Source organism: Hydrococcus rivularis NIES-593 (assembly GCF_001904635.1).
GTDB lineage: Bacteria > Cyanobacteriota > Cyanobacteriia > Cyanobacteriales > Microcystaceae > Hydrococcus > Hydrococcus rivularis.
Genome location: NZ_MRCB01000013.1, coordinates 1 through 115,343 on the forward strand (window position 1 = coordinate 1; position 115,343 = coordinate 115,343).

The window sequence follows — 115,343 nt, forward strand, 5'->3', positions numbered from 1 at the left end:
CGGCGAAGATACTGGTCGGGTCGCTGACTGGGACAATAGTTCGATGCCAGGTTAAATTTTAAAATTAGAGCTTTTCCTTGTTCATGGGAAAAGCTCTAATTTTTTGTCACGTTTTAGTATAGTTCTCGTTATGATCGCTAGAGACAGGCGCATGGTGAGGCACGCTAACTGTTTCTTGAACGACAATTCCTCCCATAACCATTTCTTGTACTAGGGGAAGGAAGGCAGCGATCGCGTCTGCGGTATCGATAATTGTTATTACCATTGGCAAATCTGAGGAAAGTTCTAGAATTCTGGCAGTATGAATACTGTGATGGTTCCGCTTTCCATAACCAACTACTCCTCTAGTGACGGTCGCTCCCGCGAGTCCTCTCTGCTGTGCTTTTTCAACTAAAGCAAGATATACGGGTTTTCCATGCCACCGATCTGACTCGCCTACATAAATTGTCAGCCGTTCTAAAGTCTTCATTGTCACTTTCTCATTAAATTGCTTTTGAATTCGCGTCGCACAATTTCAGATCGACAAAGTCACACAGTTTTTTGATTTTTGTCTGTAATAAAAACATCTATCTATTTCAATTATGGAGAAAAAAAACGAGAAAGATTGTTGGGAATTTACAGAGATTAATTAAGTTGCTTCCAAACGCTTATGGGAGCTTTCTGGCTAAAAAGCTGCCGATTTCCAGACTCAAAAACCCTAAAACAGCACTTCCTAACCAGTAAAATAGGGCTAGCCCTTTATTTCCTGACTGTAAGAGGACAGAAGTATCCAAAGCGTAGGTAGAGAATGTGGTGTAAGATCCCAAAAAGCCTACAGCAATTAACAGGCGCAGGTCTGGGGAAGTGATAGTTCGCTCTAGGGTTAGGGTGACAAAAAAGCCCATCACTAAAGCACCCGTAATGTTAATAACAAACGTGCCAAAGGGAAAACTTGTTCCTAAAGTGCGAGCCAAGAATAGGGTTAGGTAGTAGCGACTTAAAGCACCAGGAATAGAGCCAAGACTGATTGCAAAAGAAGCACGAATCACTGGATCGGATGGAAATACTAGACCCAGCGTTTTACTCAACCCACCTAGCAACGTGTGAAATAAACTAGCTAGCATTCATAACTCCTGGAATTGAGGCAAGGTTTTGAGCCATATCTATCTAAAATAAAATCTAGATTATACGCGATCGACAAATCTTAACTTATTATTCCTTAATGTATTTAAAAAGCTTACACCTGCGCGCATTCCGAAACTATGCAGACCAGCAGGTAGAATTTAACGCCCAAAAGACGATTTTGGTGGGAAATAATGCTCAGGGAAAGTCTAACCTACTCGAAGCAGTAGAATTGCTGTCAACTTTAAAAAGCCACCGAGCTAGTCGCGATCGCGATTTGATTTTAGAAGGCGCTGGGGTAGGTCAAATTCTGGCTACTCTAGAACGCAATTATGGACAGTCCGAACTAGCAATCACATTGCGTTCTTCGGGACGGCGTACCTTAGCACGCGATGGAGAACCTTTACGCCGCCAGCTCGATTTTTTAGGCGTTCTCAACGCAGTTCGGTTTTCTAGTTTAGATTTAGAGTTGGTACGAGGCGCCCCAGAATGCCGTCGCAATTGGTTAGATGCCCTTCTTGTTCAATTAGAGCCGATTTATGCTCATATTTTGCATCAGTATTACCAAGTTCTCAGGCAGCGAAATGCGCTTTTAAAAGACATTCGACAAAAAGAAACTGCCGCGCAAACGCAAGAGTCTCAAATAGCCAAAATCGACCGCGATTTTTCGCAATTGGATCTGTGGGATAAGCAATTGGCGGAGATAGGTTCGCGGGTGACGCGGCGACGCGCTAGAGTGCTAGAAAGACTTGCTCCTCTCGCTCAAGCTTGGCACAATAATATTAGTGGTAAAACCGAAATTTTAGAGATTAAATACGTCCCCAATATTATTTGCATGGGTAACGATGCAGCAAGCGTGCAACAAGCTTTTCTAGAAAAGATCGAACAGCGTCGAATTGCAGAACAGCAGTTGGGGACGACAGTAGTAGGTCCCCATCGGGATGAAGTGGAGTTGATAATTAATCAAACGCCAGCGAAATCTTATGGTTCTCAAGGACAACAACGAACTTTAGTACTTGCCTTGAAACTAGCAGAGTTAAAACTGATTGAGGAAGTAATCGGAGAATCGCCTTTGTTACTTTTGGATGACGTTTTAGCAGAACTCGATCCCAATCGTCAAAATCAATTGCTCGATGCGATTCAAGGTCGTTTCCAGACTCTGATTACTACAACTCATCTCAATTCTTTTGATGCTCAGTGGCTCAAGTCTTCTCAAATCTTTTCAGTTAAAACAGGAAAGATTATGAACTCAGTTTTTTCTTAACATAAATTGGACTTAAAGATAATAAAAATGCTAGAAAGGCTAAAGCTATAAAAAAAAGAAATGCGATCGCTGCCTTATAATACTTAATTTCCACTAACCCCCAATCAACCATAGATTAGCGTTTTTGAAATAAAACCGATAAAGATGGCAAAAGTGTAATGGAAAATGTTGACACGATCGACTGGCTGAAATGGCAAAAATACTATACAATCACCAGAGCGAATAGCTATGTAGTTTAAAGTGGCATCAAAAGAAAAATTCGCGAACGGGAAATCATTAGACCTTTTGCATAAATCAAAAAATTTGATTCAAATGCTTCTTAAAAGGGAAAGGTTAAAGGGAAAATTAACCCCTTCCCCTTTTCCCTTTCCCCCTTCCCCGACTTCTGCAAGAAGTCTATTAATTAAGCGTTTCTTGAGTACTCTGATGACAGTGCCCATTGCTAGTAGTAGCTGCTGGTTGGCTCGACCCCTTCACGCCCAAATAACCGCATACTGTCAATTTTCTGCCGACGCGATCGCTCAAAAGGAATCTCTCCTCGCCTCCTCGCTCAAAGGCAGTGCCAATGCCCAAAAAGAGTACCAAGCGATCGTGCAAAAACACGCCGATTGGTTGCGTCAGTGTCGCGCCAACACTTGGCCCCAAGAACAGGCAATTTGGTTGCGTCTCTATCCCTGCGACGTGCGTCCCGGCGCGATCGATGCCATTTTAGACCGGATCGTCAACCGAGGCTATAACGCCGTTTATGTAGAAACCTTTGGCGACAGTCAAGTCTTGCTGCCTCCTGCTAACAATCCGACTTCTTGGGATCCCGTAGTCAAAGCACGCGGCGCAGAAAATGTCGATTTGTTGGCACAAACGATTGAAAAAGGGCGAGCAAGGGGGCTAAAAGTTTATGCTTGGTTGTTTACAATGAATTTTGGGTATGTTTACGCCCAGCGTCGCGATCGCCAAAACGTCCTTGCCCGCAACGGTCAAGGAGAAACTAGCATCGCCGTAGTAGACGACCAATCGCAAGCCTTCATCGATCCCTATCATCCGCAAGCACAAGAAGACTACGCGCGGGTTCTTGTCGAAATTCTCAAAAGACGACCCGATGGCGTTTTATTCGATTACGTGCGCTATCCGCGCGGAACGGGAGAGCGATCGGCGGCTGACGATGTAAAGGACTTGTGGATTTTCGGAGAAGCTTCTCGGCAAGCCCTCTACAATCGAGCACAAAACAATAAAGGTCGCGCTTTAATCGAGCGCTATTTAGATCGGGGCAGGATCTCTGCCGCCGATGTCGCCGCTGTCAATAAAATGTATCCCGATGAAGGCGCTCCTTCATGGCAAGGGCGCACCTCGTCTTCTGAGAGCGTCCAGCAATTAAATTGGGATTTGTGGCAGCTCAGCGTCGCTCATGCCGCTCAAGGCGTACTTGATTTTGTTTCCCTTGCTGCCTACTACGTCGAACGCCAAGGGATTCCGGCTGGAGCCGTCTTTTTCCCAGAAGCCAACCAAGTCGTCGGTCGAGGAGGATATGACTCTCGCTTGCAGGCGTGGGACAAATTTCCCGCATCTATGGAGTGGCACCCCATGTCCTATGCGATTTGCGGTAATGCCAATTGTATTGTCGAGCAAGTGAAACGAGTGCGGAGTATGGCTCCTTCTCAAACTCTAGTCGCTCCGGTGCTGGCAGGTTTCTGGGGGAGAAGCTACAATAACCGTCCTTCCCTGGAGGAGCAAATGCAAGGAATCCGTGCCGCATTGCCGCAAGTAAATTCCGTCAGTCATTTTGCCTTTCCCTCGATAGAGCCTGAATTCGATCGCGAACGCCGATTCTGTAAGTTGCAGTAAATTTCCCACTCACCCTAAACAAAACTCAGGATCGCTTGAGCAACGCTGGCTGCATTTTCTTCATGAATGCCTAAAGTACCGGGGAGCCGAACCGTCCGAATCTTGGAGAGACGCGCGATCGCTTCCATGTCTCCTTTCGAGACGGGGGGCGCTTGTTCTGCCAGAATTAGCAAAATGGGAATGGATAGCGATTGGATATCAGCTAGGAACTCCGAGCGAGTTTCAACCGGATCGATCGCCCCGGTAACAAACGCTGCCGGAGCAAATCGAGCGCCCGGTTGTTGAGTAATTTCTCGTTTCTCGGCGATGAATTCCGGGGTGAGGCGAGTGGAATCGACATAAACGTGCCGACTGTACATGAAACGGAGAAATGATGGGGTCGTGTTGAGTTGGTAGAGAATTTCTCCCAGAATTGGCGATCGCACTAATTGTCTGACCCCTCCCGCGATCGCCTTGGGGACTCCCATCGCCCGCAAAGGACCTCGCCAAGTCGGAGCTACTAAAATCAATTTGGATACGGTTTCCGGGCGTTCTTTTGCCAGTTGTAAGGCGTAGCCCGCTGCATGACCTGCCGAGACGACGATAACGGGCGTGCTGAAGACGGAGCGTACAAAATCTTGTAGCAATTTGTGGTAAAGGCTTGGTTGATAATCTAAAGGTGGACGATCCGATTGACCGAATCCCAACCAATCGAGGGCGACAACTTGAAACTGAGAAGCCAGCGATCGCGCAATTTCTCCCATTTCCGTGCGCGTGGAAACCGTGCTAAAGGCAGGAAGTAGCAGGACTGGCATTCCCTGACCGAGAGTTTCATAAACAACCGTTACTGGCTGTCCTTGCCAGTTCCACGAATATTGCTCAACCGTACCGCCGATAGCATTAGCGGATGTAGGGGAAGATTTTGATAAGGCTGTCATAATTGATTCGTTGTGGATAATAGCGTCGCTAATAGTCACTCTACATCCGATTGTAGGAGACTAAATTCCCGATCCTATATCATTTTTCATTCATTAATGACAGAGCTAGTCGATCGCCCTCACCCCCAATCCCTCTCCCTATTTGGGAGAGGGGAGAAGAATGTATATCCTGACTAATGAAAATTGCTATTATCTATCTAAAGATATGTAACTGATTGAAACTTTTATTCTTTTTTTATCAATTTTTTTTCTTAATTCTAGTTAGTAATCTAAAAAAAAATTAAAATTTCATTAAAGATCTTTGATTTGTCAAAATGAATTCATTTACCAAATTGAAGATTCTCTTATTCTTAAAGAAGAAGACAACATTAGGACAGAACAATGTCTAAAAAAAATGTCGTAGCCCTTCTCGAAGCAGGCGGACAAGACAAAAATATACAAGCCAAATATGATGCCATCAAAACTAAGGAGGAATTTGTAGCACAAGCAGTAGCCGATGGTTTTGTGTTTACCGTTGAAGAACTCGATGCCATTTTGAAAGAAACTGGCGATTCATTCGAGCGGACGGGAAATCCAGCCAAACGGGATATTTGGTGGAAATAAACTTAATCTTTTATTGTATTAGAGAAACGTTTCGGGTTTGTAGCGGCAAAGAAGACTCTTAGAGAGTTCTAGCTCGGCTATAAACCCGATTTCGTTATTGTTAACGCGATCGCAGTTTTGTCTGATTTGTTCTATTTACCGCAAGGCAAGCAAGAGAGAGGAAGCATCGAGCATTTCCCAAATTTTGCCACGAAAGCAACGAGTGTGAGTTTAGACTAGGATAGATAAGATCTGAGCAACACTTGAGGTTGACATTGTGGTATCGGCAATTCCTGAAACTCAAACCCAGGCATCTACTTGGCAGTGGCAAAATTGGAACGGTTTGCCTTATCTAACCTGTAGTTTATTGCAAGACTGGCAGCATGGATTTTTTACCCAACAATTTTATCCCAATGGGCCAGAAACATTAGCAAAAATCTTAAACCCCGATGCCAAAGTATATCGAGTCAAGCAAGTTCACGGAAACCGGGTGTTAACAGCCGGAGAAATCGAACAGGAAATTCGGCAACAAAAATTAGAAGCTCCAGAAAATAGATTTCCTCCTGCCGATGGAATCTTAAGCGATCGCCTCCAGCAAGCCATTTGGGTGGCGAGCGCAGACTGTACGCCAGTGCTTATTGGCGACGGACAGACGGGTATGGTATCGGCAATTCATGCGGGTTGGCGGGGAACGGCGCAGCGGATCGTGCCAGAAGCGATCGCTCGTTTTGTCGAATATGGAAGCGCTCTAGAAAACCTCCGCATTGCTCTCGGACCAGCGATCGCGGGTGTGGTTTACCAAGTCTCAGAACAGGTTGGCGCTGAGGTGGGAGCGAGTTTGATTTCAAAAGAGCTTGCCGATCCCCCAGATGCAATTTTAGCGGCTCTCAAGAGCCTTCCCGATCCGCCTATCCTCGACGATCCCCATCCAGGACGAGTGCGTTTAGACGTGCGCAGAGTCAATTATCTTCAGCTAATCGAACTGGGTATTCGTCCCGAACAAATCGCGATCGCGCCTCAGTGCACTTATCAGCACCCAGAATATTTCTTTTCCTATCGTCGCACCAAAGCGAAGAAAGTTCAATGGTCGGGAATTGTCAGTAATACCAATTCTCTCAAATCCGGCAACAGATAGGTAATGGATGGAATGATAAATTTGGTTAATTTTCTCTAGCTAGTTGGGTGGGGCATTGCCCACCCATGCGGTTTTTACCCTTCCTTGTATGCCTCCATACCCTCGCAAGAACAAACTAAATTTCTGTCTCCGTAGGCATTATCGATTCGTCCTACAGGCGGCCAGAATTTGTATTCTTTTGTCCAAGGTGCGGGATAAGCAGCTTGTTCGCGGGAATAGGGACGATTCCATTCCCCTGCAATCAGCACTTCTGCCGTATGGGGCGCATTTTTGAGGGGATTATTTTCGGGATCGATCTTGCCCTGGGCAATGGCTTCGACTTCCTGATAAATAGCAATCATTGCATCGCAGAATCGGTCTAATTCATCCTTAGACTCGCTCTCTGTCGGTTCTACCATCATCGTTCCCGGTACGGGCCAAGAAACGGTAGGCGCATGGAAGCCATAGTCCATTAGTCGCTTAGCGACATCTTCCACCTGAATGCCTGCCTGTTTCTTGAGGGGGCGCAAATCGATTACGCATTCGTGGGCGACTGTCCCCTCCTTGCCTTTAAACAGGACGGGATAGTAAGATGCGAGACGATGGGCGATATAGTTAGCATTGAGAATCGCCACTTTAGTTGCTTCTGTCAGTCCTTGCGACCCCATCATGGCGATATACATCCAGGAAATCGTCAGAATGCTCGAACTTCCCCAAGGGGCAGCAGAAATCGCGCCAATCGATTGTTTAGGCTGGTCATTGCTGTTGTTTTCAAACAGATAACCGTTCGTTCCGACGGATATTTCGGGTAAGAAGGGGACGAGATGAGCCTTTACGCCAATCGGACCCATGCCGGGACCGCCGCCGCCGTGGGGAATGCAGAAGGTTTTGTGCAAATTGAGGTGACAGACATCGGCACCAAAATCCGCAGGACGGCACAATCCCACTTGGGCATTCATATTTGCCCCATCCATGTACACTTGTCCGCCGTGACGGTGGACGATCTCGCAGATTTCGACAATCCCTTCCTCAAATACGCCGTGGGTAGAGGGATATGTAACCATCAAGGCAGCGAGATTATCGCGATGCTTGTCGGCTTTGGCCTTGAGGTCGTCAAGATCGATATTCCCATCGCGATCGCAGTTTACCGCTACTACCTTCATCCCGCACATCACCGCACTAGCCGGATTGGTTCCGTGGGCGGATTCGGGAATCAAGCATATATTGCGATGTCCTTCCCCTCTGGTTTGGTGATACTTGCGAATGACTTGCAGTCCCGCATACTCTCCTTGAGATCCGGCATTCGGTTGTAGAGAAATGCCATCAAAGCCAGTAATTTCAGCTAGCCAGCTTTCCAACTGTTGGAAGAGGATCTGATAGCCTTCGGCTTGCGTTAGCGGCACAAAAGGATGCAGCTTACCAAATTCCGCCCAAGTTACGGGCATCATCTCAGCGGTCGCATTCAGCTTCATCGTACACGAACCCAAAGGAATCATCGACGTATTGAGAGCCAAATCCTTGCTTTCTAGACGATGCAGGTAACGCAGCAATTCTGTCTCCGAATGATAGCGATTAAAAACGGGATCGGTCAGATAGCTGCTAGTCCGGGTAAAAGTTGCCGGAAATTCAAATTCTGCCTCTTGCAGCAATTCTTCTAGCGAGAAGGGCAACGCTTCCTGGCGTGCAAAAATTTGCCATAGATCGATTAAATCTGGTACTGTCGTAGTTTCATCTAGGCTAATGCCGATTGAGTCTTCATCGAAGTAGCGTAGATTAATCTGACGAGCTTCTGCCGCCCTAATAATTGCCCTTGCCTTACCATTGCCTACGCCAACTCGTAGGGTATCGAAGAACGGTTCTGATTCGATCTTGTAGTCAAGACGCTTTAATCCTTCTGCCAGGATGACCGCCAACCGATGGACTCGTTGGGCAATCTTTCTAATCCCTTCGGAACCGTGATAGACGGCATACATAGAAGCTATAACTGCCAATAGGACTTGGGCAGTACAAATATTACTGGTAGCTTTATCCCGACGAATGTGCTGTTCCCGCGTTTGCAGTGCCAATCGCAAAGCTGGCTTGCCCTGCGCATCTTTGGAAACCCCAACGATACGCCCTGGAATCTGACGTTTATATTCCTCTTTGGTCGCGAAGTAAGCAGCATGAGGGCCGCCATATCCTAACGGCACGCCAAAGCGTTGCGTGTTTCCGACGGCAATGTCTGCCCCAAATTCGCCAGGAGGAGTCAGTAGCGCTAGACTGAGAAGATCGGCAGCTACTGTGACTAAAGCGCCAGCTTCGTGCGCCTTGTTAATAAATTCGCGATAGTTATAGATAGTGCCATCGGTAGCTGGATACTGGAGGAGTACGCCAAAGACGGGTCTCTCGAAGTTAAAAAGACGATGATCTCCGACAATAACCTCAATGCCTAGAGGGTTAGCACGAGTTTTGACGACTTCGATAGTTTGGGGATGACAGCTACTAGAGACGAAAAAGGCATTTGCCCCCTTTTTTGACAACCCATAGCTCATGCTCATCGCTTCGGCGGCGGCTGTCCCTTCATCGAGCAAAGAGGCATTAGCAATTTCCAAACCTGTCAGTTCGATAATCATGGTTTGGAAATTCAACAGAGCTTCTAGCCGTCCCTGGGCAATTTCTGCTTGATAAGGGGTGTAAGCGGTATACCAACCAGGATTTTCTAAAATATTGCGCTCGATGACGGGTGGGATGATGCAATCATAATATCCCATGCCGATATACGAGCGGAAAATCTGGTTTTTGGAGGCAATGGACTTCAACTGCGCCAAAGCCGCGTATTCACTTTGTGCCTCCGGTAATTGCAGGGGTTGAGCGAGTCGAATCGCTGCCGGGACGGTTTTTTCGATGAGCTGCTCTAGGGAGGAAAATCCCAAGACTTCAAGCATTTGCTCGATTTCATTCGAACTCGGACCAATGTGCCGTTTGACAAATGAATCGGTAGGCGCTAAGGAAGTTTCTGGTGATAAAGGGTGTTGTCGTTGATTTGTCTGTCGATCGACTGCGATCTCCAAATTAGGCATATCTAGGACGAATTGCTATAAGGGTTGTCGGGTGTTGCCAGGATCGATCCTAGCGCTACCTCTTTATTATTTTGTAACAAAATTAAGATTCGCCTTCGACGTGCGATCGATACTCGTCCGCAGATAGCGTGTGGGCAAGTGCCGTGTCGGGATCGCTTACTCGAACTTTTAATAACCATCCTTCGCCATAAGGATCGTCAGCAACGAGTTCTGGCGATTGAACCATAGCGTCGTTTCGTTCGATTACTGTACCAGAGACGGGAGGATATAAATCCTCAACAGCTTTAACTGATTCAATCGTACCGAAGCTTTCGCCAACTTTTAGCGTCTCGCCAACTTCTGGCAATTCTAGAAGAACGATATCGCCGAGTTGATCGATGGCAAAGGCACTGATGCCAATGGTAGCGATTTCGCCTTCTAGACGAACGTATTCATGAGAGTCGAGATATCTGAGATCGTCTGGATATTCTAGTTCCATTTTCTATCCTCTAAATCCGCAGCAAAGCTTAGTTTACAATGTCTTTGCTATCAGTTATTAGATTTTGTTTTCCTCGCTTGGGTAGTCACTTTCCTTTTTTGTCTCTTATCCTTAGAAGTATAAGGACTTATCAAGTTTATAGTTTAATTTTATTTATGGCTGGTCTTGGAGACATCGTTCAAAAAGCATTTTATCTGGGTGTAGGACTCGCTTCCTACACTGCTGAAAAAGCAGGCAGTACTTTAGCTGAGCTAAAGACTCAAGCTCAAAAGCTCGCAGACGAGATGGTGGAGCGAGGTGAGATGACCACAGAAGAGGCACGCAAATACGTTGATGACATGATTAAACAAGCTCAACAGCAACAGTCCATCCGTGAGTCAGAAAGGTCTGAATCTAAGTCTAGAGAACCTCGTCCGATTGAAATTGTTGTCGAAGATGAGGAATCGCAACAATCTGAAACAGAAGATCTAGATGCTTTACGCCGACAGGTGCAATCCCTTCAAGAGGAACTGAGCAAGCTTAGACGCGATAGCTAAGTTGCTCAATTTTGCCCGCTTAGATTCGATAGTTTTTGAGAGAGAAAAGTTTCTCTTTCTCGCCTCTAAAATGTTTAATTTTTTATTCAGAGATTGTCCATGGAAGACTGGCAAAAAGATGTTTGGAAATTGCTAGAGAGTACGGCAGATGCCATCGACCGATTTTTCCAAGATGTTAGTCAGGAAACGATCGATGTTGCCGAACAAGTCAAAAACGAGATAGAAAGCACCTTAGCGCAGTTTTTGCACAATTGTCAGGATTTTTTAGAAGTGGCAATCGATTGTGAAAATGAGTTTTTTTTCTCAGAAAGATTAGACCTACTTTTTAACGAGGATGAGGATTGGATTTTCCAAGAAAGTTTAGAAGAGTTCGGATTAACATTCAATCCCAAAATAGAACCTTCTTTAGAAACTCACCCTGCATGTATCGGGTGTCGCCACTATCATGGTCGAGTATACGGAGAAAATTTACTTGTCTGTGGAATGCATCCTTACGGTTGGGACGATCGCAATTGCCCTGATTGGGAAAATATTCAATAAGATTTTTTTAATTCATATTTTGTAACTCATGGATCGAGATTTTTGAATCTGACTTAAGATTGATGGTAGAAGAGCGAGTTACTTCGATAATAGGATGTAAAAGCACCGTAGGGAAGTTTTGCCGTTGTGTTCCCTTACTATACGTTGAAGGAGAGCGATGTCAAACGTGTAGGCGGTGGAGATAATAAACAAACCTTACAAAGGCGGTGTGGAGTTTTTATCGCTTCCTCCACTTTATTGCTATCGAAGGGAGACTAAACTCTCTATCAGAACGGTCGTAGATAGCAAACGTGTCAACCCCTGTTTTAGCTAGCTAAAGATAACATAATCAATAAATACTTAAAACTTAAAACACCTTGGATAGTATTATCCAAGGTGTTTATCTAAATAGTTTTTTCAAATAGAAGCCGCGATCGCTAGACCAAAAATAATAGAATTGGTGGAGATAAATAAATTCCTCCACCTAATTTAGGTTACCCAAAAATTCCGTAAATCTGTCTTTTAGATTTTTAACTTTCACCACTCTGTTTCTGAAGCTTGCTCGTAAGGTTCTCCTTCAAACGGTTGTAAACCAATGTTAGGATATTCATCGTCATTGGGACCAAAAATTCGAGCAAATGCTTCTGTAAGATATTGAACGAAGTTTTGTAAAAAATTGGTAATAGTCATATTCTTTCCCTCCTATTTTGCTTGAGAACTTTGATTAAACTTTGGTGGATGAAGAGAAGAAATTAATTCAGTCTCTACTTACCCTTGAATTCAGTCTCTACTTACCCTTGATTATCTGATTATCTCGATCGAATTAAAGATTGACACCCAATCGAAATAATTATTGAAGGATTGTTAGATTACTTTGTTTTTTCCTGTCGCTTGTTTGTATTTTTACGAAGTTATATGTAGTTTTAAGCTTGATGGACTTCACTTAAGGAACTTAAGGATAAGCGATCGATCGCAAGTTTTACATACAAGAAACGCAATTTGTCAACCGCCATAGACATTTCGTAACAAAATCGTTACTTTTGTTTATAATATGGCAATAACCTTACTTGGAGCTTAAATTCCTTAAGCTTGAGCAAAGGGTTCATAGTTTGGTTATCTCCCATTGACATTGAGTTCTCCTATCCTAACCTCGGTGCAAACTGGGGTTTTTTTTTGAGCTTTAAGATGCCCTTGATATAATACATTTGTTCCGATCTATTGCGGGATGGTACGTAGGATAATAGAACTCCCCCGTGAGTAGATAACACCGGTTGAACGCCCACAATAACAAGTCTCGCTCGCGACTCCTGTTGGTCGCACTACATATTATGACTAATTAAATGGATTTGATATAACTGGTTAGCGATCGCTGGTCACTGATATATGGCTTACGAACCTCTGCATCACAAATACCGCCCTCAAACCTTTGCTGACCTAGTGGGACAGGAAGCGATCGCGACTACCTTGACCAATGCCATTGTCAGCCAACGAATTGCGCCTGCCTATCTATTTGCGGGACCGAGGGGAACGGGGAAGACATCTTCAGCAAGAATTTTGACGAAATCTCTCAATTGTCTGTCAAGCGAGCGACCAACGCCAACGCCATGCGGAAAATGCGAGGTTTGTCGGGCGATCGCGCGAGGTTCGGCACTAGACGCGATCGAGATTGACGCAGCTAGTAATACGGGAGTCGATCACATCCGCGATCTCATCGAAAGAGCGCAATTTGCTCCGGTACAGTGTCGCTACAAGGTTTATGCGATCGATGAATGCCATATGCTCAGCACTGCCGCGTTTAATGCCTTGCTAAAAACCTTAGAAGAACCGCCAGAACGGGTAATCTTTATCCTTGCCACCACCGATCCCCAGCGAGTTTTGCCCACCATTATCTCTCGCTGCCAGCGCTTTGATTTTCGGCGGATTCCTTTAGAGTCGATGGTAGCCCATCTAAAGTACATTGCCAACCAAGAAAATATCGAGATTAATGACGAAGCGATTACCTTAGTCGCACAAATTGCCAATGGCGGATTGAGAGATGCTCAAAGTCTGTTGGATCAATTGAGTTTATTGTCGGGTAAAATTACCCCCGATCGCGTTTGGGATTTAGTCGGTTCTGTCGCCGAAAGGGATTTACTCAAGTTGCTCGGCGCGATCGCTTCAGATAGCGCAGAAGCGGTCTTAGAACAATGCCGCCACTTAATGAACCGAGGTCGAGAACCCTTAGTTATCTTGCAAAATTTAGCCAATTTTTACCTCAATCTTCTCATTGCCAAAACTGCACCCAACCGTCCCGATATGGTTGCCGCTACCTCGTCAACTTGGCAGCAATTGTGCCAGGAAGCGCAACGCTGGGAATTGGACGCAATTTTGCGAGGACAACAGCACCTCAAAGACAGCGAGGCACAACTAAAAAACACCACTCAACCGCGCCTGTGGCTGGAAGTTACCTTACTGGGACTATTGCCTTCTGCTTATCGTCGGGAGATATCCGTCGGAGGGCAAGCACCTATTATTAATTCAGAAGTCGCGTTCTCTCGTCGAGCAACGCAGTTACAGCCTTCTGCTAGCAATTCTATGGCAACGACTCCATCCAAGCCACCACAGGAAAAACCGCGATCGCAATTACCCACTTCCGCACCTCAAGCAATAGACTCCCCTGCTGCGCCAGTTCCCGTTGCCGACTCAATTTCTCAAACGCAAATTTGGCAAGCGTTATTAGAGCGCCTGCAAATATTTACCCAAGCTTTGCTCCGTTCCCATTGTCATCTAATAAGTTTAGACGAAAACGTCGCTTGGATTGGAGTTAAAAACGAGCGTTTACTCGGACTGGCGAGAGATAAACTGACCGAGATTGAAGCAGCTTTTCAGGCTGTTTGTCACTATCGAATTAAGGTTCATTTTCAAGTCGCAGCACCAATGGCTCCTGAGTCCCATTCAGAAGCGTTATCTAATCCTGACGCGGGGATGGGAAGAAAGGAAAATGGGGAAAATCGCCATTCCTCAAGTTCGACTGCCAATGAGTCCTCAAAAATTATAGAATCGCAACCGATAAGCCAACCAACAGCAGCCCAACCCAAAAAAATATCGCAGCAACAGTCTCTTTCTCCTGTCAGATCCGAGCAGAGCATCAATAATAATGGCAGGAAGGAAACTCAACCTGGTTCTCTTGGTATTTCCCAATCTCTTGCAATAGAGAATGGTTCGACTTTAGAGTTTTCTGGCGAAGATGCGCTTCAGAAAGCGGCTGAAAGCTTAGCTAAGTGTTTTGAGGGAGAAATCGTCCGCTTGGATCGCCCTATCAATGACGAATTTCCCACAACTAATGAGAAAGCAGCAAATCTTCGGGTTTCCCAACCCCCTCAAGAAACCAAGCCGAATTTAGAAGAATCCTCCCCGAACCCACAGCGACTGGATTTAAGCCATTTCACCGAGGAAGATGACATTCCCTTTTGAGCTGAATTCTTCTCCCAGAAAAGTTGACACTCACGACCTCAGCTAGAGATAATTGTAGTTTGTGTGAACTTTAAACTTATTTAATAAGCTCTTGGCTAACGTTATTGTAATTGGTGCCCAATGGGGCGATGAAGGAAAAGGTAAAATAACAGACTTGTTGAGTCGGTCGGCAGATGTAGTCGTGCGTTCTCAAGGCGGAGTCAACGCGGGACATACGATTGTCGTCCGAGGGCAAACCTTTAAACTGCACTTAATCCCTTCTGGTATATTGTATCCCGATACCGAGTGCATCATCGGCTCTGGGACAGTAATCGACCCGCAAGTAGTACTCGAAGAAATCGATCGCCTCGAAGCGTTGGGAGTCTCGACTAGCAATTTGATGATTTCCCAAACTGCCCACGTCACGATGCCTTACCATCGAATTATAGACAAGGCATCGGAGGAACGCCGAGGCGATCGCAAAATCGGTACGACCGGAAGAGGCATCGGACCGACCTATGCCGACAAGTCAGAACGTATCGGAATTCGGGTCATAGACCTGATGGATAAGGACGACCTGCGGCAGAAGCTGGAGTGGACGATTAACTATAAAAATGTCATTTTAGAAAAACTGTATAATCTCCCGCCTTTAGACCCAGAAGCCGTCATCAAAGAATATATCGGCTATGCAGAACGGCTGCGTCCCTATGCGATCGATAGTTCGCTCAAAATCTACGAGGCGATCGAGAAACGAAAGAATATACTATTTGAGGGGGCACAAGGCACCCTCCTGGATTTAGACCACGGAACCTATCCCTATGTCACCTCCTCCAATCCAGTTGCAGGTGGCGCATGCGTGGGAGCGGGGATCGGTCCTACCGCGATCGACCGAGTGATCGGCGTAGCCAAAGCTTACACGACTCGCGTGGGAGAAGGCCCTTTTCCCAGCGAACTCAATGACGAAGTCGGTCAACTGTTGTGCGATCGCGGGGCTGAATTCGGCACGACCACGGGTCGCCGCCGCCGTTGCGGTTGGTTCGATGCAGTAATCGGTCGCTACGCGGTACGGATCAACGGGTTAGATTGTCTGGCGATCACTAAGTTGGACGTTCTCGACGCATTAGACGAAATCAAAGTCTGCGTCGCCTACGAGTTAGATGGCGAAACTTGCCATCACTTCCCCAGCAATGCCAGTCAATTTGCTCGCTGTAAGCCCATTTATGAAACTTTACCGGGTTGGAAGCAGCCCACGGCTCATTGTCGTTCTCTAGATGACTTGCCCAAACAGGCTTTGAGCTATCTTAAACGTCTTGCCGAATTGATGGCAGTCCCGATCGCGATCGTCTCTCTTGGCGCCAGCCGCGACCAAACCATTATCGTAGAAGATCCAATCCACGGACCAAAACGAGCCTTGCTCGATGCCAATGGCACGCCAGTAATCAGTAAGCAGTAATCAGCGATTGGTTACTAGCTAACTACCAACTAACTACTAACTACTAACTACTACTAACTATTGAATCCTATGTCAGTTACAGTTGAATGTCGCAAAAGACCAGAAGGCAGTAAACCAAACGCACTTCGCCGTCAAGGATTGATTCCTGCTGCTTTATACGGACACAAAGGTGCCGAATCTGTCTCTTTAACTATCAACGAGAAAGACGCATATTTTTTACTTCGACGAGCTTCTGTCAACAATACCTTAGTTGACCTTCAAATTCCCGATCTCCCTTGGAATGGAAAAGTCTTGATCAGAGAGGTTCAAGCTCATCCTTGGAAAAAAACGCTTTACCATCTCAGCTTTTTCTCGGTTGCTGCTCACGCCAGCATTGAGGTGACGGTGCCTCTCAACCCAGTTGGAGATGCACCCGGAGTCAAACAGGGAGGAGTTCTCGAGCAAATCCTGACCGAATTAACGGTAAAATGCGCTCCCGATCGCATCCCAGCATCTATCGAGATCGATATTTCCAAGCTCAATATTGGAGACAACTTGCAAGTGAGCGATCTAGCCTTGCCAGAAGGAGTAGTCGCAACAGACGATCCCAATGCAACGGTTCTCTCCATTCTTGCTCCCGCTGTCATGGCAGAGGAAGTACCAGTCGCAGCTGAAGAAGCAACTAAGGAATCCTAACGTTTCTCGTTATTTCTTTCTCAAACCAGGGCACATCCGTCTCCCTGGTTTTTTTGCACTTTATTCCTTAATATCTAGAAAAATTCCTCTCAAACGATAGAAGTCTATGGGTAAATATCACGTATACGGAATTGGTAATGCTTTAGTCGATATGGAATTTGAAGTCACCCCCGAATTCCTGCAACAGTTGAAGATCGATAAAGGGGTCATGACGTTGGTGGACGAAGCGCGCCAAACAGAAATTATGGCGCAAGTAGACGGTTTGCGCTGTAAAAAAAGCAGTGGCGGTTCGGCAGCGAACACGATGGTCGCGATCGCTCAGTTAGGGGGTAAAGGCTTTTATTCTTGTAAAGTTGCCAAGGACGAGAGCGGTTATTTTTATCTGGAAGATTTACGCCGCTGCGGATTGGATACCAATTCCCACAATGGCGATGAAGAAAGCGGGATTACGGGAAAATGTCTGGTCTTGGTTACTCCAGATGCCGATCGCACCATGAATACGTTTTTAGGCATCACGGCAAACCTATCCGAAGTGGAAATCGTTCCAGAAGCGCTAGTCGAGTCGGAATATCTATATGTGGAAGGCTATCTCGTTTCTTCGCCTACTGCAAAAGCCGCAGCCATTAAAGCCCGCGAAATCGCTCAACAGGCTGGGGTGAAAACGGCTTTGTCTTTATCCGATCCCAATATGGTGGAATTTTTTCAAGAGGGACTTCTGAAAGTTATCGGTTCGGGATTGGATTTGGTTTTTGCCAATGAAGCTGAAGCGCTCAAGATGGCTAAAACTAATGCGCTTGCTCAAGCGCTAGAATACTTCAAAACCTTAGCCAAAAGCTTTGCTATTACCCGTGGCGCGAAAGGTTCTCTTATTTATGACGGTCAAAAGCTTATCGAGATCGATGCAGTTAAAGTGCAGGCGATCGATACCGTTGGCGCTGGCGATATGTATGCGGGGGCTTTTCTATACGGGATTACTCACGGCATGAGCTATTCCGAAGCAGGCAAGTTAGCTTCTCTGGCTGCCTCTCGAATTGTGACTCGTTTTGGTCCGAGATTAGAGGCACAAGAAATGCAATCTCTAATTGCCAGTCTGCGCTGATATTTTTTATTGATTAGTAATTAGTATGGTGCGTTACAGTTTGTAGCGCACCACTTTGTAAGATTAACAAGGACGACTAATTAGTATTAGTATGGCGCGCGACCATAGAGATAGGTCAAATATTTGAGATGCTCGCCGACTTCCGAGTTTACCGCTTCGGCACGATAGCGCCAGCCCCAATTCCCATCGGGGACGCTTGGCGTATTCATGCGAGCATCGTTTCCCAAACCCAGCAGATCCTGGAAAGGAAAAATGGCTTGATTGGCAACCGAACCGAGGGCAAGGCGGATCAAACTCCAGTGAATGCCATCGGGACAAAGGCAGCCCAAATAATCTACCACGCGCGCCTGTTCTTCAGGCGATCGCGCATTAAACCATCCCACCGTCGTATCGTTATCGTGAGTGCCCGTATAAACGATGCAATTGCGATTGACATAATTGAAAGGTAAAAAGGGATTGGCGCGATCCGAATCGAAAGCAAATTGTAGAATTTTCATGCCTGGAAAGCCAAACTTATCGCGCAAAGCTTCGACTTCTGGCGTAATTACGCCCAAATCTTCGGCTACGATTGGCAGTTTGCCTAATTTTTGCTTGAGCAGGTTAAAGAAAGCTTCTCCAGGGGCTTCTATCCATTCTCCATTCATCGCGGTTTCTTCGCCTTGAGGGACGGCCCAGAAAGCCTCAAAGCCGCGAAAATGATCGATGCGGATGATATCTACATACTCCAATATTCCCTCAACTCGGCGCATCCACCAGGCAAAATTGGTTTGTTGGTGTTTTTCCCAGTCGTAAACGGGGTTGCCCCACAACTGTCCCGTTTCGCTGAAATAATCTGGCGGAACGCCTGCCATCAAAGCCGCTTCCCCAGTTTCTTCATCTAAACAAAAGAGTTCGGGATTTGCCCAAACGTCTACACTGTCGTGGGCGACGTAAATGGGAATATCGCCAAAGATACTAATGCCTTTTTCATTGGCGTATTGTTTGAGGGCAGACCATTGGCGGAAAAACTGAAATTGCAGGAATTTCTGAAAGAAAATTGACTCGCCGAGACGATCTTTCCATTGGGCGATCGCGTCGGGTTTTCGTTTGGCAATGTCTTTATCCCACCTGTTCCAACTCTCTCCCTCGAACACTTGTTTGAGAGACATGAATAAGGCGTAATCCTCTAACCAATCGCTATGGCGATCGCAAAATTTCTCGAATTCTTCTTGTAGTTCTTCAGATGCTCCCTGCTTAAAAGTCTGGCTTGCTTTTTGAAGGAGTGGCATCTTGGTTTGAGTCACCAATTCAAAATCTACTCTATCTAACGGAAAATCCGGCAAATTGGCAAAATCTTCCTCGTCGAGTAACTCATCTTCTACCAGTTTTTCGGGGCTGATAAGCAGAGGATTGCCAGCTAGCGCCGAATAAGATAGATAAGGAGAATTCCCGTAGCCCGTCGGTCCCAGGGGCAGAATTTGCCATACTTGCTGGTAGCTATCTGCCAAAAAATCAATAAATCGATCAGCTTCCTCTCCTAGATCGCCAATCCCAAAACGGCTGGGAAAACAGGTAGGATGCAATAAAATACCGCTCGCTCTTTTATCAAACATTAATGGTTGCAGCCCCTTATCCGATTGATGTTGCTTGAGGATTTTTAACACAAAAACCAGGATAAGATAAAGCAAAATTATACCCGACCAGAGTTAAGAATTTCTCAAGGCAGCGATTGGGTCGAGTTTAGCGGCTCTTTTTGCAGGCAATACGCCGAAAAATAGACCGACGGTGCCGGAAGTGCCTACCGCCGCGATAATAGCAATGGGCGACAGACTGGTGTAAAGCGAAGAAACGGCGCTGGTAATGGTAACTCCCCCAACTCCTAGAAGAACGCCGATAACCCCTCCCGTGGTGCCCAGAATGACAGCTTCTAGCAAAAACTGAAAGAGAATATCTCGCTCTTTTGCTCCGATCGCTTTGCGCAGCCCGATTTCCTGCGTTCGTTCCGTCACCGAAACCAGCATGATATTCATCACCCCAATTCCGCCGACGAATAGAGAAATCGCCGCGATCGCAGCTAGCATCATTGTCAATCCGCGATCGGTCTTTTGCGCCGTTTCCATCAAAGCCTTTTGGGGATAGATATTGACGGCATCCTCTTGTCGATTTTTATCTCGCACTCGCAGCAAATTCGTTACCTGAAACTGAGCGGCACTGATGCTATTTTTATCTCTAGCCGAAATCGCAATAACGCTGAGGGGAATTCCGTAAGGAGAAGTCCTTCCTAGGAGTTGATAGGCCATCGTTGTTAGAGGAACGATCGCTTTATCGTCCTGATTGGTTCCAAATAGCATTCCCTTGGGAGCAAGCACGCCGACGACTTGAAAACTTGTTTGTTTGATACGAATCGATTTTCCCACCGGGTTTTGTTTGCCGAACAATCGCTCGGCAATTTCGGCACCGAGTACCGCGACGCGATGGTTGCGCTTGAAATCGACGGCGCTGAGAAATCTTCCCCGCGCCATTTTAAAGTTGCGAACGTTAAGATAGCTTGCCGTCGTTCCCACAATTTGACTGTCGATCGATTGCTGGCGATAGGTTAATAGTTGTTTTGAATGAATTTCAGGGGCTACCCCAGCTACGGTTGGCACTTGCGTCGCGATCGCTTCTGCATCTGCTAGAACTAGCGGTTTGGTCGTCTCTGAAAGAACTCTTCTAATTTTTGGGGCAGTGAGACTGACGTAAAGAACTTTCGGTCCGAGAGACTCGAATTGTTTGGCTGTCATTTTTTGCGCGCCTTCTCCTATGGCAACCATGGCGATAACGGAAGCGTTACCAACAGCGATGCCTACCATCGTCAAGCTGCTGCGGAGTTTATGAGCTAGCAGCGCTGAGAAAGCCATTTTGGTGTTTTCAATTAGTGCCATGATTGAAAATCAATCGATTTTGGATTATTGATTGTGGATCGATCTTACGGATGAATCCGGAACTTGCGGCTAAATTTTGACTTCACTCAAGAAAGATCGAGACAACAAAAGTTACCGAACTGGGCTAATCCATTTGTGAGGCAAACCACAAAGCCCAAATTATAAATGCGATAAACAAAAGCGTCCCTAAAATATTTGTCAAAGTATGAAAACTATGAGTATCGATTAGGGTCATGGTTAGCGATTTTGTTTACTCCCATCGTGGCATAGAAAAATGCTGAGTAGACATTCTGTAGTTTTTGTTTAACTTGCTAACGACTAAATGTGATTTTCGGGTTGCCATTGATAGCGGCGCAAGTCAATCTTACCGTCTTGACTGAATTCGATCCCCTCGTCTTCTAGGAGCGATCGCTGTAGATAATCGTCCCCGCGTCGCAAACTCGAATAGGAAATTTCTCCTTTGGCATTAATCACTCGATGCCAAGGAATTTCGGATGCGCTTGTGTTAATTTGATAGAGTGCATATCCAACCAAACGCGCTTGTCCGTAGAGACCGGCTAATTCCGCTACTTGTCCGTAAGTTGCTACGCGACCATAAGAAATTTGCTGCACGATCGCATAGATCTTGTCGTAGGCACTCATAGGCAAGGCAAAAATAAAGCAGTTTTCAGTTTTCTGAGAGACAGGCATTGGTCGATTGGGGGAAAGGAGAAAAAATCTTGTCTTCTATTCACTTCGGTCACAGGAGGCTCTGCTGTAAAAGGGCGGAGGATCTCTGACTTAAAAATTACTTTTTCCTTTTTACTTTTTCCTTTTTACTTTTGAAAGAGCGTTTCTTTTGCCAGCGCTTGCAGGTAGAACCGATCCAATCGCTAAGCGAATGACTCATCGCGCCTAGTTCTAAACCGATGACTAGCGCGATCGCTTCTTGGCGATAATTCTGAGAAATCGATTGAATCGCAGTGCGAGCGACTTGTTGCCAATTCCAGTCAAATCCCCAAATTAATTGCGCGATCGCGACTCCCGGTGTTGCGATCGCGATCGCACAAATCAGCAAATAGATTATCCGTAAGGTCGTACCGATAATCAACCCGTGGGAGAGTTGGGAACGGTGAGTGACGAGCATTTGGTAAGGTTTCCAAATCCAACGCAACTTTCCCCAACGCTTATACTGAAGCGAGTAAATATCCAAATCGGGACCAAACATCAATCCGCCGAATAAAAAAGCGCCTGCGACGATGAATGTCAATTCGCCCTCGCGAGTTAGCAGATAAGAAAGTCCTGCGATCGGTGGCAGACTCCATAAGGTAATGCGATCGTGAGTTCGACCAGAAGGCATAGATAAAATCTAAAACTAAGCCAGCGATCGATCTAGACACGACTTTTCTGGCTCAAGTTGCTCGAAGTGTTGTTTTCAAATAAAATCGTGTTATACTCAGTAAGCATGGTTGCGGGCGGTTAACTCAGCGGTAGAGTATCTGCCTTACAAGCAGAGAGTCATTGGTTCAAATCCAATACCGCCCATGTTAAAGAATAGCAGCGTTTGGCAATTGAACGGGGTAAATCCGGGCAAGGCATTCATTAAATCGGCAATCATCGATCTTGCATTTTTTGGGCTAAAGCCCTTGAAAAACCCGGTTTTCCTTTCGCGACTTACATTGCCGGGTTAATATAACCTGAGTTCGGGATAAGCAGAAACCCTAATTCGGTCGTTGTCTGAAAGAGTTATTCTTTCGTAGAAACACTGGCTAAATTGTCTTATACCGAACTGACGTTAATATATTCAAAAATGTCATCCTGAACGATAGCAAAGGATCGAGGCGATTCTTTCCCCTCGCTGTCGCTGGAGGCTACGCTGCGCTTCAGATCGCACGCTCTCCAATGACAGGTAATATTTTTGAGTGCAACTTGATATTAATTCCCAAATCCGTGCGCATGCCAGGATAGAAGAAAAAATCTTTTGCCTATCATACATAACATAAATGGATAAAGCGATCGCTTTACCCATTTAAGCAGATTGTTATGACCAACTAATTAGTTGCCCGTACCAGATGGTTCTGTCGGAGCTTCTTGGGGAGCTGTCATACTTCCAGCATCGCTGGGTTCTTCTTTGGTTTCAGACTTAGTGGGATCGCTGGCAGGATCGGTTGTTCCAGGAGCGGTACTTTCGGGCGAAGTGCTATCTGGAGCAGCAGGAGATTCAGTGCCTGTGGGAGCTGTCGGATCGCTACCAGGCGCAGTCTGTTCCGTACCTGAAGGCGCGGTAGTATCTGAAGGAGACTCCTGCGAAGCGCATGCGCCTAGAAAAGATGTCAAACCAAGAATAACCGATAAAGCGATTAACTTCTTCATTGTAAAACCTCCTATAGTTAACTTGTTTTTCGATGCTTTTGCCACTTCAGACAAGCTATTGTTGAATCATTTGCTGAACTTGCTGTTGCAGGGATGGATCTTGTTGAATCGCTGCAAAAATTTCATTAAAACGCTGTATATCTAATCCCTGAGCTTGAACGGCTTCTTTCATCTTTGACTCAGCCTCTTGCTGAAGTTGCGATACTTTAGCATTGGCTTGCTCAAAACTTTGCTTCTCTTCGTTAGAAATTTGGGTACTCGGCTGAGCGGAAGGATTGCTTTGAGATTGTTGGATCTCCATGAATCGCTCTTGGCTAAGTCCTTCGCCCTCAACAGCTTGAACCATCCGACCTTGATAATCTTTCTGAATAGTTTGTATTTGCTTGATGGCGTTAGCGAATTTCTGAAGGTCTTCTTGAGAAACCTGCGATGATTGGGGTGCTTCTTGCCCTTGAGTTGCAGGCGCTTGTTGCGAATCTTGAGTTGCAGGCGCTTGTTGCGAATCCCGCGTTGCAGGGGCTTGCTCTGTTTCCTGAGTTGCAGGAGATCTTTCCGTCGTCTGGGCGCGAATGGGCAAACCCGCCGCCATCAATAGGGTAAGCGCAAAACTCCCTAATAATATCCGTTTGTACATGACCTTTTTTTCCTTTACGACTGCCAGCACTGCTACAAGCCGCAACCAATAGCGAGACTAGGCTTCTTCGGGTTGAATCCCTGAATTTTCTCTACCTAAATCTAAAAGCAAAAAGTAAAGATTTCGATAGTCTTTCGATTTTGAATTGTGGATTTTAAACTTTAGATTGGAATGCGATTTGTAGATCGAAGGCTCAATTGCGCTTGCAAGCGCGATCGCATCTACCAAAAGTGCAAATTTAAAATTCTATCTTTGGTGTTATAAAATCTTGCGTCCCGTTAGCACTTGTCTGACTTCGAGCATGGCAGAATATGTTGGAAGAATATGAAGAGTTTCGCTAGCGGGAGTGAATTCTAAGGCAGTAGCGATCGCTTGTTCTAAATTTTCTCTGATAATTAACCGCACATCGTCGTTTCCATTGGTTTGCTCTCGACTGTATTGTAAGCGCAACGCCAGATCGTAAACGCGATCGCCGCTGACAATTAGCGTTCCTCCGCCGTCTACCAGCTTTTCTGTATCCACGTCCCAAATCCAAGAAACGTCCGTGCCGTCGGGGATGCGATCGTTCAAAACCAGCAACACGACAGAAGCTTTCCCCGTTTTTTTAATCTCATTAACCGTCCGAATTGTCTCGTTCATGCCGACGGGATTTTTTGAGAGTAAAATTCTCACGTGCCTGCCATTAACGGTTAATTCTTCAGCCCTGCCAAAAGCGGCTTTGAAGTTTTTGACGATCTCAAAAATAGCATTCCTCTCGATGCCGATTTCTTGGGCAACTAAGCCAGCCGCTAGGGTATTGTATTTGTTATAAACGCCGATGAGAATTTGCGGCCACTCCTGACTGTCTAAGGCAGGTTGACTTTTGCTAAAACCGCAATTTAGACACTGAAAATCTCCCAAATGAGACAGGTAAACGCCTCGATAGTCTAAAGGATGTCCGCAGCTAGGGCAGTAAATCGAGTCTACGGCATGGGGAATTTTGTCGAGATAGAGGGAAGGTTCGCTTAAGCCAAAAAATCGCACCCGTTGGGGTAACTGTTGCCCTAGATGAGAAAGGGTGGGATCGTCTGCATTGAGAACGACGATGGTGTCTTGGGGTAAGGGAGAAATCGCTTCTTGCCAGCGTCGGCTAATGGTATCGACTTCGCCGTAGCGATCGAGCTGATCGCGAAATAAATTCAAGGCTAGGATAATGCGTGGCTGGCATTCTCGCAACACCAGAGGCAAAACATTCTCATCGACCTCTAAAATGGCGTAATCTGCCCTTAATTGACCGACTAGATTGGTATTGCCCAGAAGTGCGGTAATCAATCCATTCAGCAAATTGGCGCCCGTTGCATTGTGCGCGACTTTCCATCCCTGACTTGACAAAATCGTTCGCAGCAGCAGGGATGTGGTGGTTTTGCCATTGGTGCCGACAACGAGAATTACGCCGCGATTTACTTGTTCGCACAGCAGCGATAGCAACCGAGGATGAAGGCGACGGGCAATTTCTCCCGGCAGGACGCTTGCTGCCCCAAGCTTCAAGCCGCGAACGATCGCGGTAACGGTTTTAGCGACTCCAACGGCTAAGGCTAAACGAATTCTGTCTGGCAGTTTCATACAATTAACGGCTACCCCTGGAATTAACATAAATTTACAATATGGAAAGTAATTTTAGTGATGGTTGAAACTCATTTGATATTCCTATCTCTAGACTCCATTGATGCAGTCTTTTCGCGAATGGTTGCCGCAGCCGAAAAAGTTCTTTTCGTATCTCTTGGCGGCATCCCTCTGATTATCCTCTGGTTGCTGGGAGGAGGCATCTTCTTCACCTGGCGCATGGGGTTTATTAATGTCCAAGGATTCAATCATGCCCTAAAAGTAGCCAGCGGAAAATACGATCGCGATCGCACTCACAGCAAAGGAGAATTATCTTCTTTTGGGGCGCTAGCGACGGCTTTATCGGGAAGCGTGGGGTTGGGAAATATTGCTGGAGTTGCAATCGCAATTCAAGTGGGCGGTCCCGGTGCCGTTTTTTGGATGACGGTTGCAGCACTTTTGGGGATGTCCAGCAAGTTTGTCGAATGTACGTTAGGGCTGAAATATCGTGCCGTCAGACTCGATGGTACTCTGACTGGAGGACCGATGTACTATCTGTCTGGGGGATTGTCAGAACTCGGACTGCCAAAACTGGGTAAGGTTTTGGCGCTTTCCTTTGCCTTTTTTGGCATCGGGGCAGCTTTGGGCGGCGGCAATATGTTCCAGGCGAATCAAGCTTTTGCCGCTTTTGTGAAAGTTACGCCGATGGCGGCAAATTATAACTGGTTATTTGGCATTATCGCGGCTATTTTGGTCGGACTGGTCATTCTCGGCGGCATTAGCCGCATCAGCGTCGTTGCCAGTCGCTTAATCCCGACGATGGTGACAGTGTATATCGTTGCTTGTCTGTGGGTGTTGGGAATTAAGTTTACTGAGATTCCTAATGCCGCGATGTTAATCGTCGGGCAAGGCATGTCCCCAGAGGCGTTGGCAGGAGGCTTAGCTGGCGCATTAGTGCAGGGGGTTCGCCGCAGTGCCTTTTCTAACAATGCCGGATTGGGATTTGCCGCGATCGCCCATGCAGCTGCTAAGATGAAAGAACCCGTCAGGGAAGGAGTTGTGGCAATTTTGGAACCGTTTATCGATACGGTTATCATCTGCAACCTGACTGCCTTGGTGGTGATTATCACTGGCACGTATGGTAGCCAGATAGCAGAAATTGGTTCCGGTTCCGAGATCGTTGCAGTGGCATTTGAGACGGTTATCGATTGGTTTCCTTTGCTGTTAACCGTCATTATTTTTCTGTTTGCCTTTTCGACGACGATCGCTTGGAGTTACTATGGAGAGCGATGCTGGGCATATTTATTGGGCGAATCCAGCGTTGGGATTTTTAAGATACTTTTTCTGGCGTGTATCTTTGTGGGTTCGATTGTTAATTTAGGCGCGATCGTCGATTTCAGTGATATGATGCTCCTAGCAACAGCGATTCCCAATTTAATCGGTTGTATGCTTTTGTCTGGGAAAGTTGCTAGAGATTTAAAAGATTACTGGACACGCTTAAATCGTCAGAAATCTAGCCTTAAAAGCCATCTAAATTCCGAGCGATCGCTTATCAATTAAACATGAATTTTATTGCGATCGCAGACTGAATTAAAACTCTATCATCAATTCGATTCAACTATGTTTGATAAATGTTGAAATTAATTATTTATTTGCCATGAAAATAGGATTTTTGGGAACTGGATTGATGGGACAAGCAATGGTAAAACGATTGTTATCTGCCCAAGTTTCTGCGATCGCATACAATCGCACCCAATCAAAATTAGAACCTCTCAAAGAAGCAGGTGCAGAAATTGCCAATTCTCCAATTGAAGCGATTCAAGCATCGGATTGTTTGATTTTAATGCTCGCTAATGCTGATGCGATTAAAGAAGTTATCTTATCTGAAAATGTTGCATCATCCTTAACCAATCGCACTGTTATTCAAATGGGGACGATCTCTCCATCTCAAAGTCGAGAAATTCAGAAAGCAGTCACAGAAAAAGGCGGAGATTATTTAGAAGCGCCTGTTTTAGGTAGCATTCCAGAAGCGAAAGCAGGTCAATTATTAGTCATGGTAGGAGGAACTAAGGCACAGTTTAAAAAATGGTCTGGACTCCTACAAAATTTTGGTTCCGAACCGATGCTAATTGGCGAAGTTGGCACTGCTGCGGCAATGAAATTGGCATTGAATCAATTAATTGCTTCTCTGACAAGTGCATTTGCCCTCAGTCTCAGTTTTGTGCAGCGTCAGGGGGTTGATGTCGAAAAATTTATGCAGATTTTGCGCCAAAGTGCCTTGTATGCACCAACCTTTGATAAGAAATTACAGCGAATGCGCGATCGCAATTACGATAATCCCAATTTTCCTACTAAGCATTTACTCAAAGATGTTGACTTATTTCTCGCCCAGGGGCAAGAAATCGGTATCAATCTAGCTAGTTTAGAAGGCGTGCGTCAAATTGTTCGAAAAGCTGTAGAATTAAGTTTTTCTGACGAAGATTATTCAGCAATTTTTTCTGCGATCGATTCTCAAGATTGAATTTTGTTAGTGGTTATTGGTTAGTTGTTAGCAGAAAAGCTCCACTAAAAGGCTATGCATAAAGTAAATCTTAAGACAAGCTTGAGAGTTTTTGCGATCGCGCCTCGATCGTCACCCAGTGCCATAAAAATTACCAACACGGTTATTCAGGGAATAAACAATGCTATTCGTTAGATTCTGTAGAACCAAAACTTTGAGACACTTTAGTTAGTAAGATAACTTAATTCGTGTAAAAATCAATGTGCCGCGTGCCGTATCCCCCCACTTAAAAGATAGGGGTTTGCAGCTTCCTGCGCTTTTTCTGTCAATACGTCTAAATACCTCACTGATTTTGATTCTGGTTAGCAGTCTGTTGCGTTTGTATCTGCAAGGCATCTCTGGCAGAGATCCCATCTCCTTGGAATCCAAAATACCAGAGTGCGGCGGCAGCTTCGGCGCGAGTTACATTTTTTTTCGGTTGAAAAAGGGTAGTCGAACCAAAGACGCGACTGATGTTTGCTTGTCCGCTATTTTGGTAGTCGGCATAGAGCGATCGCAGTGCTTTAGGATCGATTTTGGTAGCATCTTGGAAGCCCCAAGTCTGTTTGATTTGATCGATCGAAGCTGAGGGTAAGGCTTTGCGACGATCCAGCGCAACTTTCCAGGCAATGAGATCTTCTCGCGTCAAAGGGGCATCGGGACGAAACAGCATAGCAGAATTATCCCCAGTCAACGTCGAAGCAATAAACCCTGCCTCTGCAAGTCCCTGAATAGCAGCAAAATCGGGATCGTTTTTCGGTACGTCTTGAAAAACGGGTTGCGAGTTATTAGCAGCGAGACGAAGTTGTTTGCCTGGTTGGTTGGCAAATAATTTATTATTCGCCGCGACTAGCCAACGGGCATATTCTCGGCGCGTAATAATGGCATCGGGATTAAACCGATCGCCTTGGTTTTGATTCGAGATTAAAACTCCTAAAGCAGCTAGATCTTGGACGTATCCGCGCCAAGGTTCGGCAATGCGATCGAGATCGGAAAATTCTAAGGGAGTATCTGAGGCGAGTTGAGTGGGTGTAGGGTTATCTGTTGGCGAGTTGGCAGCGTTATTATTTCGCTGGTAGGCGATCGCAAATTCGGTTGGAGAGGATGAAGCGATCGATATTTTTACTTCTAAGTCGTTCTGACGCGCTACCAAGACATTTTCTGCATTACCTCCCTCTGTCGGGAAAGGCGTAACAATCTGCCAACCTCCAGACTGAAATTGCTGTTGATAAAAAGTGGCGATCGCATTGCTGGGATCGTTAGATTGCCAGCGCGTGATGCCTTGTGCGGCGGTCAATCCGGGTTCTGCCGCCAAAAATTGTGCGGTTGGATAGCGAGGAATATCCGCAGGAAAAGCATCCGGTAATTGACCTTGGGTTTGAGGAGGCTGAGTCTCTGAAGAGGAAGCGGTAGGCGTAGAAGAGTTATTTTTCAGTTTCGGATCGGGCGCGAACGCGCTTTCCATACCGCTACAGGCTGTTAATGTAGTCAGCAGAAGGGCTAATAGACCGATGCGAATCGTAGCGTATTTTTTAGGCAACACAGTTGAATCAATCGAGGATGCGGAAGGGTGACTATCTAGTACTAGGCTAGCGCAGAGGTAATGCCTTTTGGATGACAACTTGCCACATAGGAAACTTAACTAGAATTGTGTCAAATTGCGATCGCTCACAAAATCTCTGCTAAATCCAACACGAATCCTGGCAATCATTCAATTAGTTATCTCAACTGGCTTCTACAATAGTATATGGAACCTGCTAGCGAACTAAGATTCGTCTAATCCGTGACTGTATTTGACTGCGAACGCCTTCTATTTACTCCTGCTTCCCCCAACCCCGATGCCATTCCGGTGATTTTTGCCTTTCCCAATGAATATAGTGTGGGAATTACCAGCTTAGGCTATCAGGTTGTTTGGGCAACTTTGGCAATGCGTCCCGATCTCCGCGTCAGTCGCCTTTTTACCGACGTTTGTGAAACCCTGCCGCGATCGCCAGAACTGTTGGGTTTTTCTTTTTCCTGGGAACTGGATTATATTAATATTCTCAATCTTCTCGAATCCTTAGAAATTCTTATTCGTGCTGCCGAACGCGACGATACCCATCCCCTCGTTTTTGGTGGCGGTCCTGTATTGACGGCTAACCCGGAACCGTTTGCAGATTTCTTCGACCTCATTTTGTTAGGAGATGGGGAAAATTTACTCGATAATTTTATTGATGCTTATCAGGAAGTTAGAAGCGCAGATCGTCAAACTAAATTGCGCTATCTCGCGCAAGTTCCAGGTATTTACGTTCCCAGTTTATATGAAGTTACTTATGACCGTCAAAAGGGAAAAATTCAATCGATCGCAGCGATAGATTCTGAAATTCCCACCCGAATACAAAAACAAACTTACCGAGGAAATATTCTGTCTGCTTCAGCTGTCGTGACCGAAAAAGCAGCTTGGGAAAATATTTATATGGTGGAAGTGGTACGCAGTTGCCCGGAAATGTGCCGCTTCTGTTTGGCAAGTTATCTCACCTTGCCGTTTCGGACAGCAAGTTTAGAAGAATCTTTAATTCCTGCGATCGAACGGGGATTAAAAGTTACCGATAGAATCGGTTTATTAGGCGCATCCGTTACTCAACATCCAGAGTTTGAAAAATTATTAGATTATTTGTCTCAACCGCAATACAAAAACGTGCGACTGAGTATTGCTTCGGTACGCACCAATACCGTGACCGAAAAATTAGCTAGAACGCTAGCAGAACGCGGTACTCGTTCGATTACGATCGCGGTTGAAAGTGGTTCGGAAAAAATTAGACGAATTATTAATAAGAAACTGACCAATGAAGAGATAATTCAAGCTGCTATCAATGCCAAAGCTGGCGGTTTGGGGGCGATTAAATTTTATGGCATGGTGGGAATTCCAGGGGAAGAAGAAGCGGATGTCGAAGCAACGGTGGAAATGCTGCAAGCAGTGAAAAAAGCAGCTCCCGGTTTGCGATTGACGCTGGGATGCAGCACTTTCGTACCGAAATCTCATACCCCATTTCAGTGGTTCGGGGTGAATCGCGACGCGCAAAAAAGATTGAAGTGGTTAGAAAAACAACTGCGATCGCGCGGCATCGATTTTCGTCCCGAAAGCTATAACTGGTCGGTCATTCAAGCGTTAATTTCGAGGGGCGATCGTCGTCTTTCTCAAGTCTTAGAACTCACCCGACAGTATGGCGATTCCCTTGGGAGTTATAAACGTGCTTTTAAACAACTCAAAGAACAGTTACCCAACCTCGATTACTACGTTCATACCGACTGGGGAACCGACCAAATTTTACCTTGGCATCATCTAGAAGGACCCCTTCCTCAGTCAACATTAATTAAGCATTTGCACGAAGCGATCGGTCATTTTAACGCCAGTCGATTAGTCGAACCCGTCGGGTAGGGTTTACCAATAGAGCGATCGCTTATACCAATTTTCAGGTTTTCGCGATCGACATTCTTCTCCCCTCTCCCAAATAGGGAGAGGGGTTGGGGGTGAGGAGCAACAATGAGTAAAAGATTAGCTTTGCTTTTTGTAGTTTCTGGAATTTTATTCGACTCTGTAGTTAATTTTCCGACTTTAGCTCAGTCTCCTCAACTATCCCAACCGTCTAATGCCAACAATCCCTTCATTCGAGTAGAAAACGATTTCAAAATTGAGCTTAAAGGTTGTCAGAGGGAAGATATCAACGTTACTTGCTCCTTGCTGATAACCAATCAAGGAATTAAAGAGCGAGGTTTTGGAATCAATGGCGATTCTATGCTGCGAGCGATCGATAAGAGTGGCAATATTTATACCGGCAAAGGAAGGGAAGTTGGATCGTCTGTCTATGTTGTCATCCCGCAAGGTATTCCCGTCAAAGGCAGCGTATCTTTTGAAATTCCGCCAAATGTCGCCCGGTTTGCTGTTCTCGATCTCCCTTATTATGGGGATTCGTCCGGCAAAGTTCAATTTCGCGATATTAATATTGCAGGCGCAGTATCAACGGATGCTTGTAATTGTCAGTGTCCTAACCAGTAGGATATTGCATTCGGCACAATCTGAGAGATAAGTCTATTGCAAAAGTCTTTTGAAATCTCACGCCAAGGCGCAAAGACGCAAAGAAGTTGGCCGAGATAGGATCGATTTGTTTAATTAGTAGTGCTAGTGTCTCGCTTGCTTGCCTTTACCTGGGAGCATCTTGCTCGTCTATGGCATAGTTTTCCACGCTTGAGCTACGATGTCGCTTAACCAGCGTCGTTGAACGCGATCGAGAATGGGATCGTCCTGTAATACCTCGGCTGTTAAATCATCCAGAGACTGTCCCTGAGAACGCGCCATCTTAACGAGACCCGCGATCGCCACAGCAATCATTTCTTCGTCAACGGGGCGCTGACGGAGCGCCATAATTTCTTCAGGATTAACTGGAATAGAGTAATTCATAACGGTTTCGCGATAGCATCAGATAATCTTACTAAAGGGGTCAAAATGTAAACTTTTTTTAAGTGCTTTTAAGGATTTAGTATAAAAAAGTTTAGCCTACTTTCACCGTCATTAGTTCCGTATTTTCTTTTAACTATTAGATCAAGCCTTTGCTCGATATGCAAGAAATCCTCTATATAGAAGTTCCAACAGCGGATACAGTTGGCGTACGTATCTGGCTACAGCAGAAATGGAAACCAGATCTGGGGCAAATAATCAATACCCCTGATGGCATTCGCCTGCAATTTTCCCAAGATACTTCAAAACACCCTCAAGAAATTTCGGAAAGCGAACTCTCGATTTTTGTTTGGTCGGTTCAGCGTACCACTTATCTAAAAGTATTTCGCTGGGGATCGAAAAGAGTTCCATCCGAAGAAAGAATTTTACAGCAATTGGTTACCAACATAAGAAATCGATTTCCTCAGCAATATCCAGAACTTCCAGAGATTGATTTATCCAAACAATCTATTTTTGAGGCTTTAGACCCCTACTATCCCAAAACGGTTCATTTTTTTCAAAAAATGCCTCAAGGGGAATACGATCTCAAACGGGTTTACTGGTGGGAAAAACGTTGGCGCGAAAGCGTTCGCCATCCTCAACAACCAAAGCAGGTGGTGTTTAAGGCACAAGAAAATGTAGAAACGCAACATGGCGCGTCTCCCGATTACGACCTAATCTATATTGGTGGGGCGTTAGGGGTGATTCATGCAGCAGTGATGGCGAAGTTAGGGTATCGAGTCTTGCTAGTGGAACGATTGCCCTTTGGACGGATGAATCGCGAGTGGAATATTTCGCGATCCGAGTTACAGAGTTTACTCGATTTGGGGTTATTAACCCCCGACGAATGCGAAAGCATCATCGCCAGAGAATATGTCGATGGGTTCAATAAATTTTTTGATGGCAATCTGCCTCCACATCTCAAAGCCGAGATTTTACATACGCCGACGGTGTTGAATGTAGCCCTTGCCTCCGACAGATGGCTGAGTTTGTGCGGCGAAAAATTACGTCAAGCAGGCGGAGAAATTTGGGATGAAACTGAATTTATTCGTGCAGATATCGACTCGGAGAAAGTAACGGTTCAATTGGTACATTTGCCGACGGGAGAACCCAAACAGGCAAGCGGACGGTTACTGATCGATGCGATGGGGACGGCATCGCCGATCGCTTGGCAACTTAATGGCAAGCGGACTTTTGATAGTGTTTGTCCTACGGTAGGCGCTGTCTTAGAGGGCATTGAACCACAGGTATGGGATTCTAACTATGGGGACGTTCTCAACTCCCACGGCGATATTTCTCGCGGACGACAACTGATTTGGGAGTTGTTTCCAGCACAAGGAAAGGAACTGACCATTTATCTGTTTCACTATCATCAGGTGCATCCCGACAATCCCGGCTCTTTATTAGAAATGTATGAAGATTTCTTTACAATTCTGCCGGAGTATCGACGCTGCGATTTGGAGAAGTTGACTTGGAAAAAACCGACTTTTGGGTATATTCCCGGTCACTTTAGCGTGGGAAGCCGCGATCGCGCGGTGGCATTCGATCGCTTATTAGCCATTGGAGATGCCGCTTCGCTTCAATCTCCTTTAATTTTTACGGGTTTTGGCTCTTTGGTACGCAATCTCGATCGCCTCACAACTTTACTAGATATTGCTTTAAAACATAACTTATTAAACGCAGAAAATCTGAATCAGATTCGCGCCTATCAAAGTAACGTTGCCGTCACTTGGCTGTTTTCTAAGGGAATGATGGTGCCGACGGGGATGACTTTACCGCCCCAACGCATCAATGCTATGCTCAACAATTTTTTTGGATTGCTTGCTGACGCACCCCCAGATGTTGCTGAGACATTTATCAAAGATCGAACCAGTTGGTCGATGTTTAACCAACTCGCCCTTAAAGCTGCCTGGAAAAATCCTGCTTTACTTCTATGGATCTGGGAGATGGCGGGAAGTCGAGATATGGTGCGCTGGCTGGGATCTTACTGGGATTTTACCCTCGATGCGCTCAAAAACTGGTTGTTAAGTGGATGGTTCCCCAAATGGTTGCAACACTCACAACCTTGGCTAGAAAAGAACTATCCAGCCTTATGGCTGCGATTGTTGAGTTTGAGATACAGTCTTAATCCAAAATCAATCTAGACTATGTGCGATACCTTTGTTGCCCTATCAGATGCTACCTGTAATAGTGACGTAATTTTTGGGAAAAATAGCGATCGCCCTGCCGGAGAAATTCAAGAAGTCATCGTTCTCCCGACGATAACTCATTCTCCAGGCGAGTTGGTGGAATGTACTTATATTAGAATTCCCCAGGTTGAGAAAACCTTTGCCGTCATTCTCTCCCAACCTAAGTGGATGTGGGGTGCGGAAATGGGTGCCAATGAATGTGGGGTAGTTATTGGCAACGAGGCGGTTTGGACAATCGAACCTTATCACCAGAAGGGTTTGCTGGGAATGGATTTAGTTAGGTTGGGATTAGAACGGGGCAAGACAGCTTATCGTGCCCTACAGATTATTATCGATCTGCTGGAGCAACACGGGCAAGGCGGCAATTGTGCCGAACACTTTTCGATGAACTATCATAACTCTTTTCTGATAGCCGATCGCAATGAAGCTTGGGTACTAGAAACTGCTGGCAAATACTGGGTTGCCGAGAGAGTCACTAGCGGCACGCGATCGATTTCCAATCAACTCAGTATCAGAGGTAAAGGAGATTTGCGCCACAAAGACGCGATCGCCTACGCTATAGACATGGGACTATGTAAAAGTGAAGGCGATTTTGACTTTGCCAAAATCTTCTCTGAAGGCAGCGTTGAAGACTCCCTATCGCCCTATTCGAGGGAAGGTAGAGTTAGGCAATTATGCCAGTTACATAGCGGCAATTTTTCTCTAGAAACGGCTAAATCGATCTTGCGCGACCATATTAGCAATGTCTGCATGCATGGGGATTTTGAAACGAGGGGCAGTCAAATTTCTTCGCTTTCAAAAAATGAATGCGAACATTGGTTTATCGAAAAGCCTTTTCCTTGCCAGCAAGACTACATTTCAAAAAGATTACAATAAACGTAATAAAACTTAACAAAAGCTAAAGGTAACGTCTATGGAAAGCCTAAGCTACACTTTTATCGTCCGGCGACTAGCAACCTTTCTGGCAATTGCAACGCTAACTTTATGCTTGCTCGCAGCATCCACGGGAGTTCTTCTAGCATTTTACTATTCACCTTCTGCGGGCGAAGCCTTTGCATCGATCGAGCGCATCGCCACCGAAATTCCCAACGGTTGGCTAATTCGCAGCTTGCACGACATTGCAGGTAACGGACTGATTGTGGTCGCGCTAGTGCAAATTGTCGTGATGTTTTTAGGACGGCAATTTCGCTTCGGTTGGCTGACTGCCTGGATTTCAGGAATCGCGTTAACCTTAAGCGCGATCGCGTTGAGCTGGACGGCAATGAATCTCGAATGGACTCAAACAGGGTATTGGCGTTTGACTCTCGAACTTGGCATTATTGAAAGTATACCGTTTATCGGTCAACCCCTGAGAGAGTTTCTGACGGGTGGCGAAGCAATTGGAACGGTTACGCTTCAACACTTGTTTGCCCTGCACAGCTACATACTCTCAAGCGTAGCAGTCCTTCTCTCGATAATTCATTTAGTCGGACTACTTTTCCAAGAACGTCAAGATAAACAGCGTCAATCCCTGTCTATAAAAACTGAAACCCCAAAAGATATCGAACAGTCTCAATCCGATCTAACTCCTCCTGCTGAGGAGGTTCGAGTTAATACACAACTAAAACCTGGGGAAGGATTAGCATAATTTTTAGCCAATAGCGAATCGCTGAAAGAAAACTGACCGCAGCTAGCGGTCAGTTTTAGTGTTACGGCTTGTTATACCATTTCTCATGCATTAATGACACAGGTAGTCGATCGCCCTCACCCCCAACCCCTCTCCCAAATAGGGAGAGGGGAGAAGAATGTCGCTCACGAAAACCTGAAAATTGGTATTATCTCCGTACTCAGAGTCTCAATCGACAGTCAGATAGTTCTTATAACAGTTAAAAACAGCGATGAAACATTCTCTTTCTGACTCCGAACAGTTACTCCGTTTAACGATCCAAAACTATCGAGGAAAACATCCTTTCAGAACTTTGCTCTTGCTTTATCGCCGAGATCTGAGAAATATTGGGCTGTCAATGCTGTTTTATGTCATCAAGCACAGTCCTGAATGGCTTAGACCCCTCATCCTGGCTAATATTATCGATATTGTCTCGGCTCCGAGCCAACATGCTTTCTGGGAACTCTGGTTGAATGGCGCTATCTTTGCGGTTTCTGTAGTACAGAATATTCCCACTCACTATCTATACGTCCGATTTATGAGTTTAGCGACTCGAAGAATGGAGTCCAGACTGCGCGCTGCACTGATTCGACGACTGCAAGAACTCTCCCTAGAATTTTATTGGCAAAACAGTACGGGACTCCTGCAATCCAAGCTTCTCAGAGATGTGGAATCGATTCAACTGCTGAGCAGTCAGTTATTTGAATTTTTGCCCTCTGCGCTGCTAACCATTCTCATCGCACTGATTGTAACAGGCATTCGCGTTCCTGGTTTCTTACTGTTTTTCCTGGCAACCGTACCGCTAACCGTTATTTTAATGCGAGTACTGACAAAACCGCTCAGCGATCGCAATCAGAAGTTACGGCAACAGTATGAAACCATGTCGGCGTATCTGGTTGAAATGGTCAAGCTAATTCCCATAACTCGCGCTCATGGGGCAGAAAGCACTGAAATCGATCGCACTCACAACAAGCTTATTTTATTTCAGGAGGCGGCAATGCGCGTCGATCGCATTAATGCGATCGCAGGTGCCGCCTCCTGGGTGACGTTACGGCTGTTTGGTTGTCTGTGTCTGATTGTCTCAGCTGTTTTTGCCTATAAAGGTCAATTTGGAGTCACTGCGGGTAGCGTCGTCTTACTGACTGGCTATTTTGACTCGCTGACGACTTCGGTGTTACAGATTCTTGCCGTCCTACCGCAAATCGGGAGAGGATTCGATGCCATTCGCTCGGTTGGAGAAATTCTCGAATGCCCGCAAATAGAACCCAATCATGGCAAAATTCTCGTTACTGAAGTTCGAGGGGCTTTTACTTTCGAGTCGGTCGATTTTACCTATCCCTATGCCGAAAAACCCGCCCTTGTCGATTTTTCCCTCACCGTCAGTCCAGGAGAAACTATCGCGATCGTCGGTGCTTCGGGCGCGGGCAAATCCACCCTTCTCAATCTAATTATCGGCTTTTTGCGTCCGAGCGCCGGACGAATTTTCCTCGACGGACGCGATCTCAATACCTTAGATCTGAGAACCTATCGGCGTTTTCTTTCCGTAGTCTCTCAGGAGACAATTTTATTTGAGGGAACGGTTGAGGAAAATATTCTCTACGGAACCGCTGGGGCAGGCGAGGCACAATTGAAGCAAGCGATCGAGGATGCTAACGCCCTCGAATTTATCGATGAACTACCTCAAGGACTCAATACCCCGATTGGGGAAAATGGGGTGAGACTCTCTGGCGGACAGCGTCAGCGAATCGCGATCGCCCGCGCGCTCATCCGCAATCCTCGCGTGTTGCTGCTAGATGAGGCAACGGCTTCCCTAGATTCTGCCTCAGAATCTTTGATTCAGGAAGTCTTAGAGCGCTTGATGGGCGGTCGCACCACCTTTGTCGTTGCCCATCGCCTCTCCACCATCCGCAAAGCCGATCGCATCGTCGTTTTGGAGACAGGACGCATCGTCGAGAGCGGCAGTCTCCAGCAACTGCTAGATAATCAAGGTCTGTTTGCTCGACTTTATGCTTTGCAAATGCGTAAACTTCCTTTGGTTCGATCGTCGGGCGAGTGACTGTTTCTTTGTCTGGTTGACTGGCAAAACTCAAATCGCCCTCACCCCAACCCCTCTCCCGCTCTGAGAGAGGGGCTTTCCACTTAAGACTTTAGTCTAAAGTCCCTTCGCCCCTTGTGGGAGAAGGGATTTAGGGATGAGGGGACAAAGATTGGTCAGTCAACCAGGTTTCTTTATCTAATTTGCATGCTTAACATAATCATAAATCTTGCTGGAAATTTAATTTAGATTTTTTATTTTTCTGGTTTAAATTTTTAATTGGCATGATTTTTTTCGATTATTTTTAGTTAAAAAGTTAGCAAAAATTCTTAATGAAATTTTCGATTGCTTAAAAAGATAAATGATAGGATAATAATTAAATCATTTTTTGAAGCCCTATGTTTATTTGTTAGCGGTTTTAAAAGTTTTTCTAAACCGCTTTTGCTTAAATTAGTTATATGATTCGTATTCTCGTAGTTGACGACCAAAAAACCGTCCATCAAGCATTGAAAGGCTATTTAGATACCGAACCAGATCTAGAGATAATTGGATTCGCTACTAACGGTCATGAGGCTGTAGCACAAGTAGAAAAACTCAACCCAGATCTAGTGTTAATGGATATTGAGATGCCAGGAACCAATGGCTTAGAAGCTACTAGGATCATCTCGGAACGCTTTCTCTCAAGCAAAGTTTTAATGCTTACTAGCTACGACGACGAGCAATATCTAAATTGTGCTTTACAAATGGGAGCAAAAGGATATCTTCTCAAGACTACTCCCGCACGAGAATTAGCAATGGCAATTCGCTATGCTTATAAAGGTTATTTTCAGCTTAGCCCCGATCTGATCGAAAAATATGTTAGTAAAATTCCAAGATTACAGGCGGATTCAAAAGAAAACAATCGCTTGAAGGAAGCGCTTAAACTGCAAATTCAAACGCCAGAGAAAATCAAGAAAGAAATTAAAAAAATCTTAGATCGAGAAAATAGAGTTTCTGTCGCCCAGTATACAAATTTACAAATCAAAGTCGATAACCTTTCGCATTTAAGCCGTAGGCTGGAGAAACAAATAGCTTCTTTATATAAATTTTTCTTCGTTAATGTTTTTTTGATTATCTTGATTATGCTAGGAACTCTATATGTTTTTACTCAGACTTTGTAGCAAGAGAAATAAGCTGTCTGTGCTTTCTTTGTCCTCGTTGTAAATTCTAGGAGTTCCAATCGCTCATATTATTTTATTATTCGCTTAATTTTATAACAAATGTTCGATATAATAAAATCGATATCAAACTCCCGAAAACATCCCCTATGCCCAAAATTGTAGACCATGACTTATACCGAAAAGAATTGCTCGCCAAGAGCTTTGACTTGTTTGCCGAAAAAGGCTATGGAACAATTACCATGCGCCAGATTGCGGAAGGACTGGGAGTTTCTACTGGAACGCTCTATCACTACTTTTCTAGCAAACAGGCTTTGTTCGAGCAGTTGGTTGAGGAATTAGTCGAAAGAGACATCCTGCGGGTAACGGCAGAATTAAAAGAGTCTCGAACTCTGGAGGAACGAATTGAAAAATCATTTGACTTCATTAGTCGCAATCAGGATTATTTTTTTAAGCAAACACTTATCTTTGCAGATTTTTACAAGCAGCAGCAACAGGAAGGACGAGAGTTAAGCGATGCACTCAGACAATCGTGCATGCGAGTGGAAAAGTCAATGTCAAAACTTTTGGGGATTGAGGATCCCGAATTGATTACCTTCTTACTCAGCTTAGTAGATGGTCTGATCTGGCAGCAGATATATGGTTATGGATGCGTTGATTACTCAGCTCAAGCCAAAGTCCTGACAAAGATGTTAATCGCCTATCTCAATAACAATAATAAATAGAGGAAGTCAATCATGGGTCTGCAAGGTTTGCCGAAAAAGTCTACTCGCTGGATAATTGGTTCGGTAGCGATGGGAATCGCTTTTACAGGAGCGATCGCGCTCTATAGCATTTCACACTTACAATCGGCAAAAGAAACTACATCTGAGTCGGCACGAGTTCCTCAACTCAAAAAAGTAACGGCATTAGGACGCTTGGAACCAGAAGCAGAAGTCGTTCCCGTCGCCGCGCCCATAGCGCTAGATGGAGACAGAGTTGCCCAACTGTTCGTCAAAGAGGGCGATCGCGTTAAAGCGGGACAAGTGATTGCCATCCTCGATTCGCGCGATCGCTTGCAAGATGAGGTTGCGCAAGCTAGAGAGCGGGTCAAAATGGCGCAAGCCAAACTCGCCCAAGTTAAAGCAGGGGCGAAAACTGGGGAAATTCAGGCGCAGCAAGCCGCGATCGCGCGCCTAGAAGCCGAACAAAGCACGGAAATTGAAGCCCAAAAAGCGACGATCGCGCGAATCGAAGCCGAACGACATACAGAAATCGAAGCTCAAAAAGCCGCGATCGAGCAGATAAAAGTCCAGCTTGCCAATGCTGAAGTAGAATACAAACGCTACCAAACCCTCTTTAAAGAGGGAGCCACTGCTGCCTCGTTACTCGATAACAAGCGCTTAGCCTTCCAAACGGCACAGCAGCAACTCAACGAAGCGCAAGCTAACCTCAAACGCATTCAAACCTCCAGAGGGCAGGAACTAAACGAGGCGCGAGCTACTCTCAGGCGCATTCAGACCTCGCGATCGCAACAACTCAAGCAAGCTAAAGCCACTTTAGACCAAATTGCCGAAGTTCGTTCTGTAGACGTGCGATCGGCGCAAGCAGAGGTCGATAACGCCATAGCAGCACTCAAACAAACTCAGACCAATCTAAATCAAGTATATATTCGTGCGCCGATGGCGGGACGAATTCTCAAAATTCATACGCGACCGGGCGCAAAAATTAGCGATTCTGGAATTGTGGAAATTGCTCAAACCGACCAAATGCTGGTGGTAGCAGAAGTTTATCAAACCGATATCGGCAAAGTGCGACTCGGACAGCAAGCTGTCATTACCAGCAATACATTTCCAGGCGAATTGCGGGGAACGGTATCGGAAATTGGCTGGCAGGTTAGCCGCCAAAACGTCTTTAGCAACCAACCCGGAGAAAACCTCGATCGCCGCGTGGTAGAAGTCAAAATTCGCCTCGATCCCGAAGATAGCAAGCGCGTGGAAAGGTTAACTAATTTACAAGTTCAAACGGCGATCGCGTTATAAATTCCGGAGTTGGACTGAGAGAATTGCGAGTTAGATTGACTTTGTTAGAGGGGTGGGTCGATCGCGCATTTTTGTTGTATGATTAATAAGGTGTAAAACACGGCTCAGTAGCTCAGCGGTAGAGCAGCGGACTCATAAGCCGTCGGTCGTTGGTTCAAATCCGACCTGAGCCATTTCGAGACTGGCACATTAGACTTCTTGCTTTAGAACGGGGAATGGGTAAGGGGCAAAGGAATATGAGAATTGGCATGTATCCCTTTCCCCTGCCTCCTTGGCTCTCTCGCTTGCTAGCCTCCAATGCCCAAGCGCCCTGCTAAACCCGGACTGAGGGGAATCAAGGTTGCCAACATCAAAAATAGGGCTAATAGACCCCAAGCAGCGCGAGTATCGTCGGGTTCGGTTAGTTCGTTGAGGCTAGGACGCTCTAAATCTCGTTGTAAAAATAGAATTAAAACTGCCCAATATAGAGGAATGGGGTTGGCTGGGTTAATTAAAGCAACGAGTCCTAAGATAACTAAAGTAGCAATAGAAGTGCGTCTGGCTATCTTCCGTCCGTAGATGGCTTGGACGATTCTTCCCCCGTCCAATTGTCCGACGGGTAGCAAATTTAAAGCGGTAATTACTAGCCCCAACCAGCCGAGTATCGTCAGCGGATGAACGTCAACGATCGCTTTTTGCAACTGCTCCCCCAAAACTACTCTGGCGAGACTTCCCACCAAAATCGAGCCTTGGAAAAATTGGCTGGGAACTTGAAACAAACTGCCCGGACGGGAGAGGATTAACCCAGCAACTAGCATCGCTAAAGAGACGATGCCGCCAAAGGCTGGGCCGGCAAGCGCCACGTCAAACAAAGCAGTTCGGTTAGGAAGCAAAGACTCAAAGCGAGTAATTGCCCCGAAGGAACCAATTTGCCAGGTTGGAAGGAAAAAGGGAACGCTCAGGCGGATATTATATCGTTTGGCTGCGATGCGATGACCGATTTCGTGAGCGACTAGGATTGCCCAAAGTCCGAGACTCAGGGGAATAGCTTCCCGGTAACGACCCAAATTGCTGAATAAATCAAACCCTAGCAAAAGTCCAGCCGATTCTAAACTCGTGGCGATAGTGGCAATAAGTAGGACTAACGCTAAGTTTTTCTGAGCAAGCGTTGTCGGTTGCGGGTCGTTTGTGCTGGGAAGGACGATAACAACGGGTTTTCCTTCCGTCCCTTCTACCATAAACAACCGATATTTTTCGCCAAAATTTTCTTTAAGTTTTTCTGAAAGGCGAGCATGTACGGTTTCGGGTTCCCCTCGCAGATTTCCTTTAAAAATTGCGCCTTCTTGATAGGAAATCGTTTCTGTAGCGAAAAAAGTGTCTATGCCAAAAATCCCTTTGATGAGTTTTAGATCGTCTTCTGGGATCGGCAAGATCTCTGGAACGATAGCTTCTGGCTGTTCTCCAGTTTTTGGTGCCGTTTCGGAAGTTGGGGGAAGATTTGTCTCTCGTTCGTCTTTGAGCTTTTGGGCGGCTCTCTCGCGTAAAATAGCGTCTTGTCCTTCTGCTCTGAGGCGATTTCCTAAATAAATATAGACGACGACTGAAGCGACGAGTAGGAAGAGAATGCCCACCAAATTCAAATAGATTCCCGCCGCGAATAAGCCAAAGAAAATTAACCAGGGAGCCATGAGAATAACCGATTGCAACCAGGCTAAGATCCCCAATTTGCCATAGGTTCTTGCCCGATTGTACCCCCAAGCTAAAATTCCTAGTGCGACTAGAACAATAGCGGCAATGGCAGTAGTTTCTGATGCGTTAATCATTTTGGCTCCGAGCGTTACAGTTGAGTGCGATCTTGGAGAGCAGCGCGAAGATTGCCTTGGTGTCGTTCTAGGAGGCGATCGCCCGCTTCAGCATCCAATCCGCTCCAGTGCATTAACAGAGCGAGTTTAACCCGCTTGCCACTGCGCTCTAAGAGTCGATCGGCTTCTTGGCGACTGAGTTGGGTGAGGTCTTGTAGGATGCGCAGAGCGCGATCGCGTAGTTTGCGATTGGTAACGGCTACATCGACCATGCGATTGCCGTAGACTTTTCCCTGGCGTACCATCACCCCCGTGGAGAGGATGTTTAATGCCATTTTAGTTGCTGTTCCAGCTTTTAGTCGCGTCGATCCTGCTAAAATCTCCGGTCCGGTGAGCAAGCGAATGTCCACATCGGCGTGAATGGCGACCTGCTCGGCAGGAACGCAGCTAATGGCAATGGTCGTCGCGCCTCGTTGCTTGGCGGCTTCGATTGCCCCATGGACGAAGGGAGTAGTTCCCCCCGCCGTAATGCCGACTACGACATCTAATTCATTGATTCGTCGCTCGGCGATCGCGGCTGCTCCATCCTCTTTTCTATCTTCTAAATCTTCCGAGCTGCGAACTAGGGCGGTTGCCCCTCCGGCAATGATTCCCTGTACCATTTCCGGCGGCGTACAGAAAGTCGGAGGACATTCCGCCGCATCTAACACGCCCAAACGTCCGCTCGTTCCCGCACCGACATAAAAAAGCCTTCCTCCCCGACGCAGCGACTCGGCGGCGAGGTCGATCGCCTCTGCTAATTCTGTCCGCGCTTTGGCAATTGCCGCTAGGGTTTGAGCGTCTTCTTGGTTGAAAAGATCGACGAGTTCTAGCGATGTCAGTCCATCTAGATTGCGGCTGTTGGGATTAATCTGCTCTGTTAGCAGGTGCCCTCTTTCTTCTAGTTTTTCCATTCTTTGATAGCACCTTTTCTCTTTTACCTTTTTCCTTTTTTAAAGTAACCCTTCGAGCCGACGACGAATGCTCTCTAACTCAGACGGGGACATTTCTGAGTCGGTTTCCGTTCCGGTTTCCGTTTCAGTTGCCGTCTCCGGTTCTGAATAATTCCCGTCCGGTTTCCAATCGGTGTTTTCGACATTTTTGTCAGGGGGAATAGCTAGCATGCCATCCTTGACAATTTCCCAATCATAGTCTGCGCTGCGGCAAAATTCCTCGATTTCCTCGGAATCGATCGCTTCTACGGTTGGGGCTGGAAAGTCTTGAGCTTCTAGCAGGAGAGCGTAGCGAGTCGCGTCATCTTCTGACTCAAACATCAAGACTTTATTGCGATCGCCTATTTGAATCGTGTGGATGCCTTCATTTTCAGTTCGGGCATTAAACAACAGCACGAATACGCGCATAGTTAAGTCCTCCTACAGGAACCGATCCTAACTACAGGAGCGTTAAGAATGAATCTTTATTTACATAAGAATATCCAACAATGAAGACAATTGAACATCCCACCTTCTGGAGAAATTAAATCAGAGACGACAAAATCAGGGCAGGTTGTACGCCTGCCCGCCAAAAAACGAATTCAATAAATTTCAGAGCGCTTGCTGATTGACTGACAAATCTTTGTCCCCTCATCCCTAAATCCCTTCTCCCACAAGGGGCGAAGGGACTTCAGGTCAAAGTCTTAAGTTGAGATCCCCTCTCTCGCTCTGGGAGAGGGGTTGGGGCGAGGGCGATTTGAGTTTTGTCACTCAACCAGGAGCGCCTAATTATCTAACAGCATATTGCTCGACTTGCTGCTTGACAGATCTGAGCAAGTTTTCCAAGGTATCTTCGTAAATCCCATAAAATAAGGCGCGATCCTTGTCTTTCGGGACGACGGAGACTTGATGGGTAATCAGAACTCGATCAGACGCAACGGGATCGATTCGCCAAGCGCCTTTGAGGGAGTTTAAATCTCCTTGAACCAGGCTAAAATCAATTTGCTTGGGATAGGTTTCTGTTGCGGCAATGCGAACGCGCTCCTCCTTAGTAAAAATTAGAGCATTGATGACGTAAACCTGTTCAAAAACTTTCCGATTGCCTTTATTTTCTACAATTTGGCTAGAGACGACGTTGGGATAAAAGTTCTCGAAATTATCGTAGTCGGTTAACACCTTCCAAACCGTGGCAACGGGTGCATTGACTAACACTCGACAAGTATATTGTCCTTCGCGACCCGTCAGAACGGCTGCCCCCGATTCTAGGGCGGCTTGTTCTTGGGCTGGAAGACTCGCGATCGGGTTGTTAGCCGCCCCTGCCAAGGCTAAAGGACTTAATACTAGAGTTGCGCCGAGAGCGATGGCGGGAAGGGAACCTGCCAGCGATCGACGGTGCTTTTGGAGATGAGGAGTTACGAACACTGCTAAACCTGATGACACTAAATTTCGCCTATTGTATATCATGTTGTTTCTATCCAATAACGTTGTCTCTGAAACGGATAGGTAGGTAATATTACCTTGCGACGCAGATAGTCTCGGTCGAAACCCAACCAATCTATAGATGCTCCCCGCAAGTATAACTGGAGTAGGCTCAATAAGATTTGTTGCCAGTCTTCTCGCTCTGGTGACAAACTAGACAGCCAGAGTCCGCTGGCTTCGGTTTTTAGGAAAGTGGGCTGGGGACTAATTTCTATCAAGATCTCACAACCTAACTGGTGTAAAGTTTTGATTCCCTCTGTTAACTTCATCGATGATTTTTCGCGATCGCGCCAATAATCAGGAGTTATTAGAGCAGCATTGGCAACTTTTCCGGTTTTCGGAGAAATTATCGGAATTTGGGGATCGCAATAGCGGACTGCCCCAGTCGTTGCCTCCGCAGAAGTGGCAATTAATTGCAAGCAGTCTTCTAAGCTCAATACTCCTGCCACGCAAGCAGCCACGAATTCTCCTACTCCATAGCCCATAACAACAGAGGGTTCTATTCCCCAGGATTTCCACAATTGCCATAAGGCATATTCGAGAGCAAAGGTTCTGAATTTTGAATTATCAACTTTGAATTCTGAAGAAAAGATTTCAGTACATGTATCGATAGCAGTGCGGAAAGTGGGTTGGGTTTCGTAGAGTTTTTGTCCCAAGGTAAAATATTGTGAATCTTCTTGTGCAAACAGAAATGCTATCTTAGGGCGATTGGGATTGGGAACTCGTCCTTGCAGGATTCCTTGAGCGTTTTGCGCGATTGTAAAATTAGCCAACTTCTCCCGCAGTTGAGCGACACAAGAGGCAATAATGCCCAATCGATAGTCAAAATGCGATCGCCCTGTATTCGCAGTAAAACAAATATCTCCTATTTCTAAAAACGGATGAGATTCTAAAAAGATTGCATATCGTTGGGCTAACTCTCTCAAAGCTTTCTCATTTTTGGCTGAGAGAGTCAATAAATGTAGCGGGCGTTCGATGATTTCCGACTTCTGTAGGGGCGGATTTTTGAGATTAACGGTTGCTAATTTTCCGGAGTTTTCAAATAAACCCGCCCCTACAACTCCTGACTCCCGAACGACGACATGAGCGTTAGTACCGTTAAAGCCAAAGGAACTAACTCCTGCTAGGCGCGGTTTTTCTCCTCTCAACCAGGAAATTCTTTGTGTCGGCACTTTTATCGGCAGTTCCTTCCAATTAATATGGGGATTGGGAACCTGGAAATGCAAATTGGGTGGAATCTCTTCGTTTTGAAGCGCAAGAACCACTTTAATTAGGCTAGCAAGGCCAGCAGCGGCTTCTAGGTGACCGATATTGGTTTTTACCGAACCGATTATTAACCGTCGATCGCCAGAACGTTTCTTGCCAAATACTTCGCCTATCGCTCCTATTTCAATGGGATCTCCGAGAGCTGTACCAGTGCCGTGAGTTTCTATATAATCGATCTGGTGTGGTTCGATGCGACTGTTTTTTAATGCCTGTTCGATCGCCGCCTGTTGCGAGGGTCCATTGGGCACGGTCAGTCCGCTAGTGCGACCGTCTTGATTGACAGCCGAACCGCAAATGAGTGCGAATATATTATCTCCTGCTGCAACTGCATCGCTCAGGCGCTTGAGAACGATCGCCCCGCACCCTTCCGCACGAACAAATCCATCGGCAGAAGCATCAAAGGTTTTGCAACGACCGTCGCTCGAAAGCATTCTCGCTTTGGAAAAATTAATACTCACTTCTGGCGCAAGAATTCGGTTAACTCCTCCCGCCAAAGCCAAATTACATTCTTGGTTGCGCAGGCTTTGGCAAGCTAAATGAACGGCAACTAGCGATGAAGAACATGCCGTATCTATTGATAGGCTGGGTCCGTTGAAACCAAAAATGTAAGACAAGCGACCCGATGCCATACTGTGAGTATTGCCCGTTGTTAGGTAAGCATCGATTTCAGTTGGTTTTCTTGAGAGCAAGCGATGCCAGTAATCGGTACTGCAAATACCGATGAATACTCCTGTCTGACTGCCCATGAGCCGATCGGGTGCTAGTCCTGCATTTTCCAAGGCTTCCCAGCTTACTTCCAAAAGCAGGCGTTGTTGGGGATCGAGACTAAGGGCTTCTCGCGGCGCAATGCGAAAGAACTGCGCGTCGAACTCTTGTAGGTTAGGAACAAACCCCCCGTAACGATTACACATTTTCCCAGGCGTATCTGGGTTTGAGTCGTAGTAAGTATTAAGATTCCATCGATCGGAGGGAACTTCTGTAACGGCATCTACTCCATCCCGCAACAATTGCCAGAAAGCCTCTGGATTATCGGCACCGCCAGGAAATCGGCATCCCATGCCAATAATGGCTATTGGCTCGTTTTGAGCGCGTTCCAGGGCTTCTAGCTTGGCTTGCATTTGCTTGAGTGCCAGTAGGGCACGCTTGGTTGAGGATAGATTTTTAGGTTGTTCGGAGGCAGTTTTCATTAGATAATTACTGTGCCTGTCTTCTATATGCCATATAGATTACAACTGAGATCTTGCACGATTCCCAACAGTCAGTGCAAGCTCTCAGTTAAAATTCTGCTTTGTTATTCCTTATGTAAGATGACTCGCTCAATCAGAGAGGTAGACTGAAAATGTATGCTCTAGGGAATCAAAAATGCTCGAACCTATTGGCGTAGAAAGACAATCCGTCGTCACTTCTCTCGGCACTATGGTGTACTATACGCCAACCAAACCCCCTTGGCGAGAGGCAGAAAAACCTGACAGCGAAAATCTCCCGACTCTGATTTTCTTACATGGCTTCGGTGGAGGATCTTCTGCCTATGAATGGTCAAAAGTTTATCCAGCTTTTGCCTGGGATAATCGCGTATTAGCACCAGATTTAATTGGCTGGGGTCGTTCCGAACATCCCGAACGCAATTATCTACCCGAAGACTATATTCGCACGATTATCGAGTTTATCGAGAAGACTTGCGATAGTCCTACACCAGTTATAGCCTCATCTCTGACGGCAGCGTTTACCATTCGCGCCGCGATCGATCGCCCCGACTTATTCAAGTCCTTGATTCTGACTACTCCAGCAGGGTTATCCGACTTCGGAGAAGATTATACTCGCAGTATCTTTGCTCAGATAATTAAAGTTCCTTTTCTAGATAAATTCCTCTACAGTGCTGGTGTAGCGACAGAAGGCGGGATAGAGAGCTTTCTTAAAAATAATCAATTCGCCAAGCGCGATCGCGTCTATCCAGAAATTGTAAAGGCTTATCTCAAATCTGCCCAACAACCTAACGCAGAATATGCTGCTCTCTCTTTTGTCCGGGGCGATTTGTGTTTCGATCTCTCAAAATACATCGCTCAGCTAAAGACTCCCACTGCCATAATTTGGGGTCGAAAATCTCAATTTACGGGTCCCGAAATCGGTAAGCGTCTAGCTGCTCTCAATCCAGACGCTGTTAAGATCTTTTTGGAATTGGATGATGTAGGATTGACACCCCAGCTTGAATTACCTGGGGTGACAATTGGTTTAATCCGCAAATTTCTCAAATTGCTGGAGGAGTAATTGATTGGCTCTAACCACCAGCAACGGCAGGAACGATACTCACCTCATCTCCATCTTTGAGCGGAGTTTCGGCTCCATTTAAAAAGCGAATATCTTCGCTGTTGACGTAGAAGTTCAAGAAGCGACGAAGCTTGCCGTCTTCATCGCACAAACGCGCTTTGATACCGGGACAGCTTTGCTCTAGCGAGTCAATTAATTCGCTCACGGTAGTTCCGGTACATTCAATTGTCGCGCGATCGCTAGTGAATTTTTGCAGTGGGGTAGGAATTAAAACTTTTACAGCCATAAATTCAGTTATTAGTTATCAGAGATTAGTAGTTAATCGTTAATAGTTAGTAGTTAGTAGAAAAACTATCCACTAACTACTAACCAATAACTAAACTAAAACTTGTTGCCATTCAAGGCGTTCTAGCGTGCGAGAACGTTCTAAAGCACGCTCGAAACTGTCTAATTTTGGCTCAATGACTAGAGGTTCGCCAATGTAACCCTGCACGGCTTCCTGAGTCTTGAGTCCGTTACCCGTAATATAAACTACCGTAGTTTCATCGGGGTCGATTTTTCCGGCTTCTACCAATTTCTTTAATACTGCGACAGTCGTACCGCCTGCGGTTTCGGTGAAGATTCCTTCGGTTTCGGCAAGTAGCTTGATTCCTTCGACAATTTCGGCATCGGTAACCGATTCAATATTCCCGCCTGTCTTTCTCGCAATTTCTAGAGCATAAATCCCGTCAGCCGGATTGCCAATAGCGATCGACTTGGCAATTGTATTAGGTTTGACAGGCGTAACAAAGTCTCGTTCTTCCCTGAAAGCTTGCGCGATGGGAGAACATCCTTCTGCTTGTGCGCCGCTGAAGCGAACATTTTTATCTTCTACTAAGCCAACTTTAACGAACTCTTGGAATCCCTTGTAAATCTTGGTGTATAGAGAACCAGATGCGAGAGGAGCAACGATATGATCTGGAAGTTTCCATCCCAACTGTTCGGCAACTTCAAATCCTAATGTCTTTGAACCTTCGGAATAGTAGGGGCGCAAATTGATATTGACAAATCCCCATCCATAGGTGTTACCGACTTCCGAACACAAGCGGTTTACTTGGTCGTAGTTGCCTTTAACCGCCATGACGGTTGGATTGTAAATCAAAGTGCCCAGGATTTTTCCAGCTTCGAGATCCGCAGGGATGAAAACGCAGCAATCTAATCCTGCATGAGCTGCGATCGCGGCGGTAGAATTAGCTAAATTGCCCGTACTGGCACAGGAAACTGTTGTAAAACCAAGTTCGCGGGCGCGAGTCAGCGCAACGGATACTACCCTATCTTTGAAGCTGAGGGTAGGCATATTGACGGCATCATTTTTGATATAAAGATTCTTTAAACCCAGGCGACGCGCCAAGCGATGGGATTTTACTAGGGGAGTCATCCCAGTTCCCACATCGATAGGATTTTCGGTAGCGACGGGGAGAAAAGCCCGATAGCGCCAAATCGAGTTTGGTCCCGCTTGGATGCTTTCGCGACTGACTTGGCGGCGAATGAGGTCGTAGTCGTAAGCCACTTCTAGAGGAGCAAACGTCTCCTCGCAAATGTGAAGCGCTTTAAGCGGGTACTCGGTTCCTCCTTCTTTAGAAACTAGCTTGGTGAAGGTGGGAGTAAAAGGAGTAAAAGTAGATAGGGTTTGAGTTTGGGTTGCCTGGGTCATGGTCGGTGTCTCTCTATCATCCGTCAACTTCGCTCGATAGTATCACAGTCAAAAATCCCCGTCAAACATACCCGACTTATTTTATCGGGTATAGGAAAAATATCGTGTGACGGAGAGACTGGGAGTAGGGAAAGAGAAATCAAGCATCAACCGCCGGGGAATAAATTCCCCGTCTCATATACCAAGAAGTCCATTGAAATGGACTCAAATACCGATCCAATCGTCTTTAGAGGATATCTGAAAAGTTTTTTAATACTGGGTTTGGCCCCCCTAGCCCCCCAATTCTGGAGGATGCGGATTCGCCGTCGCACGGCGAATCATTCGATCTAAAAACACGCCCTCACTTCCCTACAGTTACTGTCAAAAACCCGCCACACACAGAACGGCTGACTAATTGCGAACTGATAATTGCAAATTGTGAATTGTGAATTGCGAATTGGTAGAAGATGTTTCGCTTCGCGATCGCTACGCTCAACATGACATTCTCTACTTTTGGAACAACCTGTCAGATTAATAGCAATATCTGCCCTTATCATCGGGGGTAGGTTGCTCTTGCGCCGATCGCAATGCGCCTAACAGGGTAGAAACAATAACGCAGCGTTTTGTTCCATTACCATTTTTTAGGGATAAAGTCAAGCGTCCTTTAGTGCGAATGGTTGTATTAGTACAGGTGTCTTGCGGATTGTAAACGGGGCAACCTTTGTAATTGAAGCGAACGCGAAATATCTCCCCTGCACTCGGTAAGTTAGATTCAGAGTCGAGCTGAATTGAATTAGAAAAATCCTGCCAAGAAATTTGCGCAGTAGGAAGACTAGCTCTATGTACCGCCCAGCGAACGACTTTGCCCTGTTCTTGAAAACTTGCTTGCCAAGTTTCTTTCTCTTGTTGCGCTTTGTTTTGTGCTTGCCGCATTGCTTGGTAGACTTGATTATTGGCGGCATTGAGTTGCTGGCGATTGAAAAAAGCGACCCAACTAGGAGCCGCGATCGCGCTTAGAATACCAACTATAATAACTACTACTAAAATCTCCAGTAAAGTGAATCCTTGAATAGAGTTATTGTTATCCTGGTAGTCCATCAAAAATAACGACAAGAGTGAATTAAAAATAATTTAATCTTATCAAGTTAGGTTTCTCTCGTGCCGCTAAAAAATTTATTAATTAACAATCTTCATCCTGAGCGCTTACCATCGATCCCAAAGGAGTAAGGATTTTTATACAGCGTTTTGCAGGACTGCCATTTTTGTTAGATAAGATGATTCGCGGCTTTTTTGAAGTTGCTGTTTCCGGTGAAGGAAAACTGAGACCGGAATTTGTACAAGTATAGCCGGAAGCAGATACGGGACAGCCTTTATAGTTAAATAAAAGTCGAAAAAATCCGCTGCTAGGACTAGGTAGATTAGTTCCATTCGTTCCTGTATTTATCTGAATCGATTCGCTGATGCGATCGCCAGGAAAATCTTGCCAAAGGATTTTATCTGGGTCAGACTCGTCTCTATTAACAGCCCACTGAACTTTTCCGTCTTTTTGCCGAAAACTAGCCTGCCAAGCTTCTTTTCTCAATTTTGCTTGGTTTTGAGCTTGTCGCAAGGCTTGATAGATTTGATTGTTAGCTGCGTTGAGACGCTGGCGTTCGTTAAAAGCCACCCAACTAGGAGTTGCGATCGCGGCTAGCACTCCCACCATGACAATAACAGCTAAAACTTCGACTAAAGTAAAACCAGTGGTGCTTTGTCCCAGTCCCGACCAATCCATTCGCTTCATTATTTTGTATAGTTTAATGTTAAAAAAATTCAACATAGTTTTTTCTAAGTTCCATTGGGCGTAAACTTGTCGATAACACCACGTAGAGTCACGCTAGTTTGCTGAGTTGGTAGATAATTTTTATCTATTGTTCCTCCCTTACCTTCAGCATTCCCGCGAAGATACAAAATAATATCTTGGTTTCGTCCTAAAGCATTGCCAATGGTTCTGACGCAAGTAAAGAAACTATTACTGCTAGTGGCATTACTGGGAAGTCGGGAATAGTTTGTTGAAGGACAATCTGGTACGCTGGCGGCAGTACTGTTAGGAGCATCAACAAAATCAACTAAAACTTCTGGTGGCGATTGAGCAAGCGTCGGTAGCGTCCCCCCTTGTAAATCATTCCCGTTAGAGTCAAAGGGCCAAGTAGGAAAATTATTATTTTCACCAGGATCGACAAATCCGGTTGAATGTGTCAAAGATGCAAATCCTGAAGTAGTAGATACATACTTAGGAAGTTCGTAGCGCAGTATTCTAGATTTGCCTTTCCACTGGGGATCGGAAACTGTCGATTGTAGATAAACAACTAAACTATACGCGCGGCGCTTTAATTTAAGGTTTTCACACTCTGCCTTTTTATCGACTGGCGTAGTCGCAAAAGAATTACAATTCATCGATTGAAGCGTACTTAGTTGAGTAGCGCTAAGCTGTTCTGCTTTCCAGAAGACAATAATTGAAGTTACACCAGTCCCAAAATTTGGGAGTTTACTCAAAACATTGTGAGAAACTTGAGTGTTATCTGTAGGACTTGTATTTCTTGTTTGAGTACCATCGTATACATAGACAGACTCTCTCAAATCTTCTGCGATAAAGCTAAGCGCTGCTTGCATTTCTTGCTGAGTTTCTTCGCGCGCTGCTTCTTGTTGGTCAGTACGCAATAACTCAACCATTGCTGCTAGCAATCCACTGATAGCAATACCACCAATAACAATCGTTACCAACAGTTCGGTTAAACTAATCCCCAAATTGTTTTTAAATCGATTGGTATGCCAAAATTTATATAAAAAAGAATATTTTTGATTAACCATAAACAATGTTTCTTAATTTGGTAAGCTAGCCCAAAGATTGTTATTTATTTAAAAACTTCTTATATCCCTCAAGCGAAAGCGTCAAATCTCCTCGTGCAAAATCAGCATACAAAACAGCAAGGGGTCGATTGGTTTGTTGTCCCGGTCCGCCAGTCATCTGCAAAGAAGCGGCTTCTTTTTCTAAAGTGCCACCACTTGTCAATGTGTTGATAGCAGCAAGAGAATAAACTCTCACTCCCATCCGAAAGGCAATAACTTGATCTTCGGTATTCGGGGTTGGGTCGGGACTTCTGATATCTGTCTCTTTTACGCCTGGTTCGCGGAAGACTTGTATCAAGAAATCCCCTTCTTGTCTGGCTTGGGTAACGGTACAAGAAGTCGTGCAAATTGCTGTGGGAGCACCGACATTTTTAAGATTATTCGGGTTAGTAATGCTGGTATCGACTGGAGGTAAGTCATCATTTACTGTATCTTCTCGCTCTACTATCAACCGTACTCGGTCGATTTCTCTTTGAGCAATTTGCATTGCTTGTTCTGCTCGCTGGTTTTGGATGCGAGTAGCAGCGGCAAGAAGAATAGGAGGCGCACTGGCTGCTAGAACTAGGGAAATTACTAAAATGCCTACTAATGTTTCCAGCAAAGTTAGTCCTTGTTCCGAACGTTTCTGAGTTACTCCGGATTTTCTCCAACGAGAGCATACTAGAGATCCTGTAGGCAAACGCAGCACAGTTCCTCGAAAAGTATTCATGACTTCTGTTTTCATAACCAGTTACCTCCGGGATTACGAGCAGGATGAGGGAGCTTGCGGATCGATTCCCGCACTAGACCAGCTACTCGTACCTGTTTGTTTTCTGGCACGGCGTAGTCTACAGATGTAGGGGTCATCTAAGGGAAGCTCTCGGTAAAACTCGCTACGAGTATTACTAGGAGTCACAAAACGGCTGGCGATGGGTCCGGCTGGAGCATATTGCAAGCCGACATCGTAACCCCAACGGCGATTCGGCGCACCATAATAATTAATCGGTTCGCTGTTAGCATTGGCATTAGCGCCTGGCTCCCAACTATCTTGGTCGAAAGGACCAGTTGCTGAAGTACTAAAGTTTAATTGAATAAATGCACCAGAAATATTGAGGTTGCGTCCGCTCCAGTTTTCCAGGAAGCGGGGGAAGTTATGCATTCCTCCGTAAGACTGTCCAGCACGAGAAGGGATTAGAGCGCTGACAAGGGTTGCATTAACCCGCGCATCATTGGCAACACCAATTGTGAGTTTTCCATTGGTAAACGCCAAGTAGGTTCGGTTATTACCGCCATTAGCATTTGTTCCAACTTCTCTGCCATAAGGTTGTTCTCGATTAACATCCGTACAAGCGTTGGGATTAGTATTATTGCTAGTAACGTCTGCCCCTGTACTGTTGACAACGCAGTAGAGAGGAAAACCATCGCGAGAAATTTTGATGGGGACGGCAGCATTTTTATCATCAGAATACGATCCATCCTCTCGTACCCAACGGCGGGTTCCGGTATCATTATTATCAGGATTGCCGTCATTAGGAGCATTAAGAGTGCGGTAAGAAGAGCGACTACCTACATCCCGTCGTCTGATTCCCTCTGCAAGGCTGCCATCAACAAAACTATCCGATAAAATGCTAATCCCATCAGCAATAATTTCTGCGGGTCGCCAAGTATCGCTATCACGAGCAAACGTACTGCTAGGCAGTTCGCTTGGCTCATTAGGCTCATCGCCCCGCGTGTAAAAATTGTCCCAGTTATCGTTTAGTGGCGTAGAAAACTCTTCAAGACGATTGTTGTCAATGTTGTTACAGGCGAGACTAGAATTTTCTGAGCTAGAGTGCAAGTTGAAAGCACATCTATCTGCCTGGATGTAAACGGGGTTATCGGAAATAAATGCCAAACCTTTCGGAAGAAATGGTCCGGTATTACCCGCAGGACGGCGCAGATAAGCTCCGTTTCTCAAGCGGAAACCATAAGGACGGCGATCTGGATCGGCATAAAAATCAACGGGTTTGGGGCTAATCCCAGTGTCTGGATTGACGGGAGGATCGACAGGACTAGCAGCAACAGCATTCATGCGGCAACTGCTGCCAGTAATTTCGGCGGCGGTATCGCAGCTAGCCCAGGTGGTGGTAGCGGCTGGTCTAGCAATACCGTCTTCTCGTATTGCATCTTCGCGGAAGGCATAGACAATGCCAGTATTAGGTAGCCAGTATTCTCCGGTAGTAATGGTATTGCGTCTGAGCAAGTCTAAGTCGAAGTCCAAGACTCGTACAGACATCATTTCCCGTCCGTTAAAAATTCCCTTATCTAGAAAGGTAACGGCAACGGCGGTAGTACCATCTCTAATAATATTGACTCGGTTTGTTGTTGTCGTTGTATTGGGGAGTTGCCAGTTAGCTCTTGTCCTCGGCTGAATCGCGATCTCGCCAATACTATCTTCTGCTGGGTCTTCTATGCCATTACTATTACTATCTTTGATGACGCGGTAGGTATAGTTGCCATTAACATCATCAGTAGCAGCCGTATTGAAGATGTAGCGATCGTCAACATAGGGTTCGGCGCTAGGCTGAATGACGTTAGCCGTGGCAGTACTTTTAATTGCTTTAATCGTCGCTTCTGCCGTAGCCGTAGCCGTGCCGTTGTGATCGTGTGAGGTTAGGGGAAACAGGTAAAATAGAGAAGGATACTTAACGGTTTCAGAACTAGAACAAAAGGCTAGCGAAAGTCCGAGTTTGGCTCTTTCCGCATTTCCCCCCGAAGTGCTGAATTGGTTGGGATCGCAAGCTATTTTAAATGTTTGGCCAGGTGCAATAGAGCCAGAATTAACACCTTGAACGATATATTCTCCCAAGATTGGATCGTATCCCGTACCGTTGCCAAACAACACATTATCGGCTCTAAAACCAGAGGCGCGATCGCGCTGTATTTGTTGCCTTAACTGGATTTTTTGTGCGGTATCAATCAACCCTGCTTTATTACCGCCCAAGCTATTATCGTTCAACAGCGCATTGATCCACTCTCTGGCTGTGAACTGGCTATAGTAGTTCTTAGCGTTAAGAGCATAATCAGCAGCGTTATTGGTTACGCTAGTTACAGGAGGATCGGTACAGGTACTTTTATTAGCATTGGTACACAAATTACTGCCATCGCTAGGTCTGCCAATTTCTCCATTAGCAAGATTTCCATCCATATACTGGGATAACTGTACGCCTAAAGCGTTCATCCCATTTGTTCCATTGACCTCTTTGTAAGCCTCTTCCACCGTTTGGAGATTGTATGCCAGCATTCCCAAAGTACAAGAAGCCGTTTGCAGAGTCGTTTTGTCTGCTAGGCTAAGGTTGGCGTAGGTAGTACCGCTATTAAGTAACTGGATGACTCGACGCAGATTAGAAAAGTCTCCCCACATGGCTAGGTTGGAATAGGGATGAACTTGTTGTCCCACCGAAGGAACGGCTTGACTAGATGAAGTATCCTGTCTTGGAGGAAACGCACCAAAGTGAGGACTGGGATTGTTCACCGTAAAATCACTGCCATCAGGAGCGCCATCGCCTGCAAAATGGGCGAGGTTTTCTAAAGCAATGCGAAGAGGTTGTCCAGAAGCAAGAGCGCTTGTAAAGTCAGTTTCATTGGCTTTTGGCGGGTTGAACTCCCAGCCATTAGTCCCCAAACCAGGACGATCTAATACGCCATTACCATTAATGTCTTCTCCTGAATCTAAAGTTCCGTTATTGTTGAGATCCTCATTAGGAAGCATTCCCAGAAAGTCGGCAATCACCCTTGAACTGCCGTTAATACTAAGAGTATTAAAAATTGTACTATTGCGAATCGTTGTCTGAGTTCCTGGATGTGCTGTAGTTGCTAGACAAGCAATAGGAAAATTGCGATTAGCGCCTGCACTGTGATAGACAGCCGTTGCTTGAACTGCGGCTAAGTTATCTCGTAAGGTTTTCCACTGCCGCTGTTCGTGAGCGCGAGTCGTTGCCGCAACATTCGGAGGATAGAGAGGATCGTTATTACCTTTCCAACCATAGGCATTACCGAGTTCCAATCGCTGTCCGACAATCACTCGTAACCCTTCTGCCCATGCGCGGCGTTCCCAATAGCCATCCAAGCCTATCCCTTCTGGGTTAGTCGTGCTTAGGTTGGTGAGAGTATCATAGTTTGGATCGGATGAAGATGAAAGAATTGGATTGCCAGCTTTGGTTCCAGTAGGCGTTCCATCATCCTTGATGAAGGGTTTGATGCGGTCATTATATTCTGGTTTGGGACCATAACGATTATCTGCTCGATAGGTATCGTCTACATAGGGCGCTCTCGCTGGCTTATTGAGAAGTCTTCCTTCGGTAACAACGCTATTGGATGCCCAGTTTGTTGCCCTAACTCCCTCATTCTTTTGTTGGCTGGGATTGGTTCGTCGGTTTTTATTCTGATTCGTTGTCAATAAAACAACAGGGTCAAGGGACAAATCTGAGGGGGTAATCCCAGTAGTATTGACAGAGTGGTTAGTCGTATTAATTTGTATATTTTGCGTTACCCCACCTGGTTTGTATAGGTCAAAGCGCGTGTCTCCGTAGAATTGATTCCATTTCATCGAGCCAACAAACATCTGACCCTGATAAGGGGGAATCTTATTGGGTTCGCCAGACATAGTAATTTCCGAAGCATCCCGCGTGTAGAGGCAAGAATTGGGTGCACTGATGAGATAAAATCTAACGAGATTGCTACCATTGGTTGCTCCTCTACTAAGCATCAGGTTGCCTTCAGTATGAATAGCTCCGTTCCATCTAAAGTCTGGACCAGGGAAAAGTTCTAAGTCATTGCGGAACCAAGCTCCCCATTTGTTGCCTCGGTCAGCTTGACGGTCTTGTTGCATCTCTAAAGTTGCAACTGTTCGGCTTGCTGTATTGTCACCATCAATGACTACCGCCGTTACCTGAAATGCCCGACGTACCGTTGCACTGGTAACCGCATCCCAGCCTTGATTGGGATCTTGACCTGAAACAAGGGGGCTAGAAAATACCCCCTGACAACCAGAGAGAGAATTGTTGGGGCTAGAATTAATCGGTGCGTTGCGGACAACAAGTTTAGAAGCTTTGTCGCTATCGCTATTTGTCCGGTTAGTCAGTCCGTCCGTACTGATTGTCCTGACCAGAATTGAGTAGGCTACTGTTTCTAATTTGCCATCTCCGTTAGTGTCGAGTTGAAATGACCAAGCATTATCTGCAATGTTGTCTTCGTTAAGGTCTAGACGAGTCTCATTTGGAAGATTGTAAGGATTTTGAATTCCATTTGTACTATTATTATCTTCGTCTAGCTGGGAAACTCCATTAAGACCGTCATTACGCAGCATACTCTCTAACATTGCATCCGAAGGAAGCCCCCCTGGCATACGCGGATCTTGCCGAAAAAGATACTCTAGCTTCGCCTTCGCCCGGTCGATCGCAGGAGTCGCAGCGTTATAGATGACTTGTTGATTTCGTTCTCCTATTACCTCTGTCGTTCGCGTCACAGATCGAAATAACAGAGAACTAATCACCAACGACATAATCAGGAGCAGGATTGCAATTGTTGGCAAAACAAATCCTGCGCTAGACAAAGCATGTTTTCTATCAAAAAGAGGAAGAGAACGCCAAAGTCTAGATAGTTTTAGCGAGAAACGAAATTGTCCAGGGGCAAAAAAATTACTTGACGACTGCTTACCTCTTCCTGTGATTGCCTGTAATAACGACACTGGCGTTACTAACAAAGCCATTAGAGAACGGAAAAACCGCATTAGCAAATTTTGTAAAAGCTGCTTTATACTTTCTCCCGTCTCTCTAAATAAGTTTTGGAGCGATCGCTTTTGTAATGGTTTCCCTCGTTTTTGCCCTGACATATTGCTTGTCTCGCTAAAGATTTAGAAATGTTGATGTTATCGATAGAAAGGAAATAATATTGAGGATTTTATTGATTCCTAAAACAGGAAGAGTCGATTTATAACTAATTAAACGGATTTGATATTAGTAGTTACATTTAACTTACCCATCTGGCGAGGAAAACTTAACACGTCTCGATAAGATATTTTTGATGAGTCAGAGTACTTTCTTGCTTCTGTTATAATTTAAAAGAATATGCTGTATTGCATTGTAATAAGTTGTTTCTATTTTCCTTGACTCATGAGCAAAGAGACGATTACTTTTCGGGTTGACTCTGACAAGCGAAAGGCACTCGATGAGATCGCATCGATCTTAGACCGCGATCGCACTTATATATTGAACGAAGCGATCGACTATTACTTAGAAATTTACAGATGGCAGATCGAGGAGATTCAGAAAGGTATTACTGAAGCGGATGCAGGAGACTTTGCTAGCGATGAAGAAGTGGATGCAGCCTTGGCTAAGTTAATCCATGAGAGTTAGATGGTTGCGCAGAGCGCTTCGGAATTTAGAGAGCATCTACGAATATATGGAGAAGGATAATCCAGAAGCAGCACAGAAAGTAATCATGAAAATTCGCGTTGGCGTTAATAAACTCGCGGATTTTCCGCTGATGGGAAGACTAGGGCGAGTGGAAAGTACAAGGGAGCTTGTAATTGGCAATACTCCGTATATTGTTATTTATCGAGTTAAGAGCAACGCGGTAGAGATTTTGCGAGTACTGCACTCTGCTAGACAATTTCCAGAATCATAATGAACATACGTTAAGTTATTGTAGATTCAGTTGAATCTATTGTTTAACATCTAAGAATATAGAAACAGCAATCGCGTTTAAAGTCCGTAACAGTTGTGTAACTTTCTTTGGACTAACGTGTTGCTGTCTTGATATATCTAACGTTCTTTTAAAAAGCCGACGCGATCGCGCCCCGGATTCGCTCTAATGCAAGTAAAGCTTCCTGATGGAATTCCCATCAGGATTGTTGTTTATCTTAGGTCAACGAAGCAGATGTGCGATCGCCCGGAACCGGATTCACTCATGACTGAATTTGTGCGCGAACGCTCGATTCGCCGTACCGTAAAGGTACTAGAAACCAAGCGCAAACGCATTCGAGAAGAGTTAGAACAACTCATTCAGCATCTCGATCTTTTAGTCCCATCCTCAGCGGCTTCTTCAGATTTGCTGCAAGAAGCCATTGGGCGGATAGGAGATGATGCCTTCGGTCAGTTGTTGCTGCAACTCATGCAAGAGGTGAAGTAGCTACGATTGAGTATCTTCTTTCTCTTTAAGCTTTTTTTGGATAGAGATAGGGGTTTTCTGGAGTTCTGGAAGCGCAACCAACTCCCTTTGTTTCTCTGTAACCTTTCTCGGCATGAGCATCGGTAAGGGTTCGGGTTGCTCCAACCAGTAACTAGCAACGGGTAGCGTATGTTCTAAGTCTTCTAGGAGTCTGGGAATGACCATCACGGCGTGTAGTTCGCCGATGCGTTCGGCTTCGTGCATTCCCGCTTCGACTGCTACGGCTACATTTGCCACAGAACCCCGTATAATTGCCGTACACAACCCGGCACCAATGGTTTCGTAGGAGGCGAGTTGTACGTCAGCTGACTTCAACATCGCATCAGCCGCACCTACCATTGCCGGGAACCCTCGCGTTTCTACCAAACCGATGGATTGATTGCTCAGGCGACTGTAACCCCGCTGTTGCTGAGCGATTTGTACCAGATGGCTGCCGATGGGAAAGATAGCTTCTAGGTTGGGCATCGGACGGGGAATGACCAATTTGGAGACTAACTGACCGATTTTTTCTGCCATGTTCGCTCCCTCTTCTACTGCTAAGCGAACGTCGGCAATGTTGCCTCGAACGATAGCCGTGCAATGACCGCTACCAATTTTTTCATACCCGACCAAGGTTACTTCTGCTGATTTGAGCATCATATCAGCCGTTCCGACGATGGCAGGGAAGCTTTGCGTGGATACTAAACCAAGTGCGCTGTCGCTAGCTCTGTGCGCTTTTTTCATTCGTTGCCTAGAAGCGGATATTCTAGTATGGACTTCTAATTTAGACATTCAGTATAATATTACCCCTGGAAATAGCCTAATACCTTAAGATAGACCGCTTGAATAATTCTAGTTTATCGCGTAATTGTTAATTATTATTTAATATTTTCATTGATTTCAATAACTTTCAATAATACTAAGGAATCTGTCGGTAGGGCTATGGAAGAAAAACCTCAAGATAATTCATCGCAATTGTCACCAGAAGTGGCGGAAGAATTACTGCGATCGCTAATTTATAAAGAAGGGACTTGGGTAGACTGGGGCAAAGCCTGTCTGCAATTACAAAAAGCTGGTTACAACTCTCAAACCATTTTTGAAAAGACGGGCTTTCAGGCAAGTCAGCAAAACCTGATTATCGTCGCGGCTCAAGTTTACGACAGTCTCGTCAAAGCTGGCGTATCGGAAGAGACACTTTCCTATTATCGGGGACCCAAAAGCGACGTTCTCTACGAATTGCGCATCCTTAACCAAGAACAACGAGCGGCAGCGGCTCAATTAGCCCAAGAGAAAAAATTAGAATTCGATAGCGCCAAAGAAGTCGCCAAAGCGATTCAGGAATTTTCCAGATTTTCTCAAATCCCCGCCGGATTTACCACCGATCCGGGCGATGCCGTCGCCTATCAATACTGGAAACGCGCCAGACAAAAAAAGGATCTTCAGGAGCGAGCGCGTCTGATTGCTCAGGGATTGAAGTTTGCTCGCTCCGAGTCAGCCAGAGAAGCCATTGAAAAACTGCTGAGCGACTTTACAGTTGCCCCTAGTCGAACTGCGCCTTTGATTCCCATCTATCGACTAGAAGCCGAAGAAGAAATTGCCCGTATTATTCCAGTTGTAGGTACTTTACCTTTGACAAGACAAGACTTGGAAACTATTTCTCCGGTACAGTTAGAAGAACCTTTCCGGATCGCGCATCTTGCTAAGGGCGGATCGGTGGTGCCGCTGCCGGGGTGGCAAGCCGTCCTAAAAGCAGAAGATCCGGTGGCAATTTTATGCAATAGCGATCGCCTGCCAACTCCCCTTCCTGGGAAGGCTGAAGACGTGTTGGTTGTCGTCGATCGCCAAGGGACCCAATGGGATGTTAATAGTTATTTTCTCATAGAACGAGAAGGGCAATTAACGTTTCAATGGTTTGAAGAAGCGCCCGATCTCTTGCTACTAGGACAACTCGTTCTCGTCCTACGACCTAAAAAGATTCTCGATGAAAATAATATTATTGAGCCGTGGCAGATGGATGATTAATTTAGTTAGTGGTCATTTGTTAGTAGTTAATTAGTAGTTGGTCTTCTTCCTCTTCTTCGGAGTCCCCCTTGTTCCCCCGTCTCCCTCTCCTCATCCCATCTTCAACTATGACCTCTCTCACGCCCGAACAATATAAAGAAAAAATGCAGCGACGCAAGGAAATTCAGGAAAAGCGTCTAGCAGAGCGATCGCAAGAAAAAGGATTAATTATCGTTCATACTGGCAATGGAAAAGGCAAAACGACGGCGGCTTTGGGAATGGTAATGCGATCGCTCGGTCATGGATTTAAAGTTGCGATCGTACAATTTATTAAAGGTGCTTGGGAACCTGCAGAAAAAGCGATTTTGAGCCGTTGGGAAGGGCAACTCGAATTTTATGCGATGGGAGAAGGTTTTACCTGGGAAACGCAAGATCGCGATCGCGATATTCAGAAGGCAGAAGAAGCTTGGCAACAAGGGCTAGAATTTATCTGCAACCCAGATTATAAACTCGTTCTTTTGGATGAAATTAATGTAGCGCTCAAGCTAGGTTATCTCGATATTGGCAAGATTTTAGCTGGACTGGAGCAAAAACCCGAAGATTCTCACGTTATTTTGACAGGCAGAGGCGCACCGCCAGAATTGATAGAAAAAGCTGATTTAGTCACTGAAATGACTTTAATCAAACATCCTTTTAAAGAGCAGGGAGTCAAAGCGCAGCCAGGGATTGAGTTTTAAGATCGGACAAATTACAGATCTTGCAGCAGTTACATCAACTTCCGGAGAATAAATTAAGAAGCGTCTCCTATACTAAGTCTATTAAAACTCTTCGGCATCAACGCCTAGAACTCAAGTTCTAGGCGTTGATGCCAACTCGATTAAAATCGACTGAAATTCCTATCGAGTCTTCTTGAGAAGACTTTTTCGCTCGGACAGGAAATTAATGACAACAGTAGTTGTTGAGAATGGTACAAGATCTTAGTTTTAACTAAGATCTTACACTCTTCGCATTACTTGCCAGGAAATGAATTTCCTGGCTCACCTATAAAGTCCATTTCAATGGACTCAGACACTTATCCAGTCGTCTTTAGACGACTTTGAATATGAGGCAGCGATTGAAATCGCTGACTGACAAGTTGTCCCAAAAGTATGGAATGTACAAGGTACTCCGCCGTTTCACTCAACCAGCGATCGCGAAGCAAAATATCCTAGCATACCAACTCCCAACAGAGATTCTTCGTTACGTTCTCCTGCACCCGGAATGACAAAATGGACTTTTGGGATGTCTTCTAAGAATGGTGCAAAATCTTAGGTAAATTCGACATTTAATTCTGTTTGGGTTCATGTCTGGTGTTTCTATTATCATCCCTGCTTTAAATGAATCTGCTACATTAGGACGAACGCTACGCCATCTTAGCTTGCTCGATCCTCCCGCTAGAGAAATCATTGTAGTCGATGGCGGCAGTCAAGATAATACCCCAGAAATTGCTAAAGCAGCAGGGGTTACGGTTCTGATCTCGGATTGCAAAGGGCGATCGCTGCAAATGAATCGAGGCGCAGAAGTCGCTACAGGAGAGATTCTCTGCTTTCTTCATGCCGATACCCTAGTTCCTGACGATCTAGTTACGGTCATCGAAAAAACGCTAGCCGATCGCAGCGTTACCTGTGGCGGCTTTATCTCCTTGATGGCAGGGACGAATGCAACTCGCTGGGGAGTCACGCTACATAATTACTTGAAAACCTACGTTGGCGATCGCGTTGGCAAAACTTCTGTAAAGTACAATGTCAAGGTTTTTGGTACGAGGCAGCACGCTCAACCTGATGTCATCCTTTTTGAAACCAATATTACTTAAAATCGTTAGATTTGACCACGCATCTTGCCGTTTTCACGGCAAAATCTTGACGCTGGCGCGAGACTTTAGAGCGAGTTTCTTAAATCTGGGATAACCTTTCTTCTTGATAGCTGGATTTTTGCAATGGTCATAAAAATGCTTAATCGACTGCCATGCTCGTTCGGCAGATGCTTGACGAGCTTGAGAATTAAGCTTTTTAGCCCATTCGTAATTATGTTTCTTTTTAAAAAGTTACTTTGGATAGCCATAAAATTTCTAATTCGGCTCAAATTCCCTAAAGTGCCATACATTTCAACTGCTGACTTAGCTGCTTGGCTGAAGGAAGATAAAGCAGAGAAACCCTTGCTACTAGATGCTAGAACCCCTGAAGAATATGCTATCAGCCACCTTCAAGGAGCCGAATTAATTCCTGCTAACCTTGAGGACTTAAAACTCGATCCATCCAAGCCAATCGTTGTTTACTGCTCGATCGGGTACCGTTCTGCGGTTGCAGCAAGGCAGTTACAAGCGATGGGATATGAGAAAACCTTGAATTTGGAAGGCTCGATTTTTCAATGGGCAAACGAACAGCGTCCTGTCTATAAAGGAGAGCAAGTGAGCGATCGCGTTCATCCTTACAATCGGTTTTGGGGATATCTACTCGATCGCGATCGTAAATAAACCCCCGACGGTTTCAGTCGGGGGAAGACGGGGTTGGCTTTTGAAAACTTAACAGCTCAAAATCCTATTCAGCAAGCCATTCTAAAACAGCTTCTTCTTTTGTGTTGGTATTGCGAGAAGGGGTTTCGCGGTGGAACTTCATGTGGATCGATCGCGTTTGCTCTCCATCGGCTGCAACTGCCATGATGGGATAATCGATTAATCCATCCTGGAAGGACATTTGGAAGCGGAAGGTACCATCGGGATTGAGCGCGATCGGACGACCGCCAATCGTTACCGTCGCGTCTGGTTCGGTCGCTCCGTAGACGATTAATTCGGCGTCTGCAATCAACCAGAACTTGCGCGGACGAGCGGGAGCCGCCGAGGCAGAGAACATGCCAATGCCGGACATCATACCTACACCAGACATGGTTAGACCAGAAACGGTAGGTACTGCCCACATACCAACGCCAGATGGGAAGATATAGGAACTGATAACTTTCTGTGGAGGAACCGAGCCGGGAACGTGGGAACCGGGGACGTGCTGCATCGAACCGAACAGCGAACCAGCTACCCGCATGGCTTCGCCTTCTTGAGATACGCCATACATTTGCGCGTGCATGCTATTTCCGGCGGCGGCAGCTTTCTTGCTCGGAGGAACCAATTTATACATGGTCTTGCCTCTAAGATCTTCTTCCCAGTTGACGGTGATGAAGACATCTTCAACCCAATCAGAGGGATAGACGGGAGGCACGCGAACGGGTGCAGAACGGGCAAGCATCAACCAGCGACCATCGGCACAGCGATAGCCGATTTCAATAACATAATCGCGATCGCTGACTGGGATAGGCAAATACCACTCCCGCGCTAGTTCGTCGCACATATACTCTTGAACGCTATGCGGACTCTGGTATTCTATATCGATATCTGTTACGTCGTACAAGCGCAACGCCAGTTGCTGTCCTCCCATACGACGGAGCATTTCTTTGTGTTCGTTAGGTATATCCCAATAAGCATACGACCATTGGGGATCGCGAGGCATGAGTACTATCATGCTCTCACCATACCCGCCGGGCAGATCTCCTAGTCCTTCATCAACCGATGCTAATGGACCTCCGTTGCGATCGTCTTGACCTAAATCAAATTTTGATGCTTCCACTTTTTGTTCCTCCTGGACGCTAGATCGATCTTGAGCTGCTCTTTCTTGTTCTATTTTTTTGATGGCTGCCAGTAATTGCGCTTTGCGCATCCGGCTGTAACGAGAGATGTTGTATAGACTAGCTACCCTGCGGAGTTGTCGCAGGGTCATTTCTTCTAAGGGCGGGCGTTCTTGTGGTCCCATGAGATTCACTCTCCGATTTTTTGAACGGAAAATAGCTTTTGGCAGAGTCTGTCGTTAGGTTACTATTCGGGATCGCGGGGATCTGCTTGCTAATTTTATGTAACAAAAGTTTTTTATCTGTGGTCAAGGGGATAGTTTCCTCAATTTACCTCGTAGATATGAGTTTATAACAACTTTGGGATCGCTATGTTATGAAAACATAACATTATTGGGAAAAGCCAAAGATCGGGCTGATAAGAGCGATCGTTAATCCGATCGCATCAATCGCGAAAGCCATAGTCGTCGATTAGGCATTCAATCGTACCGATATCTTCTGGGATAACATTAAGCAATTGAAAGCCCGTTTTGTAGAGACTGGGATTGAAATCAGGTTGACTCCACAAGCTTTTTGCATCGAAGTCCCAAGTAGTTGTTCCGGCAATCTCTTCTGGAAGCATCATCTGAAACTGAAAAACGCGACCGACAGCGATAGGCGCTTCGCTGACGAGCATCATTCCCCCTTCGCTAATATCGATTAAATGACCGATTGGTTTGTCGGTGTGGCGATCGCGCACGCGCAAGTAATAAATTAAATGCCAGCGTTTTAATTTGCGTTTTTCTTGCATTTTTAACTTTTAGTCATGTCTAGCTAATTCTTTTTTATAAAGCTTTTACTGACTAAACAAAAATTTTTTTTGCAAAAATTATTCTGGCGATCGCTTTTGGGAGCGGATGCGATCGATTTCTGCTTGCAATTGTTCAATTTGTCGGCGCAGAGCGTCTACTTCCTCTTTATTTGGACTTTCTTTTGCTTTAACATCTATCGCACCTTCTGCTCCAACTCGTTGATAATTCCCATGACGAATTTGCTGATACTCGGTCGAATTAGCCCAATCTCGGAGATAATGCAGGCGTTCTACTGGAAAAGGATGGGTTAAAAATGCGCTGTTACCACCGTTATAGATTAAGAATTTATAGAGTTGATTTAAACTTTCTCGATCTAATTCTTGATAGCTATCTGCTTGACGAATAAATTCATCCAAACTGCATTCGTGACCGAACTTCTGGCTTCCTCCTGCCAATTTCATCATCGTTTGCATAATTGGTTTGAGATCGTCCATCACTAACATCGCCGCGCGATCGGCAGATAATTCTGCTTTTCGCCGCCATTCATAGAAAGCATAGATTAAACCCGTACTAATTAAATTTCCCAATCCAAAAGTCAATTCTCCCAATAAGGAAGCAGCGCCCATCGCCCAAATTGCCATCTGAATTAATAGCGTATGATCGCATTTAATATGTCCTAATTCATGAGCGATAACCGTCCGAATTTCGGCTTCATCGAGTAAGTCTAATAACTCTGTATTAATAACAATGTAAGGCTGTTCGTGTCCCAAAGCATAACTATTAACGAAAGGATTTTGATTAACATAAAGAATTGGTTCGGGATGAATATCTAAATCTCGCACGCATTCTCGAAATATGCCGTATAAAGTAGAATATTGGCGAGGACCGACTTTGATGTTATTCCCCATCAAATAAATTAGCTGAGGGCGTTCGTAGAAGTATTCTACAAAGCTTTTGGCAACGAGATCGAAGCCGGGAACGCTACGCAAGGTTTCTTCTGCTTGGCGATCGAGGGGATGTTTAAAGGCTTCGCTAGAAAGTCCGGGGTAAGTGGGCATGATAGAACAATTAACCTAACTAATTGTTATTCTATCAGCTCTTTATTTTTTAAGAATTTATAAAATATCTCGATCGAAATTAAATTGTTATAATAATGATATTTTTAATAAAAACTCATTTTATAAATACTTTTTAATTATGTGTCAGTTAAGAGTTTTAAGATGGCTTTCTAAAAATTTTCTAACAAACCAAATGGCTCGTCGTGCAGATCGTTATACATGAGATAAAAATATGCTCTAGCTATTTCCAAGCCATTATCTTCAATAGAAAATCTTATTCCTTTTGCGGCTATTTCTTGTTCTCGTATTTCCATAACTCGCGATCGAGATTAGAAAGTATAACTCGCGAAGCTTAATCTATCCGGTTTCGAGTAATATCGATGGTAATCTTGCCTTCAAAATCGGGAATGGGGGGGGCAACTTTGGACAACTGGATCCGGACTTGTTGCACTTTCTCTAGGTGTAGGATTTCTTGTGCGATCGCGGCAGCTAACTTTTCTACTAAAGCAAATTTTTGATTTTTGACAAGATCTTTAACGATCGCGATCGCGGCTCTATAATCGCAAGTATCCTCAATGCGATCGCTGCTGCCAGCCAAGGAGAGATCGAGCCAGAGAGTTAAATCGACCTCAAACCACTGTCCGAGAACTTGTTCTTCTGGCAGATAGCCAGTGTATCCGTAGCAGCGAATTCCAGTAATTTGAATCGAATCCATTGTTTTTAGCCCAGGTTAACAGGTTGTCTCAAAAGTATAGAATGTCATGTTGGGCAAAGCGATAGCGAAGCGAAATATCTTATAGCAGTTGTCAGTTAGATAAGAGACAAAATTTTTATGGATTTTTGGGATGTCCTCTAAGGGAAACCGAAAAACTTGTTATCGTTACTATCATAAAAGTTAAGCCGTCCGACTCCCAAATACAATCCTTCGGGTTTGTCTCCGACTGGAAAAGCCGTCACTCCGAAAAGATAAACGCCGCCAAAGTCGGGATTGCGCTTAGGTTTTAGTCCAACGGTAAAAGTCGTTCCGGGCAATATCGGCGGTTCGAAAACCAGAGAAATGGTATTGGTTTCTTCGTCCAAATTTGCCGTCTTGATAAAGAGATCGTCTCCTTTATTCGAACGGGTTCCCGCAAACGCAAACGTTTCGTCTACATTAAAGTTAATCGTGTCTCCGCCTTGGCGTTGTTGAATAGCAAGCTTTCCTAGCGGTTCGCCAAGATTTTCGGGTAGCGCGATGGTGAAATAATATTTAGCTCCCCATGCTCTGACGCTATTAAAAGTCGTCGCGGCATCGAGTAAGCGAGGAGAACTTTCAAAGGCAGTTCTACCGCCTTCGAGTTCGATCGCTCTTGCTGAAGGCAATGAAACAATTAAAATACTGGCAAGACTTAAAGTTATTTTTGATATAAAGTTTTGCATTGGATAAACCGCAATCTTTCAATTTTTATATCAAATTCGGTTGAACAAACACGGTAACCAGTAGTACTAGCATTTCGCTCGCGACTCCTGTTGGTCGCACTACATATTATGGTCAATTAAACGGATTTGATATTATCCTAAAAAAACGATCGTCGTTCGCCATTCTCCGCTCCCGATTAGATTTATTTTTACGGGCAAAAATTAAGTTTGTAGCGATTTAGAAGGCAGAAGGCAAAAGAGTTATCCTTTGTCTTCTCCTTGTCTTTAAACCGGATTAGTTTATATCAGCGCAGCTGCTTTCCGGGCAGCCGCCGCCTCGTCGGGGTGAATTCCCAAGCGCGTCAAATTCAGGCGACCTTTACTATCGATTTCCCGAACTTTAACGACAACTTCATCACCAACGGCTACTTCGTCTTCAACTCTGCCGACGCGACCTTCAGCCAGCTGAGAGATATGAATCATCCCTTCTTTTCCGGGTAAGACTTCCACAAAAGCCCCAATTTGAATGATGCGCGTAACGCGACCCACGTATACTTCGCCTTCATTGAGTTTGCGAGTCATGTTATAGATCAGCTTTCTTGCCTTCTCTGCTTTTTCGGCTTCGACAGCAGCGATAGTTACGGTACCGTCATCCTCAATATCAATTTTGGCTCCAGTTTGCTCGGTAATTCCCTTAATTGTTTTACCTCCCGGTCCGATGACCAAACCAATTGTATCGGGATCGATCTTGAGGGTCAGCAGACGCGGCGCGTAGGGAGAAAGTTCGGAACGCGGACGATCGATAGTAGCAAGCATTTTTTCGAGGATATGCAGTCGCGCGGGTTTGGCTTGTTGAATCGCTTTGGCAACGATATCCATCGTCAGCCCTGTAATTTTCATATCCATCTGCAAGGCGGTAATGCCAGTATCCGTCCCGGCGACTTTAAAGTCCATATCGCCCAGGAAGTCTTCGATTCCCTGGATATCTGTGAGAATGCGAACTTCATCCCCTTCTTTAATTAAGCCCATCGCCGCACCACTGACTGGCTTGTGAATGGGAACTCCCGCATCCATTAACGCCAGGGTGGAACCGCAGACAGAACCCATAGAAGTAGAACCGTTGGACGAGAGGACTTCCGAAACGACCCGAACTACATAGGGAAACTCTTCTTGGGATGGCAACACTGGGAGCATCGCCCGTTCCGCCAACGCGCCGTGACCGATTTCCCGTCGTCCGGGGGAACGCAGAGGACGAGTTTCCCCCACTGAGTAGGGTGGAAAGTTATAGTGATGGAGGTAGCGCTTTTGATCTTCAGGATGCAAGTCGTCGGCGAGGTCTTGAGCGTCTCCTGACGTTCCTAGCGTGGCGATGGATAAAACCTGGGTCAGTCCGCGCTGGAAGAGACCGCTGCCGTGAACCCGTGGGGCTAACACGCCGACGCGACAAGAAATGGGTCGTACTTCGTCGAGTTTGCGACCGTCAACCCGCACGCCTTCTTCGAGGATCTGAGCGCGCATCAACTTCTTGGTCAGGTCTTTGAAGAGGTTGGGAATAGCTTTGGGGTCTTCCGTCGCAGCCACCTTGAGGGGATCGTCGTCGGGCAACTGAGCGATCGCATTACTGACTGCCACCTCCTCAATTTCCTCTAGAGCTTCGTCGCGAGCCTTTTTATCCAAATCGTATTGGGAAAGGACTTTTTTGATAGCATCGCTAGCGCGTTCTCGAATGAATGTTTGCAGCGTCTCGTTGACGGGAGGCGCTTCTGGGGTGACTAATTCAATGCCCAACTCTTGCATCAATTCTTGTTGCGCTTTAATTAAATCCCGGACGGCTTCGTAACCGAAATCGATCGCTTCGATAATATCCTGTTCCGGTAGTTGATTGGCTCCCGCTTCTACCATGACCACCCCGTCGGGACTGCCAGCAACGACTAAATCGAGATCCCCTGCCTCAATTTCTTTATAGGTGGGGTTGATAATAAAATCATCGCCGACCAAACCGACTCGCACGGCTGCCATGGGACCGTAGAAGGGGATTTTCGCTAGGATCGTAGCAACAGAAGCTCCGGTTACTGCCAACACATCTGGCGGAACTTCCTCGTCCATTGATAAAGTCGTAGCGATAATCTGGAGGTCGTCGCGCAGCCAACTCGGAAATAGAGGACGTAAGGGGCGATCGATCAGGCGGCTAATCAGAATTGCCTTCTCCGGCGGACGACCTTCGCGTCGCAAAAAACCGCCAGGAATTCGTCCGGCGGCATAAAGTCTCTCTTCGTAATCTACCGTCAGAGGTAAAAAATCAACACCTTCTCGACCGGGGGTTCTCGTTGCCGTCACTAAAACTATTGTTTCTCCTGACTGAATTAGAACGGCTCCTCCTGCCTGTGGGGCTAATAATCCTATCTTCAGTCGTATATCCCGCCCATCAAAGGATATCGACTTATCAAACTCCTGCATGTAGCGTCTTGTCCTTTTCTATCTCTTTTCTCTTTCTGAGGCAATCCTAACATTTTCAGTTATCAGTTATCAGGAATTAGTTATTAGTTTTTTATCAATCGGGTGAGTTTTTTTCTGACTGGGGTGGGATTGACAATTTATACTACTCATCTTCTTCCTCAATTGTCAGGACTTCAGGCTGACATTGCTGGATTTCGATGGTAATGCCATCTGCACCTTCTCCCATCAAATCTTCTACATACCCACCCTGGTTGAGTTTGGCTTCCTGGGGGCTGTCGAATGGACCAAAATAGTAGGTGCAGCGAGGTTTTGCCGTCCGAATTACCACCCACCAAGGCAGATTTTTCCGTTTATTTTTAAAAAAAGGCAACCAAGAAAAAAGCTTCATGCGCTCTAAGGCTTCAAGAGAGTTCAACCGGATTTGTCTTGACACGCTAGCAATCGTAGCAGTATTAGCCAACGTTTTTTTTGGATGATACCAAAATTTTAAGAAACCCTATAACTAGCAAGCATTATCGAGAGCTTAGCCGAAAAAACTGTTCAGCTCCTAAAAAATATGGCAAATTGGTGGAATAGCTAAGTTCTCTAAACTCTTACAAGTATTATTAATTATTCTTTTAGTCATAGAGAAGAAGAATGCTTAGACGCTCTTTCGTCTCGATTTCGGCATTAATTAGCCTAATTTTACTGGAATCGAGTTTTACTCCTACCTTAGCCAAACCAGTCAGAGATCCGGACGAAACCGTCGGCTGCGAAATCTTGATAGTCGGCGGAGGATTGGCAGGCGTGGCAACTGCCTATGAATCTCTCATGGCGGGACGCACCGTTTGCATGACGGAGATTACCGACTGGATTGGCGGACAAGTCTCCGCTCAGGGAACGTCTGCCCTCGACGAAGCCGACAAACAGCGATCGCTCTCATACTACCCCAATGGATATCAAGAACTGCGCAGCAACATTCAGCGCTATTATGGGAGAGCAAATCCCGGCGACTGTTGGGTGAGCGATACTTGTTTTATTCCGGCAGACGGTTATCGCTTGCTCGCGATGAAGCTAGAAAAGGCGGCTAAAGCGGGCAGGGGAACGCTGAAATGGTTTCCTTCGACTGTCATCAAAGAGCTAGAGATGAGCGAAGATGGCAAGATTATCGAGGGCGCGATCGCCATTCAACACAAAAGCGCCACGAATGCACCGCTCAATAGCGAACCTCTTTCCAAAACGATTGAAGATACCTACCGCTACGAGGACTCCCCTCGCCTGATCAAAAAAATTATTCGCTTTGAGGCGTTAAACGAACGAGAATCCGAAGGTGCCGATTGGTATGTCGTCGAAGCCACAGAAACCGGCGAAATTGTTGCTCTAGCCGACGTTCCCTACCGTCTCGGACTCGATCCCCGTTCCTACCTCAATCCCTCTTCTCCCACCGAAAGTGGCGATCCCTACTGCACCCAAGGATTTACCTATACGTTCGCGATGGAGCAAACTGCTACCCCGCAACCGCAGCAAATGCCTTCTTTTTATCGCCAGTACGAACCTTACTATGGCTACGATTCAGATCGCGACAAAGCGCTTTTTGAATACGTTTTTACTTACCGACGCATTTGGAGTCCCCAGAAAGGAAAACCCATGCGCATCGACGGACTTTGGATCGACCGACCCAATCCAGGGGATATTTCCATGCAAAACTGGATTTGGGGAAATGACTATCGTCCGGGCACTGCCAAAGATAATTTAATCTACACGCGCGAACAACTCAAAGCAACGGGACAATTAGCGGCTGGTGGTTGGATGGGCGGCCTGCGAACGGATGCTTTACGCAAGGCAGAAGAACTGTCGCTGGGGTTTTACTACTGGCTGGTGGCGGGAAGAACCGATTCTCAGTTGGGGTATGGAGTCAAGCAACCCCATCCCAATCATCGCTTGCTCTCAGGATTAAATTCTCCAATGGGAACCGCCCACGGATTGTCTAAATATCCTTATATTCGCGAGGCGCGGCGAATTATCGGGCGACCTTCGGTCGGCTATGAAGAAGGATTTAGTATCAATGAAATCGATATTTCTGCTAAAGACTACTGGGGTTCCGAATACCGCAATAACTTACCGGCGAGTATGTATCGCAATCTTTGGAAAGCTATCACCCATCTGGAGTCGCTTACCCACCCGACGCGATCGCCCTATCAGTTTACCAAGCGGACGCGATCGACAGTTTATCCCGATGCGCTGGGGGTGGCTCACTACGCGATCGATTTTCACCCCTGCATGACCTTTTCTCCCCCAGAAGCCCCAGGAAACAGAGAACGAGAGGGAGTTCGTCAGGCTCACGGTCGCTCCTATCCAGCCCAAATCCCCCTCAGAGCAATGATTCCCCAGAAAATTGACAATTTGCTCGTAGCCGGAAAAAGTATTGCTGCCAGCAATATTGCCGCAGCCGCCTACCGAGTCCATTCTTTTGAATGGTCTGTAGGAGCAGCCGCAGGAACGACGGCAGCCTTTGCGCTAGAAAAGGGTATCTATCCCTATCAGCTCGTCGATGAATTACCCGGAATCGAACCTCAATTACAAGAACTCCGCCGTCGTTTGCAGGGCAATGGCAATCCCACCGAATTTCCCACGACTCCCCTCCCCTCTCAGGACTGGCAAGAGTCGAAGCGATAGGCAGAAGGCAGAACTCGGAAGTCGGAAGTAGGGGCGGGTTTATCTAGAAATTCTAGGGAATTACCAATAGCTAATCTATAAAAACCCGCCTGTACAGAAGGCAGAAGGCAAAATCAACTTCTGCAAGAAATCTAATATATGCAATTTAGATGTGGAACAGCTTAGTAATTTGTGGGGCACAGAGATGATATGCTCGATTTTGTTTGCCCATTTACTCTAAATTGCCCGAACTATGACTATTAATCGCCGCAATTTTCTATTTCTGTTAGGCGCAACTACAGGGACAGCCGCTTTAGGGCTGTACCCCAAAACTAGCTTTGCTCAATCTCAGGGAAGTGAGGAAAAACCTTTTAAGGCGATCCCGCTTCCCTATGCTTATGATGCTCTCGAACCTTATATCGATGCGGAAACCATGCGGTTTCACCACGATAAGCATTATGCTACTTACACGAAAAACTTTAATGCAGCCATTAGTAAATATCCTCAATTAGCCAATCAAAGCGCAGAAGAAATAATCAGCGATCTCGATCGCTTGCCCCAAGACATTCGCACGACCGTTCGCAACAATGGCGGCGGGTATGTCAATCACACCATGTTTTGGGAGATCATGAGTCCCAAGGGCGGGGATCGACCAACTGGAGAACTCGCCAGAGCGATCGATAAGACTTTTGGAAGTTTTGATAAGTTTAAAACCGCTTTTAACGATACTGGCAGCAAGCAATTCGGTAGCGGTTGGGCTTGGCTGGTTCTCGATCGCAATAAGCAACTTAAGATAATGGGTACGCCCAATCAAGATAGCCCTTTGATGATGGGAATGTATCCCGTTATGGGTAATGATGTTTGGGAACATGCTTACTATCTCAAATATAGAAACGAGCGAGGAAAATATTTGGATGCTTGGTGGAATGTCGTCAATTGGGATGAGGTAAATAAGCGTTACCAGCAAGCAATGGCATCATAATCGATCGCTAATTTTTGTAGTAATCTTTCAGGTTAGCTAGTGGCTCATGAGGAGTGAGTCTGTTGCGGGTTCCCCGCGCCTTGACTCAACTGACGTGGGGAATCTTCAGTTGGAGCAAGAGGTAGTAAGGTCAAATTCGTTTATCAGTCATAATTAGGTAGTGCGATCGTCCCGCTCGCAAGCAAGATATAATACTATTTTTCATTCATTAATGACACAGATAGTCGATCGCCCTCACCCCCAACCNCCTCTCCCTATTTGGGAGGGGGGAGAAGAATGTCGATCGCAAAAACCTGAAAATTGGTATAAGGTACTCCGCGTCCGCTACGCGATCGCACTACTGAGTATTGTTGTTATTCAACCAGATTTGATATAGATGGAGTGCGATCGCATTATTGGCAAGCTTCGCTAAAATTGTCTGGCTTATACTTTTAAGCGCAGGTATTCGACTTTAATACAAGCATCCATAATTATATTAAGTCCTGCCCCGATCGCTTTTCGTGCCGCGGCTGCATCGCTAACTCCCAATTGTGCCCAAACGGTTTTTGCTCTAATGGCGATCGCTTCATCAACGATCTCGCTCAAATGTTCCGAACGGCGGAAAACACTGACGATATCCACAGATTCGGGAATTTCTTTTAGGGTTGGATAGCTTGGTTGTCCTTCAATTTCTGCCATGGCTGGATTGACGGGATAAACTCGATAGCCAACCGATCGCAAAAATTGAGCTATTTGATAGCTAGTGCGGTGGGGTTTGTCGGAATGACCGACGACAGCAATGACTTTGGCATTGGTTAATATGTCGCGGATAGTGCTGTCATTAGAGTTGGAGCGAACAGTAGTCATAAGGGTATCGGGCTAAAGAGAAAAGCTCTTGGGAGTCTGGCCGTGTTTCGACCCCAAGAGCTTTACCTTTCGTTCTTACTCCTCACACACAAGTCTATTATGGTCGATTTTCTTATCTTTAGATCGATGTGAGTGACAATTTTAAAAGCGTCACTCAAACAGGATCGGGTACGGACAAGTTAAAGATTCTTTTGATATTCTTCTAGCAGGTCAATCAAATTGACTTGACACTGCATCGGTAAAAGCTCTTCTAATGGAACTTCCAATCTGCCGCTACCTAATTTGACGGGAATGCTGCGGAGGATTTTTACCACCGCATCTTCGCTGACTGACTTATCTTCCAGGAGAGGATAAACTTTTTCGGCAACGACGGTATGGAGATGAGCATCAGACAGATAGAGGTGCCACTTGGCGACATCGATATAGATATTTTCGCCAATTTCAGCAGCAAGAGCTTCAATTGCTTGAGTCGTCTTAGAGTTAGCCATTGGTTTTAGATTCGACAGAATAATCTGCGATCGCTGCAATGTAAATTAGATGCAATAATAAAACGATTGCCCAGATGCCTGTAAACCAAACTATCCAAGACCAGGTGGCGTGTTTGACATTGTGGACGAACCACAAGCCAGAATTACAAGCCAGAAAAATTGCTACGTGAACGGCAAAGTTCATGCGGTCGTCTAAGCGCCGATAGGCAGGATCTGTGCGATCGGGTTTACGAGGCCAGCGAGGGGGCATAGGTCGATGGAGTGAGAATAAATTTGTTATAAGTTCTCCTTCTTTAATTGTAAACGAAGCTAATGAATTGAAACTCCGCTTATTAGCTAGTCGTGGCAGAAGCTCTGTGCCATAACGAAGTTTGGTGGCACGACGGCACTCAACATGTCGGATCGATAAAAAACCACGGTTTTCACCGTGGGCGAATCGTTTAGCTTAAAGCCTCAAAATAATCCCGAACTTGGTTTCGGCGTTTTGGCTGCCGTAACTTTTGCAGGGCTTTGGCTTCAATTTGCCGCACTCGTTCGCGAGAGAGATCGAGGGCGCGACCGATATCTGCTAGAGAATAGCTCGTGCCATCTTGGAAACCATAGCGCATTTGAATAACTTCTCTCTCCCGCGTCGTCAGGTCGGCGAGAAGATGTTGTAAGTCTTTGCGCAAGGATTCGCTAACTAAATTATCTTCAGGAGAAGAATCTTCGGTTTCGAGTAAATCGACCAGTTCGGTGTCTTTGTCCTTGCCAACTTTGACCTCTAGAGAAACCGAACGAGGCACGCGCATCAACATGTCTCGAACTTGACCCGATGTCATCTCTAGTTGCTTGGCAATTTCTTCTGCCGTAGCAGGACGACCTTTTTCTTGAGTGATTTGACGCTGAACTTTTTTGATTTTGTTGAGTTTTTCTGTAATATGGACGGGAAGGCGAATGATGCGACTTTGGGTTGCGATCGCTCTAGTAATTCCTTGGCGGATCCACCAATAGGCGTAGGTGCTGAACCGATAGCCTTTGGTAGGATCGAATTTTTCTACTGCTCGCTCTAGTCCCAGCGTTCCTTCTTGAATCAGATCGAGCAATTCTAAGCCGCGATTTTGATATTTCTTGGCTACAGAAACCACTAGCCGCAGGTTAGCTTCGATCATGTGTTCTTTGGCCCGGATTCCGGCTTTCTGAATCCTGTCAAGCTCTTGAACGTCCATGCCAGCGATTTCTGCCCAGTGACGCTTTCCTTCTATCAGCGCTTGTTTTAGTTCAAAAACATTCATCTTGACAGCCGCCGCCCAGCGTTCCAGAGACGGGCGAAGGCCCAATTGAGATACCAGGCGATCGTGGGTATCGACAATTTCAACAAAACGCGCGATCGCCGCATTGCCATTTTTAGCTGCTTTAGTTCGCAGGTTGATTAACTGGACGTAACGTTGAACCTGTTGTGCTTTAGCAACTTCTTCTTCTTTTCCCAGTAGAGGGACTCTACCAATATCTTGAAGGTATAATCGGACTAAATCGGTTGTAGTCCGACTGCGACTTTTTTCAACCCCGTTCGTGTCATCTAGTTCGAGTTCGCTCAGCTCGTCTGCCGTTTCATTTCCCCGCCAACGTTCGGCAGATAAATTTGAATAGTCTTCCGTATCAATGTAAGAAAAAATAGCTGACATAGTGGTTTCTCAACAACGAAGGTAGTCACAATAGAAAGCTTCCGAATCACCGGACTACTTATAGAATTCCCAAGTTCGGGTCTGAGATAAACACTGCCGAGAATTTTTTAAGGTTTCGGTTAGGGTTATTGAGATTTGGCTGAATTTACATCAACTCGGCGGCAGCAATCGATCCGGAAGCCATAACTAAAATATGGGCTAGGTCAAACTACATCGTCGTTGAGAACTATTCCAGAAAGATGCTTAATTATTTTTTGTCGCTGGTCACTACCCTCGGATAGCGTGCCATCAATTCTTTCACTTGTTCTGCGTGGTAGGAACTACGAGTCAGAGGAGAGGAGACGACTTGTAGGAAGCCAATCGACTCGCCATACTCCTTCCAAGCATCAAACTGGGCAGGAGTAATAAATTCTCGAACACCTAAGTGTTTTTGAGAGGGTTGGAGATATTGTCCGATGGTGAGAATATCGCAATCGACGGCGCGTAAATCTCGCATGACTTGTGTGACTTCAGCGTCAGTTTCTCCGAGTCCCACCATAATTCCAGATTTGGTATAAATCCAGGGAGCCAATTCGCGGGTGCGTTTGAGCAGTTCGAGCGATCGCTCGTATTTGCCTTGGGGACGTACCTGCCGATACAAGCGGGGAATGGTTTCGGTATTGTGGTTGAGAACTTCTGGCTTAGCTTGCAAAATGAGTGCTAACGCTTCCCAATTGCCGCATAAATCGGGAATTAAAACTTCAATCGTCGTCTGTGGGGAAAGGTTGCGAACCTCCTCAATACAGCGCACGAACTGAGTGGCACCGCCGTCGGGTAAGTCGTCCCGGTTGACAGAGGTAATGACTACGTGATTGAGTTTTAAACGCCGTACCGCCTCAGCCAATCGCAGGGGTTCGGTAGGATCGAGGGGTTTGGGTTTTTTCTCAAAATCGATATCGCAATAAGGACAAGCGCGAGTGCAGGCGGGCCCCATGATTAAAAAAGTCGCCGTCCCGGCGTTAAAGCATTCTCCGATATTTGGGCAAGACGCTTCTTCGCAGACGGTATTGAGTGCTAAATCCCGCAGAATTTCTTTGACGCTGCCGACACGTTGCCATTGAGGGGCTTTTACTCTCAGCCATTCGGGTTTGACGGTCACGCCCAGCTTGCTCCTTTTAGCGATCGGTTATCAGTTATCAGTGTAACAGTTACTCGATTTTGGATTTTGGTTCGTGATAGGATTAAAAAAGCGGGATGTAGCGCAGCTTGGTAGCGCACTTCGTTCGGGACGAAGGGGCCGCTGGTTCGAATCCAGTCATCCCGATTTGTATGAGTTAAAAAAATCTTGCTCGATTGGGTACTAATATTGCCCAGACAGACATAAACTTTAGTTGAAAGGTATGATAGGCAGTCGCGAGGTTGTTTTGTGAAAAGAGTTTTAGCAATTATTCTCGGAGGTGGCGCGGGGACTCGCCTTTATCCGCTGACTAAACTACGGGCAAAACCAGCAGTCCCACTGGCAGGCAAATATCGCCTGATCGACATCCCCGTTAGTAACTGTATCAATTCCGAAATTGTCAAAATCTACGTTTTAACTCAATTCAATTCGGCTTCTCTCAATCGTCACCTGAGCCGTACTTATTCTTTCTCCGGTTTCAGTGAAGGATTTGTGGAAGTTTTAGCGGCTCAACAAACGGCGGAAAATCCTCGCTGGTTTCAGGGAACTGCCGACGCAGTGCGTCAGTATATCTGGCTCATGAAAGAGTGGGATGTAGACGAGTACCTGATCTTGTCGGGCGATCATCTCTATCGCATGGATTATAGCCTGTTTATCCAACGGCATCGGGAGACGAATGCCGATATTACTCTCTCCGTCGTCCCAATCGGGGAAAAAACAGCATCTAGCTTTGGTTTGATGAAAATTGACGATAGCGGCAGGGTGATTGATTTTTGTGAAAAACCCAAAGGCGAAGCACTCAAACAGATGCGGGTAGATACTACCGTTCTGGGATTGTCTTCGCAACAGGCAAAGGAAAATCCTTATATTGCCTCAATGGGCATTTACGTTTTCAAGAAAGACGTTCTAGAAAAGCTCCTAGAAGCTAACCCAGATTATACAGATTTCGGAAAGGAAATCATTCCAGCGTCAGCCAAAGACTATAACATTCAGGCTTACCTATTTAAGGGCTATTGGGAAGACATAGGAACCATCGAAGCGTTTTATGAGGCAAATTTAGCACTGACTCAGCAACCTCAACCGACTTTTAGCTTCTATGATGAAAAGGCTCCTATTTACACTCGCGCCCGTTATTTACCCCCGTCTAAGATGCTCGATTGTACCATCACCGAATCGATGATTAGTGAAGGTTGCATTCTTAAGGAATGCCGGATTCATCATTCTGTTCTGGGCATTCGCACCCGCGTAGAGAAAGACTGCGTTATCGAAGATAGCTTACTGATGGGGTGTGATTTCTACGAACCGTTTGCCGAGAGGCAATCTAACCTCGAAAATGGTAAGGTATCTGTGGGGATCGGCGCTGGAACGACAATTCGCCGCGCGATCGTGGATAAAAATGCCCGCATCGGTCACAAGGTTCAAATTGTCAATAAAGACAGAGTAGAAGAAGCCGAGCGCGAAAAGGAAGGTTTTTACATCCGTAACGGAATTGTAGTCGTGCTGAAAAATGCGACGATTCCTGATGGAACCGTAATTTAGCAAGTCAGGGACAAGGAAATTTTTTCTTTGTCCCGCTTTTTTAAATTATGAAAAATCCTGCCCCTATTAATGATCTGAAGAAGATGACAATTTTTCTTTGAAACTTTGTATCGTTAACTGAATAGCCAAAAGAATCAAACCCAAAGCAACAAAACCAAAAATAAACGTTCCCAAAGAAGCAACTCCCACTACCAAAGTTCGAACAGCCGCCGAAATTCTAATTACAAGTTGACTCGTAGAAGTAATCGGTTTAGTCGCAAAAGTATGAGCGATAGAATAAGTAAGAAAATACATCGCGATTGCCAACGATCCAGAAAGACCTGAACCCAACAAACACCGTAAAGGAGTCACTTTTTGCTCGTTAGCTTCAACTGATAAATCGTTTTTTTGTTCTGGAGTCGAATGAGTCATAATTCTCTGCGCCTTTGCGCCTGGAGCGTGAGTTTTTGATTTACTTACTAAAAGAAGTTACCTCAATTCCTGCACTTGACAACTGCGCGACCCAAAATTCTAAATCTGGATCGGGAATAGTTTCTCTGACCTTTACTCTAACAATCTCTGCCCGATCGCTCGACTCGCACAGCGCAAATACAGTTGGTCCCGAACCCGACATCATCGTTCCCAGACATCCTACCTCTTGGAAAGCTTCGCGCAATTGTGCTACTTGAGGAAATGCAGGTAAAACAACTTTTTCTAGATCGTTGTATAGTAGTTTCCCTATACTAGCGCCATCTTTATGGGCGATCGCACTGACTAGCGAACCCGAATGCACCTGGGCGGTGCGAGATTTCACGCCTTCAGAGTCCGAGATATAGGAACTGCCAAATTTCTGCTTATAGGTTTTATATGCCCATGCGGTCGATATAGACAAACTGCGGTATTTTGCCAAGACCACCCAGAGATTATCTAAATCGACGATTGGATCTAATTGTTCTCCTCTTCCTGTTGCGATCGCAGTTCCTCCAGATATGCAAAAAGGTACGTCCGATCCCAATTTTGCCCCTAGAGTTTGCAATTCGGGTACGGTAAGTCCGAGTTCCCACATGAGATTGATTCCTACCAAAACTGCAGCCCCATTGGTAGAACCACCTGCTAAACCTGCCGCTACGGGAATTTTTTTGTCGATAAAAATATCTACTCCACCATAATTGGCTGCAATTTTCGGAAATTCCCCTCGCATTACCTCCACCGCGCGATAGGCAAGATTGCTGGCATCTAAAGGAACTTGCGGATTATTGCAATGGAGACGGATTTGTTCGGTTCCGTTAGGACGTAGTTCGATTTTATCCACTAAGTCAATGCTTTGGAGAATCATCACCAGTTCGTGATATCCATCGGGGCGATCTCCAAGAATTTCTAGATGCAAGTTAATTTTGGCTGGGGCAATTAAGGTATACGAATGCATTGGTACGATGATTGACAGGATTAACGGAATAACTTTATCAATTGGATAAACAATTACTGAGATTTATCCATTCCTCTAAGCTTAACTCTTCGGCGCGACTTTGAGGATTAATATTTAATTGTGTAAAAACTCGATTCAAGCGATCGCTTTCAATCATCGATTTCAAATTATTCCGCAGCATTTTTCTTTTATTGGCAAAGCCCACCCTAACTAAAGTTTGTAAATATTGAGGATTTTTAGCTGGATTCTCATTGACTTTAGGTTGCAATCGAATCACGGTAGAATCGACTTTAGGGGGCGGATAAAAATCTCTAGCGGGAACGTCACAAATCAGTTCGCAGTTGGCTAAATATTGAACTTGTACGGATAGGGCACCATAAGCTTTTGTACCCGGTTTAGCTGTCAATCTTTCTGCAACTTCTTTTTGTAGTAATAAAACGATTAGTTCATAATTTTTTGTAGTAGGATTTGCAATGGTTCCTAAAAGTTTTTCTAGAATTGGTCCCGTGATATTATAGGGGATATTAGCGACAACTTTATTCGGGTTTTGAAACCTAGGAAAATCAACAAGAGAAGACTCTATGTCTAGAGATAGAATATCTCCTTGTAAAAGTAAAAAGTTTTCTACTTTACCCAAACTTTTTACTAACTTTTTGCATAGATCTCTGTCTATCTCTACAGCCACAACCGATTGGACTTTCGGTAGGAGGCGGCGAGTGAGAATTCCCGTTCCAGGACCAATTTCTAGAATGCGATCGTTTTTTTTTAATCGTGCGGCTTCTATAATATTCTTGAGTGCCGTTTCGCTACGCAACCAGTGCTGGGCAAATCGTTTTCGAGGTCGAGCAGTTAGTTCTATGTTAGAGGACATCCCATCATTTTACTGACTCACAGCGTTTAAGTAAACTGTTAGCTTTGATGAGTTTGGCTTTATGTTGGGCTATTAAAACCGGAGATTGGTTATCGTCTCATCGTCTTCTCAAGGTTAAGAAACATGGACGACAGCAAGCTAGCGTTTTTCGTTATGGCTTTGATTATCTTCGCTCTATTTTCACTGATTTGGATTTGAAATCCGACGACTTTCTCTACTCTTTGCAATTTTTGTCCTGTACTTAGTGAAAATCTTTTAAATCTAATTGCCTTCTTAGAATTAAGAGTAATGATAAAAGCGATCGAGCGTGCTACTTGGTGGATCTTAATAACCGGGATATTATTCCCCTGCTTGGTTTTAGCTACCGAACCAATCATAAACGAACCGTACGCCCTTAAAAAAACTTTCAAGTCTCAGTTTTTAGAGAAAAATTCTAAATTCATTAGATATCATATTAGGATTAGATTACCCCAGAAAAAATTGCCATCTGTTAGAGAAATTAATTTAGAAAACATTGAATACATTTCTTCGGCGACCGAACCTCCCCATCCGACAATTCAAGCAGCAATTAGACAGGCGATTGGCAACCCTTCTGAAAGAATTCGTTATTATTATAATTTAGTCGATCTCAACAGAGATCGTCGCTCAGAGGTAATTGTTTATGCAGTTGGTTCGTCAATCTGTGGTAGTGGAGGCTGTACCTTATATGTTTTAGAATCTCGTGGAGTAACTTATTCTTTAATTGCCAAAATTCCAACGACAACCAATCCAATTATTATCTCAGATGAAAAAACAAATGGATGGAACGATTTAATTATTTTGACCGAGGGAGGTAGTCTGCCTCCAAATTATTGGCGAATTCGCTTTGATGGAAATATCTATGTGGATAATCGTCATACAGCCGAATCAGAGATCCCCGATCGCACTACAATTACAGGCAAAGCTGTTATCGCCAATACAATCGATCCAAAAACGGGAATTGTATTAGAAAATCATTAATATTTAATCCAAAATCTCAAATAAAATGGCTTCATTTTTATTCATCACTGACTTAGACAATACCTTAGTAGGCGACGACATTGCCCTGCAAACCCTCAATCAAAAACTCAGCCAACATCGCCAGGAATATAGTACAAAAATCGTGTATGCGACTGGGCGATCGCTTTATCTTTATCAACAAATTGCCAAAGAGAAATCCCTCTTGCCTCCAGATGCATTAATTACCTCTGTCGGGACTGAAATTTACTTGAACCCCAATGAGAGAAAATTTGACTGGGAGTGGGCAGAAATATTATCTCAAGGATGGGATCGAGACGAAATTTGCGCGATCGCGAGTCATTTTAGCGACTTAGTACCTCAACCGCGATCGGAACAAAATGCCTTCAAAGTCAGTTACTATATTACCGAACAAGCTGCTGCTGAAGTACTCCCCAGATTAGAATCAACCTTGTCGCAGCATGGTTTACAAACCAAATTAATCTACAGTGCCAGTCAGGATCTCGATATTTTACCCAGTAGAGGAGACAAAGGACTTGCCGTACAATTTCTGCGACAAAAACTAGAAATTGATGCGCAACAAACCGTCGTCTGTGGCGATTCTGGCAACGATATCGCCCTATTTCGAGGAGAAGAACGAGGCATTATCGTCGGTAATGCCAAACCAGAATTGCGGCAATGGTATCAAGAAAACCAAACCGATTATCGATATTTTGCCCAAGCTTACTATGCCAACGGCATTCTAGAAGGTCTACAATACTTTAACTTTCTCTAATCCTTCTTCCTCTGCGTCTCTGCGCGACGGCACTCTATATGCGCCCGCAGGTGGCGCATATAGAGTGCCTCCTCTGGGTGAGATAAAACATGATTAACTACCTCAAAGGCAAGACAATTGAAATTCTCAAAAACACCAACAATCGCATCATTCTCATTCTAGAAGTCAATCAAATTGGTTACGAAATCCAAATCCCTTCTCGCCTCGCCCGCAAATTATCTGCCGATAATTCAGAACTCATTCAAATTTTTACGCACCTACAAATCCAGGAAGATCGACAGATTCTTTATGGTTTTTCTTCAGCAGCAGAACGAGATTTATTTCGGCAATTAATTAGCGTCAGTGGCATTGGTACGCAACTCGCGATCGCGCTAATCGATACTCTAGGATTAGAAGAATTAGTTCAAGCAATTGTTACGGGAAATACCAAAACTTTAGCCAAAACTCCTGGCGTAGGCGCAAAAACTGCCGAACGAATTGCCCTAGAACTCAAAACCAAATTAGCCCAATGGCGACAAGTAGTCGGCGCAACCGTCTCTAGTGCATCTGCCATTCCTCGTGCTGAAATTCTCGAAGATGTCGAGATGACCTTATTAGCTTTGGGCTATACCAACGAGGAAATTAACCAAGCATTATCTGCTTTGAGTAAAGACAATCAAATGTTGAAAAATCCTCATGTAGAAGAATGGATTAGAAGCGCGATCGCTATTTTGAGTACCGATAAGTAGGGCATGGTATTATCATGCTCCCTGGTTGAGTGACAAAACTCAGATCGCCCTCACCCTAACCCCCCTCCTGTTCCGGGAGAGGGGCTTTCAACTTAAAACTTTTGCCTGAGTCCCTAAACTTTTGCCTGAGTCCCTTTGCCTCTTGTGGGAGAAGGGATTTAGGGATGAGGGAACAAAGATTTGTTAGTCAACCAGTCCATGCCCCTCCTGGTTAACGATCGCCTAAATACGCTTCCAGTGCCTCGGCGACGATTTGATTCATCGGTTTTTCTTGCTTGATCGAAGCTTCTTTAAGACGGGCAAACAATTCGTCGCGGACGCTGACTCGATTCTGATTTTTGCGAATTCTGCGAGACTTACTTAACTTTGCATAACTCCCTAATTCGTAGGAGGCAGAAAATTCCCGCAATGCCTCAAAACCGACGCGATGACAAAACTCGCCAAAACTTTCTTTCGATCGCTTATTTTGTTTGAAGTAAACAAAAATTGGCTCAAAAAAGCCTTCCAAATTAGAAATATGCAATTTATCTTCATAAGCTTGCGCCAATCTAGTTTGATCGGGCGTTCCGCCCAGCCACACTTGATAGACATCGGGGGCTATACCGACAAACCCTAATTCTGCCATGTAAGGTCTAGCGCAGCCATTGGGACATCCCGTCATGCGGATGACAAAGTGTTCCTTAGCTAGTCCCAGTTTATCGAGCAATGCGCGAATGCGATCGATTGCCCCAGGAAGCGCCCGTTCTGATTCCGCGATCGCGAGTCCGCAGGTAGGCAGCGCGGGACAAGCCATAGAATAGCGTACCAAAGGATCGATTTCTTTGGGATCGGTGATAATGCCGTGCTGGTGTAGAGTGTCTTCAATCGCCGATTTCTGCGATGGTTCGATTTCGTAGAGAATGACGTTATGGTTGGGAGTTAGACGAATCGGCAGGTTAAATTGCTCGACAATTTTGCGCAGGGCGGTTTTTAATTGGAAGCTACCTTCATCTTTAATGCGACCATTTTCGACGGAAATCCCCAGAAATAGCTTGCCATCTCCCTGTTCGTGCCAGCCTAGGTAATCTTGATATTTCCAGTTTGGTAGAGGTTTGAAGGGAGCTAATTTTTTCCCAAAATATTCCTCTACCTTGGCGCGGAATTTCTCTACGCCCCAATCGTGCAGGAGATATTTCATTCTGGCATGACGACGATTGGCGCGATCGCCATAATCCCTCTGCGTGGCAACAATTGCTTTCATCAAGTCGTAGACATCTTCCTTGTCTACGTATCCGATGGGATCTGCCATGCGAGGAAATGTCTCTTCTTTATTGTGAGTGCGACCTAACCCTCCGCCTGCTAGGACATTAAAGCCTTCGAGTTCTCCTTTTCTATTCGTAATAACAACCAAACAAACGTCATTGGTGTAGAGATCGACTGAATTATCCCCAGGTACTGTAACGCAACATTTGAACTTACGGGGCATATAGCGATCGCCATAAATCGGTTCTTCCTTATCGGGGAAAATCGTACCGTTGACATTACGCCCTCTTGCTGCCTTGACTTCTGGGGCTTCTTCGGCACTGATGACCTTTTCTCCATCAAGCCAAATTTCGTAATAAGCGCCCGTCTGGGGAGCTAATAAATCGGCGACATTATTAGCATATTCCCAAGCATACTGATATTCTGGGCGGTTTTTGTAGGGGGCGGGCGGTGCCATAACGTTGCGATTGAGGTCGCCACAAGCGCCTAAAGTCGATCCCATATTGCGCACGATCGCGGATAGGGCTGCCTTAAGATTTTTCTTGAGAATGCCGTGAAGCTGAAATCCCTGACGAGTCGTAACTCGTAGCGTATGGTTGCCGTATTCGTCCGCGAGGCGATCTAGGGTAAGATATAGCCGTGCTGGAATAAAGCCTCCCGGACTTCTGGTGCGCAGCATGAATTGATAGTCTTTTTCCTGCCCTTTAACCCGGTTATCGCGATTATCTTGTTGATAGGAGCCATGAAACTTGAGAATTTGAACGGCATCTTCGCCAAAGTGAGTCGTATCTTCTAGCAGTTGAGTCGCCAAAGGTTCGCGTAAAAAATTACTGCGCTCTTTAATTCCTTCTACCTTAGAAAGTTTTTGCGTTGACGAAACTGGAGTATTAACCATTGGAATAAATACTGAATTATAGCTATTAGCGGATCGAGATTTTAGCCACTGCTTCTATCTTAACCGTTAGCGATCGCCATCAAGTCTTTAAAAATTGTGACATAAATCTATCTTTTATATCTACGACGGAGACGGAAATAATCCCAGTACTAATCGATGATTGATCGGGCACGCGATTCTTGCGTATAAAGAAGACTATTTTCTATATCGCGGCGATGAAATTTAAATCGGTCAAAATCCAAAAATTTAGAGAGTTATTAGCCATCGAGCCAAGCAAGATAAACCAATTTCAAACAAGCTAGACTATATATTAAGTTCTGTAAATAGAAACAATCTATCTCTTAACTATAAACATGACTAGCCAACGAATTTTAATCTGGTATAGAAACGATCTGCGCATACACGATAACAAACTAATCTATCAAGCACTAAAAGAAAAAGCTCAAATAATACCAGTGTATTGCTTTGACAAAAGACAATTTAGACAAACCCATTTTGGCTTTCCAAAAACAGGGAAATTTCGCGCACAATTTTTGCGAGAGAGCGTTGCCGATTTGCGAAATTCTCTACAAAAACTCGGCAGTAATTTAATTGTACGTCTAGGATTCCCAGAAAAAATTATACCCGATCTCGCTCAAGAACTAAATATCGATGCCGTTTACTATCACGAGGAAGTTACATTCGAAGAATTAGCCGTCGAAAAATCGCTCAAAAAAGCTTTATCTCAAATAGGAGTAAAAGTCAATAGCTTCTGGGGCGCTACGCTTTATCATCCCGATAATCTACCTTTTAAAATACACCAAATACCCGAACTTTTTACTAACTTTCGCAAACAACTCGAAAAAAAATCTACAATCGATCCAACCTTACCATCTCCGCAAAAATTACCTCCACTACCAGAAGTAGATCCAGGAGAAATTCCCCAGCTATTGGACTTAGGAATTGAGGAACCTATATCTGACGAACGATCTGTTCTGAGGTTTCAAGGAGGAGAAACAAAAGGATTGGCACGGCTACATAATTATTTTTGGGAAAAAGATCGTCTCAGAGTTTATAAAGAAACTCGTAATGGCATGCTAGGTTCAGATTATTCATCGAAGTTTTCTCCTTGGCTAGCTTTAGGCTGTTTATCTCCTCGCCTGATTTACGAACAAGTGCAAAAATATGAGTCAGAAAGAATTAAAAATGATTCCACTTATTGGTTAGTTTTTGAATTGCTGTGGCGAGATTTTTTTAGATTTATTTGTGCCAAGCATGGCAATAAAATCTTTCATGAATCTGGCTTGCAAGGAATAGATATCCCTTGGAAAGAAGACTGGAAAAGATTTCAACTGTGGCAGAAAGGAAAGACAGGTTATCCCCTAGTTGATGCTAACATGCGAGAATTAGCAGCAACGGGATTTATGTCGAACCGAGGCAGACAAAATGTTGCTAGTTTCTTGACAAAAAATTTAGGAATTAATTGGCAGATGGGTGCAGAATGGTTTGAGTCTTTATTAATTGACTATGATGTATGCAGTAATTATGGAAATTGGAATTATACGGCTGGCGTAGGAAATGATGCCCGTGGGTTTCGATATTTTAATATTCCCAAACAGTCTAAAGATTACGATCCTAAAGGAGATTATCTGAGACATTGGTTGTCAGAATTAGCTTCTCTTCCAGGCGAGAAAATTCACGAACCTTGGAAATTATCCCAGGAAGAACAAAAGCATTTTGGAGTCAGGCTGGGAGTAGATTATCCGCGTCCAGTAGTCGATTTTTTCCAGTCAGTTAAAAACAATGAACAAATTTATCAAGCTGCTGTATATCGCAGGTAATATCATTTTTCAATTCATCAGATACAAATCCAGTTTTGTAGAAGCATGAGTATGCTCCTAAAAATTGAATGTGTCATGTTATTTTTGTTTAAAATTAGTATAAGCCAAGCCAGCTGAGATCTTGCACTCTTTACAACAGATGCCTGGAAATCAATTTCCAGGCTTACATATTAAGTCCATTAAAATGGACTGAAACACTTCTCTATTCGTCTTTAGACGGCTTAAAGTATAAGGCAACGATAGAACATTGCTGACAGAGTATTGAGAATGATGCAAGATCTCGGTTTAAACCGAGATCTTGCACCTTTTGCATCAACGCCTAGAACTTCAGTTCTAGGCTCAAAGCTCAACTCGATTAAAATCGACTGAAATTCCTATCGGGTCTTTTTTATAAGACTTTTCGCTTGCACGAGAAATTCATTACAACAACAGTTGTTGAGAATGGTGCAAGATCTTAGTTTAAACGGGGTTTAGCATTTTAGACAGAGAATTTATTCTCTGTCTACTTCTAGACTGACTACCATAAGTTTAAAAATAAAGAAATCTCAACGACCAACTACTAATTCCCAAAACTAATAAAACTACCGTCAACCAATCTCCCCATTTTACGTACAAAGTTTGGGTTTGTCGCCGATAAATTGTATCGACATGAAGTTCATAAGTATTAATTCTAGAAATCCATAAAGTTTTGCCGCGAGGATCGACAACAGCAGAATAACCCGTATTCGTAGCTCTCGCTGCCCATCTGTCAGTTTCAATTGCTCGCATAACATCTAAAGCATGGTGTTGAGCGGGCATCGCTTTGCTATAATGAGCATTATTAGAAGCAGTAATGATAAACTCCCCTCCTCGTGACGCTTGGCGGCGAAAATGTTCTCCATAAGCTGAATCGTAGCAGATTCCTACAATTGCTCGTCCAAAGGGAGTATCAAATATCTGGTTTGGATTTCCTGCAATTTGTTGGTCGTCTAGAGGCGACAATCGCTTAATTACGCCGCCAATAATTTCTCTAAAAGGAATATATTCTCCAAAAGGTACTAAATTTACCTTGTGATAGCGGCTAAAAATGTCGCCCTTACCAGTAATGGTATATAGAGTATTAACGTAACCAAGTTCCTTGCCTGCAAACGCTCCTACCCAAGCAACAACGCCTTTTTCTTGAATAGTCGAGATAAGAGGACTACGCATCAAGTCGCTTGGAAAAAAAGGCAAAGCGCCTTCAGGCGTTAAGACTGCATCAACGCCTCGATCTGCTAAAATTTTGTAGCCGTTAGTGTAACCTTCAATGGCTTTACGAAACCCCTCAGCATAAAGCTTGATTTCATTCGGGATATTTCCTTGAATAATTCCAACTTTTATCCCTGTTTTGCTAGACTTCTCAACTGGTTGATTGTAAAGATAAAAGCCATATAAATGCAAGATAAAACAGAGAGTTATAGGTAAAATTAGCAGAGGAAACTTGTCTCGTTGACTTTTTTTATTAGTAAAAATTAATGCCTCGGCAATCGATCCATTAATCGCTACAATTAAAGCTGTAATCGTTGACGAGCCTGAAAATTGACCGAGTTGCAAAATTGCTAAATTGTAAGGACTTTGGGTATAAGATAAAGAACTCCACCACAAAGAACCCTGACTCCAAATCGATTCCAAACCACACCAAATAGCTGTTCCTATTAAAACTCGCAACAGAGCATCGATCGGAGTAAAATTATCTTTAAATCTTTTGAGTTTTAATTTCTCAAAAAAGGTCATTCCTAACGACCAAGCAACTACTAAAGCTGCTCCCCAAAAAGTAATAAATAACCAACAGAAAATCGCGATCGCTAAACTAGCTAACCAAGGAACTCCCATCCAAGTCATTGGATGGACACCAGTAATCCAAAATAAAGCTAAGCCATGATAGCCAAATCCCCAAGCAAGGGGAATCAGAACTTTTGAGTCGAAAAAAGGAGCTAGAAATGCTTTTTGGTTTAAAAACTTTAACTCAGTTTTTTGACTTTTAATCGTTAATATCCAAAGCGGTATTAAAGCAACCCACGCCAAATAAAAAGCGTTTGTAGGTGCGGGGGTAAGCCCCATTAATATTCCACCAAAGAGAGCAAATATAATTTGTCTCATGCTCTAATTAAAAGTTACTTGTCCGAATTCAATGCATGTAACCAATCTAACCTGTGACGAAAGACAGATGACGAAGGACAAATGACTAAAAGTCAATCTAATTCCCAAAGTTCGCGATCGCAAGGATAGGGGATCTGTACCCATTTTCCAAACAGTTTTTCCCACCAACGCGGAGGATGGGGAAGACTAGCAACTTGAATGCAGGAGCAACCCGAAAAAAATGCTCCCATGACATCAGTATGCAAACTATCGCCGATGACTATAACTTGACTCGATTGAAGCTGCATTCGTTTTAGTGCCTTTCTAAAAGCAAAGGGCCATGGCTTGTGGGCAGGATTAATCGCTGGAATATCTAGGCGTTTAGACCAATAAAGCACTCGATGTTTTCGCTTGCCATTAGAGAGGATAAAGAACTCAAATCCTTGCGCTTTCGCTGTTTCGATCCAGGTTTCTGCATGGGGAGATAGATAGCGATCGTCTTCCGAAACCACGGTATTGTCTAGATCGAGAATGATTCCCTCGATTCCTGCCATCTGGAGGGCTTCGATCTCGATGGCAGCTAAGGTAGGAACTCGTCGGCGAAAATTAATTCTTTCGAGAGTTTTTTGGCGACGACCGAGAGACTGAAGGGCGACAGTAAATAAAGAAAGTATTTTTAACATCCGTTACTCGATTATTCCCTGTTGTTTGAGCAGCAAAATAACGAACACAGCAATAACCCAAATAATAACAGTAAAGAAAATCGGCTTGTCAGTTAATAAGACTTCTTCCGGTCGTTCGCTTCGTCCTCCTTTTTCCAATCCGGTATCGTTTCTGCGAGCAATTTCTTCCGGATCGCTAATCAGTTGATAGCGAAAAATTCCGTAGATTACAAAGGGTAAGGTCAATAACATCCAAGGAGTCGAAGCACCCTTAAGCTGAGGACCCGCACTCCAAAGCGCGTAGGAAATCACCGCTCCCGTGGTAACCACGCTCTCCATGCGGTTTAAGAGTGGAAGAGAGTAGCGTCTGAGAACCGATCGCATTTTACCGCCTTGAGGCGCTAGCATTTTGACCAGTCGCAACTCGGCTTTTCGCTTTTCGATTCCTAAAAAGAGCGCTAACATCGCCGTACAGAGCAAAAACCAAGGAGATAGGACGATATTGGTTGCAGCTGCTCCGGCATAAGCTCTCAGGACAAATCCTGTCGCGATCGCAATGATATCCAGAATGACAGTGCGCTTGAGTCGCAGATTGTAGGCGACTTGTAGCAGAGCGTAACTGAGAAGGGTAAGACCTAAATAGTGCGATCGCCACCAGCCAATTGTTAAAGCCCCTACCAACAGAACTGCTGCCATACCAATAGCGACGGGAATGCTGACTAACCCGGATGCAATCGGGCGCTTACACTTAACTGGATGGCGGCGATCCGATTCGACATCGGCGATGTCGTTAATTAAGTAAAAACTGCTAGAAGTACAGCAAAATAAGACAAATGCCAGTAAACTCCCCAAAAATGTTTGCCCGTTAATACTAAAAGCAAACAGAGGGGCAGCGAAAACAATTAGATTTTTGCTCCACTGCCGCGGTCTTAAGGCGACTAGATGAGGAATGTTCAAGGAGTTTAACCTGTCAGCGCTTACGCTTGTATCGTCTCAAAATTCGATTTTGATGGCAAGGGCAAATTTGACAGCTCCCGACACATAGAAGGTGCGGGATTCTTTCCCCGATTGAGTAATCGATACAAGTCTTATCCATCAATCTTCTTAACGATGGAGAAGCAGGGATAGACTTAGTGATCGCTTCTCAATTAAACTAATCAAATTTTGAGTCTTGTGAGAAATTTTGCGAGATATTGACTTGGTCGCACTTAGGACTCTACCAAAAACCCCAGATCCCTTACTGAAATTATTTGACCATCGATTCCAATATCAACGCTTTTCATCGAACTGGACGCAATTAAAGCGATCGCCATTGAAAATCCAATAGCATATATATAGAGAGTTGTTTTTATGATAATTATCTATGAAAATCCCGGTCATATGGCTGATTAAAGGTTACAGACTCTTTATTTCCCCTCTCTTTCCTCCGACTTGTCGCTTTCATCCCACTTGCTCTCAATATGCCCTAGAAGCCGTGGAAAGATTTGGAGCATTGCGAGGGAGTTGGCTAGCGATTAAACGCATTCTGCGCTGTCATCCCCTGCATCCCGGCGGTTACGATCCCGTTCCACCCCTACCGTTCAAGAAATCAAAATCATGTCGCTGCCCTTGAGAGAGGATGAGATTTCTCGCTAAACTAGAGAGCAGTTGAGAACAGCGATCGTGGAGCTTAAACAGGTCATTATTGCCCATAAAGCCGGAGATCCCCAAAGCCAAGCTTGGGCAGAAAAATGCGCTCGACAGCTAGAAGCCCGTCACTGTAAAGTTTTGATGGGACCTAGCGGATTTAAGGACAATCCCTATCCAGTTTTTCTCGCCTCTGCCACTTCTAAAATCGATCTAGCACTTATATTAGGAGGAGATGGGACGGTACTGACGGCAGCACGACATCTCGCCCAAGAAGGTATCCCGATTTTGGCAGTCAACGTGGGAGGACATCTGGGATTTCTGACAGAACCTTTTGAAGAATTTCAAAACACCGAGCAAATTTGGGAACGCCTAGAATCGGATCGCTATGCCGTGCAGGAACGAATGATGTTGGAGGCGCGTCTGTTTGAAGGAAGTCGGATCGATCCTCAACCCGTAAGCGATCGCTTTTTTTGCCTCAACGAAATGTGCGTCAAACCCGCCAGTATCGATCGCATGCCTACCTCAATTTTAGAGATGGAAGTCGATGGAGAAATCGTCGATCAATATCAAGGAGACGGGTTATTGGTCTCAACCCCTACGGGTTCTACTTGTTATACGGCTTCTGCTAACGGTCCCATTATCCATCCCGGTATGAGTGCGATCGCAGTTACTCCCATCTGTCCGCTTAGCCTTTCTAGCCGTCCCATCGTTATCCCAGCTGGTTCTGTCGTTAGTATTTGGCCCCTGGGAGATTACGAACTCAACACCAAACTCTGGACTGATGGAACGCTAGCAACCTCAATTTGGCCGGGACAGTGGGTTAACGTCAGCATGGCAAAACGATTTGCTAAGTTTATTATCCTACGAGAAAGTTATTCTTTCTATCAAACCCTACGGGAAAAGTTGCAATGGGCAGGCGCAAGAATCCGCTATAGCAACAATCATCGCAATTAGCAGCGATCGCACTTGATGAGATCTTGGGATAATATTAATTTGGTTAATGTTGAAATTGTATATACATAGTATATACATAATAGTAGTGCGAGCGTCCCGCTCGCATATAGTCCCGAAAAGCGCTTTTTATTCCGGCTTGCACTACGTATAATTCCGATACAAACGGATTTAATATAAAGGCGCGATCGCAAAAGTCTAGCTACCCGTCCAAATGTACTAATTCTGAATCCTTCTCCAAACTTGCCCAGACTGCATTCAACAGCCCATCGAGTCCGATGCGAGCTGCGGCTGAAATAATAAAAATAGGATCTGAAGTTAACCGAGTCAGTTGACCTTTGACAGTATTTGCTATCTCCTCGTCAACCGCATCCGCTTTGTTGAGAGCGATAATCTGAGGACGATTGACTAAACCCCTTCCGTAAGCTTCTAACTCCTGTTGAATGGTTTGGTAGTCAGCGATGGGATCGGCAGCCGTCAAATCGACCAAATGCAACAGCAGACGCGTGCGCTCGATATGGCGCAGAAACTCGTGACCCAAACCTACACCCTCATGGGCACCAGCAATTAGCCCCGGAATATCGGCAAAGACAGTACCATCTCCGGTTGGTTTGCGCACCACTCCCAAATTGGGGACGAGGGTAGTAAAAGGATAATCGGCAATTTTCGGATGCGCTGAAGAAAGGGCAGCAATGAGGGTAGACTTTCCCGCATTGGGCAAGCCGATAATACCTACCTCTGCCAATAATTTCAGTTCCAGACGCAACCGCCTGCGCTCTCCTGGTAGTCCGGGTAAAGCATATTCGGGAGCGCGATTTTGATTGCTCAAAAAATGCTTGTTACCCAACCCGCCTTTGCCACCCTTGGCAGCACAGAACTGTTGTCCGTTCTCGACTAAATCGGCTAGCAGTTCGTCGGTATCGGCATCGTAGACAACCGTGCCGCAGGGAACTTCAATAATGCGATCGCGTCCGTCTGCTCCAGTACAATTATTAGGACCGCCGCGCTTGCCATTTTCTGCTCTAAAGTGGCTGGCATACTTAAAATCTAGCAGCGTTTGCAGGCGATCGGTTGCCACCAAAATAACCGAACCGCCGCGCCCTCCATTGCCTCCAGATGGTCCTCCTGCTGGTACGTACTTTTCTCGGCGAAAGGCAACAATGCCGTCGCCACCTTTTCCAGCTTCTACTTCAATTTCTGCTAGATCGATAAATTGCATATCAGTTGTTAGAGGTTAGTTCTATTAGTGAATTAGTTATTAGTTGTCTTTGCATCCCCCATAACCAACAACTAATAACAACTACTCACAAGTCTAGATATATTCTGAAACATCTTCTTTACATTCATCCGCCAGATAGGACAAGGCGCGGAATCGCAAACCGACCAACTGTTCGTAGAGGGGATTGAGCTTGCAAAGCGGGGGGATGTGGACGATTTTGCGACCAAATAGCGTGATATCTCGCTCGAACGGACATTGAGGCGGAACCATCTTACAGATAAAGCGAGCTAACCGAGGATCGTGAATTTCCATCCTGTCAAGCCAGTCCTTAATAGGATATAGCACGTCGGGATGAGGATGGGGAGGACTAACTAAAGCAGAAGCCAATTGCTCGTCCGTCGCTGAAGCCGGAGTTTCGATGGGCTTGCAAATCGTGTGCTCCAGAGCTTGTAAGGCTTTGACCCTAAGTCCGAACGCATCGCTAAATTGATGTAATAGTTCGGCTTCAGAGGTCGAATAAACGCCATCGGCTATGGCAACGAGAACGGCTGTTCTTAAGAAGTTTTCTGCAATTGTTTCGTCTCCTCCTAAAATTTCGGCTAATTCTTTTGGCTCGATAGATTTGTACAAAACCGATCCGTCAGCATCAGAAAAAGCTAATTCTTTAGTCAGCTCAGCAATCAACTCTTGTTCTTCTTGATCGTAGTGCCCGTCCGTCCAGGCGATGGTTAGCAAACCTCTCAGCCATGCGGCGATTTGTTCGTTGGTATAAGGCGATCGAGTAACGCTAATCATGACAAATAATAAAAATAGTTGACAGTATGGATTCCTCCGATTTCGATTTTATCCTTAGCTTTGCGTTACGCGCAGTGAGGCTCGATTAGGGTTTTCCATACTTCGAGCTATGGCTCTACAATTACAGGCGTTCCGATTTGCACCAGAGCGAATAAAGCGATGATGTCTCGATTTCTCATGCGAACGCAGCCGTGAGAAACTGCTCGTCCTATCAGGTGTTCGGCAGGCGTGCCGTGAAAGCCAATAAAATTTTTTCCGTCCGTCCAAAAACCGATCCATCTTTCTCCTAAAGGATTATCCGGCCCTGGCGGAACGATCTTTCCATTCCACGGATGCTCCCAAGCAGGATTTTCTACCTTTTGAATGACCTGAAAATTCCCAGTGGGAGTTTCCCACCCTTTTTTGCCAACAGCAACTGGATAACTTTCCTGGATCTCGTCGCCTTGATAAAGATAAACCCGACGCTCTCGCAATTTAAGAACCAAACGAGTGTCGAGGGAATGAATAAAAGGATTGGTAAAAGGATTAAAAGGATTGATAAAAGGGTCACTAGAAAAGTTAGTAGTCGTCGCTAGAGCGTTAAGATTTCTAGATACGGGCGCGTTCGGGATTTCAGAGGCAGTCGCCTGCCGTTGGGCATCTAATAAAGGAATTGCCGTTCCGACGCAGAGCAGCCCCAAAATTGGGTAAAGAAATTTGGTGGTGAGGAACATTTCTTTTGTAGTTGCGCCTATTTAGATTTCTTCTTAAATTTTGCCTACTATTTTGGAAAAGTTTTCCTTCTTTCGGAATATTTTCAGCCTTTAGTCCGGACTCGGTTTAAACTTGACTGCCTAAGATTTTTCAATCCTTAGTTTCTCTAACAATAGATAGAGGTCATAGAAGAATCTTCAGTCGAATATAAAACAAGAAACTTAACTAAAAAAGTTCGGAGAAGACGATGGCTATCTATAAAAACCTAAAAGCAATCACCTCAACTACGCTTTCTCTATTCTTGTGTGCGATTGCTATTGCTCCAGCTAGTGCTCAGTACTCCCCTCGGCAGAGTCAGCAGCCAACCCAACAAAGAATGATGCAGCAACAAGAACAACAGATAGGTCGCATTAGAAGCGTTTCTAGCACTGCCTCTACTTCTACAGTTGTTGTTGCGCTAGAAGATGGCACCACTCAAACCTATCAAGTCTCGAATGCGAATCCCGATCTTGGACAAGCTAGACTCAAAACCAATGATTACGTGCTGATACGTGATGAACGGATTGTTGGAGTAGCAGACAGAGGTACGATTACAAATATGACGGGATCGACGGCTGAGGTCGAACTAGAAAACGGACAGACCAGAGAGATCGAAGTCTCGCGAGCCGACATGGGAACAATGAATCTGACCCAAGGCTCTGAAGTGTATGTCGTTAACGACCAAATCGTGGCACCAGCTAGTTCTACGACGAGCCAAACGGGGGAAACGACAACCACTCCTGGCACTCCTGGCACGACCGACGAGACCACGACTCCTGATACAACCACTCCTGGCACCACAACGACTCCTGGTACGACCGACGAGACGACCACTGACGACGTAGACACTGACATGCAAGAGACTCAAACGCCAGAAGAAACTGAAGAACCCGTTAGAGGAATGTGGTAAATTCAACCGTTTGCCTTTGGATAAGGTAAGGATACGCCAATCTAGTTTGAAAGAAGAAAAAATTTATAGTCGTCCCTGGAAAAAGATCCAAATGATTTAAACGCAAGGGGTTTGAGGGGCAGAAACTAAGGTAAAATTGCCAAAAAAGAACCAAAGTCGATAAAATCTGGTAAATCTCCTCTTCTTCAAACTCAAACCTAAATCTAGGGTTTTCAGGGACGACTAATTAGCATGGAATTAATAACAATAATACTTTCTAGCTTACTGGCTGCGATTTCTCCAGTTGGCTTAATTATTGACAGCGTAGTTGAAAACACCTTACGTTCTCAAGTCGAGGATGTCGAGCAGTTAGATGTTCGCATCGATAGCACGCCTGGCTATCAAGTGCTGCAAGGGAAAGTCGATCGCGTTCGCATTGCTAGTCGAGACGTTCGACCGATTCGGGATCTCAGAATTGCAGTTGCAGAACTAGAAACCGACCCCATCGATGTAGATCTACAACGCCTTCAGAATGAAGGAGAAAAGGCGCTGTCACAGGTACTGCGCCAACCCTTCCGAGGAGCGGTTCGGCTCGCCATTAGCGAAAGCGATCTCAACCAAGCTTTAGAATCTCCCAATATCAAATCTCGACTAGAAGGGGTAATGAATAGCTTTGTGGAAGAGGCTAGCGAAGCTTCGGCATCATCTTTTAAAATATTAAAAGCCAGAGCAGACTTTTTGGGGAGCAATCGCCTTGGCTTAAGGCTGCAATTGCAGCAATCCCAGACGCGCAAAGATGTCTCGGAGCCACCAGAGCCAGTCGAAATTAAGCTAGAGGTAGGACTTAATGTGGTAGCAGGGCGATCGCTACAACTGAACGATCCCAAAGGAATGGTTAACGGCAGACGTTTATCGACTAGACTCTTGAGAGGATTGGCTGAAGGATTGAGCGAAGAATTAGATTTGCGTCGATTAGAAAACAGGGGAATCACTGCTAGAGTGTTACACTTAAACGTCACAGACGAGGAAATGCAGATTGCAGCATTTATCCGAGTGGAGCCATAAACAGAGACCAGTTATTTGATTTTGGAGTTTAGATTGTGGATTTTGGATTGGTGAGAGTTAATAGTGAGTGGTTAATGGTTAGTTTTCTTCCCATTCCCCAGTCTCCCTTATCTCCCTGCACTCCCCGTTTCCCAGTTGCCAGCCGATGAAAGATAGACAGGAACAGTAGACTGGATATAGAGGGTCAATGAGTTTAGTCTAGCTGTATCAAAGAGGAGTTCTATGCAAGATCGACCCAAAAAACCTAAAAACAATCGATTATCTCTGGGAGTTATCGCAGGAATTACCATAGCAGCGCTAGCTATCGGTGGCGGAGCCTCTTGGTTGGCTTATCGGACTCTAACTGCCTCAAAAACGCCATCCGAACCAACGGTAACCCAATCCAAACCAACGACCGCTCCGCCAGACCAATCTCCAATCCAAGAAGAGGGAGCGCAAGTTTATTGGCTTGCCGATAGTGGGGGACGCTTAAAGTTGCTGCCGACTAAAGTAGCCGTTCAAAAATCTGCAAGCGAGCAGGAAAGGCTGGAAACGGCTTTTAAGGAATTATTAGCTGGACCTAAAAAGTCATCTGAGACTACGGCAATTCCTGAAGGCACGAAATTGCTAGATTTGACCGTAGAAAAAGATGGCGTTCATCTTAACTTATCTCAAGAATTTACGACGGGTGGCGGCAGTGCTTCGATGATGGGACGCTTAGGGCAGATTGTATATACGGCAACGAGTGTAGACCCCAACACTCAGGTTTGGATTGATGTAGAAGGAAAACCGCTCGAACTGTTGGGTGAAGGAGAAGGATTGATGGTAGAACAACCCATGACTCGTAAAATTTTTGAAACGGATTTCGAGCTTTAGGAACGACTCAATCGGGATTGAGCCACATTAAAGTTTGACCGTATTCTACGGGTTCGCCGTTAGCCACGACGATCTCCATTATTTGTCCCGAAACTTCTGCTTCAATTTCGTTCATGAGCTTCATAGCCTCGATGATACAGACCGTTTGTCCCTGACGGATGCGATCGCCCACTTCTACAAACGGCGGTTCGTCAGGGGCGGGTGCTCGATAAAAGGTGCCCACCATAGGAGAAGTAATTGCTACCCATTTTGCGTCTGCGGGGGAAGGTGCAGAAACCTCTTGGGGTTCGCTGACAGGAGCGACGGGCACCGCAGACGGTTGAGAAACTGGGGAAACGCCACTCGGCGGTGCCGCTTCCACGGTAGCTGCTACAGTTTGAGTTGGTATTACTGGAGCGCTCTTACGTACCGTTAGTTCAAAATCTTCGCTTTTTAGCGTTAACTCGGTAATATCGGTTTGAGCGATCGCCCTTAACAACTCCCGAAGTTCGTTGAAATTTATTGACACAAATCGTGCATCCCATATAACAATTAGGCGTTAGTTGTCCGCGCTAAGAACTCGACGACAACTAACAACAAAAGATAAAGCCAAGCGTTCGCTCGTTCACTCTCTACCCAGATAGGAACCATCGCGGGTATCTACCTTAATCCGTTCGCCGACAGAAATAAACAAGGGAACCATTACCTGAGCGCCCGTCTCGACGATCGCGGGTTTTGATCCGCCTGTAGCCGTATCCCCTTTCACGCCCGGATCGGTTTCGATTACTTCGAGGATGACTGAAGTAGGAAGTTCGACTTCCAATACTTGCCCGTTCCAGAGTAAGATATTGACTTCCATCCCTTCTTTGAGGAACTTAGTGCGATCGCCAAGTTGCTCTGGTCTCAGATGAGCCTCTTCAAACGTTTCCATATCCATAAAGACGTATTGATCGGCTTCTTTATAGGTATGCTGCATTGTTCGCTTTTCTATCGTTGCTTGTGGAACGGTCTCGCCTGCTCGGAAAGTCCGCTCGACCACGTTCCCAGTCTGTACGTTTTTGAGTTTGGTACGCACGAAGGCAGAGCCTTTACCCGGTTTGACGTGAAGAAATTCTACAACTCGCCAGACAGATCCGTCTAATTCGATAGTTACACCACTGCGAAAATCGTTGCTCGAAATCATGAAGTGCTTTTAAAGCCTAAAAATATCGACATTTTATTTTACTAGAGAATGGGAGATGGTTAGGCTAGAAAATTTGCACTCTCAACTGCGCCAGCGCAGTACCCGTTCTTTAACTGGGTTGCTAAAGGGACGACCTTCAGAGATAGCTATTAACATCAAGGGTGGATCGTACTGCAAGCCAATCTGCTGCTTGATAACTATCTGTCGATCCTGATTTAAAAACGCTTGAATAAATGGCAGCAGGAGGGGTTTTAGTAGGGCAAACCAAGGTAGAGTTGTATAAAACAGCGTTGTCACTTCCGTCTCTATTTCAGTAATCGGAGTAATGGCGGTTAAATTGCAAACCGTATTATTGTCAGTAATGACTTGTTCGATGCGAATGCCAGGTAGCTGAAAGGAAATCGCTACTTCTGGATTTTTGCCGATGAGATTATAGAAAAAGGTCGAGCGTTCCAGTCGATGTCGCTTCATGGTGAAACCGTAGGGAGAAGGAGAGAAGGCTTTTACTTCCTCGGACAGAACTGCATCGCTACGCCACCACCAAGCGCGATGGACAAACGGTACGTGGGCTGGATCCATTAAGCCGACAACGGCTCGATCGACAAAGCAGGGGAAACGCTGTACTTCCATTGCCTGGTAGGAGCGATCGCCAAATTCGGGAACCTGCGGAATCTCGATTTCTGGCTCGCTTACAGCGGCGCGATCGCCGCGTGACATATAAATCCAGATGTTGCCCTGAATTTCGCGCACTGGATATTGTTTGACCCGAAAGCGACTCAAATCAAGCTTTTGGTCGTCAGTTAGAGAGGGAATGGCACTACATTGTCCGCCAGCGTCAAAACGCCAACCGTGATAGGCGCACTCCACCTCTTTTCCGTCGAACCGTCCGCAACTGAGGGGAACGGCTCGGTGAGGGCAGATATCGCGCAGGGCAAAAACCCGACCCGTATTAGTACGTCCAAACAGAATAGGTTCGTTTAGTAACGTCTTAGCAACTATCCGACCGGGTTTGAGCCGATCGCTGGGAAGGGCATAATACCAAATGTTACGTAAGAAAAAATTTGACTTATCCATTCTCACCAGAATTAAAGAGCGCGATCGAGCAGATCGCGCGAAGTTAGAGGTTGGATTGGGTATTGACAAGAGAGAGCTAAAACCCTACAAAGTATCTTTGGAGCGGTGTGGTAGTTTATGTAACTATTAAGATAAATGAAACCAATAAAAATTCTCTGGTTGCGTTGGTGCCGACATTTGTTGAAGACCAGTCTAGTTGCTCTACTTTTGGTTAGCCTGTCAGTTAGTTTAAGCGGAGCCGGATGGAATTGGGAACCTGCTAACTCGGTACTAATTGCTGCTTTAGCGCAAGGAAATGCAATTACCGACCCTTACGCAATTTTGCGATATTCTTTGCCGATCGACAACCAAGCAGTTCGGCAACTCCAAGACGCGATCGAAGATATTTCCAATCATTTGCGAGGAAAACGTTGGGGACCGATTGAGAAAGATGTAAAAGTTGCTACCAAAATCTTATCTTCTAAAGAAAGCGATTTATTAGCTAGCGTTCCCGACGATCGCAAACCTAGAGCCGAAGCTGCGATCGCACAGATAAAAGAGGAGATCGCTCAACTGCAAGATGCGGTCAAAGCCCAAGATAAAAACCAAGTTTGGAGCAAGCGACGAGAATTGCTCGCCCGGATTGGACAATTAGAAGAGTTGATGGTACAAGGGTTTCCCTTTGAGGTGCCTGCCAAATACGCTAACTTGCCTCAGCTTAAGGGTCGTGCCACAGTAGAAATGGAAACGACTAAAGGACTCTTGACGATCGTCGTTGACGGTTATAGCGCTCCTGTCAACGGTGGAAACTTCGTCGATTTAGTGAATCGGGGATTCTATGATGGCTTGCCTTTCATATCCTTGGAAGATGACTTTGTCGTGCAAACGGGCGATCCCCCTGGTCCTGAAGCCGGTTTTATCGATCCAAAAACGAAGCAATATCGAGCCATTCCGCTAGAAGTTTTAGTTAAAGGAGAAAAAGAGCCAATTTATGGCATTACTTTAGAAGATGCGGGAATTTATCTTCCCGATCTAGCGCTTCCTTTTAATGCCTATGGAGCAGTTGCTCTGGCTCGTCCGAGTGACGATCCCAATGGCGGTTCTTCTCAGTTCTTTTTCTTTAAATTTGACAATGAATTAACGCCTCCCGGCTTTAACCTGATGGATGGACGCTATTCAGTATTTGGTTATGTAGTCGAAGGCAAAGAAGTTCTCGAACAACTAACCGACAAAGACAAGATTATTGCCGCTAAAGTGGTAGATGGACTAGACAATTTGGTACAACCACAAGCGAGTTAAAGGTTGGGGAGGGGAAATTAGGAACAATAGACAACTCCTATTTCCCCCCCATTCACTCGCTCGATCGCAACTTAAAAAGTTAATGAAGCAACCCAGACAACAAGAGGAGAGAAATCAGGTATAGAATAGTGCTACAGCACCCAAGAAAACGCTTAATGCTAGATTTAATTGGAAAATTTATTGCTTTGAGCTTGCTCAAACTACAATTGTTGGGCAAGCTTTGCTGTTGCTGGTTGGAGAGTAATGCCAACTTTAGAACAAATGAGTGCTTGCATGCGAGTTTGCCAAACGCTGTCCAATTTCTATGTAGACATCCACTTATTTCGCTACGACGCAAAGCGAGAGGAAATCTACATTCTGGCTGGCGACACCTTGGGTATCACCATTTTTCCGAGTGGAGATTGGGAGTTTGACGAAGATGAGCAAACCTGACTACCAACAAATGAACCGAAAAGCACTTAGAGATTATGTACTCACACACCGTGAGGATGATGAAGCTTTACGTGTATATATGGACAGGCTGCGAACCGAACCAGACGTTAAGCGATCTAAGGGTGGGTTGAATGAAGAAGACCTTGCTCGGCTCGAACAGGTTATTAAGGCAGCTAACGATCGCACATCGGGAAAGCATTCATAATCTCAGCAAACGACAGTGACAAGCTCGATATGCAGCAGTCAGTCAAGCGATCGCTTTCCATCACTAACTAAAAAAATCCCCCAGCTAAGCTAGGGGAGTGAGGTTAAGTAGAAGTGGATAAGCGAAGTAAGGATCTGACTTTAAATTGCTCCAGTTACGAAGTCGCTCTGCTAGTGGCGAGAACATGGACTTTTCTTATCGAGAATCATTGACAAAACCCCCTATTTTTCCTACTCACTCGCTCGATCGCGCGGTCTTCTTGTGAATGAAAGGGTTGGCAATCGCTGCCATCACGCATAGCCATGCAAACGGAACCAGAAATGCGATCGCGCTCGCGAACACAGATGGAAATAAGCTGTCACTGTAGATGAGTGCAAACCGATCCGGTTGGCTCATCTTGTCAAGTAAGGCTGCTATAGTCAATACTGGTATAGACATTTCATTTCTCCTTTTTTCATGGTTAAAATTTCTAATCGTACTAGCTACGGAGAACGCTAATTATTTAGGCGTACTATACCCGTAGGTTATCCAATAAAAACACTTGCCCGCATCAGCTAAATGTCATATCCCAACTATTACCTTTGTCACTATCGCTAAGGCATCAAGATTTAAGGTAAATAAATCAATTTCACCACTAACCTAGAACTCGCATAAAAACCTCTAAGTTCAGGTATAGGTTAATCCAAAATCGTCAATCCTTTCATCGAGTGTCTCATCCCACAAAAACCGTTAAAGATATTGGCGAACAAGGGCTTTTGCAAAGGCTACAAAACTTTTGCCCGCCCGGTATGGTGGGAGACGATGCAGCGGTACTGGAGATAGAATCCGGCTACTCTATGGTAGTCACGACCGATATGCTGGTGGATGGAGTACATTTTAGCGATCGCACGACTTCTCCAGAAGATGTGGGTTGGCGTGCGGCAGCGGCTAATTTATCCGACTTAGCGGCGATGGGGGCTTCTCCCATCGGAATTACGCTGGCTTTGGGTCTGCCAGGAGAGGTTGCGATAAGCTGGGTAGAAGCTCTCTATCACGGACTCTACGATTGCCTGCAACGATATCAAACCCCAATTGTAGGAGGAGATATCTGCTGCTCTTCAGTCATTACCGTCTCGATTACCGCCTTTGGTCGGGTTTTACCCCAGCGAGTCATCCGTCGTTTTAATGCTAAAGCAGGCGACGCGATCGTGGCGACAGGATTTCACGGTTGCTCGCGAGCAGGATTAGAATTACTCCTACATCCAGAAAGCGGCCAAAATTTGGCAGAAACTGCCAAAAATACCTTAATTCAGGCACACCAAAGGCCACAACCGAGACTTGACATTTTAGACCATCTGTGGGCGATAGTAGGAGATCGGTCCGTCGCCGGGATGGACAGTAGCGATGGGTTAGCCGATGCAGTCGTGCAGATTTGCCGTTGCAGTGGCGTTGGCGCTCGTATCGAGCGGCAGGCAATTCCTATCTCGCCTGCTTTGCAGCAGTTTGTTTCGCCAGAGCAAGCTTTAGAATGGATCTTGTATGGCGGAGAAGATTTTGAGTTGGTTTTGTGTCTTTCGCCCCAGTCAGCCCAAGACTTAGTAAACCACTTGGGATCGGCAGCAGCTATTATTGGCATGATTACTAGCGAACCAACTGTCGAGCTAATCGATCGCAGTGGCAATTATGCCCCGCGACAGCTAACCTTATCAGAAGGCTTTCAGCATTTCTAAGACAATTCGGCGTTCGCAATAGCAATCGAAATTATCAATTGTTGAAATAGTAATTTTTAATGAGTCGATCGGGTCATTGCGATCGAGGAAAATTTAACGATACTTTTATAATGATTAAAAGAGAGGTGCTGCCGTTCTGGTATCTTAAAAGCTTTTTCAAGCTGCCAGTTTTAGCAACCAAAGCACCTTACCAATTTTTTGATGAGGGGACATTTGCTGTAGTATGGCAAGAATTGAAACCAGAACCGAACCCATGGTACTTAACATGGGTCCCCACCATCCCTCAATGCACGGCGTACTTCGCTTGATCGTCACCCTCGATGGGGAAGACGTAATCGACTGCGAACCCGTCATCGGTTATCTCCATCGAGGGATGGAAAAAATTGCCGAAAATCGCACAAACGTCATGTACGTCCCTTACGTAAGCCGATGGGACTACGCGGCGGGGATGTTTAACGAGGCAATTACCGTTAATGCGCCAGAAAAATTAGCTGACATTCAAGTTCCCAAACGCGCCCAGTATATCCGCGTCATCATGTTGGAACTCAACCGCATTGCCAATCATCTGCTGTGGTTGGGACCATTCTTGGCTGACGTAGGCGCTCAAACTCCTTTTTTCTACATCTTCCGCGAACGGGAGATGATTTACGACCTCTGGGAAGCGGCAAGCGGTTATCGGATGGTCAATAACAACTACTTCCGCATCGGTGGCGTGGCAGTAGATTTACCCTACGGTTGGGTTGATAAGTGCGAAGATTTCTGCAACTACTTCGAACCGAAAGTCGATGAGTACGAGAAGCTAATCACCAATAACCCGATTTTCCGTCGCCGCGTCGAAGGCGTAGGAACGATTAGCCGCGAAGAGGCAATTAACTGGGGACTTTCCGGTCCCATGTTACGGGCTTCCGGGGTGAAGTGGGATTTACGTAAGGTTGACCACTACGAGTGCTACGACGACTTTGACTGGGAAGTTCAGTGGGAAACGGCTGGCGATTGTTACGCCCGCTATCTGGTACGGATTCGGGAAATGCGGGAGTCGGTTAAAATTCTCCGTCAGGCGCTTAAAGGACTTCCCGGCGGTCCTTACGAAAATCTGGAAGCGAAGCGGATGATGGAAGGGAAAAAGTCCCAGTGGAATGATTTCGATTACCAGTACATCGCCAAAAAAGTCGCACCGACTTTTAAAATTCCCAAGGGCGAACATTACGTCCGCCTCGAAAGCGGTAAAGGGGAATTAGGGATCTTTATTATTGGCAACGATGATGTTTTCCCCTGGCGTTGGAAAATTCGCGCCGCCGATTTTAATAACCTGCAAATCTTGCCTCACATTCTTAAAGGAGTCAAGGTTGCCGATATCGTTGCCATTCTTGGCAGTATCGATATTATTATGGGTTCGGTGGATAGATAATCGGTGATTGGTGAGTGGGTAGAATTTATCCTATTTTTTAGTAAATGACTTGTAAGGGCGAACGGTTGTTCGCCCTTACTTTTCTTATCCCAAGCTCGCGTTAGAATAGCGTGAGGTTTAATGCTGTAACCAAGTCCAGTTAGCGATGCCAATAAAAAATAGACAAACATCCTCAACCGAAAAGCCAGTAGGAGGCAGCAATATGAATACTTTTCTATCGAGCGTTGCAGTTCTAGTGTCTGTAATCGCGTTAGGAGGTACGGGCTTTGCGCTTGTTCAAATGTTTCAATTACAGCAGAGCTTTCGTGAACTCAGCACCTCTGTGCAAAATTCACTTATTGCTTCTGAACCACCACAGTCTCCGCAAACAGCTAGCTCACCTACCGTTCCGATGACCGAATCTAGCCAGCAGGCGAACACTGAAATTCAGCCTGGTCAATTTGTGCAATACGCCTTTAAAAATAGGGCACAAGTTGAACTATTGTCGGTCAAGCGGATTCAAAATCCAGATAACGGGCAGCGAAATGTGGTGAATGTCCAAATGCGGGTTCGTAACCTTGGAGGTAGAAACGGTACAATTGTGCCGAAGCTGACAATCGCGCGAAATCCTGAAACCAGTGAACGTTACGAATCCTACGATAGAGTGGTTGACAAGGCGTCATTCGAACAGGCTCTGAGGGACGGTACGGAGATAGACCGTTCAGGCAGAATCGATCGTGCGACCACATACATTTCTCTGGGTCTTGTGAAAAAAGGATCATCTGCTGATGGTTATGTCTGGCTGCTCATCCCTGAAGAGGTTCAAACGATCGATCTGATAGTACCAGAGACGGCAATATTCGAGAAAGTACCTATTTCAGAATAAGGTCAAGCTTCGGTATTCGATCGATAGTTTAACTAAGGTGATTTACTGCTCGCTTGCTTGAACGGCTTCAATGAGCGATCGCACCTCAAGCGTTCCTTCTGATGGTTCAAAAGTGGCTGGAAACTTGCCTTTCGCTAGCATCCGCAATCCCAAGGGCACAAGGCTCATTAGTCCCCGCAAATCGCGAAAATAATTTCCTACTACATATAAACCAAATTTGCGCTCGTCAATCCAACCACCTTGCTTGACTAAATCGATCAATACTTTGCGGTGGCGAATCGAACGGCTGGCTTGGGCATTTTTACGCTCTAAGATTTCCTGCTTGATTTCGCCAATTCTATCCATCGGGGCAACATCCATCGGACAGACGGCATTGCACATATAGCAGCGCGTGCAGCCCCAAACTCCTTGGGTGCCCTGGTTGTATTTCTCCAAGCGAGCTTCCGTGGTATCGTCGCGGGAGTCATCCACCAGGCGCTGGGCTTTGGCTAGGGCGTGGGGACCGACAAAAGAGGGATCGACCGTGCGGGCATTACACTCAGAATAGCAAGCGCCGCACAAGATACAATTGCCCGATGCATCGAGACGCGATCGCTCCTCTGGCGTTTGCAAGAATTCCCGTTCTGGAATTTGTCGGGCACTGGTGCTGACGTAGGGATCGACGGCTTCTAAATTATCCCAGAAGCTTGTCATATCTACGACCAAATCTTTCATTACAGGCATGTTGCCCATTGGCGCTACGATAATTTCTGGGATCTGAGTATCCGCTCCGTGGGAAAAGCGAGCAAGTTCGCTGCCAACATTTTCTTTACACGCCAAGGCAGAGCGACCGTTAATTCTCATCGCACAGCTACCGCAAATGGTGTTGCGGCAATTTTTCCGAAAAGCGAGAGTTCCATCGAGTTCCCACTTAATGCGATTGAGACAGTCTAAAATTGTATTTCCTGGCTCTACTTCTAAGGTATAAGTCTGAAAACTTGGTGTGCTGTTGGGCTGCTGTCGAAAAATTTTAAAACTGACTTGCATGGTTTCAATCGTTCGAGCGTTTGTTATTTAAAAAAATCTTTAGATCTTGGGAAAAATAACTCCTTATGTCGATCTCGCTGCTTCAAGCTTACCAAAACTTTAAGCTGCTTCCAGGAATCATCTAAGTAGTCTTTAGCGGATGGTATATTGGCTCAACTCGTTTTTCGAGCCAACCTCCGAGACTACCTCAATTCTACTTTATTCTTTTATTCTTTTTGTTTTGTTAGCAGATTGACTGAATTTCTCAATCGTTTTGCACTTAAATCCCTATTAAGGGGTTTTCAGACTATAGACATATCCTGTATTCAGTCTTCCTCTAACCATTCTAGTCTTAAATTTATAATTCTTGAAAATTTTCTTGTCAAAGTTTAAGCAGATAACGTCATATTTTTGATAAGATGAATCTTAACAACAAAAACACAAAAGACAATTAGTAGAAAAAAAAGGAACATTGAGAGAATTATGAGTGAAACCGCGACTGCCCCCTTAACAGGAAAAGCACTGCTTCAAAAAGTAAAAGAGTTATCCCATCTACCTCGGCGAGAAACAGCAAAGCGCTGCGGCTATTACTCTATTAAAGACGGACAAGTTCGCGTTAATTTAACAGATTTTTATGACGCAGTTTTAGCAGCGAAAGGCGTTCCTCTAGAACCAGGCGGAGCAAAAGATGGGCGCGGACGCGAACCTACCTATCGCGTTAGCGTTCACAAAAATGGTCAAATTGTCATTGGTTCGACTTATACCGAACAGATGGGATTAAAACCGGGCGATGAGTTTGTTATCAAACTCGGATACAAACACATTCACCTCAAACAAATTGAAGACGAGTCGGAAGTTGAAGACTCCGAAGAAGCTTTAACCGCGTAATCGATTGGCAGCAAAAACATCGATCGAAACCGCGATCGAGGTAACTGGCGCAATAAGAAATAAAGCGCGTTTGCGATTAAATTTCCATCAAAATCTGCTATTCAAGCGAGCAGACAAGCATGAAGGGTCTATTAAAAGGGCGATCGTATTTTCTAGACTCGCCTTAGCAGACGCAAACCGATCGAATTAAGCGAGTCAGAGCGTCTTGAGTAAATTCCTGAAAATTTTAAGATTAGGGAAAATTTTTGGATCTTCAACCGAATCTGAATCTATTTTTTGAGTGGCTGCGAGGAGCAAACTCTTTACTTAAGATAGGCGTCTTTTTTTTAATTTGGGCGATCGCGTGGTTGCCGATAGCAATTCCGATTGCATGGCAATTTAATTGGCATCCAACTAAACCTCTAAAGCAAGCTTTAAAACTTGCTTTGTTGGCACCGCTATACGCGATCGCTCCCCTTATTGTTTGGGGTGCTGCCACAATTGAAAAGTCTTCTTTTGCTGAGTATGGATTAACTTGGCAACCCAAATTTTTTCTATCTACAGTAGCGGGATTGAGCTTAGGAATTGGGGGATTAATCGTCGTTTTTACGGTCGAGCGATCGCTCGGTTGGCTGCAATGGCAAACGGAAAATTTGCCCCGCCTTCGCTCGGTTATTTTTCCCCTACTTGCATTGGCATTGTGGATAAGTATTACAGAAGAATTAATTTTTCGCGGCTTTTTGCTCGACGAACTGCAACAAAACTACACGATTGCAGTAGCCGCAATCGTATCTAGCACGATTTTTGCTCTATTACATTTAATTTGGGAGCGGGCGCAGACAATTCCTCAACTACCTGGGTTATGGCTGATGGGCACGATTCTCGTGGGTGCGAGATTAGTCGATGATGGAAGCTTGGGATTAGCCTGCGGATTGCACGCTGGTTGGATTTGGGGGCTATCGTCTCTCGATTCCGCGCAATTGCTCTCCTATACAGGTAAAGGCAACCCTTGGATAACTGGGATCGGAGGGCAACCCCTAGCGGGAATCGCCGGAATTTTGTGTTTATTCGGAACGGGAGCTATCCTGAGTGTAGGATTTCTCAAATTCTTCTACTGAGATTGCTAGATTAGCCATGTCGCTCAAACTATCTTTCTTAACAATTCTGACAGCCGCGATCGCGTTGATTACAGTTATTGGCGAGAGGTCGAGCGATGCGCAAGCGAGCGCTTTTATCTGCACGGAAGACAAGAGCGGGATACCGACCACCTTTGCCCAAACATCAAGCGGTTCGGTTCCTATCTTCAGGTGGGTATCGGGATATTTCAGTCAAGCAGGTTATCCTCCCATGCGACGCTGTCAAGAAGTAACGGAACGCATGATGAGTTTCAAAGCGCAGGGAAGACTAAGTCATCTTACTAGCGGCAGAGTTAAAAACCAACCCGTAATTTGTGCCGGAACGAGCTGCGAGGCGAGCGGAGGGAATATTTTATTTACCCTCAGACCCAATCAAAATGCGAATCAAATCTTGCAAGAGATAGCCGCAAATCGCCAAGGTGCGAGCGGACCTTTGGCTCAGTTAATGGGAGGAAACGAAACGGCAAATAGCACTGCTACAGCCACAAGAAGACCCAGTAACGTCATGACGCGCAATCAAGATGGCTCTATAACCTTCGATCTCGATCGCTACCTCAACGAAGTTTCCGCACCGGAACCTAACTATTCCGAAAAACCGTTTGAACTCCCTTCTTCTCAAAGAACGGGTAACTCTCCGACCTTTCCCCCGACAACGCAGCCGAACAATTCTCAAAAACCGCTAGAACTTCCTTCCAATAATGAAGGAAGCAGGTGGTAATAGCACAAAGCGATAACCTTGCAGTAGTTAATTGCGAATTGCGAACTGGTAATTGCGAATTGCTTTGACTCTCTATTCGCGATCGCGCAGTATGGGGGCTTCTTGCTGGGGAGGAAGCAAGGGATTGCCCTCATTGCATTGAGCTGGTTCGGATCGCTTCAGCATCGAGAGGTTGCTCTGGCGAGTTACGCCGTAGCGACCGAGCGCTGCTTCTAACCAAGCCGTGTCAAAAGCAGGCGTTGCCACGCCTTCCATTCCCCAACGCCAGCCGATATAGATAGCGCGATTGGAAAAGACGACGGCTGGAACTCTCTCTTCAGTTACCCAAATAGCCGCAGCTTCGCTGTCAGCCTTTGTCGGGATGAGAGTGCCGCCAACAAGGTCGCCAGACATAGCTTGCGGTTGAGTCGGCACTAGCTGACCGCCTACAACTTCTAGAGCAATGGGAAAGGAATTAGAAAATCCCCAATAAGCGCCAAAAAGCGATCGCAATTGTTTGCGAACTTCCGGTAGCGAGAGATTACCTGTCGGCCCGGTAACGATGACGCGCCCGCCTCTAGCCATCCAGACTTCTAAAGCGCTCGCTTGCGCCCAATCGAGGCTGTCTACATTGGGCAGCAGCAGAACGCGAACGCCCCCTAAATCGGTTTCATTTCGCCATTTGGATGCATCGACAATGCAGTAGTCTACGCCCGTTGCTTGTAGCCGTTTAGTAATTTCTTGCCATTGCGCCGCATTTTCTTGGGCTTTGACGACTCCCAATCGGGCGGTGACGGCGGTTGCTGGAGAGATGAATAGGGCAAAGGGACAAAGATAGGAGATAAGCGCTATAAAATTGCGTTTTTTGAGGATATTTAGACTAAAAACCTCTTTTTTTAGCCTCGAAACACTTTTTAACACGAGTCGTCTCCTTATCCTTTATTCTTAGGGCGCTAGGCATGAGTAATAGATTAATGCAAATCGATTCCATCTTCAAACTGGGAACCGTTTCATCATCGAGACTGCGACTTTGGCTTGTTTTTTTAAAGCGGCAGGAATGCCTGGAATTTGGGGAATCTGCCACAGTAGATCGATGGTTCGACGCAGGAGTCTGACGATATCTCCCTCATCTAGACTGGTATTATCGCAAAGTTCGTTCCAATCTACTCCCAATACCCACTGTTCTATCAAACCCATCAACTGGGTATCCAACCAAACGGGGATAGCAATATCGTATCGGGCTTGCGCCTGGTATAGCTGTCGTCGAATTTCCCGCAAGCCGATTTCTTGCGACCCGGTTTTGCGAAAGGCTTCTAACACGGCTTGGGACGGCGGATAATTCGTCCAAGTATCGGGGCGCAGCGGTTCGGTAATCAAAGCACTGATGGCAGCAGCCAATTGATGGGGTTCGAGGCGATCGAGCGCTCCCGACATCAAGGCCAAACCGAGCCAAAGTTCGTTTTCGCCTCGAATGGTTGCGGCTGCTCGTCCCAGAGGAGTCGGCACCAGCCCATCGAGTGCTCTAAATTCTCGCAAAATTTCAATTAGATTGAGAAAATCTTGCCAATAATAGGATTTATGTGCCTGTTGCTTCTGATATTTTGCGTGACTTCTGTAGAGTTGTTCTCGTATTGTGAGGCGGCGTTGATGCAGTTTGAGTAGGCGAGTGGGATTTTTTTGCTGTTGCAGAGGATGATTATCCAGATTGGCTTGAGAGCGATCGATTCGCTCCTGCTGGGCAATGACTTCGGGAGCAATTGCTGCCGTCGCATCAAGCCGAGTAATTTGCTGAGCGATCGCGGCAGTTTTCTCGTCTCCTTTATGCCAGGGACCGCAGTGGTGATGGGAAGTCCCTTCTAGAAGCGCGTCTAACCCCGGTACGGATAATTGCGCTCCTTGTGACAAGCTATCGGGCAGCATGTCGGTAATATCAGCCAGCGTGACGATATACCAGCGATTATCTTCTCCCAAACATACGAGATCGGGAGCTTGTCCCGAACCGGGGATTTTAGCGACAAAAACCGCAGACAAGGGAGAAGCCACCTTGACGTGTTTTCCTTTAAGGGCAAGCAAGCTACCCGGGGAAAGTTCTGCCAGTCGAGAGGCGATTTCATGCTTTTTGTTAGCTT

The 115,343-nt window shown here is 45.5% G+C and carries 110 protein-coding genes, 3 tRNA genes and 2 pseudogenes (1 of these 115 running past the window's edge); 56 read left to right on the top strand and 59 right to left on the bottom strand.

The window, feature by feature from the left end:
* Positions 1–106 precede the first annotated feature (106 nt).
* Both NIES593_RS12035 and crcB read right to left on the bottom strand, forming a co-directional pair.
* The gene (locus NIES593_RS12035) at positions 107–469 is read right to left on the bottom strand and encodes a DUF190 domain-containing protein (protein WP_073599813.1); all 363 of its coding nucleotides are present in this window, start codon (positions 467–469) and stop codon (positions 107–109) included.
* A gap of 178 nt (positions 470–647) precedes the next feature.
* Positions 648–1,103 carry a fluoride efflux transporter CrcB gene (crcB, locus tag NIES593_RS12040; protein ID WP_073599814.1) on the bottom strand — a complete coding sequence of 152 codons (456 nt, stop codon included), beginning with the start codon at positions 1,101–1,103 and terminating at the stop codon, positions 648–650.
* A gap of 98 nt (positions 1,104–1,201) precedes the next feature.
* Here crcB and recF point away from each other — a divergent pair, with 98 nt between their 5' ends.
* Positions 1,202–2,365 carry a DNA replication/repair protein RecF gene (recF, locus tag NIES593_RS12045; protein WP_073599815.1) on the top strand — a complete coding sequence of 388 codons (1,164 nt, stop codon included), beginning with the start codon at positions 1,202–1,204 and terminating at the stop codon, positions 2,363–2,365.
* A 426-nt stretch (positions 2,366–2,791) separates the two neighbouring features.
* Positions 2,792–4,204: a family 10 glycosylhydrolase gene (locus NIES593_RS12050; RefSeq protein ID WP_073599816.1), complete on the top strand. Its 1,413-nt coding sequence runs from the start codon at positions 2,792–2,794 to the stop codon at positions 4,202–4,204.
* Positions 4,205–4,218: 14 nt separating this feature from the next.
* On the opposite strand, the gene NIES593_RS12055 is transcribed toward NIES593_RS12050, so the two are convergent.
* Entirely contained in the window at positions 4,219–5,121 is a 903-nt protein-coding gene (locus tag NIES593_RS12055) for an alpha/beta fold hydrolase (RefSeq protein WP_073599817.1), read from the bottom strand.
* 381 nt (positions 5,122–5,502) lie between these two features.
* Between NIES593_RS12055 and NIES593_RS12060 the strand changes: the two genes are divergently transcribed.
* The gene (locus NIES593_RS12060; RefSeq protein ID WP_015145534.1) at positions 5,503–5,724 is read left to right on the top strand and encodes a Nif11-like leader peptide family natural product precursor; all 222 of its coding nucleotides are present in this window, start codon (positions 5,503–5,505) and stop codon (positions 5,722–5,724) included.
* 253 nt (positions 5,725–5,977) lie between these two features.
* Positions 5,978–6,838 (top strand): peptidoglycan editing factor PgeF, encoded by an 861-nt coding sequence (gene pgeF, locus NIES593_RS12065; protein WP_073599818.1) that lies wholly within the window; start codon positions 5,978–5,980, stop codon positions 6,836–6,838.
* 74 nt (positions 6,839–6,912) lie between these two features.
* On the opposite strand, the gene gcvP is transcribed toward pgeF, so the two are convergent.
* Positions 6,913–9,876, bottom strand: coding sequence for an aminomethyl-transferring glycine dehydrogenase (gene gcvP, locus NIES593_RS12070; RefSeq protein WP_073599819.1), 2,964 nt, complete (start codon positions 9,874–9,876; stop codon positions 6,913–6,915).
* A gap of 82 nt (positions 9,877–9,958) precedes the next feature.
* Positions 9,959–10,354 carry a glycine cleavage system protein GcvH gene (gene gcvH / locus NIES593_RS12075; protein ID WP_073599820.1) on the bottom strand — a complete coding sequence of 132 codons (396 nt, stop codon included), beginning with the start codon at positions 10,352–10,354 and terminating at the stop codon, positions 9,959–9,961.
* A 155-nt stretch (positions 10,355–10,509) separates the two neighbouring features.
* Here gcvH and NIES593_RS12080 point away from each other — a divergent pair, with 155 nt between their 5' ends.
* Both NIES593_RS12080 and NIES593_RS12085 read left to right on the top strand, forming a co-directional pair.
* A complete protein-coding gene (locus NIES593_RS12080; protein ID WP_073599821.1) occupies positions 10,510–10,890 on the top strand; it encodes a phasin family protein in 381 nt (126 codons plus the stop codon).
* Between the two features lie 99 nt (positions 10,891–10,989).
* Positions 10,990–11,430 carry a hypothetical protein gene (locus NIES593_RS12085; RefSeq protein ID WP_073599822.1) on the top strand — a complete coding sequence of 147 codons (441 nt, stop codon included), beginning with the start codon at positions 10,990–10,992 and terminating at the stop codon, positions 11,428–11,430.
* A gap of 516 nt (positions 11,431–11,946) precedes the next feature.
* Here NIES593_RS12085 and NIES593_RS24140 read toward each other — a convergent pair.
* Entirely contained in the window at positions 11,947–12,099 is a 153-nt protein-coding gene (locus NIES593_RS24140) for a hypothetical protein (RefSeq protein ID WP_175561114.1), read from the bottom strand.
* Positions 12,100–12,792: 693 nt separating this feature from the next.
* On the opposite strand from NIES593_RS24140, the gene NIES593_RS12090 reads away from it, so the two are divergent.
* From NIES593_RS12090 to NIES593_RS12105, 4 genes are all read left to right on the top strand, one after another.
* Positions 12,793–14,862: a DNA polymerase III subunit gamma/tau gene (locus tag NIES593_RS12090; RefSeq protein ID WP_073599823.1), complete on the top strand. Its 2,070-nt coding sequence runs from the start codon at positions 12,793–12,795 to the stop codon at positions 14,860–14,862.
* A gap of 91 nt (positions 14,863–14,953) precedes the next feature.
* Positions 14,954–16,294, top strand: coding sequence for an adenylosuccinate synthase (locus tag NIES593_RS12095; RefSeq protein ID WP_073599824.1), 1,341 nt, complete (start codon positions 14,954–14,956; stop codon positions 16,292–16,294).
* A gap of 69 nt (positions 16,295–16,363) precedes the next feature.
* Complete coding sequence (locus NIES593_RS12100; protein ID WP_073599825.1) at positions 16,364–16,969, top strand: 50S ribosomal protein L25/general stress protein Ctc; 606 nt, start codon at positions 16,364–16,366, stop codon at positions 16,967–16,969.
* Between the two features lie 106 nt (positions 16,970–17,075).
* Positions 17,076–18,068: an adenosine kinase gene (locus tag NIES593_RS12105; RefSeq protein ID WP_073599826.1), complete on the top strand. Its 993-nt coding sequence runs from the start codon at positions 17,076–17,078 to the stop codon at positions 18,066–18,068.
* Positions 18,069–18,154: 86 nt separating this feature from the next.
* Here the strand turns inward: NIES593_RS12105 and malQ are convergent, their stop codons facing one another.
* From malQ to NIES593_RS12130, 4 genes are all read right to left on the bottom strand, one after another.
* The gene (gene malQ / locus NIES593_RS12110) at positions 18,155–19,660 is read right to left on the bottom strand and encodes a 4-alpha-glucanotransferase (RefSeq protein ID WP_073599827.1); all 1,506 of its coding nucleotides are present in this window, start codon (positions 19,658–19,660) and stop codon (positions 18,155–18,157) included.
* Between the two features lie 93 nt (positions 19,661–19,753).
* Positions 19,754–20,971, bottom strand: coding sequence for an ABC transporter permease (locus tag NIES593_RS12115; RefSeq protein WP_073599828.1), 1,218 nt, complete (start codon positions 20,969–20,971; stop codon positions 19,754–19,756).
* Positions 20,972–21,289: 318 nt separating this feature from the next.
* On the bottom strand, positions 21,290–21,613 hold the full coding sequence (locus tag NIES593_RS12125; RefSeq protein WP_139253695.1) for an MGMT family protein: 324 nt from the start codon (positions 21,611–21,613) through the stop codon (positions 21,290–21,292).
* A 145-nt stretch (positions 21,614–21,758) separates the two neighbouring features.
* On the bottom strand, positions 21,759–22,310 hold the full coding sequence (locus NIES593_RS12130; RefSeq protein WP_073599830.1) for a metal-binding protein: 552 nt from the start codon (positions 22,308–22,310) through the stop codon (positions 21,759–21,761).
* A 113-nt stretch (positions 22,311–22,423) separates the two neighbouring features.
* Between NIES593_RS12130 and NIES593_RS12135 the strand changes: the two genes are divergently transcribed.
* A tRNA-Val gene (locus NIES593_RS12135) sits at positions 22,424–22,495 on the top strand.
* A gap of 510 nt (positions 22,496–23,005) precedes the next feature.
* Here the strand turns inward: NIES593_RS12135 and NIES593_RS12140 are convergent.
* From NIES593_RS12140 to NIES593_RS12150, 3 genes are all read right to left on the bottom strand, one after another.
* Positions 23,006–23,323, bottom strand: coding sequence for a hypothetical protein (locus tag NIES593_RS12140; RefSeq protein WP_139253687.1), 318 nt, complete (start codon positions 23,321–23,323; stop codon positions 23,006–23,008).
* A gap of 55 nt (positions 23,324–23,378) precedes the next feature.
* Complete coding sequence (locus NIES593_RS12145) at positions 23,379–23,957, bottom strand: DUF4168 domain-containing protein (protein WP_073599832.1); 579 nt, start codon at positions 23,955–23,957, stop codon at positions 23,379–23,381.
* Between the two features lie 258 nt (positions 23,958–24,215).
* A complete protein-coding gene (locus NIES593_RS12150) occupies positions 24,216–25,559 on the bottom strand; it encodes a Mur ligase family protein (RefSeq protein ID WP_073599833.1) in 1,344 nt (447 codons plus the stop codon).
* 60 nt (positions 25,560–25,619) lie between these two features.
* Here NIES593_RS12150 and NIES593_RS12155 point away from each other — a divergent pair, with 60 nt between their 5' ends.
* Both NIES593_RS12155 and NIES593_RS12160 read left to right on the top strand, forming a co-directional pair.
* The gene (locus NIES593_RS12155; RefSeq protein WP_083602434.1) at positions 25,620–27,098 is read left to right on the top strand and encodes an alanine/glycine:cation symporter family protein; all 1,479 of its coding nucleotides are present in this window, start codon (positions 25,620–25,622) and stop codon (positions 27,096–27,098) included.
* A gap of 97 nt (positions 27,099–27,195) precedes the next feature.
* A complete protein-coding gene (locus NIES593_RS12160) occupies positions 27,196–28,059 on the top strand; it encodes an NAD(P)-dependent oxidoreductase (RefSeq protein WP_073599834.1) in 864 nt (287 codons plus the stop codon).
* A 322-nt stretch (positions 28,060–28,381) separates the two neighbouring features.
* Here the strand turns inward: NIES593_RS12160 and NIES593_RS12165 are convergent, their stop codons facing one another.
* Positions 28,382–29,620 carry an S-layer homology domain-containing protein gene (locus tag NIES593_RS12165; RefSeq protein WP_073599835.1) on the bottom strand — a complete coding sequence of 413 codons (1,239 nt, stop codon included), beginning with the start codon at positions 29,618–29,620 and terminating at the stop codon, positions 28,382–28,384.
* Positions 29,621–29,860: 240 nt separating this feature from the next.
* On the opposite strand from NIES593_RS12165, the gene NIES593_RS12170 reads away from it, so the two are divergent.
* Both NIES593_RS12170 and NIES593_RS12175 read left to right on the top strand, forming a co-directional pair.
* On the top strand, positions 29,861–31,495 hold the full coding sequence (locus NIES593_RS12170) for a B12-binding domain-containing radical SAM protein (RefSeq protein WP_073599836.1): 1,635 nt from the start codon (positions 29,861–29,863) through the stop codon (positions 31,493–31,495).
* Positions 31,496–31,600: 105 nt separating this feature from the next.
* Positions 31,601–32,113, top strand: coding sequence for a hypothetical protein (locus tag NIES593_RS12175; protein ID WP_073599837.1), 513 nt, complete (start codon positions 31,601–31,603; stop codon positions 32,111–32,113).
* Positions 32,114–32,281: 168 nt separating this feature from the next.
* On the opposite strand, the gene NIES593_RS12180 is transcribed toward NIES593_RS12175, so the two are convergent.
* Positions 32,282–32,515 (bottom strand): type I-E CRISPR-associated protein Cse2/CasB, encoded by a 234-nt coding sequence (locus tag NIES593_RS12180; RefSeq protein WP_073599838.1) that lies wholly within the window; start codon positions 32,513–32,515, stop codon positions 32,282–32,284.
* A 158-nt stretch (positions 32,516–32,673) separates the two neighbouring features.
* Between NIES593_RS12180 and NIES593_RS12185 the strand changes: the two genes are divergently transcribed.
* The 9 genes from NIES593_RS12185 to NIES593_RS12220 all read left to right on the top strand — a co-directional run bounded on the left by NIES593_RS12185 (position 32,674) and on the right by NIES593_RS12220 (position 41,771).
* Complete coding sequence (locus NIES593_RS12185; RefSeq protein ID WP_073599839.1) at positions 32,674–34,695, top strand: NAD(P)/FAD-dependent oxidoreductase; 2,022 nt, start codon at positions 32,674–32,676, stop codon at positions 34,693–34,695.
* 3 nt (positions 34,696–34,698) lie between these two features.
* The gene (locus NIES593_RS12190; protein WP_073599840.1) at positions 34,699–35,616 is read left to right on the top strand and encodes a C69 family dipeptidase; all 918 of its coding nucleotides are present in this window, start codon (positions 34,699–34,701) and stop codon (positions 35,614–35,616) included.
* A 37-nt stretch (positions 35,617–35,653) separates the two neighbouring features.
* Positions 35,654–36,367, top strand: coding sequence for a cytochrome b N-terminal domain-containing protein (locus NIES593_RS12195; RefSeq protein ID WP_073599841.1), 714 nt, complete (start codon positions 35,654–35,656; stop codon positions 36,365–36,367).
* A 93-nt stretch (positions 36,368–36,460) separates the two neighbouring features.
* Positions 36,461–36,637 (top strand): hypothetical protein, encoded by a 177-nt coding sequence (locus tag NIES593_RS24145; protein ID WP_175561115.1) that lies wholly within the window; start codon positions 36,461–36,463, stop codon positions 36,635–36,637.
* Positions 36,618–38,441, top strand: a complete 1,824-nt coding sequence (locus tag NIES593_RS12200; protein WP_073599842.1) for an ABC transporter ATP-binding protein — start codon at positions 36,618–36,620, stop codon at positions 38,439–38,441. Before NIES593_RS24145 ends, NIES593_RS12200 begins: the two co-directional genes overlap by 20 nt.
* A 437-nt stretch (positions 38,442–38,878) precedes the next feature.
* Positions 38,879–39,580, top strand: a complete 702-nt coding sequence (locus tag NIES593_RS12205) for a response regulator (protein WP_073599843.1) — start codon at positions 38,879–38,881, stop codon at positions 39,578–39,580.
* Positions 39,581–39,726: 146 nt separating this feature from the next.
* Positions 39,727–40,302, top strand: coding sequence for a TetR/AcrR family transcriptional regulator (locus tag NIES593_RS12210; RefSeq protein WP_073599844.1), 576 nt, complete (start codon positions 39,727–39,729; stop codon positions 40,300–40,302).
* Between the two features lie 12 nt (positions 40,303–40,314).
* Positions 40,315–41,598, top strand: a complete 1,284-nt coding sequence (locus NIES593_RS12215) for an ABC exporter membrane fusion protein (RefSeq protein WP_073599845.1) — start codon at positions 40,315–40,317, stop codon at positions 41,596–41,598.
* A gap of 101 nt (positions 41,599–41,699) precedes the next feature.
* A tRNA-Met gene (locus tag NIES593_RS12220) sits at positions 41,700–41,771 on the top strand.
* A gap of 114 nt (positions 41,772–41,885) precedes the next feature.
* Here NIES593_RS12220 and NIES593_RS12225 read toward each other — a convergent pair.
* The 5 genes from NIES593_RS12225 to NIES593_RS12245 all read right to left on the bottom strand — a co-directional run bounded on the left by NIES593_RS12225 (position 41,886) and on the right by NIES593_RS12245 (position 48,282).
* The gene (locus tag NIES593_RS12225) at positions 41,886–43,400 is read right to left on the bottom strand and encodes a site-2 protease family protein (RefSeq protein ID WP_073599846.1); all 1,515 of its coding nucleotides are present in this window, start codon (positions 43,398–43,400) and stop codon (positions 41,886–41,888) included.
* 14 nt (positions 43,401–43,414) lie between these two features.
* Positions 43,415–44,332, bottom strand: a complete 918-nt coding sequence (gene murQ / locus NIES593_RS12230; protein WP_073599847.1) for an N-acetylmuramic acid 6-phosphate etherase — start codon at positions 44,330–44,332, stop codon at positions 43,415–43,417.
* A 39-nt stretch (positions 44,333–44,371) separates the two neighbouring features.
* Positions 44,372–44,779 (bottom strand): DUF3110 domain-containing protein, encoded by a 408-nt coding sequence (locus tag NIES593_RS12235; RefSeq protein WP_073599848.1) that lies wholly within the window; start codon positions 44,777–44,779, stop codon positions 44,372–44,374.
* Between the two features lie 360 nt (positions 44,780–45,139).
* Positions 45,140–45,772 (bottom strand): SRPBCC family protein, encoded by a 633-nt coding sequence (locus NIES593_RS12240; protein WP_245817459.1) that lies wholly within the window; start codon positions 45,770–45,772, stop codon positions 45,140–45,142.
* A 38-nt stretch (positions 45,773–45,810) separates the two neighbouring features.
* Positions 45,811–48,282 carry a type I polyketide synthase gene (locus tag NIES593_RS12245; protein WP_073599850.1) on the bottom strand — a complete coding sequence of 824 codons (2,472 nt, stop codon included), beginning with the start codon at positions 48,280–48,282 and terminating at the stop codon, positions 45,811–45,813.
* A gap of 175 nt (positions 48,283–48,457) precedes the next feature.
* Here NIES593_RS12245 and NIES593_RS12250 point away from each other — a divergent pair, with 175 nt between their 5' ends.
* Positions 48,458–49,360 carry an alpha/beta fold hydrolase gene (locus NIES593_RS12250; RefSeq protein WP_073599851.1) on the top strand — a complete coding sequence of 301 codons (903 nt, stop codon included), beginning with the start codon at positions 48,458–48,460 and terminating at the stop codon, positions 49,358–49,360.
* A 10-nt stretch (positions 49,361–49,370) separates the two neighbouring features.
* Here the strand turns inward: NIES593_RS12250 and NIES593_RS12255 are convergent, their stop codons facing one another.
* From NIES593_RS12255 to hpsA, 7 genes are all read right to left on the bottom strand, one after another.
* Entirely contained in the window at positions 49,371–49,646 is a 276-nt protein-coding gene (locus NIES593_RS12255) for a MoaD/ThiS family protein (protein WP_073599852.1), read from the bottom strand.
* 90 nt (positions 49,647–49,736) lie between these two features.
* The gene (gene thrC / locus NIES593_RS12260) at positions 49,737–51,053 is read right to left on the bottom strand and encodes a threonine synthase (RefSeq protein ID WP_073599853.1); all 1,317 of its coding nucleotides are present in this window, start codon (positions 51,051–51,053) and stop codon (positions 49,737–49,739) included.
* A 510-nt stretch (positions 51,054–51,563) separates the two neighbouring features.
* The gene (locus tag NIES593_RS12265) at positions 51,564–52,145 is read right to left on the bottom strand and encodes a prepilin-type N-terminal cleavage/methylation domain-containing protein (protein WP_245817461.1); all 582 of its coding nucleotides are present in this window, start codon (positions 52,143–52,145) and stop codon (positions 51,564–51,566) included.
* A gap of 67 nt (positions 52,146–52,212) precedes the next feature.
* Positions 52,213–52,815 carry a type II secretion system protein gene (locus tag NIES593_RS12270; RefSeq protein ID WP_073599919.1) on the bottom strand — a complete coding sequence of 201 codons (603 nt, stop codon included), beginning with the start codon at positions 52,813–52,815 and terminating at the stop codon, positions 52,213–52,215.
* A gap of 44 nt (positions 52,816–52,859) precedes the next feature.
* Positions 52,860–53,882, bottom strand: coding sequence for a PilW family protein (locus NIES593_RS12275; protein WP_073599855.1), 1,023 nt, complete (start codon positions 53,880–53,882; stop codon positions 52,860–52,862).
* A gap of 40 nt (positions 53,883–53,922) precedes the next feature.
* The gene (locus NIES593_RS12280) at positions 53,923–54,645 is read right to left on the bottom strand and encodes a type IV pilus modification PilV family protein (protein ID WP_073599856.1); all 723 of its coding nucleotides are present in this window, start codon (positions 54,643–54,645) and stop codon (positions 53,923–53,925) included.
* Between the two features lie 18 nt (positions 54,646–54,663).
* A complete protein-coding gene (hpsA, locus tag NIES593_RS12285; protein ID WP_073599857.1) occupies positions 54,664–59,772 on the bottom strand; it encodes a hormogonium polysaccharide biosynthesis protein HpsA in 5,109 nt (1,702 codons plus the stop codon).
* A 280-nt stretch (positions 59,773–60,052) separates the two neighbouring features.
* Here hpsA and NIES593_RS12290 point away from each other — a divergent pair, with 280 nt between their 5' ends.
* From NIES593_RS12290 to NIES593_RS12300, 3 genes are all read left to right on the top strand, one after another.
* Entirely contained in the window at positions 60,053–60,295 is a 243-nt protein-coding gene (locus NIES593_RS12290) for a CopG family ribbon-helix-helix protein (RefSeq protein WP_073599858.1), read from the top strand.
* The gene (locus NIES593_RS12295; RefSeq protein WP_073599859.1) at positions 60,285–60,566 is read left to right on the top strand and encodes a type II toxin-antitoxin system RelE/ParE family toxin; all 282 of its coding nucleotides are present in this window, start codon (positions 60,285–60,287) and stop codon (positions 60,564–60,566) included. Before NIES593_RS12290 ends, NIES593_RS12295 begins: the two co-directional genes overlap by 11 nt.
* Before the next feature lie 186 nt (positions 60,567–60,752).
* Positions 60,753–61,070, top strand: a complete 318-nt coding sequence (locus NIES593_RS12300) for a hypothetical protein (protein ID WP_245817462.1) — start codon at positions 60,753–60,755, stop codon at positions 61,068–61,070.
* Here the strand turns inward: NIES593_RS12300 and ccmO are convergent, their stop codons facing one another.
* Positions 61,071–61,832 (bottom strand): beta-carboxysome assembly protein CcmO, encoded by a 762-nt coding sequence (gene ccmO, locus NIES593_RS12305; protein ID WP_139253690.1) that lies wholly within the window; start codon positions 61,830–61,832, stop codon positions 61,071–61,073.
* 198 nt (positions 61,833–62,030) lie between these two features.
* Here ccmO and NIES593_RS12310 point away from each other — a divergent pair, with 198 nt between their 5' ends.
* The 4 genes from NIES593_RS12310 to NIES593_RS12320 all read left to right on the top strand — a co-directional run bounded on the left by NIES593_RS12310 (position 62,031) and on the right by NIES593_RS12320 (position 64,941).
* Positions 62,031–63,110, top strand: a complete 1,080-nt coding sequence (locus NIES593_RS12310) for a RuBisCO accumulation factor 1 (protein WP_073599862.1) — start codon at positions 62,031–62,033, stop codon at positions 63,108–63,110.
* Between the two features lie 107 nt (positions 63,111–63,217).
* Positions 63,218–63,826: a cob(I)yrinic acid a,c-diamide adenosyltransferase gene (gene cobO / locus NIES593_RS12315; protein WP_073599863.1), complete on the top strand. Its 609-nt coding sequence runs from the start codon at positions 63,218–63,220 to the stop codon at positions 63,824–63,826.
* Positions 63,827–64,191: 365 nt separating this feature from the next.
* Positions 64,192–64,353, top strand: coding sequence for a hypothetical protein (locus NIES593_RS24150; RefSeq protein WP_175561116.1), 162 nt, complete (start codon positions 64,192–64,194; stop codon positions 64,351–64,353).
* A gap of 78 nt (positions 64,354–64,431) precedes the next feature.
* Complete coding sequence (locus tag NIES593_RS12320; RefSeq protein ID WP_245817464.1) at positions 64,432–64,941, top strand: glycosyltransferase; 510 nt, start codon at positions 64,432–64,434, stop codon at positions 64,939–64,941.
* 75 nt (positions 64,942–65,016) lie between these two features.
* Here the strand turns inward: NIES593_RS12320 and NIES593_RS25570 are convergent.
* Positions 65,017–65,151: pseudogene (locus tag NIES593_RS25570) on the bottom strand (RNA-guided endonuclease TnpB family protein); the annotation flags it as partial.
* Positions 65,152–65,220: 69 nt separating this feature from the next.
* Here NIES593_RS25570 and NIES593_RS12325 point away from each other — a divergent pair.
* The gene (locus NIES593_RS12325) at positions 65,221–65,601 is read left to right on the top strand and encodes a rhodanese-like domain-containing protein (RefSeq protein WP_245817466.1); all 381 of its coding nucleotides are present in this window, start codon (positions 65,221–65,223) and stop codon (positions 65,599–65,601) included.
* A 64-nt stretch (positions 65,602–65,665) separates the two neighbouring features.
* On the opposite strand, the gene NIES593_RS12330 is transcribed toward NIES593_RS12325, so the two are convergent.
* The 8 genes from NIES593_RS12330 to NIES593_RS12360 form a co-directional block, all read right to left on the bottom strand.
* On the bottom strand, positions 65,666–66,922 hold the full coding sequence (locus NIES593_RS12330; protein WP_073599865.1) for a DUF4912 domain-containing protein: 1,257 nt from the start codon (positions 66,920–66,922) through the stop codon (positions 65,666–65,668).
* A 260-nt stretch (positions 66,923–67,182) separates the two neighbouring features.
* Positions 67,183–67,527 carry a PilZ domain-containing protein gene (locus tag NIES593_RS12335; protein ID WP_073599866.1) on the bottom strand — a complete coding sequence of 115 codons (345 nt, stop codon included), beginning with the start codon at positions 67,525–67,527 and terminating at the stop codon, positions 67,183–67,185.
* Positions 67,528–67,605: 78 nt separating this feature from the next.
* Positions 67,606–68,586 (bottom strand): M48 family metalloprotease, encoded by a 981-nt coding sequence (locus NIES593_RS12340; RefSeq protein ID WP_073599867.1) that lies wholly within the window; start codon positions 68,584–68,586, stop codon positions 67,606–67,608.
* 170 nt (positions 68,587–68,756) lie between these two features.
* Positions 68,757–68,900, bottom strand: coding sequence for a hypothetical protein (locus tag NIES593_RS24155; RefSeq protein ID WP_175561117.1), 144 nt, complete (start codon positions 68,898–68,900; stop codon positions 68,757–68,759).
* 38 nt (positions 68,901–68,938) lie between these two features.
* The gene (gene folB, locus NIES593_RS12345; protein WP_073599868.1) at positions 68,939–69,301 is read right to left on the bottom strand and encodes a dihydroneopterin aldolase; all 363 of its coding nucleotides are present in this window, start codon (positions 69,299–69,301) and stop codon (positions 68,939–68,941) included.
* 137 nt (positions 69,302–69,438) lie between these two features.
* The gene (locus NIES593_RS12350; protein ID WP_073599869.1) at positions 69,439–70,005 is read right to left on the bottom strand and encodes a DUF2808 domain-containing protein; all 567 of its coding nucleotides are present in this window, start codon (positions 70,003–70,005) and stop codon (positions 69,439–69,441) included.
* Between the two features lie 279 nt (positions 70,006–70,284).
* On the bottom strand, positions 70,285–72,441 hold the full coding sequence (locus NIES593_RS12355; RefSeq protein WP_073599870.1) for a polyribonucleotide nucleotidyltransferase: 2,157 nt from the start codon (positions 72,439–72,441) through the stop codon (positions 70,285–70,287).
* A gap of 142 nt (positions 72,442–72,583) precedes the next feature.
* Complete coding sequence (locus NIES593_RS12360) at positions 72,584–72,901, bottom strand: DUF1816 domain-containing protein (protein ID WP_073599871.1); 318 nt, start codon at positions 72,899–72,901, stop codon at positions 72,584–72,586.
* 176 nt (positions 72,902–73,077) lie between these two features.
* Between NIES593_RS12360 and NIES593_RS12365 the strand changes: the two genes are divergently transcribed.
* Both NIES593_RS12365 and NIES593_RS12370 read left to right on the top strand, forming a co-directional pair.
* Entirely contained in the window at positions 73,078–75,096 is a 2,019-nt protein-coding gene (locus NIES593_RS12365) for an FAD-dependent oxidoreductase (RefSeq protein ID WP_073599872.1), read from the top strand.
* Between the two features lie 232 nt (positions 75,097–75,328).
* Entirely contained in the window at positions 75,329–76,057 is a 729-nt protein-coding gene (locus tag NIES593_RS12370) for a superoxide dismutase (protein ID WP_073599873.1), read from the top strand.
* A 423-nt stretch (positions 76,058–76,480) separates the two neighbouring features.
* Here NIES593_RS12370 and NIES593_RS12375 read toward each other — a convergent pair whose 3' ends face one another.
* From NIES593_RS12375 to lipA, 5 genes are all read right to left on the bottom strand, one after another.
* Positions 76,481–76,903: a CoA-binding protein gene (locus NIES593_RS12375; protein WP_073599874.1), complete on the bottom strand. Its 423-nt coding sequence runs from the start codon at positions 76,901–76,903 to the stop codon at positions 76,481–76,483.
* 179 nt (positions 76,904–77,082) lie between these two features.
* Complete coding sequence (locus NIES593_RS12380) at positions 77,083–77,391, bottom strand: DUF3181 family protein (RefSeq protein ID WP_015144773.1); 309 nt, start codon at positions 77,389–77,391, stop codon at positions 77,083–77,085.
* The gene (locus tag NIES593_RS12385; RefSeq protein ID WP_073599875.1) at positions 77,384–77,641 is read right to left on the bottom strand and encodes a 2TM domain-containing protein; all 258 of its coding nucleotides are present in this window, start codon (positions 77,639–77,641) and stop codon (positions 77,384–77,386) included. Before NIES593_RS12385 ends, NIES593_RS12380 begins: the two co-directional genes overlap by 8 nt.
* Before the next feature lie 190 nt (positions 77,642–77,831).
* Positions 77,832–79,055: an RNA polymerase sigma factor SigC gene (sigC, locus tag NIES593_RS12390; protein WP_073599876.1), complete on the bottom strand. Its 1,224-nt coding sequence runs from the start codon at positions 79,053–79,055 to the stop codon at positions 77,832–77,834.
* A 247-nt stretch (positions 79,056–79,302) separates the two neighbouring features.
* Entirely contained in the window at positions 79,303–80,193 is an 891-nt protein-coding gene (lipA, locus tag NIES593_RS12395) for a lipoyl synthase (protein WP_073599877.1), read from the bottom strand.
* A gap of 91 nt (positions 80,194–80,284) precedes the next feature.
* Here lipA and NIES593_RS12400 point away from each other — a divergent pair.
* A tRNA-Pro gene (locus NIES593_RS12400) sits at positions 80,285–80,358 on the top strand.
* 102 nt (positions 80,359–80,460) lie between these two features.
* Positions 80,461–81,750 (top strand): glucose-1-phosphate adenylyltransferase, encoded by a 1,290-nt coding sequence (locus NIES593_RS12405; RefSeq protein ID WP_073599878.1) that lies wholly within the window; start codon positions 80,461–80,463, stop codon positions 81,748–81,750.
* Positions 81,751–81,816: 66 nt separating this feature from the next.
* On the opposite strand, the gene NIES593_RS12410 is transcribed toward NIES593_RS12405, so the two are convergent.
* The 3 genes from NIES593_RS12410 to rsmA are packed head-to-tail and all read right to left on the bottom strand — an operon-like array spanning position 81,817 to position 84,026.
* Positions 81,817–82,161 carry a DUF3082 domain-containing protein gene (locus tag NIES593_RS12410; RefSeq protein WP_073599879.1) on the bottom strand — a complete coding sequence of 115 codons (345 nt, stop codon included), beginning with the start codon at positions 82,159–82,161 and terminating at the stop codon, positions 81,817–81,819.
* Between the two features lie 40 nt (positions 82,162–82,201).
* Positions 82,202–83,155 (bottom strand): 4-(cytidine 5'-diphospho)-2-C-methyl-D-erythritol kinase, encoded by a 954-nt coding sequence (gene ispE / locus NIES593_RS12415; RefSeq protein WP_073599880.1) that lies wholly within the window; start codon positions 83,153–83,155, stop codon positions 82,202–82,204.
* 37 nt (positions 83,156–83,192) lie between these two features.
* A complete protein-coding gene (rsmA, locus tag NIES593_RS12420) occupies positions 83,193–84,026 on the bottom strand; it encodes a 16S rRNA (adenine(1518)-N(6)/adenine(1519)-N(6))-dimethyltransferase RsmA (RefSeq protein ID WP_073599881.1) in 834 nt (277 codons plus the stop codon).
* Here rsmA and NIES593_RS25785 point away from each other — a divergent pair.
* The 4 genes and pseudogenes from NIES593_RS25785 to ruvA all read left to right on the top strand — a co-directional run.
* Positions 84,026–84,271 (top strand): annotated as a pseudogene (locus NIES593_RS25785) (IS4 family transposase); the annotation flags it as partial. The gene rsmA and the pseudogene NIES593_RS25785 sit on opposite strands and share 1 nt — an antisense overlap.
* Positions 84,272–84,506: 235 nt before the next feature.
* Complete coding sequence (locus NIES593_RS12430; RefSeq protein WP_139253692.1) at positions 84,507–85,025, top strand: hypothetical protein; 519 nt, start codon at positions 84,507–84,509, stop codon at positions 85,023–85,025.
* Positions 85,026–85,050: 25 nt separating this feature from the next.
* Positions 85,051–85,797 (top strand): sucrose-phosphate phosphatase, encoded by a 747-nt coding sequence (locus tag NIES593_RS12435; protein ID WP_073599884.1) that lies wholly within the window; start codon positions 85,051–85,053, stop codon positions 85,795–85,797.
* A gap of 89 nt (positions 85,798–85,886) precedes the next feature.
* A complete protein-coding gene (gene ruvA, locus NIES593_RS12440; protein WP_073599885.1) occupies positions 85,887–86,525 on the top strand; it encodes a Holliday junction branch migration protein RuvA in 639 nt (212 codons plus the stop codon).
* A 211-nt stretch (positions 86,526–86,736) separates the two neighbouring features.
* Here the strand turns inward: ruvA and sir are convergent, their stop codons facing one another.
* Complete coding sequence (gene sir, locus NIES593_RS12445; RefSeq protein ID WP_073599886.1) at positions 86,737–88,662, bottom strand: sulfite reductase, ferredoxin dependent; 1,926 nt, start codon at positions 88,660–88,662, stop codon at positions 86,737–86,739.
* 353 nt (positions 88,663–89,015) lie between these two features.
* Between sir and NIES593_RS12450 the strand changes: the two genes are divergently transcribed.
* Entirely contained in the window at positions 89,016–90,482 is a 1,467-nt protein-coding gene (locus NIES593_RS12450; RefSeq protein WP_175561119.1) for a DASH family cryptochrome, read from the top strand.
* A 528-nt stretch (positions 90,483–91,010) separates the two neighbouring features.
* Here the strand turns inward: NIES593_RS12450 and lnt are convergent.
* The 3 genes from lnt to NIES593_RS12465 form a co-directional block, all read right to left on the bottom strand.
* A complete protein-coding gene (gene lnt / locus NIES593_RS12455) occupies positions 91,011–92,600 on the bottom strand; it encodes an apolipoprotein N-acyltransferase (RefSeq protein ID WP_175561120.1) in 1,590 nt (529 codons plus the stop codon).
* A 92-nt stretch (positions 92,601–92,692) separates the two neighbouring features.
* On the bottom strand, positions 92,693–93,262 hold the full coding sequence (locus NIES593_RS12460) for a YqeG family HAD IIIA-type phosphatase (protein ID WP_073599888.1): 570 nt from the start codon (positions 93,260–93,262) through the stop codon (positions 92,693–92,695).
* Between the two features lie 3 nt (positions 93,263–93,265).
* The gene (locus NIES593_RS12465) at positions 93,266–94,198 is read right to left on the bottom strand and encodes a decaprenyl-phosphate phosphoribosyltransferase (RefSeq protein WP_073599889.1); all 933 of its coding nucleotides are present in this window, start codon (positions 94,196–94,198) and stop codon (positions 93,266–93,268) included.
* A 406-nt stretch (positions 94,199–94,604) separates the two neighbouring features.
* On the opposite strand from NIES593_RS12465, the gene yidD reads away from it, so the two are divergent.
* Both yidD and NIES593_RS12475 read left to right on the top strand, forming a co-directional pair.
* The gene (yidD, locus tag NIES593_RS12470) at positions 94,605–94,853 is read left to right on the top strand and encodes a membrane protein insertion efficiency factor YidD (protein WP_073599890.1); all 249 of its coding nucleotides are present in this window, start codon (positions 94,605–94,607) and stop codon (positions 94,851–94,853) included.
* Positions 94,854–94,903: 50 nt separating this feature from the next.
* The gene (locus NIES593_RS12475; RefSeq protein WP_073599891.1) at positions 94,904–95,824 is read left to right on the top strand and encodes an NAD(+) kinase; all 921 of its coding nucleotides are present in this window, start codon (positions 94,904–94,906) and stop codon (positions 95,822–95,824) included.
* 199 nt (positions 95,825–96,023) lie between these two features.
* Here the strand turns inward: NIES593_RS12475 and obgE are convergent, their stop codons facing one another.
* The 3 genes from obgE to NIES593_RS12490 all read right to left on the bottom strand — a co-directional run bounded on the left by obgE (position 96,024) and on the right by NIES593_RS12490 (position 98,548).
* Positions 96,024–97,040, bottom strand: coding sequence for a GTPase ObgE (gene obgE / locus NIES593_RS12480; protein ID WP_073599892.1), 1,017 nt, complete (start codon positions 97,038–97,040; stop codon positions 96,024–96,026).
* Between the two features lie 93 nt (positions 97,041–97,133).
* Positions 97,134–97,835: a Mo-dependent nitrogenase C-terminal domain-containing protein gene (locus tag NIES593_RS12485; RefSeq protein WP_073599893.1), complete on the bottom strand. Its 702-nt coding sequence runs from the start codon at positions 97,833–97,835 to the stop codon at positions 97,134–97,136.
* Between the two features lie 107 nt (positions 97,836–97,942).
* On the bottom strand, positions 97,943–98,548 hold the full coding sequence (locus NIES593_RS12490) for a L,D-transpeptidase (RefSeq protein WP_073599894.1): 606 nt from the start codon (positions 98,546–98,548) through the stop codon (positions 97,943–97,945).
* A 227-nt stretch (positions 98,549–98,775) separates the two neighbouring features.
* On the opposite strand from NIES593_RS12490, the gene NIES593_RS24165 reads away from it, so the two are divergent.
* The 3 genes from NIES593_RS24165 (at position 98,776) to NIES593_RS12505 (ending at position 101,376) form a co-directional block, all read left to right on the top strand.
* Entirely contained in the window at positions 98,776–99,477 is a 702-nt protein-coding gene (locus NIES593_RS24165; protein ID WP_073599895.1) for a TOBE domain-containing protein, read from the top strand.
* Positions 99,478–99,708: 231 nt separating this feature from the next.
* Entirely contained in the window at positions 99,709–100,521 is an 813-nt protein-coding gene (locus NIES593_RS12500; protein WP_073599896.1) for an LmeA family phospholipid-binding protein, read from the top strand.
* A 222-nt stretch (positions 100,522–100,743) separates the two neighbouring features.
* A complete protein-coding gene (locus NIES593_RS12505; RefSeq protein WP_073599897.1) occupies positions 100,744–101,376 on the top strand; it encodes a GerMN domain-containing protein in 633 nt (210 codons plus the stop codon).
* Between the two features lie 7 nt (positions 101,377–101,383).
* Here NIES593_RS12505 and accB read toward each other — a convergent pair whose 3' ends face one another.
* The 3 genes from accB to NIES593_RS12520 all read right to left on the bottom strand — a co-directional run bounded on the left by accB (position 101,384) and on the right by NIES593_RS12520 (position 103,612).
* Complete coding sequence (gene accB / locus NIES593_RS12510; RefSeq protein ID WP_073599898.1) at positions 101,384–101,884, bottom strand: acetyl-CoA carboxylase biotin carboxyl carrier protein; 501 nt, start codon at positions 101,882–101,884, stop codon at positions 101,384–101,386.
* A 96-nt stretch (positions 101,885–101,980) separates the two neighbouring features.
* Complete coding sequence (gene efp / locus NIES593_RS12515; RefSeq protein WP_015145905.1) at positions 101,981–102,538, bottom strand: elongation factor P; 558 nt, start codon at positions 102,536–102,538, stop codon at positions 101,981–101,983.
* Between the two features lie 81 nt (positions 102,539–102,619).
* On the bottom strand, positions 102,620–103,612 hold the full coding sequence (locus tag NIES593_RS12520) for an aromatic ring-hydroxylating oxygenase subunit alpha (protein ID WP_073599899.1): 993 nt from the start codon (positions 103,610–103,612) through the stop codon (positions 102,620–102,622).
* Positions 103,613–103,747: 135 nt separating this feature from the next.
* Here NIES593_RS12520 and NIES593_RS12525 point away from each other — a divergent pair, with 135 nt between their 5' ends.
* The 3 genes from NIES593_RS12525 (at position 103,748) to NIES593_RS25790 (ending at position 105,527) form a co-directional block, all read left to right on the top strand.
* On the top strand, positions 103,748–104,890 hold the full coding sequence (locus NIES593_RS12525) for a peptidylprolyl isomerase (RefSeq protein WP_083602435.1): 1,143 nt from the start codon (positions 103,748–103,750) through the stop codon (positions 104,888–104,890).
* Positions 104,891–105,133: 243 nt separating this feature from the next.
* Positions 105,134–105,322, top strand: a complete 189-nt coding sequence (locus tag NIES593_RS12530; RefSeq protein ID WP_073599900.1) for a DUF6888 family protein — start codon at positions 105,134–105,136, stop codon at positions 105,320–105,322.
* Positions 105,323–105,332: 10 nt separating this feature from the next.
* Complete coding sequence (locus tag NIES593_RS25790) at positions 105,333–105,527, top strand: DUF6887 family protein (protein ID WP_425432539.1); 195 nt, start codon at positions 105,333–105,335, stop codon at positions 105,525–105,527.
* A 234-nt stretch (positions 105,528–105,761) separates the two neighbouring features.
* Here NIES593_RS25790 and NIES593_RS12540 read toward each other — a convergent pair whose 3' ends face one another.
* Positions 105,762–105,965 (bottom strand): hypothetical protein, encoded by a 204-nt coding sequence (locus tag NIES593_RS12540; protein WP_073599902.1) that lies wholly within the window; start codon positions 105,963–105,965, stop codon positions 105,762–105,764.
* Between the two features lie 269 nt (positions 105,966–106,234).
* On the opposite strand from NIES593_RS12540, the gene thiL reads away from it, so the two are divergent.
* The 3 genes from thiL (at position 106,235) to NIES593_RS12555 (ending at position 109,509) form a co-directional block, all read left to right on the top strand.
* Positions 106,235–107,236 (top strand): thiamine-phosphate kinase, encoded by a 1,002-nt coding sequence (gene thiL / locus NIES593_RS12545; RefSeq protein ID WP_073599903.1) that lies wholly within the window; start codon positions 106,235–106,237, stop codon positions 107,234–107,236.
* Positions 107,237–107,459: 223 nt separating this feature from the next.
* Positions 107,460–108,644 carry an NAD(P)H-quinone oxidoreductase subunit H gene (locus NIES593_RS12550; protein ID WP_073599904.1) on the top strand — a complete coding sequence of 395 codons (1,185 nt, stop codon included), beginning with the start codon at positions 107,460–107,462 and terminating at the stop codon, positions 108,642–108,644.
* A gap of 202 nt (positions 108,645–108,846) precedes the next feature.
* Complete coding sequence (locus tag NIES593_RS12555) at positions 108,847–109,509, top strand: hypothetical protein (protein WP_073599905.1); 663 nt, start codon at positions 108,847–108,849, stop codon at positions 109,507–109,509.
* 42 nt (positions 109,510–109,551) lie between these two features.
* Here the strand turns inward: NIES593_RS12555 and NIES593_RS12560 are convergent, their stop codons facing one another.
* The gene (locus tag NIES593_RS12560) at positions 109,552–110,535 is read right to left on the bottom strand and encodes a succinate dehydrogenase/fumarate reductase iron-sulfur subunit (RefSeq protein WP_073599906.1); all 984 of its coding nucleotides are present in this window, start codon (positions 110,533–110,535) and stop codon (positions 109,552–109,554) included.
* A 462-nt stretch (positions 110,536–110,997) separates the two neighbouring features.
* On the opposite strand from NIES593_RS12560, the gene NIES593_RS12565 reads away from it, so the two are divergent.
* The 3 genes from NIES593_RS12565 (at position 110,998) to NIES593_RS12580 (ending at position 113,235) form a co-directional block, all read left to right on the top strand.
* Positions 110,998–111,402, top strand: a complete 405-nt coding sequence (locus NIES593_RS12565) for an AbrB family transcriptional regulator (protein WP_073599907.1) — start codon at positions 110,998–111,000, stop codon at positions 111,400–111,402.
* A gap of 245 nt (positions 111,403–111,647) precedes the next feature.
* Positions 111,648–112,499 carry a CPBP family intramembrane glutamic endopeptidase gene (locus tag NIES593_RS12575; RefSeq protein WP_083602436.1) on the top strand — a complete coding sequence of 284 codons (852 nt, stop codon included), beginning with the start codon at positions 111,648–111,650 and terminating at the stop codon, positions 112,497–112,499.
* 16 nt (positions 112,500–112,515) lie between these two features.
* Complete coding sequence (locus NIES593_RS12580; RefSeq protein WP_073599909.1) at positions 112,516–113,235, top strand: COP23 domain-containing protein; 720 nt, start codon at positions 112,516–112,518, stop codon at positions 113,233–113,235.
* Between the two features lie 72 nt (positions 113,236–113,307).
* Here the strand turns inward: NIES593_RS12580 and NIES593_RS12585 are convergent, their stop codons facing one another.
* Both NIES593_RS12585 and NIES593_RS12590 read right to left on the bottom strand, forming a co-directional pair.
* Entirely contained in the window at positions 113,308–114,135 is an 828-nt protein-coding gene (locus NIES593_RS12585) for a type 1 glutamine amidotransferase family protein (protein WP_073599910.1), read from the bottom strand.
* A gap of 72 nt (positions 114,136–114,207) precedes the next feature.
* Positions 114,208–115,343 carry the end of a DEAD/DEAH box helicase gene (locus tag NIES593_RS12590; protein ID WP_073599911.1) on the bottom strand. The gene runs 1,795 nt beyond the window's last position, so only the last 1,136 of its 2,931 coding nucleotides appear in the window; its start codon lies beyond the right edge, outside the window — the gene reads right to left on this strand; its stop codon occupies positions 114,208–114,210.

Coding starts and splice junctions, on each gene's coding strand:
- murQ (WP_073599847.1), bottom strand. CDS start 44,332: ATGGAAAAACTAGAAGAAAGAGGGCACCTGCTAACAGAGCAGATTAAT.
- recF (WP_073599815.1), top strand. CDS start 1,202: ATGTATTTAAAAAGCTTACACCTGCGCGCATTCCGAAACTATGCAGAC.
- NIES593_RS12485 (WP_073599893.1), bottom strand. CDS start 97,835: ATGATTAGCGTTACTCGATCGCCTTATACCAACGAACAAATCGCCGCA.
- NIES593_RS12235 (WP_073599848.1), bottom strand. CDS start 44,779: ATGCGCGTATTCGTGCTGTTGTTTAATGCCCGAACTGAAAATGAAGGC.
- NIES593_RS12100 (WP_073599825.1), top strand. CDS start 16,364: ATGTCAGTTACAGTTGAATGTCGCAAAAGACCAGAAGGCAGTAAACCA.
- NIES593_RS12125 (WP_139253695.1), bottom strand. CDS start 21,613: ATGAGTGCCTACGACAAGATCTATGCGATCGTGCAGCAAATTTCTTAT.
- malQ (WP_073599827.1), bottom strand. CDS start 19,660: ATGTTTGATAAAAGAGCGAGCGGTATTTTATTGCATCCTACCTGTTTT.
- NIES593_RS12175 (WP_073599837.1), top strand. CDS start 31,601: ATGAGTAAAAGATTAGCTTTGCTTTTTGTAGTTTCTGGAATTTTATTC.
- NIES593_RS12280 (WP_073599856.1), bottom strand. CDS start 54,645: ATGAAAACAGAAGTCATGAATACTTTTCGAGGAACTGTGCTGCGTTTG.
- NIES593_RS12500 (WP_073599896.1), top strand. CDS start 99,709: ATGGAATTAATAACAATAATACTTTCTAGCTTACTGGCTGCGATTTCT.
- NIES593_RS12290 (WP_073599858.1), top strand. CDS start 60,053: ATGAGCAAAGAGACGATTACTTTTCGGGTTGACTCTGACAAGCGAAAG.
- thrC (WP_073599853.1), bottom strand. CDS start 51,053: ATGACCCAGGCAACCCAAACTCAAACCCTATCTACTTTTACTCCTTTT.
- NIES593_RS12035 (WP_073599813.1), bottom strand. CDS start 469: ATGAAGACTTTAGAACGGCTGACAATTTATGTAGGCGAGTCAGATCGG.
- NIES593_RS12555 (WP_073599905.1), top strand. CDS start 108,847: ATGAATACTTTTCTATCGAGCGTTGCAGTTCTAGTGTCTGTAATCGCG.
- NIES593_RS12085 (WP_073599822.1), top strand. CDS start 10,990: ATGGAAGACTGGCAAAAAGATGTTTGGAAATTGCTAGAGAGTACGGCA.
- NIES593_RS12195 (WP_073599841.1), top strand. CDS start 35,654: ATGGAAAGCCTAAGCTACACTTTTATCGTCCGGCGACTAGCAACCTTT.
- NIES593_RS12225 (WP_073599846.1), bottom strand. CDS start 43,400: ATGATTAACGCATCAGAAACTACTGCCATTGCCGCTATTGTTCTAGTC.
- NIES593_RS12145 (WP_073599832.1), bottom strand. CDS start 23,957: ATGTACAAACGGATATTATTAGGGAGTTTTGCGCTTACCCTATTGATG.
- NIES593_RS12310 (WP_073599862.1), top strand. CDS start 62,031: ATGGAAGAAAAACCTCAAGATAATTCATCGCAATTGTCACCAGAAGTG.
- sir (WP_073599886.1), bottom strand. CDS start 88,662: ATGGTTAATACTCCAGTTTCGTCAACGCAAAAACTTTCTAAGGTAGAA.
- NIES593_RS12060 (WP_015145534.1), top strand. CDS start 5,503: ATGTCTAAAAAAAATGTCGTAGCCCTTCTCGAAGCAGGCGGACAAGAC.
- NIES593_RS12505 (WP_073599897.1), top strand. CDS start 100,744: ATGCAAGATCGACCCAAAAAACCTAAAAACAATCGATTATCTCTGGGA.
- NIES593_RS12255 (WP_073599852.1), bottom strand. CDS start 49,646: ATGGCTGTAAAAGTTTTAATTCCTACCCCACTGCAAAAATTCACTAGC.
- obgE (WP_073599892.1), bottom strand. CDS start 97,040: ATGCAATTTATCGATCTAGCAGAAATTGAAGTAGAAGCTGGAAAAGGT.
- NIES593_RS12190 (WP_073599840.1), top strand. CDS start 34,699: ATGTGCGATACCTTTGTTGCCCTATCAGATGCTACCTGTAATAGTGAC.
- NIES593_RS12460 (WP_073599888.1), bottom strand. CDS start 93,262: ATGTTAAAAATACTTTCTTTATTTACTGTCGCCCTTCAGTCTCTCGGT.
- NIES593_RS24150 (WP_175561116.1), top strand. CDS start 64,192: ATGAGGCAGCGATTGAAATCGCTGACTGACAAGTTGTCCCAAAAGTAT.
- NIES593_RS12055 (WP_073599817.1), bottom strand. CDS start 5,121: ATGACAGCCTTATCAAAATCTTCCCCTACATCCGCTAATGCTATCGGC.
- NIES593_RS12150 (WP_073599833.1), bottom strand. CDS start 25,559: ATGAAACTGCCAGACAGAATTCGTTTAGCCTTAGCCGTTGGAGTCGCT.
- NIES593_RS12210 (WP_073599844.1), top strand. CDS start 39,727: ATGCCCAAAATTGTAGACCATGACTTATACCGAAAAGAATTGCTCGCC.
- NIES593_RS12050 (WP_073599816.1), top strand. CDS start 2,792: ATGACAGTGCCCATTGCTAGTAGTAGCTGCTGGTTGGCTCGACCCCTT.
- NIES593_RS12090 (WP_073599823.1), top strand. CDS start 12,793: ATGGCTTACGAACCTCTGCATCACAAATACCGCCCTCAAACCTTTGCT.
- NIES593_RS12300 (WP_245817462.1), top strand. CDS start 60,753: ATGCAAGTAAAGCTTCCTGATGGAATTCCCATCAGGATTGTTGTTTAT.
- NIES593_RS12155 (WP_083602434.1), top strand. CDS start 25,620: ATGGTTGAAACTCATTTGATATTCCTATCTCTAGACTCCATTGATGCA.
- NIES593_RS12270 (WP_073599919.1), bottom strand. CDS start 52,815: ATGAAGCGAATGGATTGGTCGGGACTGGGACAAAGCACCACTGGTTTT.
- NIES593_RS12520 (WP_073599899.1), bottom strand. CDS start 103,612: ATGGATAAGTCAAATTTTTTCTTACGTAACATTTGGTATTATGCCCTT.
- ccmO (WP_139253690.1), bottom strand. CDS start 61,832: ATGAAAAAAGCGCACAGAGCTAGCGACAGCGCACTTGGTTTAGTATCC.
- NIES593_RS12250 (WP_073599851.1), top strand. CDS start 48,458: ATGCTCGAACCTATTGGCGTAGAAAGACAATCCGTCGTCACTTCTCTC.
- hpsA (WP_073599857.1), bottom strand. CDS start 59,772: ATGTCAGGGCAAAAACGAGGGAAACCATTACAAAAGCGATCGCTCCAA.
- NIES593_RS12215 (WP_073599845.1), top strand. CDS start 40,315: ATGGGTCTGCAAGGTTTGCCGAAAAAGTCTACTCGCTGGATAATTGGT.
- gcvH (WP_073599820.1), bottom strand. CDS start 10,354: ATGGAACTAGAATATCCAGACGATCTCAGATATCTCGACTCTCATGAA.
- NIES593_RS12550 (WP_073599904.1), top strand. CDS start 107,460: ATGGCAAGAATTGAAACCAGAACCGAACCCATGGTACTTAACATGGGT.
- NIES593_RS24155 (WP_175561117.1), bottom strand. CDS start 68,900: ATGGAAATACGAGAACAAGAAATAGCCGCAAAAGGAATAAGATTTTCT.
- NIES593_RS12565 (WP_073599907.1), top strand. CDS start 110,998: ATGAGTGAAACCGCGACTGCCCCCTTAACAGGAAAAGCACTGCTTCAA.
- folB (WP_073599868.1), bottom strand. CDS start 69,301: ATGGATTCGATTCAAATTACTGGAATTCGCTGCTACGGATACACTGGC.
- NIES593_RS12185 (WP_073599839.1), top strand. CDS start 32,674: ATGCAAGAAATCCTCTATATAGAAGTTCCAACAGCGGATACAGTTGGC.
- NIES593_RS12385 (WP_073599875.1), bottom strand. CDS start 77,641: ATGCCCCCTCGCTGGCCTCGTAAACCCGATCGCACAGATCCTGCCTAT.
- NIES593_RS12130 (WP_073599830.1), bottom strand. CDS start 22,310: ATGCCTTCTGGTCGAACTCACGATCGCATTACCTTATGGAGTCTGCCA.
- NIES593_RS12490 (WP_073599894.1), bottom strand. CDS start 98,548: ATGTTCCTCACCACCAAATTTCTTTACCCAATTTTGGGGCTGCTCTGC.
- NIES593_RS12200 (WP_073599842.1), top strand. CDS start 36,618: ATGAAACATTCTCTTTCTGACTCCGAACAGTTACTCCGTTTAACGATC.
- NIES593_RS12330 (WP_073599865.1), bottom strand. CDS start 66,922: ATGGGACCACAAGAACGCCCGCCCTTAGAAGAAATGACCCTGCGACAA.
- crcB (WP_073599814.1), bottom strand. CDS start 1,103: ATGCTAGCTAGTTTATTTCACACGTTGCTAGGTGGGTTGAGTAAAACG.
- NIES593_RS12380 (WP_015144773.1), bottom strand. CDS start 77,391: ATGGCTAACTCTAAGACGACTCAAGCAATTGAAGCTCTTGCTGCTGAA.
- NIES593_RS12530 (WP_073599900.1), top strand. CDS start 105,134: ATGCCAACTTTAGAACAAATGAGTGCTTGCATGCGAGTTTGCCAAACG.
- ruvA (WP_073599885.1), top strand. CDS start 85,887: ATGATTAACTACCTCAAAGGCAAGACAATTGAAATTCTCAAAAACACC.
- rsmA (WP_073599881.1), bottom strand. CDS start 84,026: ATGTCCTCTAACATAGAACTAACTGCTCGACCTCGAAAACGATTTGCC.
- NIES593_RS12340 (WP_073599867.1), bottom strand. CDS start 68,586: ATGCCCACTTACCCCGGACTTTCTAGCGAAGCCTTTAAACATCCCCTC.
- lnt (WP_175561120.1), bottom strand. CDS start 92,600: ATGAGACAAATTATATTTGCTCTCTTTGGTGGAATATTAATGGGGCTT.
- NIES593_RS12140 (WP_139253687.1), bottom strand. CDS start 23,323: ATGAAGAAGTTAATCGCTTTATCGGTTATTCTTGGTTTGACATCTTTT.
- NIES593_RS12365 (WP_073599872.1), top strand. CDS start 73,078: ATGCTTAGACGCTCTTTCGTCTCGATTTCGGCATTAATTAGCCTAATT.
- NIES593_RS12435 (WP_073599884.1), top strand. CDS start 85,051: ATGGCTTCATTTTTATTCATCACTGACTTAGACAATACCTTAGTAGGC.
- NIES593_RS12540 (WP_073599902.1), bottom strand. CDS start 105,965: ATGTCTATACCAGTATTGACTATAGCAGCCTTACTTGACAAGATGAGC.
- yidD (WP_073599890.1), top strand. CDS start 94,605: ATGAAAATCCCGGTCATATGGCTGATTAAAGGTTACAGACTCTTTATT.
- NIES593_RS12245 (WP_073599850.1), bottom strand. CDS start 48,282: ATGAAAACTGCCTCCGAACAACCTAAAAATCTATCCTCAACCAAGCGT.
- NIES593_RS12375 (WP_073599874.1), bottom strand. CDS start 76,903: ATGACTACTGTTCGCTCCAACTCTAATGACAGCACTATCCGCGACATA.
- NIES593_RS24165 (WP_073599895.1), top strand. CDS start 98,776: ATGGCTATCTATAAAAACCTAAAAGCAATCACCTCAACTACGCTTTCT.
- NIES593_RS12105 (WP_073599826.1), top strand. CDS start 17,076: ATGGGTAAATATCACGTATACGGAATTGGTAATGCTTTAGTCGATATG.
- ispE (WP_073599880.1), bottom strand. CDS start 83,155: ATGCATTCGTATACCTTAATTGCCCCAGCCAAAATTAACTTGCATCTA.
- NIES593_RS12525 (WP_083602435.1), top strand. CDS start 103,748: ATGAAACCAATAAAAATTCTCTGGTTGCGTTGGTGCCGACATTTGTTG.
- NIES593_RS24140 (WP_175561114.1), bottom strand. CDS start 12,099: ATGACTATTACCAATTTTTTACAAAACTTCGTTCAATATCTTACAGAA.
- NIES593_RS12320 (WP_245817464.1), top strand. CDS start 64,432: ATGTCTGGTGTTTCTATTATCATCCCTGCTTTAAATGAATCTGCTACA.
- NIES593_RS12560 (WP_073599906.1), bottom strand. CDS start 110,535: ATGCAAGTCAGTTTTAAAATTTTTCGACAGCAGCCCAACAGCACACCA.
- efp (WP_015145905.1), bottom strand. CDS start 102,538: ATGATTTCGAGCAACGATTTTCGCAGTGGTGTAACTATCGAATTAGAC.
- NIES593_RS12160 (WP_073599834.1), top strand. CDS start 27,196: ATGAAAATAGGATTTTTGGGAACTGGATTGATGGGACAAGCAATGGTA.
- NIES593_RS12350 (WP_073599869.1), bottom strand. CDS start 70,005: ATGCAAAACTTTATATCAAAAATAACTTTAAGTCTTGCCAGTATTTTA.
- NIES593_RS12275 (WP_073599855.1), bottom strand. CDS start 53,882: ATGGTTAATCAAAAATATTCTTTTTTATATAAATTTTGGCATACCAAT.
- NIES593_RS12370 (WP_073599873.1), top strand. CDS start 75,329: ATGACTATTAATCGCCGCAATTTTCTATTTCTGTTAGGCGCAACTACA.
- NIES593_RS12180 (WP_073599838.1), bottom strand. CDS start 32,515: ATGAATTACTCTATTCCAGTTAATCCTGAAGAAATTATGGCGCTCCGT.
- NIES593_RS12295 (WP_073599859.1), top strand. CDS start 60,285: ATGAGAGTTAGATGGTTGCGCAGAGCGCTTCGGAATTTAGAGAGCATC.
- gcvP (WP_073599819.1), bottom strand. CDS start 9,876: ATGCCTAATTTGGAGATCGCAGTCGATCGACAGACAAATCAACGACAA.
- NIES593_RS12115 (WP_073599828.1), bottom strand. CDS start 20,971: ATGGCACTAATTGAAAACACCAAAATGGCTTTCTCAGCGCTGCTAGCT.
- NIES593_RS12410 (WP_073599879.1), bottom strand. CDS start 82,161: ATGACTCATTCGACTCCAGAACAAAAAAACGATTTATCAGTTGAAGCT.
- NIES593_RS12205 (WP_073599843.1), top strand. CDS start 38,879: ATGATTCGTATTCTCGTAGTTGACGACCAAAAAACCGTCCATCAAGCA.
- NIES593_RS12580 (WP_073599909.1), top strand. CDS start 112,516: ATGTCGCTCAAACTATCTTTCTTAACAATTCTGACAGCCGCGATCGCG.
- sigC (WP_073599876.1), bottom strand. CDS start 79,055: ATGTCAGCTATTTTTTCTTACATTGATACGGAAGACTATTCAAATTTA.
- cobO (WP_073599863.1), top strand. CDS start 63,218: ATGACCTCTCTCACGCCCGAACAATATAAAGAAAAAATGCAGCGACGC.
- NIES593_RS12355 (WP_073599870.1), bottom strand. CDS start 72,441: ATGCAGGAGTTTGATAAGTCGATATCCTTTGATGGGCGGGATATACGA.
- NIES593_RS24145 (WP_175561115.1), top strand. CDS start 36,461: ATGACACAGGTAGTCGATCGCCCTCACCCCCAACCCCTCTCCCAAATA.
- NIES593_RS12335 (WP_073599866.1), bottom strand. CDS start 67,527: ATGCAAGAAAAACGCAAATTAAAACGCTGGCATTTAATTTATTACTTG.
- NIES593_RS12450 (WP_175561119.1), top strand. CDS start 89,016: ATGACTAGCCAACGAATTTTAATCTGGTATAGAAACGATCTGCGCATA.
- NIES593_RS25790 (WP_425432539.1), top strand. CDS start 105,333: ATGAACCGAAAAGCACTTAGAGATTATGTACTCACACACCGTGAGGAT.
- NIES593_RS12080 (WP_073599821.1), top strand. CDS start 10,510: ATGGCTGGTCTTGGAGACATCGTTCAAAAAGCATTTTATCTGGGTGTA.